The organism is Psychrobacter pasteurii, assembly GCF_900162815.1.
Classification (GTDB): domain Bacteria; phylum Pseudomonadota; class Gammaproteobacteria; order Pseudomonadales; family Moraxellaceae; genus Psychrobacter; species Psychrobacter pasteurii.
Window position 1 is genome coordinate 1 of sequence record NZ_FUGD01000065.1, and the last position, 86,574, is coordinate 86,574.

The 86,574-nt window shown below is 43.2% G+C and carries 71 protein-coding genes, 2 tRNA genes and 3 pseudogenes; 28 read left to right on the forward strand and 48 right to left on the reverse strand.

Features of this window, described 5'->3' with window-relative positions; all coding sequences use genetic code 11:
* Positions 1 to 154 precede the first annotated feature (154 nt).
* The 3 genes from A1232T_RS04425 to A1232T_RS04435 all read right to left on the reverse strand — a co-directional run bounded on the left by A1232T_RS04425 (position 155) and on the right by A1232T_RS04435 (position 2,549).
* Complete coding sequence (locus A1232T_RS04425; RefSeq protein ID WP_077448237.1) at positions 155 to 898, reverse strand: amino acid ABC transporter ATP-binding protein; 744 nt, start codon at positions 896 to 898, stop codon at positions 155 to 157.
* A gap of 83 nt (positions 899 to 981) precedes the next feature.
* On the reverse strand, positions 982 to 1,719 hold the full coding sequence (locus A1232T_RS04430) for an amino acid ABC transporter permease (RefSeq protein WP_077448238.1): 738 nt from the start codon (positions 1,717 to 1,719) through the stop codon (positions 982 to 984).
* On the reverse strand, positions 1,716 to 2,549 hold the full coding sequence (locus A1232T_RS04435) for an amino acid ABC transporter substrate-binding protein (protein ID WP_077448239.1): 834 nt from the start codon (positions 2,547 to 2,549) through the stop codon (positions 1,716 to 1,718). The genes A1232T_RS04430 and A1232T_RS04435 overlap by 4 nt, the downstream gene beginning before the upstream one ends.
* Before the next feature lie 371 nt (positions 2,550 to 2,920).
* Between A1232T_RS04435 and A1232T_RS04440 the strand changes: the two genes are divergently transcribed.
* Complete coding sequence (locus A1232T_RS04440; RefSeq protein ID WP_077448240.1) at positions 2,921 to 4,393, forward strand: L-serine ammonia-lyase; 1,473 nt, start codon at positions 2,921 to 2,923, stop codon at positions 4,391 to 4,393.
* Positions 4,394 to 4,486: 93 nt separating this feature from the next.
* On the opposite strand, the gene A1232T_RS04445 is transcribed toward A1232T_RS04440, so the two are convergent.
* The 3 genes from A1232T_RS04445 to yghU all read right to left on the reverse strand — a co-directional run bounded on the left by A1232T_RS04445 (position 4,487) and on the right by yghU (position 8,078).
* Positions 4,487 to 5,146, reverse strand: a complete 660-nt coding sequence (locus A1232T_RS04445; protein WP_077448241.1) for a DsbA family oxidoreductase — start codon at positions 5,144 to 5,146, stop codon at positions 4,487 to 4,489.
* Between the two features lie 170 nt (positions 5,147 to 5,316).
* Entirely contained in the window at positions 5,317 to 6,834 is a 1,518-nt protein-coding gene (gene csdA / locus A1232T_RS04450) for a DEAD/DEAH box helicase CsdA (protein WP_077448242.1), read from the reverse strand.
* Positions 6,835 to 7,226: 392 nt separating this feature from the next.
* The gene (gene yghU, locus A1232T_RS04455; RefSeq protein ID WP_077448243.1) at positions 7,227 to 8,078 is read right to left on the reverse strand and encodes a glutathione-dependent disulfide-bond oxidoreductase; all 852 of its coding nucleotides are present in this window, start codon (positions 8,076 to 8,078) and stop codon (positions 7,227 to 7,229) included.
* 356 nt (positions 8,079 to 8,434) lie between these two features.
* On the opposite strand from yghU, the gene A1232T_RS04460 reads away from it, so the two are divergent.
* The 3 genes from A1232T_RS04460 (at position 8,435) to gdhA (ending at position 12,457) form a co-directional block, all read left to right on the forward strand.
* On the forward strand, positions 8,435 to 9,265 hold the full coding sequence (locus A1232T_RS04460) for an alpha/beta fold hydrolase (protein WP_077448244.1): 831 nt from the start codon (positions 8,435 to 8,437) through the stop codon (positions 9,263 to 9,265).
* 145 nt (positions 9,266 to 9,410) lie between these two features.
* The gene (locus A1232T_RS04465) at positions 9,411 to 10,856 is read left to right on the forward strand and encodes a DHA2 family efflux MFS transporter permease subunit (protein WP_077448245.1); all 1,446 of its coding nucleotides are present in this window, start codon (positions 9,411 to 9,413) and stop codon (positions 10,854 to 10,856) included.
* Between the two features lie 248 nt (positions 10,857 to 11,104).
* Positions 11,105 to 12,457: an NADP-specific glutamate dehydrogenase gene (gene gdhA / locus A1232T_RS04470; protein WP_077448246.1), complete on the forward strand. Its 1,353-nt coding sequence runs from the start codon at positions 11,105 to 11,107 to the stop codon at positions 12,455 to 12,457.
* 135 nt (positions 12,458 to 12,592) lie between these two features.
* Here gdhA and A1232T_RS04475 read toward each other — a convergent pair whose 3' ends face one another.
* From A1232T_RS04475 to A1232T_RS04495, 5 genes are all read right to left on the reverse strand, one after another.
* Positions 12,593 to 13,243: a hypothetical protein gene (locus tag A1232T_RS04475; RefSeq protein WP_143513949.1), complete on the reverse strand. Its 651-nt coding sequence runs from the start codon at positions 13,241 to 13,243 to the stop codon at positions 12,593 to 12,595.
* A gap of 22 nt (positions 13,244 to 13,265) precedes the next feature.
* Positions 13,266 to 13,697, reverse strand: coding sequence for an MgtC/SapB family protein (locus A1232T_RS04480; RefSeq protein ID WP_077448248.1), 432 nt, complete (start codon positions 13,695 to 13,697; stop codon positions 13,266 to 13,268).
* A 251-nt stretch (positions 13,698 to 13,948) separates the two neighbouring features.
* Positions 13,949 to 14,704 (reverse strand): arsenical resistance protein ArsH, encoded by a 756-nt coding sequence (gene arsH, locus A1232T_RS04485; protein ID WP_077448249.1) that lies wholly within the window; start codon positions 14,702 to 14,704, stop codon positions 13,949 to 13,951.
* A 73-nt stretch (positions 14,705 to 14,777) separates the two neighbouring features.
* On the reverse strand, positions 14,778 to 15,290 hold the full coding sequence (locus tag A1232T_RS04490; protein ID WP_077448250.1) for an arsenate reductase ArsC: 513 nt from the start codon (positions 15,288 to 15,290) through the stop codon (positions 14,778 to 14,780).
* A gap of 112 nt (positions 15,291 to 15,402) precedes the next feature.
* On the reverse strand, positions 15,403 to 16,692 hold the full coding sequence (locus tag A1232T_RS04495) for an arsenic transporter (RefSeq protein WP_077448251.1): 1,290 nt from the start codon (positions 16,690 to 16,692) through the stop codon (positions 15,403 to 15,405).
* A gap of 202 nt (positions 16,693 to 16,894) precedes the next feature.
* On the opposite strand from A1232T_RS04495, the gene A1232T_RS04500 reads away from it, so the two are divergent.
* Complete coding sequence (locus tag A1232T_RS04500; protein ID WP_077448252.1) at positions 16,895 to 17,833, forward strand: universal stress protein; 939 nt, start codon at positions 16,895 to 16,897, stop codon at positions 17,831 to 17,833.
* Positions 17,834 to 17,954: 121 nt separating this feature from the next.
* On the opposite strand, the gene A1232T_RS04505 is transcribed toward A1232T_RS04500, so the two are convergent.
* The 5 genes from A1232T_RS04505 to A1232T_RS04525 all read right to left on the reverse strand — a co-directional run bounded on the left by A1232T_RS04505 (position 17,955) and on the right by A1232T_RS04525 (position 23,451).
* The gene (locus A1232T_RS04505; protein ID WP_077448253.1) at positions 17,955 to 18,677 is read right to left on the reverse strand and encodes a sulfate/molybdate ABC transporter ATP-binding protein; all 723 of its coding nucleotides are present in this window, start codon (positions 18,675 to 18,677) and stop codon (positions 17,955 to 17,957) included.
* A gap of 57 nt (positions 18,678 to 18,734) precedes the next feature.
* Positions 18,735 to 19,682: a sulfate ABC transporter permease subunit CysW gene (gene cysW, locus A1232T_RS04510; protein WP_077448254.1), complete on the reverse strand. Its 948-nt coding sequence runs from the start codon at positions 19,680 to 19,682 to the stop codon at positions 18,735 to 18,737.
* A 106-nt stretch (positions 19,683 to 19,788) separates the two neighbouring features.
* On the reverse strand, positions 19,789 to 20,673 hold the full coding sequence (gene cysT / locus A1232T_RS04515; protein ID WP_077448255.1) for a sulfate ABC transporter permease subunit CysT: 885 nt from the start codon (positions 20,671 to 20,673) through the stop codon (positions 19,789 to 19,791).
* A 149-nt stretch (positions 20,674 to 20,822) separates the two neighbouring features.
* Positions 20,823 to 21,974, reverse strand: a complete 1,152-nt coding sequence (locus tag A1232T_RS04520) for a sulfate ABC transporter substrate-binding protein (protein WP_077448256.1) — start codon at positions 21,972 to 21,974, stop codon at positions 20,823 to 20,825.
* Between the two features lie 367 nt (positions 21,975 to 22,341).
* The gene (locus A1232T_RS04525) at positions 22,342 to 23,451 is read right to left on the reverse strand and encodes a sulfate ABC transporter substrate-binding protein (RefSeq protein WP_077448257.1); all 1,110 of its coding nucleotides are present in this window, start codon (positions 23,449 to 23,451) and stop codon (positions 22,342 to 22,344) included.
* A 387-nt stretch (positions 23,452 to 23,838) separates the two neighbouring features.
* Here A1232T_RS04525 and A1232T_RS04530 point away from each other — a divergent pair, with 387 nt between their 5' ends.
* Together A1232T_RS04530 and A1232T_RS04535 are read left to right on the forward strand one after the other, a co-directional pair.
* Positions 23,839 to 24,396, forward strand: a complete 558-nt coding sequence (locus A1232T_RS04530) for a hypothetical protein (protein ID WP_244152371.1) — start codon at positions 23,839 to 23,841, stop codon at positions 24,394 to 24,396.
* A gap of 144 nt (positions 24,397 to 24,540) precedes the next feature.
* On the forward strand, positions 24,541 to 25,677 hold the full coding sequence (locus A1232T_RS04535; protein ID WP_077448259.1) for a thermonuclease family protein: 1,137 nt from the start codon (positions 24,541 to 24,543) through the stop codon (positions 25,675 to 25,677).
* A 96-nt stretch (positions 25,678 to 25,773) separates the two neighbouring features.
* Here the strand turns inward: A1232T_RS04535 and A1232T_RS04540 are convergent, their stop codons facing one another.
* Together A1232T_RS04540 and A1232T_RS04545 are read right to left on the reverse strand one after the other, a co-directional pair.
* Positions 25,774 to 26,121: a hypothetical protein gene (locus tag A1232T_RS04540; protein ID WP_077448260.1), complete on the reverse strand. Its 348-nt coding sequence runs from the start codon at positions 26,119 to 26,121 to the stop codon at positions 25,774 to 25,776.
* A 329-nt stretch (positions 26,122 to 26,450) separates the two neighbouring features.
* Positions 26,451 to 27,425, reverse strand: coding sequence for a WG repeat-containing protein (locus A1232T_RS04545; RefSeq protein WP_077448261.1), 975 nt, complete (start codon positions 27,423 to 27,425; stop codon positions 26,451 to 26,453).
* A 338-nt stretch (positions 27,426 to 27,763) separates the two neighbouring features.
* Between A1232T_RS04545 and A1232T_RS04550 the strand changes: the two genes are divergently transcribed.
* On the forward strand, positions 27,764 to 28,183 hold the full coding sequence (locus A1232T_RS04550) for a hypothetical protein (RefSeq protein ID WP_244152372.1): 420 nt from the start codon (positions 27,764 to 27,766) through the stop codon (positions 28,181 to 28,183).
* Between the two features lie 107 nt (positions 28,184 to 28,290).
* Entirely contained in the window at positions 28,291 to 29,232 is a 942-nt protein-coding gene (locus A1232T_RS04555) for a WG repeat-containing protein (protein ID WP_077448263.1), read from the forward strand.
* Positions 29,233 to 29,289: 57 nt separating this feature from the next.
* Here A1232T_RS04555 and A1232T_RS04560 read toward each other — a convergent pair whose 3' ends face one another.
* The 4 genes from A1232T_RS04560 to sat form a co-directional block, all read right to left on the reverse strand.
* Positions 29,290 to 29,652 carry a hypothetical protein gene (locus tag A1232T_RS04560; protein ID WP_425272058.1) on the reverse strand — a complete coding sequence of 121 codons (363 nt, stop codon included), beginning with the start codon at positions 29,650 to 29,652 and terminating at the stop codon, positions 29,290 to 29,292.
* Positions 29,653 to 29,729: 77 nt separating this feature from the next.
* On the reverse strand, positions 29,730 to 31,169 hold the full coding sequence (gene cls, locus A1232T_RS04565) for a cardiolipin synthase (protein ID WP_077448265.1): 1,440 nt from the start codon (positions 31,167 to 31,169) through the stop codon (positions 29,730 to 29,732).
* A 207-nt stretch (positions 31,170 to 31,376) separates the two neighbouring features.
* Positions 31,377 to 31,745: a hypothetical protein gene (locus tag A1232T_RS04570; RefSeq protein ID WP_077448266.1), complete on the reverse strand. Its 369-nt coding sequence runs from the start codon at positions 31,743 to 31,745 to the stop codon at positions 31,377 to 31,379.
* 245 nt (positions 31,746 to 31,990) lie between these two features.
* On the reverse strand, positions 31,991 to 33,250 hold the full coding sequence (sat, locus tag A1232T_RS04575; RefSeq protein WP_077448267.1) for a sulfate adenylyltransferase: 1,260 nt from the start codon (positions 33,248 to 33,250) through the stop codon (positions 31,991 to 31,993).
* Between the two features lie 226 nt (positions 33,251 to 33,476).
* On the opposite strand from sat, the gene A1232T_RS04580 reads away from it, so the two are divergent.
* From A1232T_RS04580 to cysG, 4 genes are all read left to right on the forward strand, one after another.
* Positions 33,477 to 35,165 (forward strand): nitrite/sulfite reductase, encoded by a 1,689-nt coding sequence (locus tag A1232T_RS04580; RefSeq protein WP_077448268.1) that lies wholly within the window; start codon positions 33,477 to 33,479, stop codon positions 35,163 to 35,165.
* The gene (locus tag A1232T_RS04585) at positions 35,158 to 35,760 is read left to right on the forward strand and encodes a DUF934 domain-containing protein (protein WP_077448269.1); all 603 of its coding nucleotides are present in this window, start codon (positions 35,158 to 35,160) and stop codon (positions 35,758 to 35,760) included. The genes A1232T_RS04580 and A1232T_RS04585 overlap by 8 nt, the downstream gene beginning before the upstream one ends.
* A gap of 77 nt (positions 35,761 to 35,837) precedes the next feature.
* Positions 35,838 to 36,467, forward strand: coding sequence for a phosphoadenosine phosphosulfate reductase domain-containing protein (locus A1232T_RS04590; protein ID WP_077448270.1), 630 nt, complete (start codon positions 35,838 to 35,840; stop codon positions 36,465 to 36,467).
* A gap of 239 nt (positions 36,468 to 36,706) precedes the next feature.
* Positions 36,707 to 38,173 carry a siroheme synthase CysG gene (cysG, locus tag A1232T_RS04595; protein WP_077448271.1) on the forward strand — a complete coding sequence of 489 codons (1,467 nt, stop codon included), beginning with the start codon at positions 36,707 to 36,709 and terminating at the stop codon, positions 38,171 to 38,173.
* A 105-nt stretch (positions 38,174 to 38,278) separates the two neighbouring features.
* Here cysG and A1232T_RS04600 read toward each other — a convergent pair whose 3' ends face one another.
* Entirely contained in the window at positions 38,279 to 39,466 is a 1,188-nt protein-coding gene (locus A1232T_RS04600) for a methyltransferase (RefSeq protein WP_077448272.1), read from the reverse strand.
* A 128-nt stretch (positions 39,467 to 39,594) separates the two neighbouring features.
* Between A1232T_RS04600 and A1232T_RS04605 the strand changes: the two genes are divergently transcribed.
* The 3 genes from A1232T_RS04605 (at position 39,595) to A1232T_RS04615 (ending at position 45,985) form a co-directional block, all read left to right on the forward strand.
* Positions 39,595 to 40,140, forward strand: coding sequence for a DUF3841 domain-containing protein (locus A1232T_RS04605; protein ID WP_077448273.1), 546 nt, complete (start codon positions 39,595 to 39,597; stop codon positions 40,138 to 40,140).
* Positions 40,141 to 40,310: 170 nt separating this feature from the next.
* Positions 40,311 to 41,861 carry an exonuclease SbcCD subunit D C-terminal domain-containing protein gene (locus A1232T_RS04610; RefSeq protein ID WP_077448274.1) on the forward strand — a complete coding sequence of 517 codons (1,551 nt, stop codon included), beginning with the start codon at positions 40,311 to 40,313 and terminating at the stop codon, positions 41,859 to 41,861.
* Positions 41,862 to 41,971: 110 nt separating this feature from the next.
* Positions 41,972 to 45,985 carry an AAA family ATPase gene (locus A1232T_RS04615; protein ID WP_077448275.1) on the forward strand — a complete coding sequence of 1,338 codons (4,014 nt, stop codon included), beginning with the start codon at positions 41,972 to 41,974 and terminating at the stop codon, positions 45,983 to 45,985.
* 109 nt (positions 45,986 to 46,094) lie between these two features.
* Here A1232T_RS04615 and A1232T_RS04620 read toward each other — a convergent pair whose 3' ends face one another.
* Together A1232T_RS04620 and A1232T_RS14345 are read right to left on the reverse strand one after the other, a co-directional pair.
* Positions 46,095 to 50,006: an NAD-glutamate dehydrogenase gene (locus A1232T_RS04620; protein WP_244152373.1), complete on the reverse strand. Its 3,912-nt coding sequence runs from the start codon at positions 50,004 to 50,006 to the stop codon at positions 46,095 to 46,097.
* Positions 49,984 to 50,316, reverse strand: coding sequence for a hypothetical protein (locus A1232T_RS14345; protein WP_244152374.1), 333 nt, complete (start codon positions 50,314 to 50,316; stop codon positions 49,984 to 49,986). The genes A1232T_RS04620 and A1232T_RS14345 overlap by 23 nt, the downstream gene beginning before the upstream one ends.
* A 481-nt stretch (positions 50,317 to 50,797) precedes the next feature.
* Here A1232T_RS14345 and A1232T_RS04625 point away from each other — a divergent pair, with 481 nt between their 5' ends.
* The 6 genes from A1232T_RS04625 to A1232T_RS04650 all read left to right on the forward strand — a co-directional run bounded on the left by A1232T_RS04625 (position 50,798) and on the right by A1232T_RS04650 (position 56,004).
* Positions 50,798 to 51,472, forward strand: a complete 675-nt coding sequence (locus A1232T_RS04625; protein WP_244152375.1) for a TetR/AcrR family transcriptional regulator — start codon at positions 50,798 to 50,800, stop codon at positions 51,470 to 51,472.
* Between the two features lie 64 nt (positions 51,473 to 51,536).
* Entirely contained in the window at positions 51,537 to 51,848 is a 312-nt protein-coding gene (locus tag A1232T_RS04630) for a VOC family protein (protein ID WP_077448276.1), read from the forward strand.
* Between the two features lie 337 nt (positions 51,849 to 52,185).
* Complete coding sequence (locus A1232T_RS04635) at positions 52,186 to 53,406, forward strand: iron-containing alcohol dehydrogenase (protein ID WP_077448277.1); 1,221 nt, start codon at positions 52,186 to 52,188, stop codon at positions 53,404 to 53,406.
* A gap of 162 nt (positions 53,407 to 53,568) precedes the next feature.
* Positions 53,569 to 54,618, forward strand: a complete 1,050-nt coding sequence (locus A1232T_RS04640) for an NADP-dependent oxidoreductase (protein ID WP_077448279.1) — start codon at positions 53,569 to 53,571, stop codon at positions 54,616 to 54,618.
* Between the two features lie 69 nt (positions 54,619 to 54,687).
* Complete coding sequence (locus A1232T_RS04645; protein WP_077448281.1) at positions 54,688 to 55,365, forward strand: type 1 glutamine amidotransferase domain-containing protein; 678 nt, start codon at positions 54,688 to 54,690, stop codon at positions 55,363 to 55,365.
* A 9-nt stretch (positions 55,366 to 55,374) separates the two neighbouring features.
* Positions 55,375 to 56,004 (forward strand): glutathione S-transferase family protein, encoded by a 630-nt coding sequence (locus A1232T_RS04650; RefSeq protein WP_077448283.1) that lies wholly within the window; start codon positions 55,375 to 55,377, stop codon positions 56,002 to 56,004.
* A gap of 186 nt (positions 56,005 to 56,190) precedes the next feature.
* Here A1232T_RS04650 and A1232T_RS04655 read toward each other — a convergent pair whose 3' ends face one another.
* From A1232T_RS04655 to A1232T_RS04665, 3 genes are all read right to left on the reverse strand, one after another.
* Entirely contained in the window at positions 56,191 to 57,234 is a 1,044-nt protein-coding gene (locus tag A1232T_RS04655; protein WP_077448285.1) for a WG repeat-containing protein, read from the reverse strand.
* A 178-nt stretch (positions 57,235 to 57,412) separates the two neighbouring features.
* A complete protein-coding gene (locus A1232T_RS14350) occupies positions 57,413 to 57,586 on the reverse strand; it encodes a D-arabinono-1,4-lactone oxidase (protein ID WP_341864612.1) in 174 nt (57 codons plus the stop codon).
* A 37-nt stretch (positions 57,587 to 57,623) separates the two neighbouring features.
* Positions 57,624 to 58,730, reverse strand: coding sequence for an RNA-guided endonuclease InsQ/TnpB family protein (locus A1232T_RS04665; protein WP_077448287.1), 1,107 nt, complete (start codon positions 58,728 to 58,730; stop codon positions 57,624 to 57,626).
* A gap of 206 nt (positions 58,731 to 58,936) precedes the next feature.
* Here A1232T_RS04665 and A1232T_RS04670 point away from each other — a divergent pair, with 206 nt between their 5' ends.
* Entirely contained in the window at positions 58,937 to 60,262 is a 1,326-nt protein-coding gene (locus A1232T_RS04670) for a lytic murein transglycosylase (protein ID WP_077448289.1), read from the forward strand.
* Positions 60,263 to 60,385: 123 nt separating this feature from the next.
* Here A1232T_RS04670 and A1232T_RS04675 read toward each other — a convergent pair whose 3' ends face one another.
* On the reverse strand, positions 60,386 to 61,279 hold the full coding sequence (locus tag A1232T_RS04675; RefSeq protein ID WP_077448291.1) for an acyl-CoA thioesterase: 894 nt from the start codon (positions 61,277 to 61,279) through the stop codon (positions 60,386 to 60,388).
* 366 nt (positions 61,280 to 61,645) lie between these two features.
* Here A1232T_RS04675 and plsB point away from each other — a divergent pair, with 366 nt between their 5' ends.
* Positions 61,646 to 64,498, forward strand: coding sequence for a glycerol-3-phosphate 1-O-acyltransferase PlsB (gene plsB, locus A1232T_RS04680; protein WP_244152377.1), 2,853 nt, complete (start codon positions 61,646 to 61,648; stop codon positions 64,496 to 64,498).
* A 739-nt stretch (positions 64,499 to 65,237) separates the two neighbouring features.
* On the opposite strand, the gene pnp is transcribed toward plsB, so the two are convergent.
* The 15 genes and pseudogenes from pnp to tpiA all read right to left on the reverse strand — a co-directional run bounded on the left by pnp (position 65,238) and on the right by tpiA (position 79,296).
* Positions 65,238 to 67,346: a polyribonucleotide nucleotidyltransferase gene (pnp, locus tag A1232T_RS04690; RefSeq protein ID WP_077448295.1), complete on the reverse strand. Its 2,109-nt coding sequence runs from the start codon at positions 67,344 to 67,346 to the stop codon at positions 65,238 to 65,240.
* 421 nt (positions 67,347 to 67,767) lie between these two features.
* Complete coding sequence (rpsO, locus tag A1232T_RS04695; protein ID WP_077448297.1) at positions 67,768 to 68,034, reverse strand: 30S ribosomal protein S15; 267 nt, start codon at positions 68,032 to 68,034, stop codon at positions 67,768 to 67,770.
* A 194-nt stretch (positions 68,035 to 68,228) separates the two neighbouring features.
* Entirely contained in the window at positions 68,229 to 68,384 is a 156-nt protein-coding gene (locus A1232T_RS14075; protein WP_167367036.1) for a hypothetical protein, read from the reverse strand.
* Between the two features lie 78 nt (positions 68,385 to 68,462).
* Positions 68,463 to 68,627, reverse strand: coding sequence for a hypothetical protein (locus A1232T_RS14080; RefSeq protein WP_167367037.1), 165 nt, complete (start codon positions 68,625 to 68,627; stop codon positions 68,463 to 68,465).
* 103 nt (positions 68,628 to 68,730) lie between these two features.
* Positions 68,731 to 69,261 (reverse strand): type 1 glutamine amidotransferase domain-containing protein, encoded by a 531-nt coding sequence (locus tag A1232T_RS04700; protein WP_077448299.1) that lies wholly within the window; start codon positions 69,259 to 69,261, stop codon positions 68,731 to 68,733.
* A gap of 63 nt (positions 69,262 to 69,324) precedes the next feature.
* Positions 69,325 to 70,052 (reverse strand): annotated as a pseudogene (locus A1232T_RS04705) (RNA-guided endonuclease InsQ/TnpB family protein).
* Positions 70,053 to 70,617: 565 nt separating this feature from the next.
* Positions 70,618 to 71,658 (reverse strand): tRNA pseudouridine(55) synthase TruB, encoded by a 1,041-nt coding sequence (gene truB / locus A1232T_RS04710; RefSeq protein ID WP_077448301.1) that lies wholly within the window; start codon positions 71,656 to 71,658, stop codon positions 70,618 to 70,620.
* A 72-nt stretch (positions 71,659 to 71,730) separates the two neighbouring features.
* Entirely contained in the window at positions 71,731 to 72,162 is a 432-nt protein-coding gene (locus A1232T_RS04715; RefSeq protein ID WP_077448303.1) for a ribosome-binding factor A, read from the reverse strand.
* A 148-nt stretch (positions 72,163 to 72,310) separates the two neighbouring features.
* On the reverse strand, positions 72,311 to 75,028 hold the full coding sequence (gene infB / locus A1232T_RS04720; protein WP_077448305.1) for a translation initiation factor IF-2: 2,718 nt from the start codon (positions 75,026 to 75,028) through the stop codon (positions 72,311 to 72,313).
* Between the two features lie 17 nt (positions 75,029 to 75,045).
* Positions 75,046 to 76,533, reverse strand: coding sequence for a transcription termination factor NusA (gene nusA / locus A1232T_RS04725; RefSeq protein WP_077448306.1), 1,488 nt, complete (start codon positions 76,531 to 76,533; stop codon positions 75,046 to 75,048).
* A gap of 232 nt (positions 76,534 to 76,765) precedes the next feature.
* Positions 76,766 to 77,266, reverse strand: a complete 501-nt coding sequence (gene rimP, locus A1232T_RS04730; protein ID WP_077448307.1) for a ribosome maturation factor RimP — start codon at positions 77,264 to 77,266, stop codon at positions 76,766 to 76,768.
* A gap of 140 nt (positions 77,267 to 77,406) precedes the next feature.
* A tRNA-Met gene (locus A1232T_RS04735) sits at positions 77,407 to 77,483 on the reverse strand.
* Positions 77,484 to 77,695: 212 nt separating this feature from the next.
* A tRNA-Leu gene (locus tag A1232T_RS04740) sits at positions 77,696 to 77,780 on the reverse strand.
* 254 nt (positions 77,781 to 78,034) lie between these two features.
* Positions 78,035 to 78,352 (reverse strand): preprotein translocase subunit SecG, encoded by a 318-nt coding sequence (gene secG, locus A1232T_RS04745; protein WP_077448308.1) that lies wholly within the window; start codon positions 78,350 to 78,352, stop codon positions 78,035 to 78,037.
* 146 nt (positions 78,353 to 78,498) lie between these two features.
* Positions 78,499 to 79,296, reverse strand: coding sequence for a triose-phosphate isomerase (tpiA, locus tag A1232T_RS04750; RefSeq protein ID WP_077448310.1), 798 nt, complete (start codon positions 79,294 to 79,296; stop codon positions 78,499 to 78,501).
* 426 nt (positions 79,297 to 79,722) lie between these two features.
* On the opposite strand from tpiA, the pseudogene A1232T_RS04755 reads away from it, so the two are divergent.
* The 4 genes and pseudogenes from A1232T_RS04755 to coaE all read left to right on the forward strand — a co-directional run.
* A pseudogene (locus A1232T_RS04755) lies at positions 79,723 to 80,892 on the forward strand (ATPase, T2SS/T4P/T4SS family); the annotation flags it as partial.
* 64 nt (positions 80,893 to 80,956) lie between these two features.
* Complete coding sequence (locus tag A1232T_RS04760; RefSeq protein WP_077448314.1) at positions 80,957 to 82,195, forward strand: type II secretion system F family protein; 1,239 nt, start codon at positions 80,957 to 80,959, stop codon at positions 82,193 to 82,195.
* A gap of 84 nt (positions 82,196 to 82,279) precedes the next feature.
* Complete coding sequence (locus A1232T_RS04765; RefSeq protein ID WP_077448316.1) at positions 82,280 to 83,179, forward strand: prepilin peptidase; 900 nt, start codon at positions 82,280 to 82,282, stop codon at positions 83,177 to 83,179.
* A 250-nt stretch (positions 83,180 to 83,429) separates the two neighbouring features.
* Positions 83,430 to 84,140 (forward strand): dephospho-CoA kinase, encoded by a 711-nt coding sequence (gene coaE / locus A1232T_RS04770; RefSeq protein WP_077448318.1) that lies wholly within the window; start codon positions 83,430 to 83,432, stop codon positions 84,138 to 84,140.
* A 73-nt stretch (positions 84,141 to 84,213) separates the two neighbouring features.
* On the opposite strand, the gene rlmB is transcribed toward coaE, so the two are convergent.
* The 4 genes and pseudogenes from rlmB to A1232T_RS04785 form a co-directional block, all read right to left on the reverse strand.
* Positions 84,214 to 85,002, reverse strand: a complete 789-nt coding sequence (gene rlmB / locus A1232T_RS04775; RefSeq protein WP_077448320.1) for a 23S rRNA (guanosine(2251)-2'-O)-methyltransferase RlmB — start codon at positions 85,000 to 85,002, stop codon at positions 84,214 to 84,216.
* Between the two features lie 291 nt (positions 85,003 to 85,293).
* Positions 85,294 to 86,364 carry an RNA-guided endonuclease InsQ/TnpB family protein gene (locus tag A1232T_RS04780; protein ID WP_244152378.1) on the reverse strand — a complete coding sequence of 357 codons (1,071 nt, stop codon included), beginning with the start codon at positions 86,362 to 86,364 and terminating at the stop codon, positions 85,294 to 85,296.
* Positions 86,312 to 86,446, reverse strand: a complete 135-nt coding sequence (locus tag A1232T_RS14355) for a helix-turn-helix domain-containing protein (protein WP_244152379.1) — start codon at positions 86,444 to 86,446, stop codon at positions 86,312 to 86,314. The genes A1232T_RS04780 and A1232T_RS14355 overlap by 53 nt, the downstream gene beginning before the upstream one ends.
* Positions 86,443 to 86,574: pseudogene (locus tag A1232T_RS04785) on the reverse strand (IS607 family transposase); the annotation flags it as partial. The pseudogene A1232T_RS04785 and the gene A1232T_RS14355, both read right to left, overlap by 4 nt.

Consider the following 86,574-nt stretch of genomic DNA (forward strand, 5'->3'; position numbering starts at 1 on the left):
GGTTAGGTTTTGCGATAATATATTTATGAGCTGATTAAGGTTTGGCATAGTGTGGTTCGTAAGAAAAATTACTATTATGCCTTGTCCTTAGTCAGCTTTCTTGTTTTTTGTCGTGTACAGAGAAAACAGATATAAAATTTAATCGCTTTTGGCTCTAAGAGATAATGCGCTGTAAGAAAGCTTGAGTACGTGGGTGCTCGGATTGCTCAAACAGCTGCTCTGGTGGCCCTACTTCTACCACATGCCCATCTTCCATCAGCATGACCACATCAGCGACATTACGAGCAAAGTTAATTTCATGAGTGACCACCACCATGGTCCAGCCCTCTGAAGCCAGCTGTTGCATGGTCTTTAATACCTCTTGAACCAGTTCTGGATCAAGTGCTGAGGTTGGCTCATCAAAAAGCAGTAAGTCGGGCTCAATGGCAAGCGCGCGAGCAATACCTACTCGCTGCTGTTGACCGCCTGATAGCTGAAAAGGATATAAATCCACTTTATCAGACAAACCCACCTTATCTAGAAGCTGTAAGGCCTTTGCGCGAGCATCGGCTTTATTTTTACCTTGAGCAATGACCGGCCCTAGCATTAAGTTTTCTACTGCAGTTTTGTGCGGAAACAGGTTGTAGGACTGAAAGACCATGCCTGATTTTTGTTGTAACTTACGCATCAAGGCTTTAGAGGGTTTAGCACCAAAGTCTACCTTCAAGCTGCCATCATCAAACTCAATAACGCCCTGCTCAGGAACTTCAAGCGCATTAAGACAGCGTAAAAAAGTGGTTTTCCCTGATCCTGACGGGCCAAGTATCACCACCACACTGCCTTTTTTGATATCCAAATCAATGCCTTTTAGCACTTCATTGTCACCAAAGGCTTTATGGATGTTGGTTATTTTTATCATTGAGATATCCTGTATCTTGCGAGTGCGTGCAAACGTTATGCTTTAGTGTGCTTATGCTAGTGTATGAACGAATTTACTGCCCACTATTTGGCAACATAACGATCCAATCGAGTTTCTAATCGGCCTTGCAGCGTACTTAATGCCAGACAAATCACCCAATAAATAATGGCTGCTTCTGTGTATACCAGCATAAACTCATAGTTACGGGCAGTGATAATCTGGGCCTGCTTAAACATCTCAGTCACTAAGATTAAAGACGCTAAAGAGGTGTCTTTAACCAGACTAATAAAGGTGTTCGATAAAGGAGGAACAGATACCCGTAGCGCTTGAGGCAATACCACATGACGAAACGTCTGCAAATAACTTAAGCCGACTGTAGAGCCTGCCTCCCACTGTCCTTTAGGAATAGATAAAATAGCAGCACGTACTGTTTCAGAAGCATAAGCACCGATGTTTAATGAAAAAGCAATGATTGCGGCTGGAAACGGTTCAAGCTTAACGCCGATACTGGGCAGGCCATAGAAAATAATGAACAGCTGCACCAGCATGGGAGTGCCCCGAATGGCCGAGACATAAGCGCGCGCTAAACGATAAGCAATCTTATGCCACAACGCATTACGAGGAACCACTCGAATCAGCGCCACAACCAAGGCAATACACATGCCTAAAATAAATGAGGCAATGGCAAGAGGTATCGAATAGTAGATAGCCCCTTTAAGCATCGGCCAAAAGGATTGAATGACAATCTCTGCCCGCTCTGGTGACATAAATGGCAGCAGAGCAAGCAGACTTTTTATTGCTTCAAGTAATGAAGAAATCATCTTTTGGTAATGTCCGCACCAAAGAATTGCTGGCTTAGCTCAGATAAAGTGCCATCTTCATGTAACTCTTTCATGGCCGCATCAACTTTTGCTAGTACTTCATCGTTGCCTTTTAGCATAACGATACCCGCACCCGTTTTTTCTTCAGCAGGGGCAACCAGCTTCACTTCTAGATCACTGTTTGGGAATTTATTTAGGTAATCAAGAATGGCTAAGTGATCATTCAACGTCACATCAGCGCGACCTTGTTTAACCAGCTCAATGGCTTGTGCCATACCATCAACAGGAACCACTTCTGCTTCGTATTTCTGGGCAAGCTCACCATAGTTACTGCTTAATGATTGGGCAGACTTAAGACCCTTTAAAGATTCCCAAGAGTTATAGCGGCTATCAGATTTTGGCGCAAGAATGGCCGCGCCAGACCAGTTGTAAGGCTCAGCGATGTCATATTTAGCTTGGCGCTCTGGTGTGGTTAGGGCCACTTGGTTTGCCACCATATCAAAGCGTTTGGCATCAAGGCCGGCTAGCATGGCATCCCACTGAGTCTCTTTAAACTCAACCTTTACGCCTAGTTTATCAGCAACAGCGCGAGTCACTTCTACATCATAGCCCGTTAGGTTGTCTTGCTCATCGTGGTAAGTGTATGGAGGATATGTGCCTTCAGTGCCTACGTTAATTGTACCGCCATTGTTGATGCGGTTTAGTAGGTCTGATTCAGTTGCAGAAGTATCCGTAGCTTCCGTCTTATCTGAAGGCGATTGACCACAGGCAGCAACCAATACGGCTGTTGCAGCAACTGTTGTTATATTTCTAAAAGTGCGAAAGCTCATGGTATTTCCTCTAATTTAAAATAAAAGATAGTTATATGGTTTTTTATATCCATAGCTGGCTGAGAGTCCTTGATGGGACTTCCCTGTCCTGATTCAAGTAAATTTATCATTCCAAAATAGCATTAATATATCTCGTTTTGGCATGGCTAGTATCTAACTCCCTTGAAATCTACTCTACATTCTACCAAGATAAAGGGCTGTCAGGTCAAACATGAACATAAAAAGTACCTTTATAACCAATACTTTTAGCAGATGGCCAAAAAAAGACAAGTGTTTACTAAAAATTATTATTATAATAGCAAGCATTTGGTTATAATTGCTTAATATTTGTATAGATAAATTCATAAAATAAAAGAAGGTGTATAACACTAATGATTAGCTTATTTGATATGTTCAAGATTGGCATTGGTCCCTCAAGCTCACACACTATGGGGCCTATGGTCGCCGCTGGCAAGTTTATAGATGAACTGCTGCAGCAATACGACCTGTCTGATATTGAGCGTATTCAAGTTGACTTGTATGGCTCGCTCGCCTCGACAGGTAAGGGACATGCTACCGATACCGCTTGTATCTTAGGTCTCTTAGGTTTTAAAGCCGATAAAATTGATACCAATAAAGTCGACGAGTATCTAGCACCTGTACTAAACGAGCAACTATTAAATTTCGCTGGCAAGCAGGTTATCTCTTTTAATTATGATACCGACATCGTGTGGCACCCTCAAACTACATTGCCTCATCACCCTAATGGATTAAGCTTCACCGCTTATATTGAAGGTGAGATTGCTCTGGAAAAAAATTATTACTCAATTGGCGGCGGTTTTGTGGCAACTGAGGATGAGTACAGCTCAGAAGACACACAGAGCAGCAGTGAGGCAGATAGTGTCGCCATCACCAGCGATAGTAATGTGCCCTACCCGTTTCAAAACGGTAACGAGCTATTGGCTCAATGCAAAAAGCATAACCTTAGCATCAGTGACGTTATGATGGCCAACGAGCTATCCCTTCGTGATGAGGCGACAATTTATCAATACCTAGACGAAGTCTGGGAGGTTATGCAGCAGTGTGTTAAAAACGGCTGTAAAGGTGAAGGTATTTTACCTGGTGGATTAAAAGTAAAACGCCGAGCCAAAGACATGTATCGTCAGCTATTAGACGAGCTTGAGAGCCCAAAAAAGAGTGCCGATAAGCTAATGGCCATGGACTGGGTAGATTTATTTGCTCTAGCGGTGAATGAAGAAAATGCCAATGGCGGGCGTGTGGTCACTGCCCCAACCAATGGAGCGGCGGGTATTATTCCAGCTGTACTGCATTACTACCGTGATTTTCTGCCGCACTATAAGCAGCAAGGGGTTCGCGAGTTCCTACTAACAGCAGCTGCTATTGGCACTATTATCAAACAAAATGCCTCTATCTCAGGCGCTGAAGTGGGCTGCCAAGGCGAAGTTGGCTCAGCCTGTGCCATGGCGGCAGCGGGTCTGGCGCATGTCATGGGCCTGACCCCTTCTCAGTGTACCAATGCCGCTGAAATCGGTATTGAGCATAACTTAGGACTCACTTGTGACCCTATTGGCGGGCTGGTACAAGTGCCTTGTATTGAGCGTAACGCTATGGGGGCCGTTAAGGCCATTAACGCGGCTCGTTTGGCCAGTCGCGGTGATGGTGAGCACCATGTGCCCCTTGATAAAGCCATTGCTACCATGAAGGCCACAGGCGCGGATATGATGGATAAGTATAAAGAGACGGCCATGGGCGGGCTTGCAGTGCATGCTTATAACCCTGAGCAGCATGCGGATGGCAGCCGCATTGATGTGGTTGAGATCGGTGTCGGTTATCCGCAGTGCTAATATTAAACCCCTAAACAATATAACCATAAAAAAAGACCCGTCTTATATCAGATTGGTCTTTTTTATTGGCTAATGATGAGTCGCTAGCTTAAGCTACTGGCCATTCATTTCGTTATGAATTTGTCTTAATGTGTTCTCAAAATCTTGTTGCGACATAGCCCCAGGTATCGCATATTTATCATTGATCACAAAGTAAGGCACACCACGAACGCCTAGACTTGAGGCCTCTTGTTGATCGGCTATTACCTCTGCTTTAAATTCTTCACCCTCCAGCAAAGCCGCCACATCAATATCCAATCCCACCTTATTAGCAATTGAAATCAGCACCTCACGGCTTGCTAACTCCTTTTGTTCAATAAAATAGGCTTTATAGATCGCTTTTTTGAGCGAATCAGCAAGTTCAGGTGCATTTTGTTGCACATACTTGGTCAAGCGATGGGCATCTGTAGTATTGGTAAACAAGGTATCAGCATAATCAAAGCCTATGCCTTCCTCTGCTGCCAATTGCGATATTTTTTGGACTTGTTCCCCAGCTTGCTCATAACTGATGCCGTATTTTTTGGCAAAGCGCTCTTGAGTGGGACCTGCAGAAGTTAGCGGTGCATTGGGATCTAGCTGAAAGGCCTTTAATTCAATCTCGATTTTATCAGGCAACTCACCTCGTGACTGCAGCTGAGCAATGGCTTTGTCTAATCTAACCTCGCCGATATAGCAATAAGGGCAAGCATAGTCAGACCAATAAGTGATTTTCATAGTTTCTCTCTTTATTTCTCTCTTTGTTTTTCTCTTTACTCTTTCAACACTCTATAGACTATCAAATTAGTCACAGACTCGCTTTATTATTAAATCTTACACATAAAAAAAGACCAACCCCGAATGGGACTGGTCTTTTTTGTCTGTTAATGAGCTACGAGAGCCATTAACTAGCCATTGTTGCTACGACGGGCTGGGCGTGCTGGACGGCCTTCACCTGAACGAGCTGGGCCACTACGACGTTGTCCTGCTGGCTTAGCTGCTGCTGCGCCTGGCTTACCACCGCCGCCGAAACGACGACCTGAAGGCTTACCGCTTGGACGACCTGCGCCGTGACCACGTTTTTCGCCACTGGCATTGTCGTTAGACTTGCCACGGTAGCCACCGCCACCATTACCACCACGACGGTTACCAGCACCTGGTCCACCACGGCGATTGCCGCCACGACCACGTTTAGCGCCAGTACCTACCGCTAGGTCTTTGGTGTTTTTCTTAGGTTCCATGCCTTCAACTTCTTCAACTGACATAGTACGCTTCAAGTAACGATTGATGGCGTCAAGTTGTGGACGGTCATCAATGCTACAAATGTTGATAGCAATACCAGTACGGCCGGCACGACCACTACGACCGATGCGATGCACGTAATCTTCAGTTTGACGAGGAAGATCATAGTTAAATACGTGAGTGATACCACTTACGTCAATACCACGAGCTGCTACGTCTGTCGCTACTAAAATGGTAATTTTGCCGGCTTTCACATCATTGATGATGCGAGTACGCTTGGCTTGTGGTAAGTCACCATGTAAGAAGCTGGCTTTATGGCCTTGCTCTTTAAGACTCTTAGCTAAAGTCTCACAGCTACGCTTAGTAGCAGCGAATATGATCGCTTGGTTCACATCTTTTTGAGTTAGCAAGTTGTCTAAAAGACGGTTTTTGTGATTGAAGTCATCAGCATAATATACTGACTCATCAATGTGCTTGGTTTCTGCTTTAATCGCAATGCGCTCAGGGTTGTTGGTGAATCTGGCAGCAATCTTACCAACTGGGCCATCCCAAGTTGCAGAACACATAATGGTTTGACGGGTCTTAGGAGCCGCTTGCATTACTTTTTCGATATCTTCAGCAAAACCCATATCTAACATGCGGTCTGCTTCATCAAGAATTAGAATGTCTAATTCAGATAAGTCAATGCGACCTGAGTTCATGTGATCAATAAAGCGACCTGGCGTTGCGATAATGATTTGAACGCCTTTGTTAAGGGCACGAATCTGGCCACCGTAAGGGGCGCCGCCCACTAAAGGTACGCTGAAGATATTGCGAGTTTTTGAGCTATATTGACGAACGCTATCACTTACTTGGTTAGCAAGTTCACGTGTTGGTGTCAAAATTACCGTATGAATGGTTTTGTTGGTTGCTTTATCACGAATGATTTTATCAAGCATTGGCAATACGAATGCAGCAGTTTTACCACTACCTGTTTGCGCAGACAACAATAAGTCACGACCGGCTAATGCTGGCGGGATAGATTGAGCTTGAATAGGGGTTGGTTGATCGTAACCGGCTGCTGATAGAGCAGATAGAAGTTCAGGAGAAAGGTCTAAGTCTACAAAGCTAATGCCGTCTTCAGAAGGGGTTACGCCTTCAATTTCGTCAGCTGCGTTGTTTAGGATGGTGTCTAAGTTTGACATAAATGTGTGTCCATTAAGTTACTGCCACTATCAATTCGGCCAATGCTGAAGGCCAGTAGTGATCAGTTAAAGTTTTTTAGGTACAACACAGATAAGCGTAAATTAAGAAGTACATCCTATGTACAAGTTAGATACGTATTTTGATGGTTGTTACCGGTGAATCGTTAGCGTCAATAGCTTCTAATATCAATAAGTTATTAGAGAGGTTATTGGAAAGGCTAACAGCAAAATCATCGGCAACAATTATAAAAGGTGTCTTCTCCAGACGACAATTGCGGGCGATGTTATCAATCAGCAAGCGCGTAGTATAACACAATGATTTTAAATAGGTAGGTTATTTCAAAATTAATTAAAACAACCTACCTGTTTTATCCGCTATTTACCAATTAAGCTTAGTTAATTGGCTTTAGCTCTAACTCTACAGCTCTTTTCACAGCAGGTCTTGCAGCGATTTGCTTCGCCCAGCGCTGTACGTTGGTATAACTTGAAGCATCTAAGAACTCTGCCCCATTTTCATACAACTGATCCAATACCACCTGTCCGTACCACGCCCAAATAATCATATCAGCAATAGTGTAGCGCTCTTCCCCATCACCAATCATATACTCTGAATTGGCCAAATGCTTGTCTAACACATCCAGCTGGCGCTTGGTTTCCATAGTAAATCGATCAATAGGATATTGCATTGGGTACGGCGCATAGCTAAAGAAGTGGCCAAACCCGCCGCCAACATAAGGAGCACTACCCATCTGCCACATGGTCCAGCTTAAACAAGCCGCTCGCTTGTGTGCATTGTCTGTGGCCAGAGGGATAAATTTCTCAAACTTCTCAGCCAAGTACATCATGATCGCCCCTGATTCAAAGATATGGACAGGACCTTCTTCATTTGAGTAATCCACTAAGGCGGGAATCTTAGAGTTGGGGTTAATGGTCACAAATTCTGAGCCAAACTGATCGCCTTCCATAATATCAATCTTGAAAGCGTCATACTTCGCACCTTCCACTCCCAATTCGGCCAACTCTTCTAGCAGCATATTGATTTTCACGCCATTAGGGGTGTTTAGCGAGTACAGCTGTAGTGGGTTTTCACCTTTAGGTAGCTTTTGTTTATGACGAGCGCCAGCGGTAGGCTTGTTAGTATTGGCAAACTTTCCTCCATTGCCTTCTACTGGCTTCCAAACTTTTGGTGGGGTGTAGTCATTGTTGTTAGTTGTAGTGTCTTTATTCATAGCATCTTGTGTCATAGTAAATCCATTGGTTTAGTTATTGATTAAGTTGTCTTTATTGTTAGTGGCACTTAGTTAGTGCAATGATTAGAAAAAGTATTTTTTGCGACAATGGCTGTCATTATATAGCCTTTCTTCAGTCAGTTGAGTATGAGTCTATTTACAAATGGGTGTGAATGAGTAAAGAGTCATAAAACCTGCTGTTTATCTTTATCGTCTATCTTTACTGTCTATAGTTAGTCGCATCAGGTCATGAGTGGTCGTAGATTCTCAGCAGTAGAGTTGCTATGCTCAAAAGCTGTCAATTAATAAAAAATCAAATAAAGACAGTACACCTAAAGCAAGTACAACATTTGGATTAAGGATAATCTTTTATGCACAGCTTTAATTTTAAAACTAAAAAACAGTCCTATCCTGTCAAAGTCCGTATCAACGAACCTAGCGACAGTCAAAATAATAACTTAAATATCACCTTGGTGCTAATGACTGCCATTGGTGTGCCTCTCAGAAAGTATCGTACGTTCATAGACGCACTGACGCAAAAGGGCTTCACTGTGGTAAGCGCAGACTATCCTTGCTGTGGTGAAAACCGACCGCATATCAAAAGAGGTGTCGACTATGGCTATCGCGACTTGGTGGTTAGTTTCATACCTAAGTTGATTGACGTAGCAAAACAGACCACACCTGATAACCAAATTATATTGTTCGGACACAGCCTAGGTGCTCATATCGCCAGTCTATATTGTGCCACAACCGACTTTGCGATGGTCGGCGTGGCTACTGGCAATATCCATTATAAAAACTGGAAAGGCTTCGGAAAAATTAAGATATTAGCTGCCATTGTGACATTCGAGCTACTTATTCGGGTTTATGGCTATTTACCAGGTTATAAGGTTGGGTTTGGTCATAGGGAGGCTAAGACCTTGATGAAAGATTGGCTGCACACTGCCAAAACGGGGCGTTATGACTTTATGAGAAAGTCGTTAAATACCGGTCTTGGACGCGGCTTGTTTATCAACATTGTGGGTGATGACTTTGCACCATATAAATCTACCAAACGGCTGTCTAAGTTATGTGCTGACTCACAGCTAAATAAAGTGAAGATTGACCCCTCACTTAAGGGTAACCCACACAGCGCTTGGCTAAAGTCGCCTAATGAGATCATTGATGAGGTATATAAAAATCTAGATTTTTTTGTAGATTAGGATTAAAAAATCAGGATTTTAGGTGGCTAACATTAACACTAAAAAGTTTAAGCCGTCTTCATGATATTATAGACGGCTATTTTTTTAGTTCATTGAATAAAATTATTCATACTCCCTCTTCAAACCTAAATCTTTAGGTCCTTATATGCCCAATAAAGAAAAACCAAATAACTCTTCGGCGGATGCTCCTTCGCCTGCGCTAGATACAGAACCCAAAGTTAAACTCTCGCCACTGCAGTCCAAATATTTACCCTATGTACTGGCAGTGGCTTTGTTTATGCAAATCTTGGATGCCACCATCCTTAATACAGCTCTGCCCGAGATGGCTTTAGCCTTAGGAGAGCCCCCACTACAAATGCAGTGGGCGGTAATTAGCTATGCCCTAACTTTGGCCATATTCATTCCAGTTAGTGGGTTCTTAGCCGATAAATATGGCACTCGAAAAGTCTTTTTAAGTGCCATTATTTTATTTAGTATCGGTTCAATATTGTGTGCCATGTCACCAAACCTAGATATGCTAGTTGCATCGCGGGTGGTGCAAGGTATTGGCGGGGCTATGATGACTCCGGTAGCTCGCTTAATCTTAGTGAAATCTTATCCGCGAAATCAGCTCCTGACCGTGATGAACTTCGCTGTCATTCCAGCATTGATTGCTCCGCTAGTTGGGCCACTGGTTGGTGGTTATCTGGTGCAATATGCCAGTTGGCACTGGATTTTTTTGATTAATATTCCGATGGGCGTCTTGGGTCTTATTATGGGCTACAAATTAGTCCCTGATATCAGAGAGGCCGCTGGCAAGTTAGATTGGCTAGGTTTCGCTCTTTTTGCCATAGCGGCAGGCTTGCTAACCTTAGCGGTTGAGTTTTTATCTCAGCCAGGCGAGGCACTGCCTGGTATTACCATGTCAGCCATCGCCTTAAGCTTGCTGTTTATTTATGTGCGTCATGCCCGTAAAGCAAGCAACCCGATATTTCCTTTGACCCTATTTAAGGTGCGTACCTTTAGAATTGGTATCACTGGTAACTTATTTACCCGTCTTGGTATCAGTGCTGTCCCCTATTTGCTACCGTTATTGTTTCAGGTAGCTTTCAAATACACTCCCTCGCAGGCAGGCTGGTTATTAACTCCGATTGCAGTGGGTGCTATGGGCATCAAGCCTTGGGTAAGCAAGATTATTCAACGCTTTAGTTACCGCAAAGTCTTGGTTGCTAACACCACTTTGCTAGGTATTTTAATCATTCTTTTGGCACAATTAGATGCCTCAATTCCTTGGTATTATATTGCCCCACTATTGGTGGTTATGGGCGCTTGTAACTCCATGCAGTTTAGTGCCATGAACACCATTACTATTGGTGATCTTGAGGGGCCTCAGACCAGTAGTGGCAATAGTTTAATGGCCGTCAACCAACAGTTGGCCATAAGCTTTGGTATTGCGTTTGGTGCGGCCATATTGACAGTATTTAGCGATAGACTCAATTTTGAAGTCGTGAGTGCTTTTAACGCCACTTACTATGTATTGGGTATCATCACTATCATATCGGGATTGTCATTTTTACGATTGAAACCTGAAGATGGCCGCGGCTTATATTAAGCTGTACTTTTTTATATTTAAAAAAAATTAATTGAAAATGTCCTATAATAGGGGGAAGGGAGCTCCCCCTAAGACAGTCTATATCGGCCATAAAAACCATACTTTTGTTAATAAATGCTGTATAAAACATGCATAGCCTTTAGTAATGACTGAACACAAAAATATAAAAAAATGTTGAATTTATCACAACATTAGAGTATTTTTTTATTGCAACATCCATGTAATCTAATCTGATAAGGACAGGGCCTATGAGCATGCAAGACGTCATTGAACGCATTGAAGAACGCTATCCACACCAACCTGAATTCATTCAAGCGGTAAAAGAGGTAGCGAGCACTATTGACGTTGTTTATGATCGCGAACCACGCTTCGCAAAGCATAAAGTATTTGAGCGCCTAACCGAGCCTGACCGTATTATTAGCTTTCGAATCAATTGGGAAGATGATGAAGGCAATATCCAAATCAACCGTGGTTGGCGTGTCCAATTTAGCAATGCCTTAGGTCCCTACAAGGGCGGCATTCGCTTCCACCCTACTGTAAACGAGTCTATCCTAAAATTCTTAGGCTTCGAACAAATCTTCAAAAACGCACTAACCGGCCTACCTATGGGCGGCGCAAAAGGCGGTTCCGACTTTGATCCTGAGGGCAAATCAGACAGCGAAATCCGTCGTTTTTGTTATGCGTTTATGCGTGAACTTTACCGTTACATTGGCCAAGACATGGATGTTCCAGCCGGTGATATCGGAGTAAGTGGCAAAGAAGTTAGCTACATGTTCGCGATGTATAAAAACCTAACCAATGAATACAATGGGGTGCTAACTGGTAAAGGTGTTGGCTTCGGTGGTAGTTTATGCCGTTCAGAAGCAACAGGTTATGGAGCAGTTTATTTCTTACAAAATATGCTAAAAGCTCATAACGACCGAATGGAAGGCAAAACGGTATTGGTATCTGGTGCCGGTAATGTCGCAGTTCACGCGGCAGAAAAAGCGATTGCTTTGGGCGCTAAAGTAATCACTTTGTCAGACTCAAAAGGTACTTTATACGATGAGTTTGGCTTCGACCAAGAGAAGCTGGATTGGGTGAAAGAACAAAAAGCCAATCGTCAGCCATTATTTGAGTACCACAGAAAGTTTGGTGGTAGCGGTGTGTGGTTACCAGGTCAAAAACCTTGGCAATTTGATGGTGACATCGCTATCCCATGTGCTACTCAAAACGAAGTGACTGCCGCTGATGCTGAAGCCATGTACAATCATGGTATTCGCTATGTAGTTGAAGGCGCTAACATGCCTCTTGATGCCGATGCGATCGACTTTGTTCGTGAAAACAAAATGCGTTATGCGCCAGGTAAAGCAGCTAACGCTGGTGGCGTGGCAGTATCTGGTTTAGAAATGTCACAAAACTCAGTGCGTCAATACCGTACTTTCCAAGACGTTGATAAGCAGCTACAAATTATCATGAGAAACATCCATGATGACGCTGCACAAGCTTCTGAAGAGTATGGCTTTAACCAAGATGGCTGTATTGACTATATGTCAGGTGCTAACATTGCAGGCTATAAGCGTGTGGCCAATGCTTTAGTGGCTTACGGTATCTTGAACTAAGCAGCTATTAATGAACTAGGCTTAGACTTGGCTAATAATAGCTTGCTAAACAAAAAGGGTGGACTGGAAAACAGTTCACCCTTTTTTTGTGTTTTTAATTTGGTGCGTCTTGAATATGTGCATCTTAAATAAAGGTTATTTGATAATCGACAAAATCTCTAGCGGTAACTCTATGGTTTCCAAAATAACCTTTAACGGTATGACCCCTACTTCAGCTTGAGTCTTGACCCGTTTGTCTTTCACTGAATATATTTTGGCAGCCAACCCTTTATCTAGCTTAACGCTGCTATTAATAGGATTCAAAGGCGCATACATACCGCCTTGTAACTGCAGCTGACAGTTATTAAACGAGGTATTAGAGCAAAGTTGGTTTAATAAGGCACGTTGCTGAGTACTCAAAGCGTCTTTTTTGATATTTTGAGTGTGCCCATAACGAAAACTTAAGGTGATATTGACACTGTTATCTGGATAACGGTTGATTAAAATCGGCTGATCAATCGTTATATCTGTTGCAGACAACTGCGAGACTAAATCGAGGCCCTCGTTACCCGTGGAAATAAGATAAGAGTAATTGTCTCCCACGAGCACACTGCCCTTTTGTCTGATTCCATTATGGGTGGGATATCCGATATTGCGAATTACTTCTGATGTCGCTGCCTGTTCTAGAATCTGTGAGGAGTTAACGGCGGGATGATAAATAGAATTACCACAACCCACTAAAACTAGGCTACTTAGACTCAGCCCTCCACAAAGAGCAATTTTTACGCAGCAACTTTGAGACAGCATTGGATACACACTCCTAGCAAGCTTAACTATTAGATTGAGTCTTAAAAGGCTCAGAGAATTGCAGAATAACGAAGCCCACGATAGATAGGATGATGGCAATCTCATAGCGGCCCGTAGCCACAGAGATACCTATGGCTGCCGTGTTCCATAAACTGGCTGCTGTTGCCGTTCCTTTAGCCCCTTCCTCGCTTTTGAAGATAGCGCCACCGCCAATAAAGCCCATACCGGTGATAATGGCATACATAATCCTGGCTTCAGCATCGCCTTTATATATATCCATTCCAACTAACATAAAAGCACAGGAAGCAATGGTTACTAGCGGAAAGGTTCTAAGCCCTGCCCCACTATCCTTCATTTCTCGGTTCAATGCGATGGGCAATGACAGCATAAAAGCAATAAACAGCTTAAATAAGTGATAGCCCATCAATTGAAAATTGATATCTAAATCTAACATATCCGGCCTCCTTTCCTGATCTTGTTAATACCCTTATTGAACAAGATAGTAACGAAAATCAGGGGGTTAAACCGTTTAGAGTCCGTTAACTTTTAGCTTATTTGGTATGGATTTTGCTTTCTGGCCTTTGTAATTATCGTAAATTCTGTTTTATAAGATGAGTTTTGCAAAGTGGTACTGAGTTTGATTCTATTTGCTTAGGCTATTTTATATCTTATAACTATAAGAAGATATAGACCTAACAAACAGGCCTACATCTCTTTTTGATTAACGCGCTTCATTAGCTCTTCTGCGCTCTCAACCCTTTCTGAGTATCTATCAACCAGATAGTCGGCTTGGTCGCGAGTTAATAGCGTAAAGCGCATCAGCTCTTCCATCACATCGACGATACGCAAGTAAAACCCTGAAGGCTTCATACGTCTCGTCACTGTGCCATCTGCCTGCTCTACTTCTTCAAACTCTAAGAAAGCTTTGGTGACAGAAGATTGGTTTGGAATGGTGATCATGCGCATCCAGCGTCCTAAGACTCTAAGTTGATTCACTGTATTAAACGATTGTGATCCCCCACATACCTGCATTACAGCTAAAGTCTTGCCCTGAGTTGGGCGCACTGCCCCAAGTGATAGTGGTATCCAGTCAATCTGTGACTTCATAATGCCGGTCATTGAGCCGTGACGCTCAGGAGAGCACCAAACCATACCCTCACTCCACTGTACGAGCTCACGCAGCTCAGCAACTTTTGGGTGAGTAACCTCTTCACTGTCTGGTAGTGGCAGACCTTCAGGATTAAAGATCTTAACTTCAGCGCCCATAGCCGTTAAGATACGTGCGCACTCCTCTACCACTAAGCGACTGTATGACACTTCCCGTAATGAGCCATACAGCAGTACAAATTTTGGTTTATGAGTAGACAGCTGGCGTTTAAAGTCTTCAATATGAGGTACTTTAAACTGTTCTGGGGCAATGTTAGGTAGGTCGCTAAGGTCGGCTTGTGAGGAATTAGTCATAGTTATCTTCTTTGAAATTGGTTAATTAAGTAAGTTTTAGGGTTTTAAATAGGTTTATTTCTATTTGCTTAGGCTATTTTACTAAATCTAATAACTCCTGCTTACGCTCTGATTCAGGAAGCTGTGCCACTTGCCAAAGCTGCAATACTCGCGCTTCTATGGTGGCAATGGCTTGTTCAAAGTTGGCCTTGGTTTGCTGCTCATCTTCGGTACTTTTTGAGGGATCAGCCAGACCCCAATGAAGCTTAGTTAAGCCTGGCAAACTGCCTAACCAAACAGGACAGGTCTCGCCAGCCGCATTATCGCAGACGGTAATCAGCACATCAGGCTCAAAGCCCTCAAGGTACTGTTTATCGTCCCAACTGTTGCTAGTTAACCCCTCAATGGGATATCTCGCCTCATCAAGGTAACGTAAAGTTAAAGGGTGCACCTCGCCTGCTGGTGTACTGCCCGCACTCTTAGCAATAATTCTAGGCTCACTGCCCTGCTCAGTGTTATTAGCGGCATAATGATTGGTAATGGCTTCAGAGAGCACACTACGGCAGCGGTTATGAGTGCAGATGTACAAAATATTTAAGGGCTTCATAAAGTAGTTCGCTTATTAAGTGGCTTAATGGATTTAGATTTTATTTGCTTAGGCTATTTTATAAAACAGGTTTGTTATTATTAAATTTAATAATGGGACATGTTAGCCGACACTAACTTATTACCGGCAACCATAATGCCAATGCCGTTAAAGTGGCCAGCAGCACAGGGACGGTTAAGATAACCCCCACCTTAAAGTAATAACCCCAAGTGATAACCACCTCTTTACTTGCCAGCACATGCAGCCACAGCAAGGTAGCCAGTGAGCCAATCGGAGTAATCTTCGGCCCCAAGTCTGAACCAATGACATTGGCATAGACCATCGCCTGGGTAATGGTATCAGGCTGAGTGCTATCGGCAATAGCCAAAGACTGAATCAGCACTGTGGGCATATTATTCATAATAGAAGACAGGCCTGCTGACATAAAGCCAGTACCAATCGTAGCCGCCCATAGCCCCTGCTCACCTAACGCATTTAGTGCCACAGTCAAATAACCGGTCAGCCCTTCATTCTTAAGCCCATACACCACCAAGTACATACCAAGGGAGAACACCACCACTTGCCAAGGCGCTTCTTTGAGCACATTAGGCACAGACAACTTATGATTAATCAGCGCGGTAATTAACAAGGTAGCCGCCCCTACTCCCGCGATGGCGCTAATAGGAATCCCTATCGGCTCTAGTACAAAAAAGCCTAGTAATAAAGCGGCCAGTACCAGCCAGCCCATATAAAAGGTCGCTGGGTCTTTAATAGCGCTAACAGGCTCAGGCAAGCTATCGACATCATAGCTGCTCGGGATATCTCGTCTATAAAACAGATATAGCACCAACAAAGAGCTCAGTACCGACACCAAGTTTACTGGGATCATAACTTGAGCATAGCGATCAAAGGGAATGTTAAAGAAGTCGGCAGAGACAATATTCACTAGGTTTGATACCACCAAAGGCAAACTTGCGGTATCCGCAATAAACCCAGCCGCCATGATAAAGGCCAAGGTCGTCGCAGGCGATACTCGCATCTTCACAAGCATGGCAATCACAATGGGCGTCAAGATAAGCGCCGCCCCGTCATTGGCAAACAGTGCGGCTACCACAGCCCCCAATAGCACGATAAGCACAAACAGCTTATTGGCATTGCCCCCACCAAGACGGGCCACGTGTAGCGCAATCCACTCAAAGAAACCGGCCTGATCTAATAGTAGGCTGATGATAATAATGGCAATAAAGGCGAAGGTGGCGTTCCAGACGATATCCCATACTACTGGAATATCACCCAACCCGATCACGCCAGTAATAAGCGCTAATATCGCTCCTAAAGTGGCACTAACCCCAATCCCCAAGCCCCGCGGCTGCCAGATAACCAATATTAGAGTAAATATAAAAATTAAAGCCGCAACGAGCATAATAAGGTCTCTATTTAATAAGTTGTCAGTGTCAGTCTATAAATAAAAAAATGAGCAAATAGCTCAATAAACCAAAAGTCTAAAACATGGACTATGAGTAACTGCCCAGCTAGTAGTAATATTAAGCCTATTGATAAATAAATTTTTAATACTTATATTGGTAATAGGCTAAGTACTAATAATTACAATAAGGAGCTGGATTATGACTAGCATCAATAAGGATTCCATTAATAATACCGCCACACGTAATGAGCGCGAGCCTGAAGCATTCAATGAAACCATTTTAGCCTGTATCGATGGCTCTAATGTGACACAGTCTGTTTGTGATTATGCAGCTTGGTATGCCAATGAGTTAAACCTACCCGTAAGCCTGCTGCATGTCATTGATGTTCCCAAATCCTACCGCCACGATTTGAGCGGTGCTATCGGCATGGACAGCCGTCATAGCCTAATGCAGGAGCTGACCACACTCGATGAGCAAACGGCGCGTATCGCTAACCAACATGGGGAAGCCTTGTTACAAGATGCCAAAGCGCACATCTTAATCTCTTACCCTCAGGCCAATGTCTATAGCCACCTTCGCCGCAGTAAGCTGCTACCTGCTATCGAGCACCATGTCGATAAAAGCCGAGTTATTGTCTTAGGTCGCCGAGGTAAAGACCACCAAAACGATTACGTCAATATTGGTAGTCAAATTGAAAGCGTGGTGCGCGCTGTCAATCGTCCGATCTTAGTTTGCTCTGATGGCTTTATTACCCCAGAGTCGTTTATGGTAGCCTTTGACGGTAGTGAAACCGCAAAAAAAGTGGTGGATATTGTTTGCGAAAATAACATCGCTAAAAACTTAGTGGGCCACATCGTCATGGTCGGCCACAAAGACACAGTTAACGAGACCGAGCTGTATAAAGCACAAAAGAAAATGAGTGACGCAGGCTTTAATATCACCGCTCACTTTATCGACAGCACCAAGATGGATCATGCTGACGTGGTCTCTGCCTTAACCGCGTTCCGTAATGACAACAACATCAGTATGTTCGTTATCGGAGCTTATGGTCATTCTAAATGGCGCCGCTTCTTCGTGGGTAGTACCACCACTAAGTTATTAACTAAGACCACTGCCCCTGTAATACTTCTACGTTAAGGTGTTGCTACGTTAGAACATTACTACGCTAAAGCGGTCATATTAAAAATAAAAAAAACCTGAGCCAGTCTCAGGTTTTTTTGTTTTAGCAGTAATAAGCAGCGATAATAAGCTTTGATCATTATACCAAATCTAAGAAGTCTGCCACAAACTCACTTGAAGGATTGGCGATTAGCTCTTCTGGCGTGCCAATCTGTTCTACTGAGCCATGGTTCATCACCACAATCTCATCAGACACATCGCGCGCTTCTTCTTGGTCGTGGGTTACCATGATACTGGTTACCCCAAGCTCATGGTGAATGTTCTTCAGCCAAGTGCGTAGCTCTTTACGAACTTTGGCATCCAAAGCCCCAAACGGCTCATCTAATAACAATAACTTCGGCTCAACCGCTAAGGCACGGGCTAGAGCGATACGCTGACGCTGACCGCCTGAGAGTTGGTGCGGATAAGCATTGGCTAAGGTTGGTAGTTGAACCAGCTCTAATAGGTAGTTGACGCGTTTTTTGATATCGGCATTGCTAGGACGGCGATCCTTAGGCAGTAGTTTTAAGCCAAAAGCGATATTTTCAGCGATGGTCTTATGACGAAACAAGGCATAGTGTTGAAACATAAAGCCAATTTGACGCTTTTGAACCGGAGTATCAGTGACATCGACACCGTCAAATAAGATATGACCTCTATCGGCATACTCAAGGCCGGCGATAATACGCAGTAAGGTGGTCTTACCACAGCCTGAAGGACCTAATAGCGTGGTTAGCTTACCGGTAGGCACAGTCAATGAAATGTCTTCTAGGGCCACGAAGTTACCAAAGCTTTTATGGACGTTTTGAATATCGATGCTCATGTTTATACTCTTTATTTTTTAATAGGGTCAAATCAAATTTGGGGCGAAATACGCAGCTTAAGAATTACTGTTGCCTGAGACGGTAGCGGCTTTAGGCTTAGATGAATTCACCACAAGCTTCGGTGCCACAATGGCCTCACGATCAATGCCTTTGGCGTATTTACGGGCCTGCATCTTACTCATGATTTGCTGAACGACTAGCGTTAATAACGCCAGACCAGCCAATAAGCTCGATAAAGCAAAAGCGGCGGTAAAGTTATATTCGTTATAAGCAATCTCAACCAATAGTGGCATGGTATTGGTCTCACCGCGAATATGCCCTGAGACCACACTAACTGCACCAAACTCACCCATAGCACGAGCATTGGTTAGGATAATGCCGTATAACAGTGCCCATTTAATATTAGGTAGGGTCACATGCCAAAACACCTGCCAGCCTGAAGCCCCTAGCGTTAACGCTGCTTGCTCCTCACTATCACCCTGAGACTGCATTAAAGGGATGAGCTCACGAGCAATAAACGGAAAGGTTACAAACAAAGTGGCTAGAACAATACCCGGTACCGCAAAGATAACCTGAATACCCATAGACTCAAGCCAGCCACCCACGGTTGAGTTAAGACCAAATAACAGCACAAACATTAGACCGGCAACCACAGGAGATACCGAAAATGGTAGATCCAATAAGGTCGTTACCAACTGTTTGCCTTTAAACTGATAGCGGGTTACAAGCCAAGCAATGGCCAAACCCATGACAATGTTAATCGGCAACACAATAGCTGCGGTAATCAAAGTTAGCTTGATGGCCGCTAAAGCTTCAGGCTCAACCAAAGCTGCCAGATACAAGTCCCAACCGCCTTTAAAAGCTTCATAGAATACGGCCATCAGTGGAATGACCAACATCACAACCATAAACACCGAAGCGACACCAATAAACAAGGCGCGCACCCAAGGCGCATCGCGAGTAGCGGCATTGTCTTGATAGTTGTAATTATTAGAGATTTGCATAATGCGGTCCTAATTTTAAGTATTCTAGGTTTTCAGTTGGTACCAATCGTTGGTTTTAAGCTGGGTCTTTGGTCTTGGTCTATATTAATTAATTTGCTAGGTCGGCTTACTTAGCCCCAACACGGCGCGATAAATGCCACTGTAATAAGTTGATAGACAATAAGATCACAAAAGAAATCATCAGCATAAATAACGCCACTGCAGAAGCCCCTTGGATATCAAACTGCTCAAGCTTACTAATAATGATCAGCGGCAGAATCTCTGACTGCATAGGGATATTACCGGCAATAAAGATGACCGAACCATACTCACCAGTGGCACGAGCAAACATCATGCCGGCTCCCATCAGTAGCGCAGGAAATAGCTCGGGCAAGATAACGGTACGAAAGGTAGTCAAACGATTGGCACCCAATACCGCGGCCGCTTCTTCATACTCTACTGACAGCTCTTCTAATACCGGCTGAACCGCACGTACAATAAAAGGAAAACTCACCACCACTAAGGCCAACCAAATACCAATCGGTGTAAAGGCCACTTGAATGCCAACCTTGTCAAAAAACTGACCAATTAAGCCGTTTGGCGCGTATAAAGTCGCTAGTGAGATACCGGTAACCGCCGTAGGCAAGGCAAAAGGTAAATCTACCAAGGCATTGATGACTGACTTACCAAAGAAGTCATAACGCACCAATACCCAAGCCACCAAGGTGCCAAACACCATGTTGGTTAACATCGCATAAAACGACATCTTCAATGACAAGATAATGGCTGCTTTAACTTGAGCTTGGCTAATGGCATCAATAAACCCAGTCCAGCCCATTTGGGTGGTGGTATAAGCCATCATCGCAAATGGCAAAATAACCAAAAGCGATAAGCTAAGTACGGTGATACCCATGGATAAGCCAAAGCCAGGTAGCACATTACGTTGACGCAGCTTGGTGAGCCAAGAGCGTTGACGTACGGAAGTCGCTGTCGATGTGGTCTGCTGGGTCATGGATATCTCACTGCTTTTTTTATTTAAGTTTGCTACTGCTAGAGCCAAATTACGGCGGTTTTCGTCATGGTCATCATGCTAACAGGGCTTAGTTATTAAGTTTAATGATGAATAAGGCTATCGTAGTGAATAAAAGGAATATAGCTCAATCAGTTAGCCTGATTTAACGCCAGCTGATCAAACACGCCGCCTTCCTTAAAGTACTTGGTCATAATCTCATCCCAGCTGCCAAACACCTCATTAGCGCGAAACGTCTCAAGCGCCGGCAATTTATCGCTATTGGCGGCCAATATACTGGGGTTACTCGGGCGTAGATAAGTGTCCGCAGCCAACTGCTGAGCCTCATCACTCCATAAGTACTGCAAGTATTCTGTGGCCGCTTGAGTGGTACCTTTTTTGTCAGTGACTTTATGGACTACGGCCACTGGGTTTTCCGACTGAATAGAATAACTTGGGTACACAATTTGCACCTGCCCTTTACCAAACTTAGTCGCTGATAAATTGGCCTCGTTTTCAAAGGTGATTAACACATCACCAATGTTGCGCTGCACAAAGGTGGTGGTCGCTGCTCGGCCGCCGTTTTCATAAACCTTCACATTGCTAAGCAGCTGCTTAACATAAGCTTGGGTCTTTACTTCATCGTTATTGAAAGTATGTAGACCATAACCATAAGCGCCTAAGAAGCTATAACGGCCACTGCCTGAAGCTTTTGGATTGGCAATGACAATCTCCACCCCAGGTTTGGCCAAATCATCCCAGTCTTTAATCTGCTTAGGATTGCCTTGTCTGACCAAAAATACGGTAGCACTGGTAAAAGGCACCGCATTATTCCCAAAAGCTTTACTCCAATCGTTCGCTACCAGACTTTTCTTCTGCAGCAATTCAATATCAGCGCCTTGGTTCATGGTAGCTACGTCAGCTTGTAGACCATTGGCTACCGATAATGCCTGCTTACTTGAGCCACCATGTGACTGACTGACCGTGATATTGCTGCCTGGATGCGCCGCTTTATAATGGGTCACAAAAAGCGGGTTGTACTGTTTATAAAAATCACGAGAGATGTCATAAGACACGTTGAGCAGCTGTAGCTCTTTATTTTCAATGGTGGTAACCGTGCCATCAGCATGGGTCACTGTAGTTGACTGTTTTTGATTGCCGCAAGCACTTAAAGCTAGAGTTAATGCGCCTAAGCTAACAAGACTTGCTAAAGTGCCCCACTGCTTGATAGAGGCTGGCAAGGGATTGGAGGCCAGAGAAGGGTTATTTAAATAGCTGTGCTTGGCGTATTTATTGTTAGCCATGAGTTGTTTTTCCTATGCGGGCCGGATAAGCCTATATCGGCCTAAGTATGCTCATGCTAACAGCCACCCTTTATAGTATTTAGTGATTAATAAAGATATCTTAATGAAAAATAGGAATATAAGAATGGCTTAGATTTTTGATTCAAACAGAATAAATAGCTAAAACTTAAACAAAAAGCACCAAAAGTTTAAACAAAAAAAGCAGTGGCCCAAGCCAAGTTATCTTAAGAGGGATAACCGCTTGGGCGCACTGCAGGGGTATTAATCAAAGCCTGATGTTAGGTGTTAAGTAAGTGCAAGCTTTGACCAATTTGGTATTACAAGTTGTTTAAGAGAAGTTAAGAGAGGTCTTAAAAAACATCCACTCTTATTTTGGGGCATTAATCGCTAACTGGTCAAATACACCACCATCGCTGAAGTAAGTGCCCATGATCTCATCCCAAGTACCAAACACATCGTTAGGACGGAAGGTATCTACTGGAGGTAGCTTATCGCTGTTGGCGTCTAATACTGACTGTACGCTTGGGCGTAAGTACAGATCTGCAGCCAATTGCTGAGCCTCATCACTCCATAAGTACTTCAAGTATTCAGTAGCCGCTTCGGTAGTGCCTTTTTTATCGGTTACGCCATTTACCACAGCCACTGGGCTTTCTGACTTAATAGAATAGTCTGGATAAACGATGTCTACTTGACCTTTACCAAACTGAGTAGCGGCTAAGTTTGATTCGTTTTCAAAGGTAATTAACACATCACCGATGTTACGCTGAACGAAGGTTGTGGTCGCAGCACGGCCACCGTTTTCATAAACTTTGACGTTCTTTAATAAGTCTCTTACGTACGCTTTGGTCTTGTCTTCATCTTTATTGAAAGTATGTAGACCATAGCCATAAGCGCCTAAGAAGGCATAACGACCATTACCGGTAACCTTTGGGTTAGCCATAACAATCTCAACACCTGGCTTGGTTAAGTCGTCCCAGCCTTGAATGCCTTTTGGATTGTCTTTACGCACTAAGAATACGATGGTACTGGTAAAAGGTACTGAGTAATCAGGGAAAGCGTCAGTCCAGTCGTCCGCAACCAAGCCTTTTTTCTGTAATAGCTCAATGTCAGAGCCTTGGTTCATAGTAGCTACGTCAGCTTGTAGACCGTTTGCTACCGATAGCGCCTGCTTACTTGAGCCACCATGTGACTGGTTTACACTGATTTTGGCGCCTGGGTGTAGCTCTTGGTAGTGCTTGACGAACATTGGGTTGTAATCTTTGTAGAAGTCACGCGCCACATCATAAGAGACGTTTAACAGCTCAATGTTTTGGCCCTCTGCACTAGCGGCTGCACCGTCAGTGGTGTCTGCTGCTGTGTCTTCTTTTTGACCACCACAAGCGGTTAAGCCTAAAGCTAAAGTCGCTACAGTAGTAATAGAGGCCAGCTTAGCTGCCTTAGAAAAAGGGGTTTGTCCGAATTTAATGGTTATCGCCATGGGTTATATCCTTCAATAAGCGTTATTTGGTATTTCACATTTAAGCGCAAGCTAGAGTTAAACTAGGTTTGGATTGCTGAATCCACGGCAAAAATGTTATTTGATGGCGCCTATGCTAACAGCAGCGACATATTATGTTTAATAGCGAATAAGGCTATCTAAGTGAATAATTAGAATATACCCAACAATATGCAAGAATTATTATCAAACTTGGGGCAAGTTATGGCATAATCGGTCTCTTTTTCTGTGTTAAATCTTGTAATAATTGTTTTTATCCGCATAATACTGATAAGCATTTGTGTTAATGAACAATGCACAGTATTTATTTGTAGCAAGGACGCTACAAATCGCAATTAAGCTATGTATAGCATTCAAGGCGGTATATTTATGAACTCTATTCTGACCCCAATAGCGGTTATCAAAGTGCTATTGCTAGGTGCTTTATGCAGCAGCTCTTTGACCGCTTGTTATGTGCAGCCTCACTCTCAAGTGAGTGTCTCAGGCCAGCCTAAAGCCACGCAATTACAGTCTGCAGCCAACCAGGCAATGCCTATGGGCCGTTATGCCAAAGTGGATAGCCCTGCTGACAGCCAACTGGTCATTGAAGTTACCAAAACCGGTATGGCGATGCCGGCTAAAGCAGTCAAAATCAACTTAACGGCTGAGTCCACCAACGCAAAAGCCAATCAAACTGCTTGCAGCTACCAAGGTGTGGCCACGCTTATGGGCCAAGATGCGCTACACGGCATGGTTTATACCGCGCCTATCAGCAGCATTACCACCCAAACTGATGGCACTAAGCTAAACATGACTCGTGATAAAGGGCTGATCTTCTTCCGCTTTAAAGACAATGTCTTAAGCTTAGACAGCAACAACCCTGAAGCTCTTAGCGTATTGTGTCAGGACGATGTGAAGCTAAAAGGCGACTACACTAAGCTTAAGTAACAGATAGGCTTAAGTAGCGGATAGCTAAGTCCTAGCCCTAAGCTTAAGCCTCAGCCATAAACCTAAATAACTAGGTCTGCTTAATTACCGCCAGCTATGACCTTCTAAACCTAAGATAATGTATATGATAGAGGTGTTAGTAAGATGCCTTTTGACCTACCGAAGTTAAAAACCCCTACCCTCGCTCTAATAATGGCTGCCACACTGATGGTGGCTTGTGAGGGCAATGGCGATACGCCAACTTCAGCCCGCTCTTCTTCTTTAACCTACAATGACAGCGTTAGTGTTGATGAATTTGACGCAAACTTTGATGCAAACTATCAAAGCCAACTAGACTCACAAGACAATACTCTCGACAATCCCTTCTCTACTCCTGCAGGCGCGGCCTTAACGGCGGCTGAAGCGGTGACAGCGAATGGTTCGTCTGCGCATACTCAGACCAGCACCCAGACAAACAATCAGCCCAACACTCACACCAATAGCCCCACTATAAACACTACTGCCTCTGCAGGCTCTGAATGCCCAATCACTGGTAATGTCATTGTCGCCAAAAGTGTACGGGTTATTGACGGTGATACAGTAGAGGTTATCCCAACTGAAGGACCGTCTGAGCGTATCCGCCTGCTCGGTATTGACGCGCCTGAGTCCAATCAAGCCCATGGCGCTTATAGTACCCAAGTCTTGCAGCAGTGCGTCAGTCAAGGTCCAGTCACGGTAGAGTGGTTTGAACAAGATCGCTATCAGCGCCTGCTCGGTAAGGTTCGAGCTGGCGAGGTGGACTGTAACTTAAATCAAATCAAGCAAGGCGCAGCTTGGCACTACAAGCAGTATCAAAATGGTCAGTCTGAGCGTGACCGCTTCACATACGCCAACGCTGAGGTTAATGCCCGCCAGCACGCTTTGGGGCTTTGGGCCAATGCCATAGTAACCGCCCCTTGGGATTATCGCCGCGGTAAACAAAGCAGTTATCAATTTGACGATACTGTATATCCGGTCGAGGGCGCAAACTGCACTATGACGGGCCGCAGAACTACCAAGCACAGCAGCGTTAGTACAGCTCCGGTAAACAATACAACAAGCCAGCCCAACGCTCTGCTATCTGCCCCTGTTGTCTTACCTGACGCAGCCTCTGGCACTTTAGATTGTGGTTCTATGATTAAGAAGACTTGTTCGCAAATGGTCTCTTGTGAGGAAGCAAAAATGCAATTGGCTTGTGGCAATACCCGTCTAGATGGGGATAAAGATGGGGTACCTTGCGAGAGTATCTGTCCTGGCGGATAGTGCTAGCCGATAAGCCGATAAAAGCTATAAACAATAAAAAAACCCAGTGCGATATCACACTGGGTTTTTTGTTGTGTATTAATAAGCTATAAAAGCTTATTTAGCACACTTGTTGTAGTACTGACGGATGAAGTTGTCTACTTGCTGGTCTTTGTCAGCTTTTGATTTGGCTTGTGGCACTTTGTAAGCATCGGCAATGATGTTTTTGGCTAAAGTTTGGTAAGCATCGTTATCGCTGCTGGTCTTCTTGGTCACTTGAGCCTTAGACACACCATTTTGTCTATCGTCCATGATGTTACCGGCCAAGCTAGCAATATCTACGCAAACTTCATTAAGGTCATTGTTTGCCGCTTGTGCGCCCACAGAAGGAAGCATCATAGTTGCTGCCAATGCTACTGCGGCTAAAGTTTTGTGTTTCATATTGGTCATTGTTGACTTGGCCATAATCTAAAATCCTTGAATTTTAATATTTAATTGTTTGATAGTTAAATTGTTTGATAGTTAAATTGTTTGATAGTTAAATTGTTTGACAGTTAAATAGCTAGGGCATTCACCCCATTAGGTTTATTGGTTCCCAGTATATGGATATTTCATTGCTACATTCATAATTATTCGTATCAATAAGGTTGCAGTAGTAAAACTCACTGTGCCATAAGCTCAGATTCTCATAAACCAGATGCCCATAATAAGAACAAAAAACCTCTTAACCTAAGCTAAGAGGTTTTAATATTTAATAGTTAGTGGTTAGCCAGTTACTTATTAGCAATGACCAGCTAGTAGTCTGGGCAAGCCACTGATTTACCAGACTTGTTGATACAGACCGTTTTATCATTAATGGTCGCAACTTCTGCAACACCCTCATTAAAGACAAAATAGTTGGCACCCATATAGTTAACACTATAGCGCTCTACGTTTTTATCAGAGTATTTAAATGGGATAATGGTTTTGTTAGCGCCGTTGATAAAACCCCATTTGCCATTTTTTAAGACGCCAGCCAGTCCTTCACTAAACGGTCTGATTTCATCATAGACAAATGGCACAGCCACCTTACCGGTCTTCGTAATAAAACCCCACTTGTTACCATCATACACGCCAGCTAGACCTTGTCTAAAGCCATAAACCCCGCCAAAGTTACCATCTAGCCCTTCATATTTTGGCGGTACTACTTCTTTACCGTTCTTGTCCAAAAAGCCCCATTTGCCAGACTTAGACATAATAGGCGCCATACCCTCAGTCATGCCCTCAATCGTTCTATACTTACTGGTAAACGGCAGTATCACTTTGTTTGAGGTATCAATAATACCGAATTTACCATTTTTGGCGACCACGATACGGCCCTCAGAGGCATCATTGGCCCAAGTTTCATCATACTTATCATCTGGATCAATCAGGTTGTCATAGATAGTCGGTACCACAAGCTTACCTCGAGTATTGACGTAGCCGACCTTGTCATTTTTCATGACCGCAATGACCCCATCACTGACGGTCCAGCTTACTGAGTCATAGCCCTTTAGGCTAGCAATGACTTTACCTTGTTTATTCAATAAGGCTTGTAATTGACGGTCTTTGTTAAATCCTAAGTAATAGTCACCGTCTGAGGTGCAGTCCACTTCTGCATAACTGGTCTTAGGCGGCTTACAATCATAATAGTTGGCTTGGGCTGGCAAGGCGAAGCAAGCACTCCCAATAACAGCAGCCAGCGGAATAAGTTTGGAAGTAGCAGAAGCTAAGGTAGGCTTGGTAAACACGGCAAATTCCTTCTCATTGTATTAAGCTATTTAGGTGTTTAGGTAAAATAAGGGAAGCAAAACTCCCTATTACTAGTGCGGATATTTCCGCTTTTTATTAAACAAATTATTGTAAAATTAGTCAATAATTAGTTTAGGGTTTTGGCTTAAGTTTTGCTTCATTTTATTTTATAGCCGCTCTTAAGGGTTAATTAGACGCTCTGACGACATATATTGTCGTATAACAGGCTGTTTAGATAGACTAATTTGGGTCTGTCGCTTATTATATTCATAGAGGGGCGTCTGCGTCTGCCTATCAGCATGCCCTTGTACTGCAGATGATCACTTTAGGAGTCGATATGATAAAAAAGGCAATGTTATTGTCTCTTAGCTTATTACTAGCTCCTATGGCGTTTGCGGCTTCTGAACTTGACGAGGCGTTACAGTCGGTTGGTCTGCTAAATAGCAACTATGAATATACCCACAAAGAGTTGGTCTCTGAAGTTTTTCGCTTAGTCACCAATGATTATTCCCAGTCACTGCCTATGGACATCAATAACTACACGCGCAATCAAAGCATGATGTTAACTCCTCATTACGGTAACGTGTCGGTGCTATATACCTTGCCTTTAACTCCCGAGGAAAGAGACTTTTTGACCGATGAGCTGTCCTCTAATGAGATCTTAAAAGAAAGCTGTCTCGACTACTATCTATCCAACAAGTTTATGCTAGCCAATCATTACACGTTGGTGTATTCCTATTCTGACCAAAACCACTGACCTCTGACAGACATCAAGATGACTGCGGATACTTGCTTGGCTGCGCTTTTGAAATAACTGAAATTGAAAATTGTGCACGGTAATTTTTTTGTAAATAAGGAGATAACATGACTACCAAAGCCTCACTTTTGAAACTGGGACTATCAGGATTTTTTATGCTCTCGGCTGGCCCTGCCATGGCTTATACGGATATTTGCACTAAACCTAATATATCGGGGGTGTCTAAGGATTCCATGACCTGTCTAAGTAAAAACTTAGTCCTTGTATATGGCGAAAATGGTCCTGCAGCATATGACAGTAAGGGCAAAACCATCATACCTGCCAACCGCTATACCTACATACTTCAAGAGTCAGAGGGATTAATTGCCGTCGCAAATGAGCGTGATGGTGATTTTTCAGCAGGCTATATTAGCCCAGCCACAGGTAAGCAAGTTATTCCGTTAAAATATCGCTCAACGGGTGAATATGATATTGGTATCAACTCCTTCAGTGAAGGCTTGGTTGCCTTATTAAATAAAGAGGATAAGTATGGCTTTTTAAATACCAGTGGTAAAACAGTCATTCCTTTTAAGTATAGTGATGCCGATAGTTTCTCAGAGGGCTTAGCAGCAGTAAGCATCAGTTCCTACGACAAAGACGGATATGCTATTGACAGTAAGTATGGTTATATAGACAAAGCTGGAAAAACCGTTGTTCCTTTTAAATATGATTACGCCGATAGTTTCTCAGAAGGACTGGCCGTTGTTCGCCAAGGCACATGGGATTCAGGAAAGTGGGGTGTTATCAATAAACAAGGCAAAACCGTTATTCCTCTTAACCTTAAACACGCCATCGGTAAATTCTCTAACGGTTTGGCTTCAGTATTAAGAGCCGATGATACTTATGGCTTTATTAATACCAAAGGTAAGTTAGTTATCCCCTATAACTACCTAATTGAATCTTATGAAGGCGAGTTACCCCGTTTTGAAAATGGCAAAGCAAGAGTAATAAATAAGCAGGGTAAATCTTATTGTATTAACACTAAGGGCAATAAAGTAAGCTGTGATTAGATTTAAGTATGAGTTTTTGAACAAAAAAAGACGCTAAATAACTTAGCGTCTTTTTTATTACTCTGCCGACTCAACCACAGGCTGACGCTTGCCAGCTTCTAAGATAGGTAAGTTGGCTTCAGTAGGCACATAGATAACCTGATCAATTTTACCCTCACGTAGGGCCTCACCGAAGGCACCGATAAACTCTTGCTCTCGGTATTCAGGATACTCTTTGGCAGTTTGACCGATAATTTTAATGGCTTCAGCTCTTAGCTGGGCTGACTCGAGCTCAGCTCGGGCCTGCTCAATTTGAATCATCTTTGACTGAGTAGCTTCTGCCAAAGCCGCTTTACCGCGCATTTCTTGCGACCAGACCTTATAGAAGGGATAACCGGCCATTACCACCAGTAATAAGACCACAGCCGTTATTACGCCCATGATGGTCAATTTAACTACAGATTCTGACTTCATATTTTTATCCTTGTCTTGCCTTGATGTATTTTCATTCTTCTGGCTTATAGAACCGGACCCATAGTAGATACAATATTAATCCAAATACGGTAATAAATTGGCCAATCTCTAACCTCGTCATGAGTGACCTCAACCGAGTCTTCGATATAGCTCTGCTGACGCTCGATAATCTGTTGGGTCAGTCCTTTATCATAAAAAATCACGTTGTTTTCATAGTTTAAGTCAAAGCTACGCAGATCTAAGTTAGTCGAGCCAACCAAGCTAATCTGATCATCAATGGTCAGCGTCTTAGCATGTAGCAGACCCGGCTTATACTCGTAAATCTTCACGCCAGCCTCAAGTAGCTGCCAGTAGTAACTGTGACTGGTGGCGGCCACAATAAAAGAGTCATTGTGCTTAGGAAAGATAATGGTGACATCGATACCGCGATAAGCCGTGGCACAAATCATATTGATCAAAGTATAGTCCGGTACGAAATACGGCGTCGATATGACCAAGGACTTCTTAGCATGACCCATTAAGATACTCAAAAACTGTGGTGTGGTGCCCTGACGCTGGGTAGGCCCATCTGCGAAGACCTGAGCAGGATAACCCTCTGGCTGCTGCTGTATCAAATAAGGAAAAGTGTCATAAGGGGTATCTGGATTCTCCATTAGCCAGTCACTGGCAAACAGCATTTGGTTTTGAGCGACAATAGGCCCTTGCACTTTTAGCATAATATCGACCCAAGGTGCGTATTTTGGCTTCACTCGAAACTCAGGGTCGGCACTGTTGCGACTGCCCACATAGCCAATCTTGCCATCGATAATCGTAATCTTACGGTGATTGCGTAAATCAATACGGCTAAACAGCAATATCTTAAAGATATTATCGATGGGTAACGCCACACTCACCTCTACCCCAGCCTGCTTCATGCCCTCCCACAAGGGGGAACGTAGCAGCTTGCGTGAGCCCATGCCATCTACCATAGCTCGGCACTGAACCCCGCGCTTAGCCGCTCGCATTAGTGCTTCAGCGATGGCAGTTCCCATGCCATCATCTAGCCAAATATAGTACATCACGTGAATGTGATCAGTGGCGGCATCGAAGTCAGCAATCATACGCTGCTCGGTTGTCTTCGGGTCAGGCATCAGCTCCGCCTTATTGCCTAAAGTGGTATTAAAGCCATTGACCGAAGCTGAGTAAGTAAAGGCGGGTCGATACTCAGGATCAATGACCTGCTCCATGGTGTCTTTGCTGCCCATGACCTGAGGGAAGTTGCTACGTAACTGTTGGCTGATCTTATTGTAGCGGTGCTCAAAGTTAAACCCTAAGTGCACCTCCCCAAACATCCAGTACACCACAAGACCTGCATACGGCAAGATAAATAGAATAACCAACCAAACCAAACGTGCAGGCGCTGTAAGATCGTAACGTGCCAGCACCCTAAGCGATACCGCCAGCCACGCCAATATGTGAATGCCAATCAGTATGTCTACTAACATAAGTCGTCTTCCTTGATAAATGGTTCGTTAGTGAACAAGGCCCCTAAGCGGCGCTCCATGCCTAGCCCAAAAATACAGTGCGTTATAACAGCTATTATCATTATTATTAAGTGGTTATCTGTTTTTTATTAATGTCTACTGACTATAAAGCCAGCATACGCTGGCTTTAATAAACTTGCTTGGATGGAATGATTTTGGCTGAAGCCATTAATCCGCCATTAATCTGATAAACTGCGGGTTGGTAACGTTAATCTGCAAACGGTTTTGAGTGGCTGCAATAGCCCCTGAGACACAAAAACGATAGCCAACGTAGTTATCAATTTTGCCATAGCGATTTTCAAACCAGCGATAGTCCTTGTTCCATACCAGTGCCGTTAAGCTCTGATTGGGATATTTTTTATCAAAATTCATGTAATGACGGTTGGGTAAGTGATTAATCTCCGCCAACGTGCCACAAGCCATAACCCATTTGCCCACGTACAAAGACGCCTTGCTAGACTCAATCTTCGGATCAGCCGCAGTCACTATACTACTCATCAATAGGCCACTGGCTAAAGCTGCCACCTGCTTCCACATAAAAAACTCACTATCATTTGTCTCAAAAATATAAGCAGAACTGCATTATAAAGTGCTTAATTTTCGCAGAAAAAACTGTTATACCTAATTAAAAAAACATTATAGTTTTTTTGATTATAAATTGCAGAGTAGTTATGTTCGATAATTGTTTACTAACCCCACATTTATAATAGCGCTAGTAAAATAAATGAGACTAAAAAAGCCAGCGTGTGCTGGCTTTTTTATAATCAAACAACGGGCTATTTTTATTGAGCTGAAGCGCCTACTAGATGAACTTCTGCACGCTCTTCTTTGGCGATACCTGCGTAGTACTCACGTAAGATTTGTAGCACTTCTGGACGGCTGAAGTTTTCAGGAACTTCTTGGTCTTCTGATAATGCTTTACGTAGCTTAGTACCTGACACCTTGACATGATGCTCTGCGTCATGCGGGCAAGTCTTTGTAGAAGCCATCGCTTGACAGCCATTACACCAGAAAGTCCAGTCAATCTTCAGCGGCTGAGTCAACATCACATCTTTCTCAATCTCATCGAAGATGGCTTGTGCATCAAACGGACCGTAATAGTCGCCCACACCCGCATGGTCACGGCCAACAATTAGGTGGCTACAGCCATAGTTTTGACGGAATAGCGCATGCAATAAGGCTTCACGAGGACCGGCATAACGCATGTCTAGTGGATAGCCTGCTTGAATAACGGTGTCTTTTTTGAAGTAGTTATCAATTAGGGTCTTAATGGCTTCTTGACGCACTTCAGCAGGGATATCACCTGGCTTTAAAGCGCCCAATAGCGAGTGAATCATCACCCCATCACAGATTTCGATAGCAATCTTAGCTAAGTACTCATGTGAGCGGTGCATTGGGTTACGGGTCTGGAAAGCCGCCACTGTTTGCCAGTTTTTTTCTTCAAACAAGGCACGAGTCTCAGCAGGCGTTTTATAAATCTCAGGGTATAAAGTGGGGAACTCACCTTGGCTAAATACTTTAACACTACCAGCGACGTTCACCTCGCCCTGCTCCATCACTTGTCTTACACCGGGATGCTCTTCTTCTGTGGTGGTGAAGACTTGCTGACACTCATGCGCCTTATCAATGGTATAAGTCTCTTCAACGGTGATGACACCCATAATCTCGCCATCTTCAGCAACCAAAGCCACCTCATCACCTGGTGCTAGCGTGTCGGCCTGTTCTTTGCTGGTCGATAACGTGATGGGGATTGGCCAAAATAGGCCTTTATTGTCCCCGGACTTCAAGGTCATCTCATCGACCACGCCTCGCCAATCTGCTTGATTCATAAAGCCATCTAGCGGCGTAAAGCCCCCAATACCTAGCATGATTAAGTCACCACGCTCGCGTGAGCTTAGGATGATTTGTGGTAGGTCTTTGGCCTTTCTTAGAGCTTGGCTTAAAGCCTCACCCTCTAGTAATAAAGGCTTTAACTCTTCGCTACCATGTGGCGGTACGATGCTGGTTTTACCAAGGCGCTTTACAATCTTTTGTTCGGTCATATTTCAATCCAGTTGGTTTGATTGGGGTTAAGTGGATGCTAATAATTAGGTCTAAATCAAACCCTTACACCCATTTCTCAATAGTGATGTCAGTAGACTAACGAAATTTACTTATTCTTATCTATGCTCTCTTTGGATATACATATTACAGATATGAATTTATAAAAAACTTAGGGCGTGGTTAGTATAGCTACATGATTTTTTGTTACCTAAGGGCATACTAACTATGTATAAGTACACTCATGCCGACCAAGCCATGGTTGATGAGCGGGTTGAGCAGTTTCGCGATCAGACCCGCCGCTTCCTAGCCGGAGAGCTACCCGAAGAGCAATATTTGCCACTGCGTTTGCAAAATGGCCTATATATCCAGCGCCATGCGCCCATGTTACGTATCGCTGTGCCTTATGGATTAATGGCAAGCTACCAAGTGCGCAAACTGGCAGAAATTACGCGCAAATACGACAAAGGCTATGGTCACTTCACTACCCGTACCAACTTGCAATTAAACTGGCCCAAGCTTGAAGAAGTGCCTGATATCTTAGCTGAGCTGGCCTCTGTACAGATGCATGCCATTCAAACCTCAGGTAACTGTATCCGTAACACCACAACCGACCCTTATGCGGGCATCAATGCCAATGAGGTTGAAGACCCACGTCCGTACTGTGAAATCATTCGTCAGTGGTCAACCTTCCACCCTGAATTTGCCTTTTTACCTCGTAAATTCAAAATTGCGGTGATTGGTACTGCAGAAGACCGAGCAGCCACTCAGGTACACGATATTGGCCTTCATGTTGTCAAAAATGACGAAGGCGAAGTGGGCTTTGAAGTTATCGTGGGCGGTGGTCTAGGCCGTATCCCTGTTATCGGTAAAACCATTCGTGAGTTCTTGCCTCGTGAGCACTTATTAAGTTATTTAGACGCTATCTTACGTGTTTATAACCTTCATGGCCGCCGTGACAGTAAGGCAAAGTATAGATCTCGTATTAAGATTCTAGTTGAGAGCTTAGGCGCCAGAGAATTCACAAAGCTGGTCGAAAAAGAGTGGGAAACCTTTACCAAAGATGGTGAGCTGACGTTAACTGAAGAAAACTTTGAGACGGCTAAAAGCTACTTCCCAGAGTTTGATTATGACAAAGTTGATGAATTAGAAAGCCAATCTCAACTAAAAAAACAGTTTGAAAACAAAGCTTTTGCCGATTGGTATGCTCGCAACACTGTGCCGCATAAAGTGGCCGGTTACCGCGCGGTTATCGCCTCATTAAAAGCCGGTGTCGTTGATGGCAAATATGTCCCTGCCGGTGACGTGACTGATAAGCAATTAGACCGCCTAGCGGACTTAGCTGACCAATACAGCTTTGGTGAAATCCGTGGTACGCATCAACAGAATTTAGTATTCGCGGATGTGAAACAGACCGATCTGTATGCTTTATGGGAAGCGTTAACTGAAATGGACTTGGCACGTCCAAACATTGGCACTTTAACGGACATGATTGTTTGCCCAGGCTTTGACTTATGTTCACTGGCCAACGCCACGACCTTTAACATCGCTGAGCAAATTGAAAAGCACTTTGATGATTTAGATTACTTGTATGACTTAGGCGAAATTAGACTAAATATGTCAGGTTGTGTGAACGCTTGTGCCCACCACCATGTTGCTGATATTGGCATCTTAGGGGTGGACAAAAAAGGTGAGCATTGGTACCAGTTTAGCTTAGGTGGCAGCTCAAAATCAGATACCCGTCTGGGCGAAATTTTAGGCCGCTCAGTGGCAACAGATGAAGTAGCACCAACATTACAAAAAGTATTAGACGTCTATACCCAGCAGCGTCATGTCGAGGGCGATAACCCAGAGCCATTCGCTGAATTCGTACAACGTGTGGGCATTCAGCCATTTAAGGAGGCGGTATATGGGTAATCACAGTATTTTAGACGCTCAAGCAAAAGACATTACTGCTGACGATAGCTGGCAGGCTTTATACACCGCTGAGCTACCTGATGGCATTGCCACTAAGACCATTCATCTAAGCGAGCTGCTGCATAAGTCAGAGCGCTTAGATGTGGTGTTACCGTTATCAGATATCTTATCTTCAAAAGGCATATTGACCGAAGTACTAGAGCTGATTGCCAACTACACCAGCCGCCTAGGTCTGTGGGCAGATACCGATGTGTCAACCGAGCAATTAGATGAGCTTTTAGCCGCTTATCAAGACGGTGAGCGCTCTTTATTAAATGCGTTAGATCTTGTCGTGTTGTATCAGCCAAAATTTGCAGATGGGCGCAGCTTTAGTCAAGCGCGTCATTTACGCCAAAAAGGCTTCGAGGGCGAAATCCGTGTCACAGGACATTTCGGCCGTGACCAGATTGTTTACTTAAAGCGTGCCGGTGTGGACAGCTTCGTGATTAGTGCAGAAAACCTGACTGAAGACATTAAAGCCGCTTTCTCGGTCCTGCCCTCCTCTTATGATGGCAGTGTGGCCAGTCAGCTGCCTATGTTTAGAAAACATGCTTAGGGGCTTATAAAGCAAGCATAAAAACAAACCAACTTTAAAAAAACAGACCATTTATAAAACTTTTAAGGAATTAAAGTATGACTATCGAAATCAATATCGATCAAGCCAACCAAGAGCTACAAGGCAAAACTCCTGAGCAAATCGTTGAGTGGGCTTTAGCCAAGGCAGAAAACCCAATCATCACTACCAACTTCCGCCCATACGAGTCAGCCATCTTGCATCTTGTGGCCAAGCAAAAGCCAGACATCACTGTACTTTGGGTAGACTCAGGTTATAACACTCGCGCAACTTATGACTTTGCTAACAAACTTATCAAAGACCTAAACTTGAACGTAGTGACTTATATTCCTAAGCAAACCAGCGCTCACCGTGATGCCACCATGAACGGTATCCCAAGCGTAAACAACCCACTACATGACGAATTCACTGAGCAAGTAAAACTTGAGCCATTCAAGCGCGCGCTTAGCGAATTAAAGCCAGACGTTTGGTTCAACGCCATTCGCAAAGACCAAACTGAATTCCGTCAAGGTCTTGATGTATTGAGCCAGTCAAAAGACGGCGTATTAAAAGTAGCGCCTTTGTTCTACAAAAATGACAAAGACTTAGACGCTTACTTAGCAGAGCACGACCTACCTAACGAATTTGACTACTTTGACCCAACTAAAGTAGAAGAAAACCGTGAGTGTGGCCTACATACTCAGCTGTAATTGACGCTTTAAGTGGGCAATAAAGCACCTAACATCATTTTTATCGCCTCACTTAATTGATCAAAAAACACCGCTTAATATCCCATTAGGCGGTGTTTTTTTGTCTCAATAATTCTGGAATTGGGTTAATTAACAAGCCGTTATGACATTTTCGCATTAAGTAATATCAAATCCCTCCATACTTGTTGCCATCGAATACGCCATAATGAAGGCATCTTATAATAAACAGTCTACCGATTATGAATACCTTTCCTTTATTTTTTAAATTTACCGATCAGCCGATATTAATCGTTGGCGGCGGTGAAGTGGCACAGCGTAAAGCTGACTTGCTGTCTCGTGCTGGCGCGCACATTACCATCGTGGCACCACAGATTAGCCATGAGATTCGTGAGCTACTTGGTGATGACAAACACAGCTTAATCACCGCTGAATACGACAAGCAGTATCTGGCTGGCAAGCGTATTGTTATCGCTGGTACCGATGATGAAGCCTTAAACCATCAGGTGCATGCAGATTGCCAAGCGTTAAACATTCCGGTGAACGTGGTCGATACCCCGCCACTGTGTGATTTTATCTTCCCAGCCATTGTCGATAGAAGCCCAATCGTGATTGGTATCTCGTCTAACGGCAAAGCACCGGTGCTAGCCCGCCTAACCCGTGCCCGTTTAGAGACCTTAATTCCACAAGGCTACGGAAAATTAGCCAAACTTGCCGGCGATATGCGTGATGAGGTTAAATCAAAGATTCCAACGCTTACTGGTCGTCGTCAGTTTTGGGAAAAGGCATTTGAAGGTAAAGTCAGCGAATTGATGTTTGCTGGACGTAGCGTGGAGGCTGAACAGGCATTAAAGCAGCAGCTTGAACAAACCCATCAGCAGTTATCAAGCAAACATGGCGATGACGAGCAAGCTAATACTAAACCTGTGGGCGAAGTGTATATCGTTGGTGCAGGCCCTGGTGATCCAGAGCTACTCACCTTTAAGGCGCTGCGATTAATGCAGCAAGCTGATATTGTTTATTACGATGCCCTAGTGTCTGATGAAGTGCTGGATTTGTGTCGCCGTGATGCCGATAAAGTATTTGTCGGTAAAAAACGCAGTAATCATGCGGTGGCTCAGCAAAACATTAATCAGATGATGATTGACGCTGCCAATACTGGAAAGCGCGTGGTACGTTTAAAAGGCGGTGACCCCTTTGTCTTTGGTCGTGGCGGTGAAGAGATACAGGCCATGCGCGCAGCCAACATCCCTTATCAAGTCGTACCCGGCATTACCGCAGCCAATGCTGCCGCTTGCTATACTGGCATTCCGCTAACTCATAGAGACCATGCGCAGTCAGTACGCTTTGTGACTGGATTTTTAAAGTCTGGTGAGCCGAATCAAGGCTTTGATAGCTTAACCAATCCCAAAGAAACCATTGTGTTTTATATGGGGCTACACTCAATTGAGCGTCTAACCACAGGCTTGATGGATGCGGGACGTGACAAAGACACGCCGATTGCGATTGTGTCGCATGCCAGCCTACCCACTCAGCAAGTGATGACCGGTACTCTAGAGGACATCGTTGCCAAACATGAGGCCAACCCATTACCCACACCCGCTTTATTAATCGTCGGTGAAGTAGCTAAGCTGCATGATGAACTGGCTTGGTATGGTGAGCATATTAGCGACAGTGATCAGCAAGCACATGCTTTAAATATGGTGTAAATTTTTAGTTTTAGTTTTATATTTAATAAAAAAGACCCTTTTAAATTGAGTTAAAAGGGTCTTTTTCTATGTTGTACATTCAAAAGCTGCAGCGCTCTAAAATGTCTACTGCAAACACCACAGCGAAGTTACCTCTGCACTACGCGCAGCATATAACAGATCACTGGTGTCTTGACTCTTGCCATGGGTCGGCTCAGTATCTAGACGATATTTCACAGTTAAGCCAGCTTCTTCAAACCAGCCAAGCAGCTCTTCGCGAGTACGCAGCTTTAAGTGCTCTGCCAAATCAGACAGAATGAGCCAAACCTCGCCATTTTTTGCCAAACGCTGCTTTGCGCCCATCAAAAACCCACGTAGCATGGCGCTATTGGCATCATACACCGCATACTCTAAGGGTGAGCTTGGCTTAGCAGGAAGCCAAGGTGGATTACAGACAATTAAATTAGCCGCTGGCACTTCAGTGGGATACAAATCTGCTTGTTGCAACTGCACATTGGATATTCCCAAACGATTTAGATTATCCTCAGCACACTCAAGCGCACGCGGGTTTAAATCAGTGGCTATGATTTGCTTAATGCCCCGTTTAGCCAAGACAATGGCGAGCAAGCCCGTACCAATACCAATATCATAAGCGATGTCATGATTATCAGGGAGAGGAGCATCTAGTAGCAGTTGCACATATTCTTGACGAGTCGGCGCAAAGACACCGTAGTGCGGGTGAACCGATACACCCAAAGCTTCAACCGGTACGCCTTTTTTACGCCACTGCGCGGCACCTAACGCTCCTTGCAGGTCACGAAAAGCCATAACGCAGGACTCATTCATCTCTCCAAAAGCAGCAACACAGGCCTCACTAACTTGTGGTGCTCGGCGCAGATTGAGTTGATAGTTGGCATCGAATTGTAATAGCAATCGGCCTAATAGACGGGATCGCTGACTTTGAGCAAGACGGTTTTTATGAAATAGACTCGGCAGATCTTCTGAATCTGTGGTCGACTTTGAACTGGCGGCTGCTTTAGCGGCTTTTTTCGCGGCTTTTTCAATTTTACGTTGTTCAGCACGGTCAATACGACGCTGCAAGGCTTGGATAAGCTGTCTAGCATTATGATAGTCACCACGCCAGAGCATCGAAGTACCGGCATTGGCCAGACGGTATGCTTCATTAGCTGTCGTCGTATCATCGATAATCACGATATCCTTTGGTGGGGCATGATTACTTTGCGACAACCAGCGGGCTTTGTGTAAGGACTCACCCTCTTGCCACTGCAAATACTGATTTGATTTTATTAACACTAACTTACCTTTTTATTTACCAATATTTAATTTTAATCGAGCATCATACACTAAAGCATGCCAGCCCGCCCCACTAGCCTGCTTTGGCGTTATAATCAAATACAATAATCCCTATTGTGAGCGCTAAAATGAAGTTTTGGTCTATTAGGACTCTCGATGAGTTAGACATACTAGTAAGTGGTCAGCCATTAAGAACCGACCCTGATAAAGCTGATAAGGATTTTAAACGGGCTTATCAGTGGATTTCAAAGCAGCTAGCAAACAAGGTCACACCGCCGCCAGGGGTTGAGTATCCTATTTGGCTATGGCGGTATTGGGAAGGCAAACACAGAGCTAAGCCTGATCTAAGAGCTGGCGGGCATATCCAAAAAGGAAGTAAAGCCGTTAGGATTGAGCTAGAGATTCCCTCTGATAAAGTGCTGCTTAGTGACTTTGATAGCTGGCATGCGGTGCTCAACAATCATCACCTCTCACAAACTGATGCCGAGTATGAGTATTACGAGCAGTATGAAGAGCAGGAAAAAGATGAAAACTTACTGCGAAAAAGTAAGGAAGCCACTTGGCTTAAGATTTTTTCGATAGAAGACCTACCAGATGATTGGGCAGTACAAGGCGTTACTTGGGAAATTCTGCCTGAACATATAGTGAATTATAAAGTCTTTACAGGTCGTTGAATTAGCATAAATTCTGATAAGCAGTCAGTCGTTAAACAGTCTTCAAAAGCGAGACTGGTAAATTGCCATTTATGGTATGATTAATTAACTCCCATTGAAATAAAACTCACTTTTAAATCACTTATTGATTAAGCCATTTTCTTAATTATTTACGCGTTGTAATAACCTCTATGTCTAAGTCTACCGAATTGTCTACCGCTGCCAAACCCTTAACCATTTTACATACCTCAGACTGGCATCTGGGTCGCCGTCTATATGGTCAATTACGCTACGAAGAATTTGAAGCGTTTTTAGCATGGCTGACCAAAACCATTCAGCAGTATCAAGTCGATATACTTATTGTTGCTGGCGATATCTTTGACACCATGACGCCGAGTAATAGAGCACAAGCTCTCTACTACGAATTTTTAAGTGTGATTTCCAGCCTACACTGCAACCATGTCGTGATAGTCGCCGGTAACCATGACTCCCCTACCTTTTTGGACGCGCCGGCTAATATTTTAAAGTATTTGAATGTGCATGTGATTGGTACCGCCTGTGAGGATATTGCAGATGAGGTATTGGTGTTAAACAGTAAAACTGGTGAACCTCAATGCATCATAGCCGCTGTGCCCTACCTGCGTGACCGTGATGTCCGTAGTACGCAAGCGGGCGAGTCAGGCGCAGATAAAGACGCCAATTTACTGGCAGGTATCCGTCAGCATTACGCACAAGTCGCTGATATTACCAAAGACAAACAGGCAGAGCTAAATGCTCAATTTCAGCGTCATATTCCTATTATTGCGACCGGTCATTTATTCGCCGCTGGCGGTGCAACGACAGCAGATGACGGTGTACGCGACCTATATGTTGGAAATTTAGGTCAAGTTTCTGCTGATACCTTTGATGACGGTTTCGATTATGTGGCACTGGGTCACTTACATGTCCCGCAGAAAGTCGGTGGCTCCGACACCATTCGTTATAGTGGTTCACCAATTGCGATGGGCTTTGGTGAGGCAAAGCAGACCAAGCAAGTGTTATTGGTGCAATTTGGCGAACAGTTAGATGACTTTAGTGAAGTTAATGAACTTTCAGAAGCTAAAGAGGCTATTACCACTTCTGATACGCCTTTAGTAAGCGATGCTGCCCAAGACGATTACCCATTTACACCCGACTTATTCGATAGCCTACCCTCTGACACCGACACCGACACCGACACCGACACCGACACCGACACCGACACCGACACCAATGATAATGTCGTAGAAGATAGTTTAAATACTAGTGACAAACACAGTCAGCCAACTAAGAGCCTGTACAAAAACTCTGATAACTCAATGCAAGTTGTTTCTGTCACTGTGCCTTGTTTTCAACAATTGATGCACATATCTGGTGAGCTTCAAGAAATCTTAAACGCGTTAACTGCGTTGCCTACGGATAAGCCTATATGGATTGAAGTTGAATACACCGGCAATGAGATTGTCAGCGATTTACGCGAGCAAATTAATATCGTAGTAGCCGACACTCCTTTACAGGTACTCAAGATTCGTAATAACCAAGTACGTGATAAAGTTCTTAAATCGCAAGTGGCGCATGAAACGCTGCAAGACCTAGATGAGATGGAAGTTTTCGAGCGTTGTTTGGCGGCGAATGATGTCGCTGAATCACAACGCCCAAGCTTGCGCGAGGCCTATGCTCAAATCCTCCATGATATTCATCAAAACGACCATATGGCCGAATAGTTTTAAAAGCTTTTTATCACTTATTAAACAACGAACTTATTGGCTCATCGAAGCTCATCATTTATTCAAATATCTCTTATTCCAATACCATTTAAACGGCTTGTTATCCCATGCGACTGATTGAATTACGACTAAAAAACCTAAACTCTCTTAAAGGCGAATGGCACATCGACTTTACCGATGAGGCGTATGTTAACGAAGGCATCTTCGCCATTATCGGGCACACTGGGGCGGGCAAGAGTACTATTTTAGACGCCATTTGTTTGGCCTTATACGGCAAAACGCCCCGAATTGATAATATTAGCAAATCAACAAACGAAGTTATGACACGGCAAACTGGAGAGTGTCTAGCAGAAGTCGTTATTGATATTAACGGTATCTTATACCGTTGCTATTGGTACCAACATCGCGCTCGCTGTAATCCAGACGGTAATCTTCAAGATATCACTCACGAGTTGTCACTAGCTAGCGATCATAATGGTCAAAAGGCGGGTACAATTCTTGAAGAAGTAGCTAAAAATACCAGGAAGAAAATTGTTGAACTCATTAATATGGAGTTTCAACAATTCACTCGCTCTATCATGCTTGCACAAGGTAGTTTTGCCGCGTTCCTAAAGGCTGGTACCGGTGAGCGTGCCGATATTTTAGAGAAAATCACCGGTACTGATATCTACGCGACCATCTCTAAACAAGTACATGAGAAACGACGAGAAGAAGAGTCAAAGCTTGACGCACTGCAAGCCAAGCTGCAAGGGTTAGAGCTATTAGATAAAGATACCGAAACTGAATTAAATCAGCAGCTTAAAGACAATAACGCTCAATTGGTTGATAAGCGTAAATCAGTTGCCAAGCTTGATGAGCAACTAAAATGGATTCATGAGATTGAACAACTGACACAGCAGATTGCTCAGCTTAAAACGGATGAAAAATCAGCAATTGAAGCAAAATCTGCTTTTGCAGAGGATGCTATAAGGCTTAATAATGCCAATAAAGTGTTGGAAGTTGAGAGTCTTTATACTCAAGTGCGTAGTTTTCGTGAATCAAAACATAAACTTGCTCAAGAGCAAACACTTAAATCGCAGCAAATCCCTACTTTAAAACAGCAACTGACAGAGCAGCAGCAGCAAGTAGCCCAAGCGCAGAAGAATGAAAAACTGGCTGATAAGAGCTTGAGCGATACTTTGCCTATCATTGAGCAAACACGCGAGCTTGATAATAAAATCAGTCAGCAACAGATCACACTCAAGCAGCAACAAGACTTACAGCAAACCCATCAGCACAGCTTATCTGACTATAATAAACAGTTAGAGAAATACATATCTAATAAAAATGATACACAGCAAAAGCTAAATGACATCAACAGCTACTTACAGAAAAACGAGCATCACCAGCAGCTTAATGTTGATATAAGCAGCTTAGACGCGCTCGGACAGAGTATCAAAGCACAGATAAAAGACAACTACGAACAATATCAACAGCAGCAACTTAAAGAACAAGATAATATTAAGCTCTCGAATCAGCTTAAACAGGTTCAAGATAAGCTTCAATCCAATCAAAAACGATACGATGACAAACTGGCTCAGCTGGCTGACGTAAAACAACAGCAAGATACCTTACTGCAAGGTCAGCCCTTGGCGAAGTTCCGTGAGCAGTTGCAGCATATTGATGCAACCAATACGCAGCTAACAAATATTCATCAGCAACTCGATACTGTTAAAGAGTTAGCGGCTAATATTAACTCTGAAAAGTCTGCAACTACAAAGCTCAACACAGATATCGAAAACCTGAAAAAAGTAATCGATAGTGCCAATAAAGACCTTGAAGTGCTTGCTAGGAATAAACAAGACAAACAGGCGCAGGTCGAACAGCAACAGAAAATTATTGAGCTTGAAGCCAAGCTTGAGGATTACATTGAGCTATTAGAGCAGAATCAGCCCTGCCCGCTTTGTGGTTCTACTGAACATCCAAATGCGGGGAATAAGCCGTCGGATACCAGCGAGCAGCAATCCAAGCTGAATCAGTTAAAAGAGGCGCTTAATCAGCTTGATACGCAAATCGATACCGCTAAAAATAAGCTAGATGATGATAAACTCTTATGCAACACCACAGAATATAAACTGAACGAAACCCAGTCACAATTAACCCAAACTGTGCAGCGTCTTAATGATGCACTGACTTACATACGTGAGCATACAGAGTCCTTAAATGCTCAAATAGATAGCACACCTACTAGCGTACAACAGCTGGTAAACAGTGCTGTTGATACAGCATCTAACGATACTTCTAATACAAGCGTACTGACTGATTTAGACCGATTAATTACCTTCGTTAATAGCACGCCAGCAGATGAGCGACTAGATGAATTACTGTCAATCTGCAAGTCTGTTTCTGATACTATCTATCAAACCCAGCAAGCACTGCAACAACAAAAGCAGCACATCAATGTATCTTTAGATAAGCAGGATGAGCTGACTAAGCAAATAGCTAATATTGAGCAAGACACAAAGTCTATTGCAGACCACAATCAGCAGCTTGTTATGGATAGTAAAGATATTGAGAGCAAACAACAGCTGAATCAGCAAAGCATTGATCAGATTAAAAACTCATTGTCACAAGGGTTTGACTCATTGTGCTCAGGATTAGAGCAACTTCAAAAGTTAATCAATCGCTATCCAGAAAGCTCAGTAGATGTCAGTCCAGTTGATAATAATTCATCCCAGACCCTATCAGGCGGTGACCAGCCTATTGAAAAGCCACTCAAACAACTCATACACTGTATTGATAAGCAGCGCTATCTGGACGATGAAGAATGCCAAGAGTCTTTACAGCCCTTGCGTGACTTGCGTCAATCAATGAAGAGACTGAATGAAAGGTACTTAGAGCAAACCTCTTTGCAACAGAAGATGTCTGCACAGGTGCAAACCTTAGAGACTCATATTGAAAACACGGAGTCCCTAATTGAAAAAGAACAAACTTCTCTACACTCATTATCTGAGGAGATAAAACAGCAGTCTAATCATCTGACGCAAATGCAAACTAAGCGCCGTGACTTGTTTGGCGATAAGCAAGTTAACATTGAAGAAAACCAACTACGCGCAGCACTCGATACCGCTAAAAGTCAGCTTAGCCAACTGCGTGAGCAATACAGCAATAGCCAACACCAATTAAACAGTGTCGAAGCAGATGCTCAGCGTATACAAACTCAGCTCTCTGAATTAGAAACAACTCTTGCTGAGCAAGAGCGCACATTCATCTCGCAATTAGGCACACTTGAGTTTGATTCTGAAGCGTCTTTTGTGGCTGCTCGACTATCAAAAGAAGAGCGTGATGCTCTTAATCAAAAGCAGCAGCAGATTAATAATGCGCTAACCTATGCACAAACAACATTAAAGTCAAACGAGCAACAACTGAAACAGAAAACTGATAATCCGCAAACTACGGAATCTAAAGAGGATTTACAACAGCAGCTACAACAGCAACAAAGCTTGGTCGATAAGCTCATTGAGCAAGTTGGCGCTATCAGTCAACAGCTGAAAGCCAATGAAGACCGTAAAGGTCAACAACAGTCTCAGCTTGACGAGATTGATAAACAAAAAGAAAAGCTTAAAGTTTGGCGTGAACTACACTCACTTATCGGCTCAAATGATGGTAAGAGATACCGCACGTTTGCTCAGGGTCTTACCTTTGAAATTATGGTGAGTAACGCCAATACTCAGCTACAAAAAATGAGCGACCGTTACGTGCTGGTTCGTGATGAAGAAAATCCGCTTGAGCTGAATGTGATTGACGACTATCAAGGCGGTCAGATACGCAGTACCAAAAACTTATCGGGCGGTGAAGGCTTCTTAATTAGTCTGGCTCTGGCGCTCGGTTTATCAAGTATGGCCAGCCAAAACATTCGCGTAGACTCCCTATTCTTGGATGAAGGCTTTGGTACGCTGGATGAAGACTCACTGGATGTGGCGCTTAGCACCCTGACTAACCTGCAACAAGAAGGCAAATTAATCGGTATTATCTCGCACGTACAGGCACTAAAAGACAGAATCCATACTCAGATTAGAGTGGATAAACTCTCAGGCGGCTATAGTAAAATCAGTGGTCCTGGGTGTTCTTCGAAGGGTTAACCTCTTTGCTTGTTAATACTAAAACCATGAACTAAATAAAAAGACCTCTTTATATATAAAGAGGTCTTTTCTTAGAGAGATATCATTCTAAATATCTAGTGTTAGCCAATTATTCAGAAATCAGTTTATTAATCTCGCTAATCATAACCGATAACGCAGATAACCCAACCTCAGTAGCATCAAGTTTAGACATTTGCTCTGCCATATCTTCGATAGACTGCTTGTGTACTTGCTGCCACCGTTCAAGTGCTTCAGCTGGTTTCTCTTGTGACAACAGCTTATTCATCATCTGACGCAGACTTCGTGTCAGCTCATTAAACAAGGCATAACGAGCGCGTCTATCCCAATGATTTTGCTGTGGTAAATGCTCTACATTTAGCATCAACCAATCAATATGCAAGTTCTGATACACCTCAAAATACAGCGTTGCAATCTCGTCTACCGGACGATTGTATTGCTCTGCTAATAGTGCTGTATCGAGCGCATCAATGGCATATGGCAATATCGCAAAGCTTTGCGCTTGATCCTTTTGTATTCCCAAATCAGTTAAATCTGACACATCTTCTTCAAGATGCGCTTCAAACTGCTGGGCAATGATGCCTTGTGACTGGGTTAACTCAGAAACACCTTGTTTAAATCTATCAATGGTTGGCGCTACTTGCAAGTCGCTACCAAAGGCGTTGACTAGCCATACAATACCTTGCTCAAGCACTGAGCGGATTCTGATTTCAAGCTGTAACAGCGTTACCGCATCAACCTTATTATCAAGCGACTCAAGCGTTTTCCAGTTCTCTGTCACACTAAAGATATCTCTGACAATCGCATAAGCACGGATTAGAGTCGCCACGCCTTGATTGGTCTCTTCAAATAAGCGGAAGATGGCCTCAATACCAAGACGGTTGACCACGCTATTGGTCAGATACGTACTGATGATTTCGCGGTGTAAGCGGTGACGTGTCATTTCATCAAAGAAGCGACCTGCCAGCTCATCAGGGAAATATTTACGCAGCTCATTGGTAAAGTACGGATCATCTGGTAAATCTGACTCTAGTAGCTGCTCATATACCCACATTTTGCCATAAGCAAGTATCACTGATAGCTCAGGGCGCGTCATGCCTGTACCCGCTTTCATACGCTGCTCAATGACGTCATTGCTAGGCAAGAACTCAATCGCTCTATCAAGACGACCTTGCGCCTCAAGATAATCGATAATACGTTTATGGTCAGTTAAGTTCTCAGCGCCATCTAAATGACTCAGCTCAAGCGCTTGCGGCTGCAAGTAATTTTGACGTAATACCAGATGAGCCACTTCATCAGTCATGCTCTTAAGCAGGTCATTACGCTGCTTGATGGTCATATCGCCCTGCTCGACCACTTTGCCTAGCAAGATTTTGATGTTCACTTCATGGTCAGAGCAGTTCACGCCAGCTGAGTTATCAATCGCATCGGTGTATAAATGACCGCCCTCATGATCAGGACCACCAGATAGAGCGTATTCAATACGGCCCTGCTGTGTACACCCAAGGTTACCGCCCTCACCGATTACACGAGAGCGAATGTCTTCACCGTTCACTCGCACTGCATCGTTAGCACGGTCGCCCACATCCGCATCACTCTCTGCACGGCTCTTGACATAAGTCCCAATACCACCGTTCCAAATCAAATCAACTGGCGCTGTTAATAATCGATTGATCAGCTCATTTGGCGTTAGGTTATCCTCGGAAATATCAAACGCTTCTTTCATCTCATCGCTAATGGCAATCGACTTATCTGAGCGTGAGAACACACCGCCACCTTGGCTAATCAATGACTTGTCATAATCATCCCAAGTTGAGCGTGGTAAATTAAACAAACGCTCGCGTTCTTCATAAGACGCTTTGGTGTCCGGGTTTGGATCAATAAAGATATGCAGGTGGTTAAAGGCCTCTTGCAGTTTAATATGCTTGGATAACAACATACCGTTGCCAAACACATCGCCGCTCATATCGCCAATACCAACGACAGTAAAGTCATCTTTATTTTGGATATCTAAGCCGAGCATTCTAAAGTGACGTTTGACTGATTCCCATGCACCGCGAGCCGTGATACCCATCGCTTTATGGTCATAACCGACTGAACCACCTGACGCAAAGGCATCATCAAGCCAAAATCCGTACTCTTTAGCCACGCCATTGGCGATGTCAGAGAAGCTGGCTGTTCCTTTATCGGCTGCAACAACCAAGTATGGGTCATCTTCATCATGACGCACGGTATTATCAGGGTGTACGACATTACCATCGACCAAGTTGTCGGTCACATCAAGCATACCGCGTAGGAATGTTTGATAACATTCAATGCCCTCTTTTTGAAATACTTCTCGGCCATCGGCAGGGGTTTTCTGCTTAACGATAAAGCCGCCCTTTGACCCGACTGGAACGATTACTGCATTTTTCACCATTTGCGCTTTAACCAAACCTAATACCTCGGTACGGAAATCTTCCATACGATCTGACCAACGCAAACCGCCACGCGCGACTTTACCACCACGTAAGTGAATGGCCTCAACGCGCGGTGAGTAAACAAAAATCTCAAACATTGGTTTTGGTTTAGGCAGGTTTGGAATCTCACTTGCCGCAAATTTAAATGACAGACGATCTTTACGATTGCCATCACTATCACGCTGATAGAAGTTAGTACGTAACATGGCGTTGATTAAATCTAAGTACCAACGCAGTATTCTGTCTTCATCTAAACTGTCTACTTTAGCTAGTGCTGCTTTTAATTGCTCTTGGCAGGCTTTGGTTTTGTCTGCTCGCGCATTGTCGCTGTATTCAGGATTCATACGCGCATCAAACAAGTCAGCAATCATCACAGCGATATCGCCATTTTTAACCAAAGTCTGCTGAATGTATTGACTTGAAAACGGCGCTTTAGCTTGCAGGATATAACGCATTAATGCACGTAACACGACCACTTCAAAGGTGTCTAGACGAGTAGCTAATACCAGCTCATTGAGCGAATCACTCTCTACATGCCCTGCCCAAATTTGAGCCAAACTGTCTTCAAACTGCTCACGAACTACCGCTAAATCAATGGTTTTCTCATTGCGTAGCGTTAGCTCATATTCTTGTAGCCACATTGGCTGTTCTGGTACATCAAACTCATAGGTTTGAGCCGATACCACGAGCACGCCGAAGTTTTCTAAGATAGGTAGAATATTGGACAAGATAGTTGGCTGATTAAGACCGTACAATTTTAGATGTAGCTGATTGCTGTCATCACCGGTTGATTGATACAGCTTCCAAATCATTGGATTGCTGTCACTTAAACTCGCCAAGCGCTTGGTATCCGCCACGCCTGTGCGCACATCAAAGTGCTCTTTATACGCCGCAGGAATCGTATTCAAGTAACGCTTGAATATGCTATTGGCCTTTTGCTCACCCAGCGTCTCTAGCATGACTTGCTGATACTGATCACTCCAATCTTCCACCAGACCATTGAGCTCATCTTCAAGTTCGGTCAAATCAACCGAGTTAATCTCACCCGGCTCAGTGCGCACATGCACATGAACTCTGGCGTGATACGATTCATCAAATTCGGTAGTAAATCCTGAAGACGTACCATTGAATGCATCGACTAACGCCTTTTGAACTTTCACACGCATACTGGTGTTGAATTTATCGCGAGGGATATAAACCAAGCACGACACAAAACGCTGATAATGATCTAAGCGGGTAAATAGGCGCAGACGTTTTTTGTCTTTAAGCTGCGCAATACCAGCAACGATAGGATACAGCTCATCGATACCGGCTTGGAATAAGCCATCACGTGGCAGGCTATTAATGATGTGCATATACTTGTGATAGTTGTAGCCATTTTTAGGAAAGTCAGCCTGCTCCATGATTTTGTTGGCTTTTTCACGCAGTAGAGGAATCTGCTCAACGCTCAGCTGATATGCCTGTGAGGTTAGCAAGCCGATAAAGCGATACTCACCGATTAGATGACCAGATTCATCATATTTATGGATACCTAAGAAATCCATATACACGTCGGTTGAACGCTACCAATTGCAGTACGCTACGGCCACTGTGGAAATGATGCTCTTCAACGCTCGGGTTAAACAAACGTAGTGCTGGCTCGTTGTCTTGATAAGATTTTAATAATACAAAATGATGCAGTGCCATGCCTGCTAGGTCGGTATCTGACTCTAGCCCAGCCAAGCGCCCTGCGACGTTGCGGTAATAGACTGAAATAAAATCTTCCAGCAATGCCTGGTCTTTACTGATATAGCCACTGGCAATATTGGTGATATTTTTAAGACGTTCAGCGCTTAATATAAGCGTGTTTTTCATATTCATTCCCTTGTATTTATCTCAACAATTAATTTTTAGTTATGATGAATTGTTTTTTTAGTTATGATGCAAAATCTTTTGTTATGGAATTTTATTCTACGCCTAGTTTTATTGAGACTAAAGGCTTAAACAATGTTTCATCAATTGCCGTTTTACTCATAATTATTAGTAGGTAGTTAGCAATGAAACTCGTCTTGAAATCTGAAATTTTTTATTAAATTATTGATAGATATAACAGATAAGCAGTCGTGCCAGCAACTTAAAAGCAATAAACGCGCTATTTGATGATTTATAAAAGAAAGTATTACGTTTAGAATATGGACTTTTTGCCTCAGAAGGTTCTTAATAGACTACCTGCGCAACCTGACTGACTGACTGGTCTAATAGACTGGAAACTCATGATATTGCAACAATATATAGTTATAGCCAAACGCTAAAAATATAGAAACAGACTTATTAAATAAAAATCGGATCATTATTTATGACTTCATTATCAACCTCTACGTTTAATACACCGCCCCCCGCTGAAAAGAATCGGGAATACTTAACACCGGATAACTGTGGTTTTTTCCAAGACACCAGCGACACCAAGTCGCATTTGTTGGCAACTGGATACAAACTGCTTGCCCATAAAGGCTTTACAGCCGTTGGTATTAAACAAATACTAGACACCGCTGGCGTGCCAAAGGGCTCTTTTTACCATTACTTTGCCTCTAAAGAAGCCTTTGGTGAGGCCATCATTAAAGGGTACTTTGAGCATTATAAAAACCGCCTTGAAGCCATCTCAGATCAAGAAATCAATGCTCAACAAAAGCTATATAACTATTTTCAGTTCTGGTACAACACTCAGCAAAACGAATGTGACCACGAAAAGTGTCTGGTGGTTAAGCTAAGTGGTGAAGTATCAGACATCTCTGACCCCATGCGTGAAGCGCTGGCGGGCGGCTATATGCAAACCATCAACTGGATTAGCAAACAAATCAAAGAAGGCTGGGAAGATGGTTCAATACCTAAGACTGAGAACCTAGCTGCAGAGAGTATCGCCAAACGTTGGTATTATGCTTGGCTGGGTGCGAGTTTGATTGCTAAGACCAGTCGCTCTAATATTCCCCTTGCTGAAGTGTGGCAAATGACGACATCAGAGCTTGGTCGTTAGAATATTAAATATAAAAGGCGTTTATTGACGTAAGTAACGATATATAGAATAAAAGGGATTTAAAATGAAGTTCAATCATATCGGCATTCCTACTCAAGAAAGATTTGAAGGTGAAATTGATTTGCCGCATTTAAAAATGACAGTTTCTGATCACGAAAACAACCCTTACGGTATACAGTGGCAGCGCTATTGGGATGATGCGCCTTATCCTGATATTGTAAAGACTATCCCCCATGTGGCTTTTGTGGTCGATGACCTAGAAAAAGAGCTTGAAGGTAAGAAGGTTATTATTGAGCCCAACTCCCCTAGCGAAGGCTTAATCGTAGCTTTTGTTGAAGTCAACGGTGCGCCTATCGAGCTTATGCAGTACTTATAGCTCACAACACAATCCATAACACAACTGCAATTATTACCGAATATAATTGGTAGGCGATTGACCTCCTCACCATTTATTAGATAGTTTTGTAAAAATACTAGACGACCGGTCTAATCCACCTGTATTATATCCATTATCAATTACGAACTAGCCTGTCTTAACCATCTAATTTGTAGGCCTAGACTTAATCATTTAACTCCATTTTTTTAAAAAAGCTTCTAACCACATATTCTCAAACTTATTTTCTAGCACAAATATTACCGTTTAAAAACAAATATCAGCGTTTAAAAGAAGCTTTTTTTCATCCTCATTTTTAGCAAATCAACCAAGGATTTTTATGAATAACTTTCAGTATTTCAACCCAGTACGTATCGTTTTTGGCGAAGGTCAAATCAAAGAGCTATCAAATTTGGTGCCTAACAATGCTCGCGTGTTAATCACTTACGGTGGTGGCTCAGCACAGCGTACTGGCACACTTGACGAAGTAAAAGATGCTTTAAATGCTGAGGGCAGCAAACGTGAAGTGTTTGAATTTGGCGGTATTGAGCCAAACCCTGAATTCACCACGCTAATGAAAGCGGCTGATATGGTCAATGAAAATAACGTCGACTTTATCTTAGCTGTTGGCGGCGGTTCTGTTATTGATGGCAGTAAATTTGTCGCATTGGTATCTCACTTAACCGAAGAAGACAGCCCGTCTTCAAATAAGGTATCACGTGAAAAAGCATGGGACGCTTTGACCAGCTTTACTAAAGGTATCGACTCAGCCATTGATTTAGGCGCAGTATTAACCATTCCAGCAACAGGATCAGAGATGAACTCTGGCGGCGTAATTAATTATAGTGAACGTCAAGCCAAACTCCCTTTTGGCAACCCACTTACTTATCCTAAATTCTCAATCTTAGACCCTACTAAGACCTTGACCTTACCTGAGCGTCAAGTAATGAACGGTGTGGCTGATGCCTTTGTTCACGTAATCGAGCAGTATTTAACCTATCCAGTGAATGCTAAAGTACAAGATGCTTTTGCCGAAAGCCTGCTAAAAATCTTAATCACTGAAGGTAAAGCCGTTAAAGCCAATCCAGACGACTTAGAGGTACGCAAAAATATCATGTGGACAGCGACTATGGCATTAAACGGCCTAATTGGTGCTGGCGTGCCACAAGACTGGACCACACACATGATTGGTCACGAATTAACGTCATTACACAGCATCGACCATGCTCGTACGTTAACCATAGTTCTGCCATCACTAATGCGTGAGCTAAAAGTCAGCAAAAAAGACAAGCTTCTACAATATGCGCAAAACGTTTGGAATATCAGCACCGATACCGCTCAAGACGAAGACGCTATCATTGAAGAAGCCATTGTTCGCACTGAGAACTTCTTCAAAGACTTAGGTTTACCAATCAGTCTTGCTGATGCCAACTTAGATGAAAGCGCTATTGATCCTATCATCAAGCAATTAGAAGCGCACGGTATGACTAAACTTGGTGAGCACAAAGCCAATGATCTAGAAGTCTCTCGCCGTATCTTACAGCGTGCCGCTCAAGCTTAATTTGTATCATATTGGCCTACTTGCAATCGTTTATAAGCCTTGTACAAAAGCACGGCATTGGCACAGCTTACCTACTCTACAATGAAATAGGCAACTGTGCCCTTCTCCAATACAAGTTAAATTAATTAAAACAAACGCGAATAACAATAAAGGATGACTCTCATGACTTTTGATACTACCCAATCAGATACCCTAAATCGTCAGGTAAAACTGGCCAGCCGTCCTCACGGTAAACCGGTGGATGACAACTTTGAATTAACCACGACAGAGGTCCCCACGCCAAGTGACAGCGAGATGCTACTACGCACCTTGTATCTATCCCTTGACCCTTACATGCGCGGCCGTATGAGTGACACCAAAAGCTATGCCGATCCCCTAGAAGTGGGCGATGTCATGCTAGGCGCCACCGTATCGCAAGTGGTTAGCTCAAACGTTGAAGGCTTTAGTGAAGGTGATATCGTGGTTGCTTACGGCGGCTGGCAGGACTATAGCGTCAGCAACGGTGAAGGCGTATACAAGCTAACCAAAGACATGAGCAACCCGTCCTACGGCTTAGGCGTACTCGGTATGCCAGGCTTCACCGGCTATATGGGCCTAACCGATATTGGTAAACCTCAAGCCGGCGAAACTTTAGTAGTGGGTGCAGCAACCGGTCCTGTAGGCGCAACTGTCGGCCAAGTGGGCAAAATTCATGGCCTAAAAGTAGTTGGCGTGGCAGGTGGTGCTGATAAGTGCAAATATGCGGTAGAAGAATTAGGCTTTGATGTGTGTCTTGATCACCGTGCCGATGACTTTGAAGCGCAATTAGCAGCAGCGTGTCCTAATGGTATTGATATCTACTATGAAAACGTTGGTGGCCGGGTATTTGATGCGGTATTACCGCTACTCAACGCCCACGCTCGCATCCCTGTTTGTGGCCTTGCAGCTCACTATAACCAAACCGAACTGCCTGATGGCAAAGACCGCTTAAGCCTGCTAATGAGCACCATCTTAAGACAGCGCCTAACCGTGAAAGGCTTTATTATCTTTGAAGAGTACGGCGATCACTTCCCGCAGTTCTTACAAACTATGGGCAAATGGGTCACTGAAGGAAAAGTTAAAACCAAAGAACATATGGTTGATGGTTTGGCTAATGCCCCACTAGGCTTCGTGGATATGCTTGAAGGCAATAACTTTGGTAAAACCGTGGTTAAAGTTGCTGATCCTAAATAATAAATAATGAAGCTTAAAATCTCACTCAAAAAACTTACTTAAAAATAGATAATAATCAAAGGACAATATATGAAAATTTTAATGGTACTGACCTCACACGATAAGCTGGCAGAAACTGGCAAAAAAACGGGCTTCTGGTTAGAAGAATTTGCCGCTCCTTACTATGCTTTCAAAGATGCTGGCGCTGAGATTACATTAGCCTCTCCTGCCGGCGGTCAGCCACCCCTTGACCCAAGCAGTGATGTGCCAGAAGCACAAACTGAATTTACTGAACGCTTTAAAGCAGATGAAGCAGCCAATAAACAGCTAGCCACTACTCATAAGCTTGCTGAGATTAAGGCAACCGATTATGACGCAGTATTCTATCCAGGCGGTCATGGTCCTATGTGGGATTTGGCAGTTGATCTAAAATCCATCTCACTTATCGAAGACTTTGTTAAATCAGACAAACCCGTTGCCTTTGTTTGCCACGCACCCGCTGCTCTGAAAAACGTAAAAGTAGACGGCGAGTACTTGGTAAAAAATAAAAAAGTCACTGGCTTTAGTAACACTGAAGAAGAAGCCGTTGGCCTGACTGACGTGGTGCCTTTCTTATTAGAAGACGTACTTCAAGAAAATGGCGGTCATTATGAAAAAGGTGCGGACTGGCAATCATACGTGGTTGAAGATGGCTTATTAATTACCGGTCAAAACCCTGCTTCATCAGAAGATGTGGCCAAGGTTCTTATTGAACGATTACAAGCCTAAGGCGAATTTATGATTAAACTTCACCATCTAAACCAGTCACGCTCACTGCGTATCTTATGGTTATTAGAAGAGCTGGGCCAGCCTTATGAAGTGGTTAGTTATCAGCGTGATGCGACCACTCATTTAGCACCCGAGAGCCTAAAACAAGCGCACCCACTGGGTAAATCACCAGTGATTGAGCTTGATGGTCAAGTGGTTGCTGAATCTGTCGCCATTACCGAGCTGTTAATTGATCGTTTTGCTGCCGATACCCTGCGCCCTGCACCTGATAGTGCTGAATACGCTCTATATCTACAGTGGATGAACTTTGCTGAAAGCTCATTGATGGTGCCTATGCTACTTGAACTATTCACTCAGGCTGCTGGTGTTGGTGACAACGAGTTCCTAAAAGGCTATATCGCCAAAGAGAAGCAAAATCTGCTTAGCTACTTAAATGATGAGCTTGAAGGAAAATCATTTATTGTGGCTGACAAGCTAACTGGCGCTGACTTTATGTTGTCGTTTGATTTAATCATGCTAGAGCAGCGCGGGATCTTAGCAGAGTACCCTAACATTGCCGCTTACGCACAGCAGTTGGCCAAGCTTGATAGCTATCAGCGAGCTTTGCAGCTTGAAGCTCAGTACGATGAGTCTAAATAAGCGGTCACTGACACTGACTTCTGATATAGTTATGCTCTGAAGCGTTATGTTTTAGACAAAAAAAGTTTTAGACAATAAAAAGCAGCCCTTTAATATATTAAAGGGCTGCTTTTTTATTCATATAAACTATGCAAATAAACAAGGTATTACCTAAGCCTCTTGGAGCAGGCTTATACTAGAAACCTATTAAGAGCAGCTGACATAGTTTCCTTTATTATCAATACACATCTGGGCGCCATTGGCTGCGTTGCCTACCCAAGCTTTGCCATCTTTAAACACAAAAGGCTCGGCCCCTTTATAAGTTGCGCCTCTACCTCGGCGAACTTTTGACTCTTCATAGTTGAACGGGATGACAAGCTCTCCAGCCAAGTTCACAAAGCCCCATTTATTATCCATACGCACCCCAGCAAGACCTTCAGAGAAAGGCATTGCTTGCTGGAATAAGAATTTAATCATAGGTACGCCGCTATAGTTAACATAGCCCCATTTCCCATCACGCTTTTCTGGCTGCCAAACTTGCGCATTGGCCGTATTGGTAAAGCTTTGAGTCTGTGTTGGTGTCTGCGTAACACTTGGGCTTTGAATCACTGTGGTGGTATTTACCACAGGTTTAGAAGCTATTGTTGTTGCATTACGGTTAGGGACAGTTTTAGCTGGATTTGCAGTCGGTCGTCCATTGATATCCACCCACTGCGTACCGCTTCGGGTGGTAATGGTTGCTAGGTTGCCATTAAAGTCACTGATGCTTCTATTGTTCGCTGAAAAAGGAACAATGACTCTATTTTTGGTATCAATCACCCCAAAGCTACCGGCTTTTTTTACCACAATACGATTATTACTTACCGCACGTGACCAGCCTTTGGTTTGACTGTCTCCAGCAATCACATCATAAACTGCAGGAATAACCTCTCGACCTGAAGTATTGATATAACCTACTTTGCCTCGTCTTTGAACGGGAATAAGCCCATCTTTAAGCTTGCTGACATCAATACCATTGTACCGCGATAAATCAGCAACTCGCTTCCCTCTCTTATCAATTAAAGCTACCGGCTGACCTGAGTCTTTTAAAGCTAAGAAATAATCACTACTGGCCGTACAAAAAACATTGGAGTAGTAGCTTTTGGGTACCTGACAGGCATAAGCCGGTACACTCAGCACCCCTAAAGTGGCACAGAGTGAGAGGGCTTTAATCAGATGCGATTTTGAATTACGGGTTGTATTTAATGTCATATCTCTAATAAGTAGTAAATAGATTGTGTGTTTATTGAAAAATAACAGAATTTAAATAGATATACCATGCTTGCAATAAAATATTGCAATCAAGTAGTAATAAGGAAACTCTGTTTCGACTATTTTACCTACTTATGCAGCCATTAGTTGGATAAAAACTTTTGTTCAAGCCAACTGTTCATAAACACATTATCTGGGTCATATTTTTTCGTATTTCTAAAAAACGTGCTATTTGTGGATATAGCTCGTGTAACTCAGCGGTACTCAGCTTATTTACCTTACCCCAATGCGGATGGCCGTTCCACTTTTTCATATAATCGTATAGCCAATTAAATAACGGCTCGCTATCCATACCCCTATAGACGTGGAAAGTTGACTTCCTCCCCTCGCTAAACCGAGGGGATTCCTACAGCTAGACGGTCAAGCCCGACCGCAAGGATGTTCTTAGCAGCATTGATATCTCTATCATGCCATGTGCCACACTCAGCACACCTCCATCCTCTTATTCGCAAACCTGCTCTACCTCTCGGACTACTGTCACTTATCTTGTGGCAGCACGAGCAGGTCTGGGTAGTGTAACTCTCATTTACGATCTCAAACTGACAACCTGCATGCTTGCATTTGTATTCCAGTTGTCGTTTAAGTTCAAACCAACCTGCATCGTATGTCGATTTAGCTAGCTTGGTCTTTTTATTGGTAAATGAGCGTGATTTAACATCACCAACCACAATCAAGGCATTGCCCTGCACTAGCTTTGTGGTGAATTTATGAATTAAGTCTAATCTTGTGTTTTTGATTTTGGCATGGATTGCTTTGACACGCTTTTTATTCTTAGCACGCTGAGCGGTTGCTAATTTATTCGCCCATTTTTGAGTCTGTTTAATCTGTAGTTTGTGGCCCGTTGATGTGGTAGCAGCTTCCTTTAAACCTAAGTCAATACCAACGCTACCCATACCACTTGCTTGTTTGGGGTAGTCTTTAACGGTGATACACGCATACCAACGATTACGACTGTCTTGTACTATCTCTAAGGTGTTGATTTGATATAGGCTTAGGTTGTAGCTATCGAATACATCTATGATGAGCTTTTGACCTTTAGAAAGTGATAGCTGAATTTTTGATTTAAGTGCTTTCTTTCCCGTTTGTCTTGTGCTTAGATACTTGATAGCAGACTTTTTAAAAGGTATCCAACCTAGTGATTTACGTTTGGTATCAGGACGGTTGGTGCGCCAGTTAAGTTTGGCTTTTTTAAACTGTTTACGTGATTTAGCGTGAGTCTCATTGATAGCTTGTAAGGTCTGACTGTGTAATCCTAAATACTCACCGCTACCTTTGGTATACTCACTTAAATCATAAGCACTAAAAAACTTACCGGTACGTTTTAAATGTTCAAAGCACAGCGCATTAACATAGTTCCACACGAAGTTTACTGAACCGCTTAGCTGATTCAGCTCTTTTATGTGCTTGTCTTTAATGCGTAGTTTGAGGGTTTTCATACCTTTAGTATGCCGAGATTAATTTTAGCTTACAACCCTTTAACTGCTTCTTACGACAGTATATGTCGCCTTATATCCACCCCCTGAAGTGGGTGGTTTTACGGCGACCGGTGATAAATTTACAAGCAAGGTCAATCACATCCCTTTGCTTAACACTCTTTTTTAACAACCCCTTTTAACACTCTATATCTGTGAGGCCCTACCTTATGTCAAAAACCACCAGATTAAGCTCAAATAATAAAATCAAAATGACCTTACTAAAGAGCGTGTTGGTCCTTGGACCTGCCATCATACTTGCCAGCTGTGCCAGCCAAGCCCCAGTACAACAAGTGCCTGTAAGCAAGCCTGCCCCAGTGGTAATTGTTAAGCCCAAACCAAAGCCTGCACCACAGCCCAAGCCTGCACCAGAGCCAAAGGCCACTTATAGCAGCTTCTATGAATGGAAATCTGACTTTAGTACGCGTGCGGTAAATCAAGGTTATAACGCCTATGATGTGAGCCGTATTTTAGACTCAGCACAGTTAAACAGTCAGGTAATCTCACTAGATTCTAACCAAGCTGAGTTCGTAAAAATGCCTTGGGACTATGCGGATTCCGCGGTATCTGGTGGACGTATCAGCACAGGTAAGAGCAAATTTAACGACCAACGCTCATTGCTAAGCCGCCTTGAATCTCAATATGGAGTAAATGCTGAAATCATTACTGCTATTTGGGGCATGGAGTCTTCTTACGGTGCGGTTACTGGTAACAGCTATATTCCAAGTTCACTAGCCACCTTAGCTTATGATGGTCGCCGCCGTGCTTGGGCGGAAGATCAGTTATTGTCCTTAATCAAACTGATCCAAAGTGGCGATGTTTACCCTTCACAGCTAAATGGCTCATGGGCTGGCGGTATGGGTCACACTCAATTTATCCCAGGTACTTGGTTAGAGTTCGGTGTTGATGGTGATGGCGATGGCCGCCGTAGTCCTTGGGTAACTGCGGACGCTTTATCTTCTACGGCTAACTATCTAAGCAAATCAGGCTGGGTACGCGGTCTATCTCCGTTCTACGAAGTGACTTTACCTGCCAACTTTGACTTCAGCTTATTAGGCCAAAAGCTTCCAGGTTCAAGCTGGCGTAATATGGGTATTAGCCCAATAGATGGCGCTTATCTTGATGCCAACACTGCGTTTGAAATGTGGCTGCCAGCGGGTAAAGACGGCCCTGCTTTATTATTAAGCCCTAACTTCGATGTGATTAAGGTATACAACAACTCTTCAAACTATGCGTTAGGAGTGAGTTTACTAGGTCGAGGTATCAACGGTCAGTCAGGTATTCAAAAATCATGGCCTCGTTATGAGAAGCCTTTAACCAGCGCTCAAGTTCGTAATCTACAACAGCGTCTAACCAATGCTGGTTACGACACCAAAGGTGTGGATGGCATTATGGGCACCAATACCCGTAACGCTTTTGCTCGCTGGCAAGCTGCCAATGGTCAGACACCTGATGGCTTTGTGACACTAAACAGTGCTTCTTCCTTAATTTGGTAGCCCCTCACTGGTTAACGAAAACTGATTAAAAAAATAGCCGTTCAATGAACGGCTATTTTTTATGGTTAGTATGCAGAATGGCATAGGGTTAGTAGGGTAATAAGCTTCCTAAGCTGTCAGCTATTATCCTCGCAAGCGCATCAAGCCCTCTTGCTGCACTGTGGCCACTAAATTACCGTTTTGCCAAAACTGACCATGATTCAAGCCTTTTGAATGAGAGGTGGTATCGCTCCACATGTCATAAAGTAGCCACTCATTGATATCAAAAGGACGATGAAAATGCATTGAGTGATCAATACTAGCCGCTTGTAGCCCTTTGGTCATAAAGCTAATGCCATGTGACATAAGCCCGGTGCCAACTAAGTAATAATCTGAAGAAAATGCCAATAAAGCTTGCTGTATGGCTACTGGCTGCTCACCTAACTCACGAATACGTAGCCAGTTGGCCTGTTTTGGTTCCATCGGCTCAGGGTAAACAGGGTCACGTGGTTTTACTGGCTTAATTTCAACATGACGGGGACGCATAAAACGCTCACGCAACGGCTCGGGTACACTTCCCACGTGATGCTCTTTTAAAGACTGCTCTGACTCTAAATCTTCTGGCGGTGGGTAAGCTGGCATTTCTTCTTGATAGTCAAGCCCTCCCTCCATCGGAGAGAAGGAAGCAATCATGGTAAATACAACCTGCTCTAACTTATTGCCCTGTTGGTCTTCTTTGTATTGTATTGCAGTTACTTCACGTGCAGATAGACTACGGCCATCTCTCAGATGACGGACTTTATAAATAACCGGCTGATTAATACTACCACCGCGCAAAAAATAACCATGCAAAGAGTGACATGGTTTGTCTTCATTTAAGGTATGCGATGCTGCCATAATTGCTTGAGCCAGCACTTGACCACCAAAAATGCGCTTTCCTACATAATCAAAGCTCTCTCCTTCAAATACATCAGGAGCCACTTCTTTTAATTTCACGGTATTTAATAATTGATCAACAAGCTGTTTATAATCAAACATTTAACTCTCCAGCAACCCTAAATAATCTTAGCCCTACGCCCCAAAAAATACTGTGTAACCCTTATAATACGAGTCATATTATACATACTAAGTTAGTGTAAATAATAATACTTATCGTAAAGTCCCAGTTTCGTAAAAATGAATAAAAGTAGTTTGACCAACTTTACTCGCTCAAAACTGCGACATTATGACTGAATATTTGATGGTTACTTTTTGGCACAAATTGAGTTTTGAATGAGGAGCATCAAAGCATCCAATACTCTATAATAAAGCTATAGCTTCATATTTTCAGAGAACAACTGTATTACTTTATTGTATTTTGTGGCAATATAGCCCTATCATTATTAATAGGTTTGACTAATACTTATGCTACCATCTCGCTTAATGCATTCTTTAAAAAAGCGCCTAAAACAGCAGCGCCAAGCCCAAAAATCCACTAAGAACATTGCGTCAAATGCTCAACGCTCTACTTCGAGCTTACAAGAGCAAGCTGCTCAAGCCAGTGCAGCTATTTCTCGCTCTGGTCGCTCTGTAAACCAGTTATATCGAAAACTATCTGGTAAAACACTCGATTTGGCAGTGAAGCCAAAGGTCATTGGTGACCTACCCACCATCAACACCGAAGATGAAGCGCTCACCTTCTATGTATTACGCGAGTACTCTCGGTCTAATAGTATTCTAGTCGACTTACAGACCAAAGAGCATAACTTCCCGCCAGCTTTAGTGGGTGTGGAAAACCCTGCCCTTAATATTAGCGAAAACGCGGCGATTATTTTTCTAAACCATCCTAATGCAGATGGCCGTAAGGTGTCTCCAAGACTATCCCGCTTGGTAACCGCTTGCCGTGAAAACCCAGCCGTAAAGATTAATCTGGTACCCGTTTCAATCTTATGGGGCCGCGCTCCAGATAACGAAGACTCTTTGTTTAAGCTTTTAATGGCTGATAACTGGGAAGAACCTTCTATTACCAAGCAGCTGTTTAACATCGGTATGATGGGACGTGATACCTTCGTTCAGTTTCACCCACCCCAGTCTTTGCATGATTTGGTGGAGTCCTTATCTACTTCACAGACAGACAGCTCTGAGCAGTCCTCTCAATTATCACAGCAACTGTTTGACTCTGTCGATTTAGAAAACAGTCAGACGCCAAACAGTGACAAAGAACTGCTACTTGAGGCCAAAAGAAATGTTGAGGCTGACTGCTTATCCACCTCTACCGCTTTGGTTACTGCTTCAGAAGCCAACTTTAGCTTAGCGTTGCTGGTACAGCACAAATTAAATGCTTACTTAGACAGTCAGCGTCAAAGTATGATTGGCCCCGACTTATCTGATAGACGCAACTTAGTAGACAAGCTGGTTAATTCCCCGGCGATTCATTACGCCTGTCAAAAAGAGGCAGAAGAGTCAAACATTAGCTTTGATGAGGCCAAAAAACTGGCTCGCGGTTACATCAACGAGATAGCCAACGATTATAATTACTCAGTTATTCGCTTCTTCTACAGATTTTTAACTTGGCTGTGGACTCAGCTTTATGACGGCATCGAGGTCCATCACTTTGAGCAAGTACGTGAGCTGGCTACGACTCATGAGCTTATCTATGTCCCTTGTCACCGAAGCCATGTGGACTATCTGCTACTGGGCTATGTTATCTTCCAAAAAGGCTTAAGTTTGCCTTATGTCGCAGCTGGAAACAACTTAGACGTTCCTGTACTTGGCCCTATCTTACGCAATGCAATTGCGTTCTATATTCGTCGTAGCTTCAAAGACAATGAGCTATACAAAGCCGTCCTACGAGAATATCTACATACTCTAATCCAACGCAATACGCCTATCGAATACTTCATCGAAGGGGGCCGCTCACGCTCAGGTCGCTTACTACCCCCTAGATTAGGCATGCTATCAATGACAGTACACAGTCATCTAAGAGGCTCAAATAAACCGATGGCATTCATCCCAACCTATATCGGTTATGAGCGCATCATGGAGGGTGGTACTTATATTGGTGAACTTAAAGGTAAGCCAAAAGAATCAGAATCTATACTAGGTCTGTTAAAAGTCAGCCGCAAAATTGAGCGTATCTTCGGTCACGTACACCTAAGCTTCGGTACTCCCCTACTCATGGAAGACTTCATGGAAAAGTTTGACGTCAAGCCTAACAGCTTACCTGTTGATCGTACTGACACGCCGCTAAGTGATAATGCGATGGCCATGGTAGATAATCTTGGCATTAAAATCATGCAAAATATCAATAAGGCAGCCGTAGTTAACCCTATCGCCTTGCTGTCTTTGGTATTACTCTCTACCCCAAAAGCAGCTCTAGATGAAGACAGCTGCCGTGAACAACTGGCTCTTTATCAAAAAATAGCCCATGGCTCTCCTTATTCTGAAAGCACTATCATTACCGATATGTCGCCACAATCCATCATTGATTACGGCATTAAGCTTAAGCTGGTAGAGCGTACCCCGCATATCTTAGGGGATATGATTAAAGTCTTGCCAAAGCAGATGGCAATCTTAAGCTACTTTAGAAACAACATCTTGCATGTGTTCATCATGTCATCATTCCTATCGGCCTTAGTCTATAGTAATGGCCGTATTCAGCGTGAGCACTTAGATAATATCGTCACTCAGCTTTATCCTTTCTTACAAAGTGAGCTGTTTTTATACCGTGCTGCTCGTAACTTGCCTGCTATGATTGATGAGAAGTTAAATAACTTGATTGATCAAGGAATGGTAGTGGACTTAGGAGATGGTGTACTGGGAACACCAGAGAAAAACAGCGAGCAATATCAACAATTAGATATGCTAGCCACCCCAGTGTCTCAAAGCCTTGAGCGTTACTTTATGTCGTTGGCTTTATTAGCACAACAAGGTTCAGGTAATTTAACCGCTGAGCAAGTGGTCGACTTATGTCATCTATTAGGTCAGCGTCTGTCTGTCTTATACGCAGATGATATCCCTGACTTCTTCGATCGTGCTCTATTTACTAGCTTCTTGAGCACGTTAATACGCTTAGACTATGTACAAAAGGATCCAGAAACTGGAGTGTTAACCTTTGATGAGCGTATTAATAATATTGCTCGCCATGCCCACTACATCCTAAGCCCTGATATCATGCAAATCTTACAGCATGTGGCGACTTTGGATGAAGAAGACATAAACCATGCTATTAGTGAAATCAACAATAAGAAACTAAGCAAGTTTAGCCGTAAGCGTTAGGCTTTAATGGTTTAGAATAAAAAAGAATTGTTTAGAACGAAAAAGGGACAGCCAGTGGCTGTCCCTTTTTTTGGTACTCCCCACAAAAAACTATTGTTAGTAAGCTCAGTTAACAAGAATTCTTCTATACACATAATATATATCAATATCAAGTAATATTTATTGCAAAATGATTACAATTATGTAATTATTTGATACGTACAATCGAACCAATCACTACTTATGTCGTTATTCAACGTCATCTCTGAAACATGTTGGATGTTAGTATGGACTATAGAAAAATTAAAAAGGATAACAACCTACTTATAGACATCGCAGATAGTTTAGAGCGACATTCAATGCAGTGCCGACGATGTGGAGACCTAGCTGCCCCACTACACCAGAAAGGCCATCTATATAAATGTCTATCTTGCGAAAAAATCTACGATGGCGTTAACTATAATTTCACTCGCTTAAAGCCAATTTGCTCAAATGAAGCTGCTCCAGTTGAAGCTCCTCAATTTTATGATAATAAAGTACAGGCTGAATGCTTTAATGAAGCCATAAACTTACTCCGAGAAAAGACCCATCAACAGAAAGCAACTGAGCCTTTATACAGCAAACTAATAAAGCATATTTTCACTAAAAAGAGGCACTAGCCTAACTCAGAGAATTACCTTCATGTGAAAGTCTCCCTATAAAAAAAGCCGCTTCTTATAAGAAGCGGCTTTTTTTGTACTACAATCAAGTTGCAGAAAGATTAAGCTTGTTCTTGCTCAACACCTTTCATAGTTAACTTGATGCGGCCACGGTTATCAACGTCTTGAACCAGTACATTGATTTCTTGACCTTCACTTAGATAGTCAGAAACGTTTTCTACACGCTCATCTGAGATCTGTGAGATGTGTACTAGACCATCAGTACCTGGTAATACGGTCACGAATGCACCGAAGTCTACAACGCGAGCTACAGTACCTTTATATACTTTACCTACTTCAACTTCCGCAGTTAAAGCTTCAATCTGGCGAATCGCTTCTTTAGTAGCTGCTTTGTTCTCACCAAAGATACGAATAGTACCATTGTCATCGATATCGATAACCGCACCTGTGTCTTCAGTTAGCTGACGGATGGTTGCACCACCTTTACCGATAACATCACGAATCTTGTCGGAGTTGATTTCCATTACTGCATAGTTAGGGGCATGAGCGTTAATCTCAGTACGGCTAGCAGGTAATACTTCGTTCATCGCATTTAGGATATGGATACGGCCAGCGTGTGCTTGCTCAAGCGCTTTTTCCATAATATCAGCAGTGATACCTTCAATCTTGATATCCATCTGTAATGCAGTAATACCATCTTTAGTACCGGCTACTTTAAAGTCCATATCACCTAAGTGATCTTCATCACCTAAGATGTCTGATAATACAGCGAAACGATCGCCTTCTTTAACCAGACCCATAGCAATACCGGCTACAGGGGCTTTCATAGGTACACCAGCGTCCATTAATGCAAGACTTGCGCCACAAACTGAAGCCATAGAAGACGAACCGTTAGATTCAGTAATCTCTGATACCACACGGATTACGTATGGGAAGCGATCGCTGTCTGGAAGCATGGCTTGAACACCACGACGAGCTAGACGGCCATGACCGATTTCACGACGCTTAGGCACACCTTCACGACCTGTCTCACCTACTGAGAAGTGTGGGAAGTTGTAGTGCAACATGAAATGATCTTGGATAGTACCCGCTAGCGAGTCAATTAAGTTCACGTCACGTGAGTTACCTAAAGTTGTGGTTACTAAAGCCTGAGTTTCACCACGGGTGAATAGTGCTGAGCCATGAGTATAAGGTAGAACGCCTACTTGGATATCTAAAGCACGAACTGTGTCTAAGTCACGGCCATCGATACGTGGCTTGCCAGAAAGAATCGCGTCACGAACTGTACGATACTTAAGGTCGTCGTAGATTTCTTTAATTTGAGCTTCTTTCTCGCCAAACTCTTCACTTTCAGGATCGCCAGCAAGTGCTTCGATAGCCGCTGCTTTGATCTCATCAAGCTTCACATAACGGTCTTGCTTGTCGCTGATTGAATAAGCTTCTGCTACTTGGCCGCCAAATTGGGTAGTAACTTGTTCTTTTAATTCAGCGTTTAATTCAGGAGCAACGAACTGCTGCTTTTCAGTACCTACGGCTTTGGCAAGCTCAACAATGTTATCAATAACAATCTGTTGCTGTTCATGACCGTATAATACTGCGCCTAACATTTGATCTTCAGATAGCTCAGCTGCTTCTGATTCAACCATTAATACAGCAGATTTAGTACCCGCCACAACTAGGTCAAGATCACTGCTTTCTAACTCTTCAATAGAAGGGTTTAATACGTATTCACCGTTGATGAAACCAACACGAGCACCACCAACAGGACCATTAAACGGCGCATCTGAAATGGCTAGTGCCGCAGAAGCACCAATCATAGCAGCGATATCTGCATAGTGTTTTTTATCACTTGATACCACAGTAGCTGTGATTTGGATTTCGTTTACATAGCCTTCTGGGAATAAAGGACGAATTGGACGGTCAATTAAACGAGAAGTTAGAGTTTCAAACTCAGTTGGACGACCTTCACGCTTACCGTAAGCACCAGGGATTTTACCTGCTGCATACATTTTTTCTTGATAGTTAACAGTGAGCGGGAAGAAGTTTTGACCTTCTTTGGCTTCACTTTTAACCACAACCGCAACTAATACTGAAACACCACCCATATGCACAAGCACTGAGTTGGCTTGTCTAGCGATACGACCGGTTTCAATAATTACTTGCTGGTTGCCATATTGGAACTCTCGAGAAATGGTATTGAACATTGACATTAATTTTTCCTATTTTTATAAATTAGCAAATATAAAGGAGTAACACATCTATTGAGACTTACTTTAGCCTCTAACGTTTGACTGCTTTTTTAGACCTCAAACCTCTGCACTTCATTGAGTATTAGATAGTTTGAAGCAAACAAGGCAAACGTTAGAAGCCCATTGTCACCAAATAGATGGCCTCTTATTTTACAGGGATTTGCCATAGTTGACCAATAAAAGTCATTTGACACCCTGACTGGAATATCTAGATAGACAACTTCCAGGTTTGAAGAAAGGGAGGGTAAAGATTTAGATACAAAAAACGGCGTGAAATATTCACACCGTCTTCTTTTATATAAGGCATGAGCGTTTTAATTTAACTTTTGATATAAATTCATAGCTCCCATTATAGAGAATGAACTTAAAGCGAGAGTTAAAATTAACGACGCAGGCCTAGTTCGCTGATTAGTGATGCATAGCGAGCTAAATCTTTGCCTTTTAAGTAATCTAGTAGCTTACGACGTTGGTTAACCATACGGATTAGACCACGACGGCTATGGTGATCACCTTTATGCTCTTTGAAGTGACCTTGTAGGTCATTGATACGTGCAGTTAATAGTGCAATTTGTACTTCAGGTGAACCAGTGTCACCAGGAGCGCGTTGGTATTGAGCAATAATTTGTTGACGATCAGTATTAGTTAGCATAACTTTCTCCTGCAATGCATTGATAATATAAAGTCAGTTTTATTGGGGGCATCCCTGCATTACTAGAGATGACCTAAAAAAATGACTAAGTAAGCCTGCCATTATAACAAAAAACTACTCGTAGGTGAGTAGTTTTTTAAATAATTAATCAGAATCTTAAATTCTAATTTTTCTTCAAAAGATAAACCCTGAAATTACTTTTTAGGTCTATCCGCTTCAGTGGCATGACCCCCTAAAGCATCTTCATCTAGCGCTGCTGTTGTCGCTTCTGCCAGACTATCAGGCTCTTGTTTATCTTCTAACGCCTTGTCTAAATCATTGGCGTCTTGATTTTGTATCTCATTACTCATAACTATCTCCAAGACTATATTTGGATTACTATTTCTGGATTAAGCCGTAAAGTACTGTCTTACACCCAGGTTAGAGCTTTATTTTGAATGAGTTTGCTCAAGGTTATCTGCAATACCTTCAGCAGCTTCATCTGCGTTTTTGTCTTTATTAGCACCTAAGTTGCCTTCTACTTGGTTCTTTAGACCCGCAATTTCGGCATCTGATTGTTGTTGCGCAAGTTTGTTATCATTGGACTGTGACATAATATTTTCCTTAACTGTTATTAAAATTACAGGTTTACAAAAAATTGACTATCATCCTTTGTACTACACTAAGCTAAGCTCTAAACTAAGATAAGTACTAAGCTTAATGTTTCAAAGCTTGATCAATAGCCGTAGCAAAAGCTTCAATATCATCTGGATTACGCGAGGTGATCAAGTTACCTTCTTGTTGTACCTGCTTATCCACAAAGGTACCACCCGCATTTTCAATGTCTGTTTGTAGAGTATGATAAGCAGTTAAACTCTTCCCCTTCACTAAGCCTGAATTAATTAGTAGCCAAGGGGCGTGACAAATAGCTGCAACGATTTTATTGTTATCGTAAAAGCTTTTAACAAAATCTTGGGCCGCTTTATCGACACGAATGGTGTCTGCATTGACTGTGCCACCGGGCAAAACAACGGCTGCGTAATCTTCAGCATTGGCTTCACTGAGAAATAGGTCCGCAGTAAAGGTATCAGCTTTATCAACATCACCTTCCATGCCCTGGACTTGTTTTTTGTCATTGGTAGTAATTAATACGGTTTCATGACCTTTGTCTTTTAACAAACGATCCACTTCTTCGTATTCTGACTGTTCAAAGTGTGAATTTAGTAAAAATGCAATTTTTGTACTCATTATCAAACACTCCATTCTTTTACTTTTAAAATGTTTAGGTATCTCTTTGACTTCCTCCCCTCGCTAAACCGAGGGGATTCCTACATCTAGACGGTCAAGCCCGACCGCGAGGATGTTCTTAGCAGCATTGATATCTCTATCATGCCATATGCCACACTCAGCACAAGCCCATCCTCTTATTCGCAAGCCTGCTCTACCTTTCGGACTACTGTCACTTATTTCAAGGCAGTACGAGCAGGTCTGGGTAGTGTAACTCTCATTTACGATCTCAAACTGACAACCTGCATGCTTGCATTTGTATTCCAGTTGTCGTTTAAGTTCAAACCAACCTGCATCGTATGTTGATTTAGCGAGGTTGGTTTTTTTAGTTGTAAATGAGCGTGACTTAACATCACCAACCACAATCAAGGCATTGTCTTTAACAAGCTTGGTGGTGAATTTATGAATTAAGTCTAATCTTGTATTTTTTATTTTGGCATGGATTGCTTTGACATGCTTTTTATTCTTAGCACGCTGGGCTACTGCTAATTTATTCGCCCATTTTTGGGTTTGCTTAATAGTTAGCTTGTCGCCATTTGAGGTACTTGTAAGGTCTGACTGTGTAATCCTAAATACTCGCCACTTCCTTTGGTGTACTCACTTAGATCATAAGCACTAAAAAACTTACCTGTACGTTTTAGATGCTCAAAACTTAACGCATTAACATAGTTCCACACGAGGTTTGCTGAACCGCTTATCTGATTCAGCTCTTTTATGTGCTTGTCTTTAATGCGTAGTTTGAGGGTTTTCATATCTTTAGTATGGCAAGTTTAATTTTGACTTACAACTCTTTAACGACTTCTTACGACAGTGTGTGTCGCCTTATATCCACCCCCTGAAGTGGGTGGTTTTACGGCGACTGGTGATAACTAGGCTACACTCTTCATTTTTATGGTTATCGTTCTTCTATATATAGTTGTGAGATATCAGAACACTTTTTTTATAATTAATTTTTTTATAGTTAGCTTCTACTATTGACTATTATTATTAGTAATTTTTTAATTAGTAATTATTTTTCTTTTTTGATTTTTTAATTTTGATTTAATACTTATTGTCCTTGTTTATTGGGTTCCCTTCCTAGGCTCACTATTTAGACTACAAGCTTCTTAGTCACTGTGAAAGATACCTGTTGCAAGTAAATGTGTGGATTTGTGAAGTGTGTAGCTGCTGAGTAACTTGAAAACAGAACTTAATTTTTCCATCTATCCTTTATAAATGCATAAAAAACCCATATCATTCAATATGATATGGGCTTTCTAAAAGCTAATTTTACTGGCAAACAGGCTAATTAGGCAAGCAAGCTAATTAAGGTAACAATTATCTTTGAATCATTTTCTTAGGTTGTAAACGGCCATTAAGCTGTAGCTGACCTAACCCTAAAAAAGCGCCTTCAGTATTAAACAACCTAATACCACAGCTTCTTTCAGCTTCTGCTTCTTCACTGTCTAAGCTTTGACCTTTAGCAAGCTTCGTAGTCAAATACTCTATCAACGCTTCATCAAGCTGCGGTTTAACATTAAGTCGCTGACCCATTAGCAAACGTTCACATTGCTCATTAGTCACTACCAGAGAGCTTACCCCACTAATACAAGCATCAATGTCTTGTAACTGAGCCATGCGCAGCTCATGTGTTTGCTCTTCAAGTTCATCAAGACCAATGGCATGCTTAATATCAAAATGACCCACTTGAGTACGGCGCAAAGCCGTAAGATGTCCCACAGTGCCCAAAGCCTGAGCAATGTCTTCTCCCAATACCCGTACGTAAGTGCCTTTAGAACACGTTACGTTTAATAGTAACTCGTCTTCTGCCTTGCCCTGCTTTAAAGTCAGCTGTTTAATAGTAATGGTACGCGCGTCACGCTCAACCTCGATACCTGCACGGGCATACTCATACAGCTTCTTTCCCTCTTTTTTTAGGGCAGAATACATAGGAGGTACTTGGTTAATATCTCCTAAAAACTGATTCGTTACCTGTGCCAAATCTTCTTCAGAGATTGCGGGAATCTCTTTTTCGGCAATGGTTTGCCCTTCAGCATCACCAGTATCCGTTTGTACCCCTAACTTAATAGTGGCTTGATAGGCCTTGTCTGCATCAAGCTGATAATGGCTAAACTTAGTTGCTTCACCCAAGCATACGGGCAATAACCCTGTGGCCATAGGATCAAGCGTCCCCGTATGACCTGCCTTTCTACTGTCATGCACAGGTGATTTAAGCAAATACTTCACCTTAGAGACCACCTGCTGAGAAGTCAATCCCTTGGGCTTATCAATCAAAATAACGCCTGATACTTTACTCTTCTGGCCTTTATTTGAAGATATAGCTGACTGAGGTGAGTTAGCTGCACTATTTATAGTCATCGGTATCTACTACTTATTTAAATTAAGCCCAAATTATTTAAGCTAAGCTCAAAGTTCAGGATAGGCTAACCATTACAGTGCTGAGTTACTATCGTCTTCGCCATTATCATCGTTATCGACATTGGCTTCAGTTTTCTCAGTCTTAGTCACTGCTTTATTGATTAGGTCCATCATGTAGTTACCGCGGGCGGTTACTTCATCGTAATGGAATCTTAAGCGTGGTGTGGTGCGAGTCTTAAGGCTGTGACTTAATTCAGTGCGTAAAAACCCTGCTGCTTTATTAAGAACTTGCAAGCTGGCTTCGTGACTGTGCTTACTCATCGCATCATTTAGCTCTGGCTCCATCACGGTCACATAGATATCAGCATAGCCCAAATCCGAGCTTACTTTGACACTAGAGATGGTAACAAAACCTGTTAAACGGGGATCATTGATCTCATCACGAATAAGAACAGCTAGTTCACGCTGAATTTGATCACCCAGGCGTTGTAAACGTTGGTTCATGGTTATTCCTTTTAATGGTGCTATTAAAGTCAGCCTAACACTCATACTTAGCACTACCTAGGGCAGCTTTGAGTGAGCTTGAGTCATAAAAAACAAAAAAAGACCTAACAGGATGACCTGATAGGTCTTTGATAACTACTTTTAATAATTAGATAGTACGCTGAATCTCTTGGATTTCAAAGACTTCAATCTTATCGCCCACTTCAACATCATAGCCGCGAACCGCAAGACCACACTCCATACCAGAGCGTACTTCGTTCACGTCATCTTTGTAGCGACGTAGCGACTGAAGTTGGCCGGTGAAGACCACTTTGTCATCACGTAATACGCGGATAGACTTGTTGCGATAGATAGTGCCTTCAACCACCATACAACCGGCAGCTGCACCAAACTTACTAGAACGGAACACGTCACGTACTTCAGCAATACCCAAGATTTTCTCGCGATGTTCAGGAGACAACATACCGCTCATGGCTGCCTTAACATCATCGATTAGACCGTAGATTACGCTGTAGTAACGAATATCGATACCCGCTTCATCTGCTTTACGCTTGGCCGCATTATCAGCACGAACGTTAAAGCCTAGTAATACCGCTTCACTTGACTCAGCTAAAGTAACATCAGATTCTGCGATTGGACCAACACCTGAGCTAATTACTTTCACTTTCACTTCGTCAGTAGACAGCTCATTTAAAGCAGCCAATAGCGCTTCTAATGTACCGCGTACGTCTGTCTTCAAGATGATGTTTAAGAAAGACAAGTCGTCTTGACCCATCTGTTCGAACATACTCTCAAGACGCATCTTGTTCTGACGCTCAAGTTGTTGCTCACGCTCACGGTTTGCACGGAATTCAGCCACTTCACGGGCTTTTTTCTCATCTGATACGACAAGGAATTCACTACCCGCTGCTGGTGTATCTGGTAAACCTAAAATCTCTACTGGGATTGAAGGACCGGCAGTTTTAACACGCTTACCAGTCTCATCAGTCATGGCACGTACTTTACCGTAGAACTCACCCGCTAATACTAGGTCGCCTTGGTTTAGAGTACCTTTCTTAACTAGAACGCTAGCAACCGCACCACGGCCTTTCTCTAGACGTGATTCAATAACCACACCTTGAGCCGCACCTTCAGTTGGTGCTTCAAGCTCCATAAGCTCAGCTTGTAGGTTAACCAGTTCTAATAACTCGTCGATACCTTCGCCAGTCTTAGCAGAGATTTTCGCCATTGGAACGTCACCGCCCCAAGCTTCAGTTACCACTTCTTTAGTGGTCAACTCGTTTAGAACACGGTCAGGATCAGCTGTGTTCTTATCCATCTTGTTGATAGCAACAATGATTGGCGTACCAGAAGCACGAGCGTGGTCGATAGCCTCTTCAGTCTGTGGCATCATGCCATCGTCCGCCGCTACTACTAGAATAACGATGTCCGTTGCTTGTGCACCACGTGAACGCATAGCGGTAAACGCTGCGTGACCTGGAGTATCTAAGAAAGTAATTACGCCACGTTCAGTTTTCACATGATAAGCACCGATATGCTGAGTAATACCACCGGCTTCGCCTGGGGCTACTTTGGTTTCACGGATTTTATCTAGTAAAGAAGTCTTACCATGGTCAACGTGACCCATAATAGTCACTACTGGTGGACGAGTCTGAATGTTACTGCTGCGCTCTTCTACCGCTTCTTGTAAGTCGTCTTCAACTTTGGTGTCGCTAACTAGAACTGGGTTATGTCCCATTTCTTCAACGATTAAGCTGGCTGTGGCCTGATCAATAGCTTCATCAGCACCAACAATCTCACCCATTTTCATAAGTAACTTAGTTACTTCACGGGCTTTAACTGCCATACGCTGAGCCAAATCAGAAACAACGATTTGTTCGCCGATTTCCACATCATGGACAATCTTCTCAACCGGCTTCTCAAACTTATGCTGAGAGGCTTGTGAAGATTTTAAGCCATGCTTACGGTTGCGAATTTCACGCTCTTCTTGACCTTTACGGCGACGGCCACGAGTGGCTGTGCCTGAAGAACCGCGTTTAATTTCGCGACGTTCTTTTTCAAAAGACTCTTCTAGAGCTTCGCCCACTAGACCTTCAGCCAATGGCTCGTCTTTGCGAACTTCAGCAACAGGCTCTTTATCGCTGTATTTACCAGCCATTTTGCGCATTTGCTCAAGAGTTTTCTTCTGAGCTTCTTCTGCTTGCTTACGGCGGGTTTCAGCTTCGATTCTGCGTAGACGCTCTTCTTCAGCTTCACGGGCTTCACGCGCTTTGCGTTCTGCTTCTGTTTCAACTTTTGGCTTAGTAGCGGCCACTTTTTTCTTAGGCGCTTCTTTCGCTGCAGCGGCAGCTTTACTGCCTTTTTTCACTACAACAGTAGAAACTTCATCTTTTTTGTCATCAGATGAGCTACCGCCACCTAAGTTAGCACGCATTGCGGCTAGTGTGGCTGCTTGACGCTCTTCTGCTTCTTTTTTCGCCTGTTCGCGTTTTTTGGCTTCTTCTTCAGCGCGTTGCTTCGCTTCTAAAGCTGCTTTTTCACGAGCAGCAATTTCTTCAGCCAATTTGTTTGGATCAGGCTTTTCAAATACTTTTTTCTTACGAACTTCAACATTAACGCTTTTTGACTTGCCCGAAGAGCCAGTCACGCGAGCGGTACTAGTCGTTTTAGATTTTAGGCTAATACGACGCTTTTCTTTTTGTCCGTGTGATTGCTTCAGGAAAGCTACTAGCTGTTCTTGCTCAAGCTCGGTGACCAGGTCATCCTCGCCACGAGCAGGCAGCCCAGCGTCAGTCAGTTGCTTCTGTACTTCACTGACTGATTTGCTTACCATGTCTGCTAATTCTTTGACGGTCTTATCTGCCATTTATAGTCACCTATTTATTATTCTTCATTAAACCAAGATTCACGTGCCTTCATGATTAGTTCACCGGCAGTTTTATCATCAAGACCTTCAATGTCTTCAAGATCAAATACTGCTTGTTCTGCTAAATCATCTAACGTGATGATGTCACGTTGAGCCAGCTTATACGCCCAGTCGGTCGTCATGCCGTCCATTGTGAGCAACTCTTTGCTTGGCTCTTTCATATTTTGCTGTTTAACCAGTTCATCAGCAATGACTACTTCTTTTGCACGCTCTTGAATCATTTCAATCGCGTCGTCGTCAAGACCTTCGATGTCATAGAAAGTCTCAGCAGGCACATAAGCCACTTCTTCAATACTGGTAAAGCCCACATCTACTAACGCTTGAGCTAAGTCTTCATCTACTTCTAGACGATTATAGAACAGCTCAAGATAAGCTTTTGTTTCATTCTGTTGACGCTCTAGGTACTCTTCCTCAAGCATCATATTTAATTTGTAACCGGTCAACTCTGAAGCCAAACGTACGTTTTGACCTTGGGCGCCGATAGCGCGAGCCAACTGATCGTTGGCAGTAAAGATGATGTCGGCAGTCTTTGCGTCTTCATCTAGAATAATACTGTTAACATCGGCAGGCTCTAAAGCACTGATAATATACTGTGCAGGATCATCAGACCATACGATAACATCAATACGCTCACCATCTAGCTCAGACTGTACAGCTTGGATACGTGTACCACGCATACCAATACAGGCACCAACAGGATCGATGCGATGATCATTGGTCTTAACTGATATTTTAGCACGAACACCAGGCTGACGGGCCACATCACGAATTTCGATGATTTGTTCGTTAATCTCAGGAACTTCTTTATTCATCAGCGCCACTAGCATGTCTGGGCTAGTACGTGATAATAACAATTGAGCACCGCGGTTATCGCGATTCACATGGTATAGGATAGCATTAATACGAGACTTAACGCGTAATTGTTCACGAGGTAACATTTGATCGCGAGATAAATACCCTTCGGCATTGTCCCCTAGATCAATAATGTAGCCATCACGAGTTTGCTTTTTCACTTCGCCATACATCATCTCGCCAATTCTAGGCTCGAAGGCATCCGCAGTTAAAGCACGCTCAGCTTCACGAATCTTTTGGATGATAACTTGCTTAGCTTGAGTGGCGGCAATACGACCAAACTCGATAGATTCGATTTGCTCTTCTTTAATGTCACCGATAGACCATTCATTTTCATCAAGGTCACTGATGGCTAACTGACAAGCAGGCATCTCGTGGTCTTCATCAGCCACGACGGTCCAATAGCGATACGTATCATAGTCACCGGTTTCACGGTCAATTTCAACACGTACAGCCACTTCAGGTTGTTCGGTATAGACTCTTTTTTTAGTAGAAACTACCAAAGCCTCTTCGATTGCTTCGAAGATATCTTCTGGATTTAGGCCTTTCTCGTTACTGACGGTTTCTACTACCGTTAAAATTTCTCGACTCATTACACACCTATCCTCGCCTACTTATCATTTAAAGTAGCAAAAAATTATTAAATTTATTTTTTTATCTTAGGCCTAAAAGCTGTGATGTTTAAGTTCATTCAAAACGCTGCTTACTATTATCTATTATCCAAACCTAAATTAATATATAAGGCTGGTTAACAGCTAACAGTAATTGACCGGATCAAATCAAGTTAAATAAATAGTAAGCTTTAGATCAACTTATATGCCAAGATTACAAATCTTGATAGATTAAATTTGCTTTATCAATGTTATCAAGGGCAATATCGAACTGCTCGCCTTCGGGTGTGACTACAGATAATTGTTTATCGCCTAATTGTTCAAGCTTACCCGTCACTTTACGACGTTTTGAGCTTCCCACGCCAACCGCTTGAATCAAACGCAAATTAAGGGTTTGACCCAAATAGTCCGACATCTGCTCAGGGGCAAAGAAAGGTCTATCAAGACCTGGAGAGGAAACTTCAAGGACATATTCGCCTGCAATAGGATCATGCACTTCAAGCACACCACTAACTTGGTGAGTTACCGCTGCACAGTCTTCAATAGTGACCTGCTTATCGGCTGCTTTATCTTCTGGCAAGGATTCAATATATATGCGTAATAGTGAACGCCCACCTTGCGGTAAGAATTCCACACCCCATAGCGCTACATCACAAGCAGCAACAGCTGGAGCAATAATGTCGGTTAACTGAGTGACTTTATTAGATAACTTCATGACTTGTTTTTTAGTCCATAAATAGAAGTATCTATTATAAATGCATATTATGACTATTAGGCAATATTAAAAATAACAGATACAAAAAAACCCACAAACAAAATGGTGGGTTAAATAAAAAGTAAGATTGAAATAAAAAATGGTAGCGGGGGCTGGATTTGAACCAACGACCTTCGGGTTATGAGCCCGACGAGCTACCAGACTGCTCCACCCCGCATCAATCTAGGCTGACTATTATATGTAAAGTTAAAAGAGTTGTCAAGCATTAAAACAATTTAAATTTAAATACTTAGTATCACTCTATAAATCACTAAACTTATAGTCTTACCTTTACTACTTTGTCCCTTGGCTGGCCAATAGCGGCTGCCCTAGTGCCAAATGAAGTGACCATGATATAGATAACTTATAGCATAGTCAATAACATTGTATTGGTGCGATTGGAGGGACTTGAACCCTCACAGCTTGCGCCACCACCCCCTCAAGATGGCGTGTCTACCAATTCCACCACAATCGCGTTTTCTAATTTGTCATACACTTCAGGGCTAATTAGCTTACTAGGGATAATCCTAGTGTTAATCTAACCCTTATTGAGGATAAAAGGAGATTAACTGAATTGAACGCCTTGAAGGATTAATAATTATTCTAAATTAGGTCGCACATTCTACTCGTCTTTAACTTAGGGTGCAACCCATTTCAAAAGTAGCAACCACAGTATCATTAATAGATTATCCTTAATAAATAAGGAACTTCTAAATACTAAGGCTAGCTTTACTCTGCTGGTTCAGGTGCTGGCTGTGAATTGGTCACCGGAACTTGTGAAACGGCAGGCACATCTAGCTGATACTGACCTTCCGCTTGCTTACGCGCATGAACCGCAAGCGTTAAACTGGTGCTAAAGAAGATAACGGCCAATACCGCAGTCGCACGGGTTAAAAAGTTAGCACTACCTGCAGCGCCAAAAACCGTACCTGACGCGCCTGCCCCAAAAGAAGCACCCGCATCAGCCCCTTTACCGTGTTGAATTAAAATCAACCCAATCATGGCAATAGCAACAATAATATGAATGGCTAGAATAATGTTAAACATGCTTTGCCTTACTTAATCTTAAGAGTTAAAAGACGAGAAAATTTCTATAGGATTGTAATTATAACAACCAGCTTTACTAACTAAAACTGGTATACAGAGTCGCTACTAATCCACAGCGTAATTTATTTAGAAAATTATTTATAAAGTTATTTAGAAAATGCTTTAGCAATGTCAAGGAAGCTGTCTGCTTTTAAAGCAGCACCACCAACCAACACCCCATTAATCTGTTCTGAGGCTGCAAAGTCTTGAGCATTTTCAGGCTTAACACTTCCGCCATACAGCACAGGGGTCTTTGCCAAGGTGGCGTCAAAAGACTGTAGACGCTCACGAATAAACTTGTGAACCTCTGTTACTTCCTCAACACTTGGCACTTTACCGGTACCAATGGCCCAAACTGGCTCATACGCAATAATCAATTTATTGGCAATATAATCGGCATCAGCAGCCTCTGACTGTTTTAAGAAGTCAGCGATCACGGTCAGTTGGTCTGCCAATACTTGAGTCGTGTTGCCTGCCTCGAAGTCTGCTTCTGACTCACCAATACATAGGATAACGCCTAGGCCTTGAGCGGCTGAGTGACTCATCTTCTTTAATAAGGTGTCATTGTCTTCATTATAGTACTGACGACGCTCAGAGTGACCAATAATGGCCCACTGTACGCCTAAGTCTTGTAGCTGCTCTGCAGACACATCGCCTGTATAGGCCCCAGATTGTGCTGATAAAGCTGATACATCTTGACAGGCCAAGTCGATAGCTGCAGATTTTGTACGCAGCGTATTTTCAACTTGAGACAAATGCAATAAGCTTGGCGCCACCATGATGTGGCAGCTTTGTAGGGCATTACTTTGAGCGTCTACACCATCTACTAAATCATCTACTAAGGCTTGCACTGCACTAGCTGAGGCAGGATTTAGCTTCCAATTACCGACAACCCAAGACTTCATAAAACACTCTCAATAAAAGAAATTCAACTTATTAACCAACGACTCACGTAATAAGCGCTTAATAACATACCGCTTACTAGCAAACAGACATTGGCCAGCGTAAAAATATGATAGCCCTATATTATATCATAGTCTCATACAACTGATTTAGCCATTATTGTTTTAGAGCTACAATTTGTAAAATTTCACACACAATTAAGCCAGGCTAATCCCATTTAATCCTTGTGAATGCGTTAAAAATAAGGTTTACTAAAAAACCGCTTTTTTGTCTGAAACTCCATCGCACTTATTGTCAGGCAGGCACCCCACCCACAAGGATGCTCCATGCCCGACTCAAGCGTTTCTAATAATACCTCTATTAATAGCCCTTCTTTTAATACTGCAGCTTCAAAAGCCTCACCCACGGCAGTGAAACTAACCGCTTTTGATAATGATCCTGTGGTTAAGCTAGTCAACTCACTGCTGATAGAGGCCGTACAGCTTGGGGCTTCAGACTTACATTTCGAGCCTTATGAGCAGTCGTATCGGGTACGCTTTCGTATCGACGGTATGCTAAAGCAAATGACCACACTCTTGCCCCCTTTAATTGCTAAAGTATCTGCTCGCCTAAAAATCATGGCGCAAATGGATATCTCTGAACGCAGACTGCCGCAAGATGGTCGTATCAAATTGATAACCGCCGACAATAACATCCTCGATTATAGGGTCAGCGCCATACCTACCCTATTTGGTGAAAAAATCGTGCTACGTGTTATTGATTCGGCAGCTTCCATAGTGAGTGTTGATGAATTGGGGTTTGAGCCCGATCAACAACAAGCTTTTTTACAAGCTCTACACCAGCCACAAGGCATTGTACTTATCACGGGCCCTACCGGCTCTGGTAAAACCTTATCCTTATATACTGGGCTGAAGCTGCTAAATACCGAAACTACCAATATTTCTACTGTTGAAGATCCGGTAGAGATTAGTCTATCCGGAGTAAATCAGGTTAGCATCAACCCTAAGATAGGCTTAAGCTTTGATTCAGCGCTGAAGTCTTTTTTGCGTCAAGATCCAGATGTGGTAGTGATTGGTGAAATTCGTGATTTAGAGACCGCCGATACCGCTATTCGAGCGGCTCAAACTGGACATTTGGTACTATCAACTTTACACACCAATTCAGCTACCGAAACTCTAGCCCGCTTACATCACATGGGCATTGCCCACTTTAATATCGCCACCGCTATCAGCTTGGTAGTGGCTCAGCGCCTAGCCAGACGGTTATGTGTCCACTGCAAAAAACTCGTCGAAGTGCCAAGCCACAGTCTGTTGCAGATGGGGGTTTTAACACCTGACGCTAACTTAAGAAAGCCTGCTGTTTATGAAGCAGTCGGCTGTAAGCACTGTACAGAGGGCTATAAAGGTCGAGTGGGTATCTTTGAAGTGTTGTCTGTAACAGAGGAGTTGGCCGAGCTAATCATGCAAGGGGGTAACGCTTTACAGATTAAAGCGTTGGCCGAGGAGCAAGGATTTTATGATTTAAAACGATCTGCGCTATTAAAAGTGCAGCAGGGACTTGTCAGCATTCAAGAAATGAACCGGGTTATTGTAAATTAGCCCCCAGACCACGGCTAAAGCTCAATCAGAACCCAGCTCTTCAAGCGGTAAATAAGGACAAGCGGTGAAACCTGCAAAAAAGACGCCTTCATTTAACTTTGTGTATCATGGCACAGATAATCAAGGGCAAAATATAACAGGAGAGTTGACCAGCAGCAGCCTACCTATTGCTAAGGCACAACTGCGTAAGCAAGGCGTTGTGCTCAATCGAATTCGCCGTAAATCCAAGCCACTTATTACCTGGCATAGAGTTACTTGGCATAGAAAAATAAAGCCGTTAGATATTGCCATATTTGCCCGCCAGCTGGCCACTATGACCAAAGCAGGGATTCCTTTACTACAAGCCTTGAGCATTATTATTGAGTCCTTGACCAAGCCTAGCATGATTGAGTTGGTCAATGCCGTTAAGCTGAGTGTGGAATCAGGCACTCCACTTGCTACCGCTCTAAATCAACATCCAAAGCAGTTTGACAGTTTGTTTTGTGCCTTGATTGAGGCCGGCGAATATTCAGGCTCATTGGACATTATGTTGGAACGCATTGCCACCTATAAAGAAAAAAGCGAGCACTTAAAAAGTAAAATAAAAAAGGCCATGAAATACCCTATTGCAGTCATTGCTGTGGCACTGGTAGTCAGCCTGATTTTATTATTAAAAGTAGTCCCAGTATTTAGCGACTTATTTGAATCCTTTGGCTCTGAATTACCTGCTTTCACCCAGTTTGTGGTCTCAATATCTAAAGTACTACAACAATGGTGGGGACTGTTATTGGTACTCATGATATCAGCGATCGTTGGCTTTTTTCATGCCAAAAACAACAGTACCAAGTTTGTCGGCTTTATAGATCGCGCCCTATTAAAACTGCCCATCGTTGGACCTATCACCTATCAAGCAATTATTGCTAGGTTTTCTCGCACCTTAGCCACCACTTATTCTGCCGGTGTGCCATTGCTACAAACCTTGGATTCTACTGCAGCGGCAACAGACAATCAGTTGTATTATCAAGCCACCCAACAAATCAAACAAGACGTTGCCACCGGTCAGCCCTTAAACGCTGCCATGCGTAGCAGCCAATTATTCCCAACGTTAGCCATCCAAATGGTGAGTATTGGCGAACAATCAGGGTGTTTGGATGAAATGTTGGATAAAGTGGCCGTATACTACGAAAATGAAGTGGATAATGCGGTTGAAGGACTAACCAGTTTAATGGAGCCCATCATCATGGTGATTTTGGGATTATTAATAGGGGGCTTGGTCATTGCTATGTATCTGCCTATCTTTCAACTTGGGTCAGTGATTGGCTAGGCAACAAAGCGCTTAGCGATTGAATGCTGATTTACTTTATTATGATTTACAGTCTTTTTTTAGTCACTTTTTACAGGCTATCTCATGCAAGTTTGGCAGTTTATTGAAACCCTCCAACACAATTTACCCACAGCCCTGATTTTCTTTGGGGTGATCGGACTGTGTATCGGTAGTTTTTTGAATGTGCTGATTTATCGCACCCCAAAGATTATGATGCAGCAGTGGCGTGTGGGCTCAGTTCAACTGCTGCGATCTCAGCCAGACATTAACCCTCATTTATTAGACCCTGTGGCGCAAATTGTCGTGCAAGACCCGCCTTTATCTTTATCTAGACCCGCCTCGCATTGTCCTTGCTGCAATCAGCCGCTGCGTTGGTATCACAATATCCCCTTATTAAGCTGGATAGCTCTAGGCGGTAAGTGCTCTGGCTGTGGCCACAAAATTCACTGGCGTTATCCCTTGGTCGAGATAATCACAGCCCTTGTCTCCATGTTAGTCATTTATCGACTTGGAGTCAGCGCACAGGGACTGTTTGCTTTGCTTTTGGTATGGACTCTAATTGCGCTGGCCGGTATTGACTTTATCAGTCAGTATTTGCCCGACAAGCTAACTTTCCCTTTGATGGCATTGGGTCTGGCAGTAAATAGCTATTCGGTATTCGCAGCGCCCTCTGAAGCCATTTGGGGCATGCTCTTGGGCTATTTAAGCTTATGGATTGTGGTCAAGATATTTTATATTTTTACTAAAAAACAGGGGATGGGAGAAGGTGATTTTAAGCTCTTAGCAGCCCTAGGTGCTTGGTTAGGCCCCCTACTTCTGCCATTTATCATCTTGCTATCTTCGCTTCTCGGTTCTATCATTGGTATTATTTTAATGCGCAAGCGAGCCAAAAGTCGTCCTTTTGCCTTTGGCCCCTACCTAGCTATCGCAGGTATCGTCGCCCTACTTTATGGGGATTCGCTTATGCAGTGGTATCTTCACTAACCAATTCCAATAGCGACTTGTATTTCACTACAGTTCGGTAACTGCCCCGTTGATATTAAGCACACTAATTCATACAAAGAAATTCTCAGAACATGATAATTTTATCAGTTATATATTTTTTATAACTTAATTTTGAGCACAAAGCCGAAGCTAAGCGCAATGTCCGGTAATAGTGCACTGCCCAGACTCAAGTCAGCTACTGTCTTCTTCTCCGTTTAACCCTCTAAAGCGCGTGTTTTAAGGTATTGATATGACATATGATAATCACATCCACTCAAACCCTGATGATATTCAACATGAGCACGAAATTGATCCTCCACAAAAGTTTCAAACTTTTTATGTAGATACCCCCATTATCGGTTTAACAGGTGGCATTGGCAGTGGCAAGACTGCTGTATCCGACTGGTTCGCAGCGAAAGGGATAGATGTGGTAGATGCAGATGTGGTCGGGCATCAAATCATGAAAAAAGGCAGCCCTGCCCTCCAAAAGTTGGTCGAAGCCTTTGGAGACTGGGTGCTAGATGAGTCAGGGGAAATGAATCGCCGTGCCGTTCGTGAACACGTCTTTGAAAACAACAAAGCCTTATTAACCTTAGAGTCCATCACTCACCCCGCCATTCGTCAAGAAATCAAAAACCAACTTAGCCAGATAAAATCACCGTACGCTATCCTATCCGCTCCTTTACTATTAGAAAGCTATGAAGCAGGGCTTGTGTCGTTGTGCGACAGAGTCTTAGTAGTGGATGCCAGTGAGGAAACCCAACTAGAGCGTGCCAGCCGCCGAGACACTCAGAGCGTTGACAAAATCAAAGCGATTATGGCCAATCAGTTATCACGAAAAGCCAGAGTTGAGCAGGCCGATGATGTGGTGTGTAATAATGGCAATCTAGAGCAGCTGCATGCCCAGCTTGAGCCTCTACACGAAAACTATTTGGCTTTTAGAAAGCTTCCCCGCTATTAACAAAAAAAGAGCGCACTGCGCTCTTTTTTTTATTATTGATGTAGCTTATCTAACGGCTTGTCCAGGTGCTTGTCTAAGACTGGTGACGCTGACGGCTGACTTCATACAGCACCATGCCGGTGGCCACACTGACGTTCAAGCTCTGTAATGAGCCGTGTTTGTTTCCAGTCATAGGGATATAAACCAGCTCATCACAGCGCTCAGTGGTCAGACGGCGCATGCCTTCACCCTCTGAGCCCATAATAATTGCCACCTTCCCTTTTAAGTCCACATCCGGTAAAGCTTTGGCCGTCTCATCTAGGGCTGTACCATAAACAAATACGCCGGCTTGCTTTAAATTCTCAATGCAGCGGGCCAAGTTAGTGACTGCGATGACTGGCATAATCTCCATCGCGCCGACCGATACTTTGGCGACGGTGGGAGTTAAGCTGGCTGAATGGTGCTTAGGGCAGATAACGGCATCCACACCCATTGCCGCCGCTGTACGCAAACAAGCGCCTAAGTTATGGGCATCGGTTATTTGATCTAGTACCAAAAACAAAGCGTCTTCTGACTGTGCAAGACTGGCAATCTCACCTTCATCAGCCATGGCTAACGGACGAGCATTAAGCACCACGCCCTGATGTTGAGGGCTGCCACATAGCGCCGTTAATTTATCGCGGCTGGCTTCTTGGATACTGACACCCATTTGCTCAGCCAGTTGCAAAATCTCTTCAAAGGTAGAGTCCGCTTCATCCTGAGTAGCCGCACCCTCTTTGTGGCCACGACCTTGTTGAATAAATAACGCCATGGCGTCGGTTGGGCGATGCGACAACAAAGCATGAATAGCGTGAATGCCATAAAAATGGACGGGCTTTGCCATAAAATAACCTTTTAATTGTTTGACTTAACTGTTTAACTAATTTGTTTTATTGATTAATTTGTTTCGTTGAATAGGATTGTACTGCTTACTCGGCGTTAACGGTATCACTTTATCACTAATCTGACCAGCCATAACCAAGAAGAGCACCGTTCCGAAAAACTTACCTAACCCTACTCACATAGTTTTAGCATTTTCTTCCTGCTTCATAGACGTTTGCCGTTGTGATTACACTCAGGTCTTACATCGTCTCCACAGGCTAACACGGTGGAACTCACCGCTTTTTTTAACCCATCAGTGATGGGTTAACACTTTATCTGCATGATGCAGTATATTGATACTGGCATTGATATCTCTATCATTTGCCTGCTGACAACACGGACACTGCCATCGTCTAACTGATAAGGGCAATTCGTCTTTGGTCAGTAAGTGACCGCAATTAGAACAAGTTTTAGAGGATGGAAACCATCTATCTAACTCTTTGACGGTTTTACCGTATTGATTGGCCTTATAAACAAGCTGACGCTTAAACTCATAAAAACCTAAGTCACTGATCGCTCGACTTAGCTTACGGTTCTGCATCATGCCTTTGGTGTTTAGGTTTTCAATTGCAATAACATCATACTCATTCACCAAGCCAGTAGTAAGCTTATGTATAGCGTCTTTACGGATATTACTAATTTGCAGGTGCAATCGTGATAGCTTGGCTTTCGCTTTAGCACGATTATTACTGCCTTTTTGTTTACGGCTTAATTGACGACTCAGCCTTTTAAGCTTTTTAAGTTTCGTCTTAAGTGGCTTGGGTGCTTTGACTTTAGTACCGTCTGATAGAGTGGTTAGGTTGGTAATACCTAAGTCTACACCAGTTTGCTTACCTGTCTTTTTAGCAAGGTTTACAGCATCTATTTCAACGGCAACAGAGACAAACCATCTCCCACCTCGACTAAAGATTTTAGCTGAGAGTATTTTGCCGTCAAAGCGCAAGGCTTCACGCATACGAACCCAACCTAGGTTTGGTATGCGAATCTGTCTGCCTTTTACAGCAAACTGGTCATTAGACAGGCTAAACCTATCGTTAACGCCTTTTTTACGAAACTGTGGATACTTAGCCTCGCCCTTAAAGAAGCGCTTATAGGCATCACCTAACTGCATAATGGCAAGTTGTGGGGCACATTTCGTCACCTCAAGCATGAATGGGTACTTATCACGCTTAATGGCGTTTAATTGTTTGCGTAGTTTGCCTTGGGTGGGCTTTAGTAATTTGCTTTCATCAACGTCAATACCAATAATATGACAAGCATCACGATAGGCTTTATCTTGAGCATACTGTCGTTGCCACTGAGCTAAGCGCCCAGTTATAGGCAAGACGAGCTATACCGCAAGCCTTAGTAAAATAGGTGGCTTGCTTGTTGTTTGGATTAAGCTCAATGATATGGCCTCGTATCATTCTAAACTTGCCTTAACCGCTTCAATGATTTTTTTGTTCTTCTTACTAGGTGAACCGTAAAGTCTGGCTGAAAATACTGTGATGATCTCAAGTACGTCTTGTGCCAATTCTTCTTCAAACGATAAGTT

What these genes read in the sequence shown, in the direction of transcription:
- rimP (WP_077448307.1), bottom strand. Translation starts at nt 77,266, where the DNA reads ATGAAGTTATCTAATAAAGTCACTCAGTTAACCGACATTATTGCTCCA.
- A1232T_RS04460 (WP_077448244.1), top strand. Translation starts at nt 8,435, where the DNA reads ATGCACAGCTTTAATTTTAAAACTAAAAAACAGTCCTATCCTGTCAAA.
- arsH (WP_077448249.1), bottom strand. Translation starts at nt 14,704, where the DNA reads ATGACTAATTCCTCACAAGCCGACCTTAGCGACCTACCTAACATTGCC.
- A1232T_RS04590 (WP_077448270.1), top strand. Translation starts at nt 35,838, where the DNA reads ATGACTATCGAAATCAATATCGATCAAGCCAACCAAGAGCTACAAGGC.
- A1232T_RS04585 (WP_077448269.1), top strand. Translation starts at nt 35,158, where the DNA reads ATGGGTAATCACAGTATTTTAGACGCTCAAGCAAAAGACATTACTGCT.
- cysT (WP_077448255.1), bottom strand. Translation starts at nt 20,673, where the DNA reads ATGACCCAGCAGACCACATCGACAGCGACTTCCGTACGTCAACGCTCT.
- A1232T_RS04435 (WP_077448239.1), bottom strand. Translation starts at nt 2,549, where the DNA reads ATGAGCTTTCGCACTTTTAGAAATATAACAACAGTTGCTGCAACAGCC.
- A1232T_RS04765 (WP_077448316.1), top strand. Translation starts at nt 82,280, where the DNA reads ATGCAAGTTTGGCAGTTTATTGAAACCCTCCAACACAATTTACCCACA.
- A1232T_RS04555 (WP_077448263.1), top strand. Translation starts at nt 28,291, where the DNA reads ATGACTACCAAAGCCTCACTTTTGAAACTGGGACTATCAGGATTTTTT.
- truB (WP_077448301.1), bottom strand. Translation starts at nt 71,658, where the DNA reads ATGACTATAAATAGTGCAGCTAACTCACCTCAGTCAGCTATATCTTCA.
- A1232T_RS04635 (WP_077448277.1), top strand. Translation starts at nt 52,186, where the DNA reads ATGAATAACTTTCAGTATTTCAACCCAGTACGTATCGTTTTTGGCGAA.
- A1232T_RS04625 (WP_244152375.1), top strand. Translation starts at nt 50,798, where the DNA reads ATGACTTCATTATCAACCTCTACGTTTAATACACCGCCCCCCGCTGAA.
- A1232T_RS04650 (WP_077448283.1), top strand. Translation starts at nt 55,375, where the DNA reads ATGATTAAACTTCACCATCTAAACCAGTCACGCTCACTGCGTATCTTA.
- A1232T_RS04700 (WP_077448299.1), bottom strand. Translation starts at nt 69,261, where the DNA reads ATGAGTACAAAAATTGCATTTTTACTAAATTCACACTTTGAACAGTCA.
- A1232T_RS04665 (WP_077448287.1), bottom strand. Translation starts at nt 58,730, where the DNA reads ATGAAAACCCTCAAACTACGCATTAAAGACAAGCACATAAAAGAGCTG.
- nusA (WP_077448306.1), bottom strand. Translation starts at nt 76,533, where the DNA reads ATGAGTCGAGAAATTTTAACGGTAGTAGAAACCGTCAGTAACGAGAAA.
- A1232T_RS04440 (WP_077448240.1), top strand. Translation starts at nt 2,921, where the DNA reads ATGATTAGCTTATTTGATATGTTCAAGATTGGCATTGGTCCCTCAAGC.
- A1232T_RS04525 (WP_077448257.1), bottom strand. Translation starts at nt 23,451, where the DNA reads ATGGCGATAACCATTAAATTCGGACAAACCCCTTTTTCTAAGGCAGCT.
- A1232T_RS04715 (WP_077448303.1), bottom strand. Translation starts at nt 72,162, where the DNA reads ATGAACCAACGTTTACAACGCCTGGGTGATCAAATTCAGCGTGAACTA.
- A1232T_RS14080 (WP_167367037.1), bottom strand. Translation starts at nt 68,627, where the DNA reads ATGTCACAGTCCAATGATAACAAACTTGCGCAACAACAATCAGATGCC.
- secG (WP_077448308.1), bottom strand. Translation starts at nt 78,352, where the DNA reads ATGTTTAACATTATTCTAGCCATTCATATTATTGTTGCTATTGCCATG.
- A1232T_RS04520 (WP_077448256.1), bottom strand. Translation starts at nt 21,974, where the DNA reads ATGGCTAACAATAAATACGCCAAGCACAGCTATTTAAATAACCCTTCT.
- rpsO (WP_077448297.1), bottom strand. Translation starts at nt 68,034, where the DNA reads ATGCTAACTAATACTGATCGTCAACAAATTATTGCTCAATACCAACGC.
- yghU (WP_077448243.1), bottom strand. Translation starts at nt 8,078, where the DNA reads ATGACACAAGATGCTATGAATAAAGACACTACAACTAACAACAATGAC.
- A1232T_RS04620 (WP_244152373.1), bottom strand. Translation starts at nt 50,006, where the DNA reads ATGGATTTCTTAGGTATCCATAAATATGATGAATCTGGTCATCTAATC.
- A1232T_RS04550 (WP_244152372.1), top strand. Translation starts at nt 27,764, where the DNA reads ATGATAAAAAAGGCAATGTTATTGTCTCTTAGCTTATTACTAGCTCCT.
- A1232T_RS04605 (WP_077448273.1), top strand. Translation starts at nt 39,595, where the DNA reads ATGAAGTTTTGGTCTATTAGGACTCTCGATGAGTTAGACATACTAGTA.
- A1232T_RS04645 (WP_077448281.1), top strand. Translation starts at nt 54,688, where the DNA reads ATGAAAATTTTAATGGTACTGACCTCACACGATAAGCTGGCAGAAACT.
- A1232T_RS04540 (WP_077448260.1), bottom strand. Translation starts at nt 26,121, where the DNA reads ATGGCCAAGTCAACAATGACCAATATGAAACACAAAACTTTAGCCGCA.
- A1232T_RS04475 (WP_143513949.1), bottom strand. Translation starts at nt 13,243, where the DNA reads ATGCTGTCTCAAAGTTGCTGCGTAAAAATTGCTCTTTGTGGAGGGCTG.
- infB (WP_077448305.1), bottom strand. Translation starts at nt 75,028, where the DNA reads ATGGCAGATAAGACCGTCAAAGAATTAGCAGACATGGTAAGCAAATCA.
- cysW (WP_077448254.1), bottom strand. Translation starts at nt 19,682, where the DNA reads ATGCAAATCTCTAATAATTACAACTATCAAGACAATGCCGCTACTCGC.
- A1232T_RS04480 (WP_077448248.1), bottom strand. Translation starts at nt 13,697, where the DNA reads ATGTTAGATTTAGATATCAATTTTCAATTGATGGGCTATCACTTATTT.
- A1232T_RS14345 (WP_244152374.1), bottom strand. Translation starts at nt 50,316, where the DNA reads ATGAAAAACACGCTTATATTAAGCGCTGAACGTCTTAAAAATATCACC.
- A1232T_RS04445 (WP_077448241.1), bottom strand. Translation starts at nt 5,146, where the DNA reads ATGAAAATCACTTATTGGTCTGACTATGCTTGCCCTTATTGCTATATC.
- A1232T_RS04670 (WP_077448289.1), top strand. Translation starts at nt 58,937, where the DNA reads ATGTCAAAAACCACCAGATTAAGCTCAAATAATAAAATCAAAATGACC.
- cls (WP_077448265.1), bottom strand. Translation starts at nt 31,169, where the DNA reads ATGTTAGTAGACATACTGATTGGCATTCACATATTGGCGTGGCTGGCG.
- A1232T_RS04465 (WP_077448245.1), top strand. Translation starts at nt 9,411, where the DNA reads ATGCCCAATAAAGAAAAACCAAATAACTCTTCGGCGGATGCTCCTTCG.
- A1232T_RS04655 (WP_077448285.1), bottom strand. Translation starts at nt 57,234, where the DNA reads ATGACATTAAATACAACCCGTAATTCAAAATCGCATCTGATTAAAGCC.
- gdhA (WP_077448246.1), top strand. Translation starts at nt 11,105, where the DNA reads ATGAGCATGCAAGACGTCATTGAACGCATTGAAGAACGCTATCCACAC.
- A1232T_RS04675 (WP_077448291.1), bottom strand. Translation starts at nt 61,279, where the DNA reads ATGTTTGATTATAAACAGCTTGTTGATCAATTATTAAATACCGTGAAA.
- A1232T_RS14075 (WP_167367036.1), bottom strand. Translation starts at nt 68,384, where the DNA reads ATGAGTAATGAGATACAAAATCAAGACGCCAATGATTTAGACAAGGCG.
- A1232T_RS04430 (WP_077448238.1), bottom strand. Translation starts at nt 1,719, where the DNA reads ATGATTTCTTCATTACTTGAAGCAATAAAAAGTCTGCTTGCTCTGCTG.
- A1232T_RS04640 (WP_077448279.1), top strand. Translation starts at nt 53,569, where the DNA reads ATGACTTTTGATACTACCCAATCAGATACCCTAAATCGTCAGGTAAAA.
- tpiA (WP_077448310.1), bottom strand. Translation starts at nt 79,296, where the DNA reads ATGAAGTCTTGGGTTGTCGGTAATTGGAAGCTAAATCCTGCCTCAGCT.
- A1232T_RS04580 (WP_077448268.1), top strand. Translation starts at nt 33,477, where the DNA reads ATGTATAAGTACACTCATGCCGACCAAGCCATGGTTGATGAGCGGGTT.
- sat (WP_077448267.1), bottom strand. Translation starts at nt 33,250, where the DNA reads ATGACCGAACAAAAGATTGTAAAGCGCCTTGGTAAAACCAGCATCGTA.
- A1232T_RS14355 (WP_244152379.1), bottom strand. Translation starts at nt 86,446, where the DNA reads ATGATACGAGGCCATATCATTGAGCTTAATCCAAACAACAAGCAAGCC.
- A1232T_RS04615 (WP_077448275.1), top strand. Translation starts at nt 41,972, where the DNA reads ATGCGACTGATTGAATTACGACTAAAAAACCTAAACTCTCTTAAAGGC.
- A1232T_RS04535 (WP_077448259.1), top strand. Translation starts at nt 24,541, where the DNA reads ATGCCTTTTGACCTACCGAAGTTAAAAACCCCTACCCTCGCTCTAATA.
- A1232T_RS04530 (WP_244152371.1), top strand. Translation starts at nt 23,839, where the DNA reads ATGAACTCTATTCTGACCCCAATAGCGGTTATCAAAGTGCTATTGCTA.
- A1232T_RS04490 (WP_077448250.1), bottom strand. Translation starts at nt 15,290, where the DNA reads ATGAAGCCCTTAAATATTTTGTACATCTGCACTCATAACCGCTGCCGT.
- A1232T_RS04560 (WP_425272058.1), bottom strand. Translation starts at nt 29,652, where the DNA reads ATGGGCGTAATAACGGCTGTGGTCTTATTACTGGTGGTAATGGCCGGT.
- csdA (WP_077448242.1), bottom strand. Translation starts at nt 6,834, where the DNA reads ATGTCAAACTTAGACACCATCCTAAACAACGCAGCTGACGAAATTGAA.
- A1232T_RS04610 (WP_077448274.1), top strand. Translation starts at nt 40,311, where the DNA reads ATGTCTAAGTCTACCGAATTGTCTACCGCTGCCAAACCCTTAACCATT.
- A1232T_RS04505 (WP_077448253.1), bottom strand. Translation starts at nt 18,677, where the DNA reads ATGAGCATCGATATTCAAAACGTCCATAAAAGCTTTGGTAACTTCGTG.
- A1232T_RS04495 (WP_077448251.1), bottom strand. Translation starts at nt 16,692, where the DNA reads ATGCTCGTTGCGGCTTTAATTTTTATATTTACTCTAATATTGGTTATC.
- pnp (WP_077448295.1), bottom strand. Translation starts at nt 67,346, where the DNA reads ATGTCAATGTTCAATACCATTTCTCGAGAGTTCCAATATGGCAACCAG.
- cysG (WP_077448271.1), top strand. Translation starts at nt 36,707, where the DNA reads ATGAATACCTTTCCTTTATTTTTTAAATTTACCGATCAGCCGATATTA.
- A1232T_RS14350 (WP_341864612.1), bottom strand. Translation starts at nt 57,586, where the DNA reads ATGGATAGCGAGCCGTTATTTAATTGGCTATACGATTATATGAAAAAG.
- A1232T_RS04630 (WP_077448276.1), top strand. Translation starts at nt 51,537, where the DNA reads ATGAAGTTCAATCATATCGGCATTCCTACTCAAGAAAGATTTGAAGGT.
- A1232T_RS04425 (WP_077448237.1), bottom strand. Translation starts at nt 898, where the DNA reads ATGATAAAAATAACCAACATCCATAAAGCCTTTGGTGACAATGAAGTG.
- plsB (WP_244152377.1), top strand. Translation starts at nt 61,646, where the DNA reads ATGCTACCATCTCGCTTAATGCATTCTTTAAAAAAGCGCCTAAAACAG.
- rlmB (WP_077448320.1), bottom strand. Translation starts at nt 85,002, where the DNA reads ATGGCAAAGCCCGTCCATTTTTATGGCATTCACGCTATTCATGCTTTG.
- A1232T_RS04570 (WP_077448266.1), bottom strand. Translation starts at nt 31,745, where the DNA reads ATGTGGAAGCAGGTGGCAGCTTTAGCCAGTGGCCTATTGATGAGTAGT.
- A1232T_RS04500 (WP_077448252.1), top strand. Translation starts at nt 16,895, where the DNA reads ATGACTAGCATCAATAAGGATTCCATTAATAATACCGCCACACGTAAT.
- coaE (WP_077448318.1), top strand. Translation starts at nt 83,430, where the DNA reads ATGACATATGATAATCACATCCACTCAAACCCTGATGATATTCAACAT.